The sequence below is a fragment of the Sphingomonas koreensis genome, from assembly GCF_002797435.1.
In the GTDB taxonomy this organism is placed as follows: domain Bacteria; phylum Pseudomonadota; class Alphaproteobacteria; order Sphingomonadales; family Sphingomonadaceae; genus Sphingomonas; species Sphingomonas koreensis.
The window spans coordinates 1787843-1901533 of the sequence record NZ_PGEN01000001.1 but is presented as its reverse complement, the minus strand read 5'-3'; the positions used below and the strand labels follow the sequence as shown (position 1 = coordinate 1901533).

Here is a 113691-nt window from a genome sequence, read left to right as displayed (position 1 = left end):
TCATGGAAGCGCTGGTGCTGGTGGCAACGACCAGAAGCGCGGATTGCCGCCATGCTCATTGATCCAGTCGAACGCATCTCCACGGTTCGCTAGCATCGGCGGCTCCATGCCGATCGCACGTGCCATCTCACTGGCCAAGAAGGACTGACGGCGTGTCGGTGGCCTACAACGCCATGCAGCTTTCGGGTCGCTTCCTGCATTGGTTCTAAGGAACTGTTCTGTTTCCTCCGCGTGAAGCGCGGAAAGCCAGTGCAAGCGCGACCAACGGCCCCACTCTGCGATAAGCCTGCCATGGTCGGACGCAAATAATGTCGCGATCAATTGGCTGAGCGAGAGGTCGGGGTGCTCTGCGGCGGTCTCGGCAACCAGCAGCACGCCACTAGCACCCAGCGCGTCGAGGCCGCTCAGTTGGATATCGTCAAGAAAGTGCCCGCCATATGGCTCCAGCGCCGCCCCGGTCCGGTATAGTGCTTTGTCACGCGCATTCCACGCCGCCCGACGATGAAGCCAGGTTTCGGCGTCACGGACTAGGTCGTCCAACAGCGCTCGACGTGCCTCGAATCTAGATGTGGAGGCAGACAAGTGGGTCCGCAGTTTGGCAGCAGCTGCCGCTAGTCTCGATGATACAGGGTCCTCAGGTGTACGCTCAGCCATACTCCGCATATGCGCTGCACTCAGATCGCCATTGGAGCACAGTAAACCGCTACGGCGGCAATTGGGTCGCGGCACGAACCCGCTGCGCGGGAGTGGTGCTGGTGGTGAGGTAACGGCAACGACGCGGGCGCTCGGCGTGGATTGAGCGGCGCCTGCCATGGGCAGACCCTTTCGGCTCCTTCAACCTGAGGAGTCGAACGATGAACGAGCTTGTTCTTGCTGGCGCGGTCAGTCCGCTGCGTCAGCGGCTGGTCGATGATATGACCATGCGCCGGTTCAGTCCTGAGACGCAGCGCAACTATCTGCGCGATGTCGGGCGGTTCGCGACGTGGCTGGGTCGCTCGCCCCACACCGCGAGCGCCGAGGATGTCCGCCAGTTCCAGATCGAGCAGCAGGAGGCTGGTGTCCCGGCACCGACCATGAACAGCATCGTCGCGGCGTTGCGGTTCTTCTTCAACCACACGCTCGACCGACCCGACCTGGCCCGCAAGCTCGTCCGCACGGCTCATGCCCGCAAGATCCCGGTGGTCCTGACGTTGGGCGAGGTGAAGCGGCTGCTCGACGCCACGACCTGCCTCAAGCATCAGGCGGCGCTGTCGGTCGCCTATGGCGCGGGGCTGCGCGTCGCCGAGGTGTCGGCGCTCAAGGTGAGCGATGTCGACAGCAAGCGGATGGTGCTGCGGATCGAGCGTGGCAAGGGCGGAAGGTATCGCAACGCCATGCTGCCGGAGGGCCTGCTCCTGCTGTTGCGGGACTGGTGGCGCGCGGCACGGCAACAGGGCATCATGCTTCCCGACGGCTGGCTCTTCCCCGGCCAGAACGCGACCGTGCCGATCAGTACCCGCCAGCTCTATCGCGTCGTAGTTCAAGCAGCAGAGGCAGCGGATATCGCCAAGCGGGTCGGACCACACACCCTGCGACACAGCTTTGCGACGCATCTGCTCGAGGACGGCGTCGATATCCGCGTCATCCAGGCGCTGCTCGGCCATGCCAAGCTCAACACAACGGCCTTCTACACCCAGGTCGCGACCAGGACGATGCGCGCGGTCGTCAGTCCACTCGACCGGTTGGCGCTGGCCTCACCCGACAAAGGCGCATCCGACGGCTGAGGCGGGATGCGCGCCTCCATCGAGGTCGCCGACATCTTCCGCGCTGCTGGACCTGTTTACCGCTCGGCGCATGCCGGGCATCTGAGCCTGCACCAGCTCAAGATCATGTCGGCGATCGAGCAATGTCGCACCGCGGCGATGGGCGGGCATGTCGAGGCCTGTACCGACTGCGGCCATTGGCGCATCGCCTATAACAGCTGTCGCAACCGGCACTGCCCCAAGTGCCAGGGCGTCGCCGCACGTACCTGGCTCGCCGAGCGCGAGGCCGACCTGCTGCCGGTCGGCTACTTCCATGTCGTGTTCACGCTTCCCGCTGAGATCGGCGTCATCGCGTTCCAGAACAAGGCGCTGGTCTACGATCTGCTGTTCCGCACGGCGGCGGAGACGATGCAGATCATCGCCGCCGACCCCAGGCATCTGGGCGCGCGCATCGGCATTACCGCCGTACTCCACACCTGGGGTTCGGCGCTCACTCATCACCCGCACATCCACATGATCGTCCCGGGCGGCGGCATCTCGCTCGACGGGGCAAGCTGGATCTCCGCGCGACCGGCGTTCCTCTTGCCCGTGCGCGTACTCGGCGCGCTGTTCCGCCGCCTGTTCCTGACCCGCCTGCTCGCGCTTCATGATGCTCGTCAGCTCGGCTTCTTCGGCAACCTGGCGCATCTTGCCGACCGACGGGCGTTCCTGAGGCACCTGTCACCAGTCCGCAAGAAGCGCTGGGTCGTGTATGCCAAGCCGCCGTTCGCGGACCCGCAGGCGGTGCTTGCCTATCTGTCGCGCTACACGCACCGGGTCGCCATCTCGAACAGCCGTCTGCTCCGGTTCGACGAGGACGGCGTCACGTTCCGCTACAAGGATTATCGCCGCGACAGTGCTGACCGTCAGCAAGTCATGACGCTGGCTACCGACGAGTTCATCCGCCGCTTTCTGCTGCATGCCCTGCCGCGCGGGTTCCATCGCATCCGCCACTATGGCCTGCTCGCCAGCGGCACCCGACGGACCAGCCTCGAACGCGCTCGCCAACTTCTTGCGGTCGCGCCACCTGCCGTCGAAGACATGCCTGAGGAACAGCCGAACGTCAGGCCGCCATGCCCATGCTGCGGCGGGCGCATGGTCATCATCGAGCTCTTCGAACGCCGATATCAGCCTCGCGCACCGCCATCCTTGGCCGTCGTATCCGGGAGCCCGCCGTCGTGACCCGGCACGGCCGATCGCCGGTTACCCCCGCGGCATGCCTGTCGCGGAGAATGACGGGTGTTGCCTCGAGCCCGCGCAAAAGCGGACGCATCGCTGCAAAAGTCGGACGGTCCGCTTCCAAGCGCCCGCCTCATCGCCCGAAAAGCAGCCGGTCCGCTCTCCGATCCGTCCGCCTGCCGGCAACACCCGCCGCCGCCCAGAGCAGGCCAAAACCCAAAACCACATAGACCAACGCCAGAGGCCCGCGGGTTCGGGCACCGCCGACTTTCCGACGCCTCACGGCGTCCGAAACTCTAAACGCGAGCAGCCTGTCGGCTTTCGGGTGCGAAAGCGGCTTAGCGGTCGTTCTAAGGTAGTCGCGCGACTTGGTGCTCGCTTCTGGAGCGGGGCGAGCACCAAGCCGGCGATCTCAGACAGTGCTGATTGTCCCGCCGTCGATGACGAACTCGGCGCCATGTATTGCAGCAGCACGGTCCGAAGCAAGATAGGCGATGAGGTCGGCCACCTCATGGGGTTCGGCTCCACGCCCGATCGAGATACCGCCGAGAGCGTCGAGCACAGACTGACGCGCCTCCTCGATCGTGCCGCCATTGGCCGCCTGGAGCATTTCGAGAAAGTCTCCGGTCGCTTCGGTCATGATCCAGCCGGGCGAGACGGCGTTGACCCGCACGCCCTTGGGACCAAGCTCCTTCGAGATCGATTTGCTGTAGGTCCTGAGCGCCGCCTTGGCAGCGGCATAGCCGGTTGTGGATTCTGGCAGCGGCAGCACGGACTGGATCGAGGTGACATGCACCACGGTGCCTTTGCCACGCGCGAGCATCTGCGGGATCAGCAGGCGATCAAGCCGGACCGTCGCAAGCAGGTTGAGGTTCAGTTCGGCAAGCCAGTGCTCGTCCGTCAGCGCGACGAAGCCACCTACCGGCGAAGCCGAACCACCGACGACATGGGCGAGAATGTCGATGCCGCCCAGTCGCTCGATCGCCGCCTTGGCCAGCGTTTCACCGCCCTCGGCTGTGGTCAAGTCCGCCTCAACATAGTCCACGCCCTCGATGGTGTCCTTGATCGTCCGGGCGGCGGTGATGACACGCGCGCCGCCGGCCAGGAAGCGCTCGACCGTGGCACGGCCAAGACCCTTGGTGCCGCCACTGACAAGCACGCGCTTGCCAGCAAACTCTGTGGGATCTGCCTGAATGCTCATACCGTGACCTCCAGCGTCTTGATGGCACCGGCTGCCAGCGTGAAGCGGTAGGTGAAGCGAAGCGGGCTACCCGGAAAGTCGCCATGAGCAGGGCCTTCGACCACGACGGCGCCACCCTCGTCCCGAACCGCATCGGGAATGAAGATGGCTTTCACCGGGATGACTTCTTCCTCCAGAAGCTGACGGATTGCCGTCTCGCCTTCGAACCGCTTGCCGTTATCGATGAAGACGGCGTCGCGTTGGAAAGGCTTCAACATGCCGTTGATGTCGAGACGCGCGTTTGCCTCGACATAGTCGGCAATCGGCTTTGGTAGTGTCATTGACATGGTCATCTCCTCGATGGTGACGAGGCTCATCTAGCGGTGGACTTTCTGCCTGATAATCGAGACAAATCGGCATGGAGTATTGCGGAGAACGGGATAATGGCTCGCCATTCCTTGATCGAGCTTGAGGCGGTGCTTGCCATTGTTCGGTGCGGGTCGTTCCGAGCGGCGGCGCTCGACCTTGGCATGTCGACCACGGCCATCAGCAACGCAGTGGGCAAGCTTGAGCGGGAGCTTGCCGTGCGGCTGTTCAATCGCACTACGCGAAGTGTCTCGCTCACCCATGCCGGGCGCATCTTCGTTGCACAGATTAACCTCTCCTATTCACGAGGCCGGGATTTTGGGCTGTTCTGATTGTGTTCAGCCGATAGCGGTTTGACCTGGGCGAGCGCCATCGGCGGTGTTTTTCACCGTGTCAGGAGCGATGGGCTTTTCAGGGTTGAAGGACGAGGGCTCGGGGTCTGGGCGGCGCTGCCGCGCTGGCTATGTAGGAGTTGGCCGGAAGCTGGTGGCGATGTCTTTGAACACGCTGGCATCCGGGCAGGCTGAAGCGAAGGCAATGCGGATACGCGAGGCGCTTTCGATGACGCGGGCAGCGACCTTGAGCAGCCGCAGGCGCAGGGTCGCGAACTCGGCAGCGGCCAGCGCGGTGGCCTTGGGAATGGCCTGCTGGATGCGCCACATCAGCCAGTAGGCGGCGGTGTGCAGAATGAGGCGCATCTGGTTGGCATTGGCTGAGCGGCACGAAGTGCGATCGCTGGCGAGCTGCGACTTGTGGCGCTTGATCAGGTTCTCGGCCTGGCCGCGCGCGCAGTAGAGCGTGTCGTAGATATGCTCGGCCGATCCGTCCTGAAGCGAGGTAACGACATAGCGGATGTCCATACCCAGCGTGCTGGCCTCGATCCGGGCGACGACGCGGCGCCGACACTTCCAGCTTTTGGCGCCGTAGCGGGTCTCGGCATAGTTGCGCAGGACGGGGTATTGGCGCTGAGCGCGCTTGACCGCGCAGGCATCGGCGGCCGCGACGATGACCGGATCGGCACGCAGCGCGGCGTTGGTTGGCAAGCCGAACACGTAATCGACGCGGTGCGCCTCGCAGAACGCCATGACCTCGGGCCGCCCATAGTGCCCGTCACCACGGATGGTGATGTGGGTATCGGGCCAGTGCCGGCGGATATGGCGCACCAGGCGCCGGATGTGGCCGGCAGCTTCGGCGCCCGACGGCGTCTTGCCGGTCCGCAGCAGCATCGCCACCGGGCGGCCGGTCGCAGTGTCGTAGACGTGGATCGGCAGGAAGCAGCGCTCACCGTGATGACCATTCCAGAACGACAACTGCTGGTAGCCGTGGACGACATCGCAGGTATCATCGATGTCCAGCGTCACCGCCGCCGGCGGGGCGGGATAGCTGGCGCAGTAGATGTCGATCATCGCACCCATCATCCTGGCCAACTCACGCGTGGTCGGTGCATTCTCCCACCTGCTCATCGTCGGTTGGCTCGCAAGCCCGGCACCTGATCCCGGCAACTTGCCCAGCGCCAGGCGGAAGCCTGGATCGTCGCGCAGGGCATCGAGATCATCGGCATCCTCATAGCCGCAGGCGATCGCGAACGTGCGGGCACGCAGGATGTCATCGAGGCGATGGATCACCCGCGCAGGATCGCGCGGGTCGGCAATGCAAGCCGCAAGCCGACGGCAGATCCCCATCGCGCGCTCGGCCTGCGCCAGCAGCAGCACACCGCCATCCGAGGTCAGCCGGCCACCGTCGAACGCGGCTGTGAGCTTTTTGCCGCCAATGGCTGGAAACGAAAATCCAAGCGCGTTATCCTCGCTCTCGGCGGGTGTGGCCTGTGGCATTTTTTGCCTCGCTGCAGGACTGGTCTAGACACCCATTTTCCTACTGCAAAGCAAACGCTTACGCCACTCCCGCCAACCCTTCACCCCCACCGCGGTGAATAATTCAGGTTAAGCCTGCGCTCGAAGACATCCAGAAGGCAATGAACACGGCGCGTTCCGAGCAGGAGACGCCGTCCGGCACCTTGCGCATCAATGCGTTCGCGACCGCGGCACGCGAGATCATGGCGCCGCTCGTGCTGACCTATCTGCAACGCTATCCGCAGGTTCATATCGACCTTGTCACCGAGGGACGGCTTGTCGACGTCGTGGCGGCAGGCTTCGATCTGGGCGTGCGCAGTGCGGATCTTGTGCCCAGCGACGCGATCGCCATCCCCCTGGGCCAAGTGCGGCGTATGGCGGTGGCAGCATCCCCGGCCTTCCTGGCAGGCAAGGTCATCCCTCAGGTGCCGCAGGATCTCCTGAACTATCCTTGCCTTCGCATCCGTCTCCCTAACGGGGCGTTATTCCGATGGCGATTCGAGAAGGACGGCGAAGAACTGCAGCTCGAAGTGGAAGGCCCGATCACGCTCGACGAAGCGTCGCTCTCTCGCATCGCAGCAACGAACGGCGTTGGGATCGGCTATTTCATGGAGGCGGATGTGCGCGACGACATCGCAACGGGTCGGCTCGTGCGCATTCTCGAAGACTGGACGCCGCAGCTCGCACCACTGTGCCTCTATTACTCTAATCGACGCAATCCTTCCGCGGCCTTCCAAGCCTTCATTGCGCTCGCCCGCGACATCGCGGCGGGGCGGCTCGCACAGACTTGAGCATCACTGCTGCCCGTCACCGCAATGGCCCGAGTTTTATAAGAAGATGATGCCCAAACGGTACTTGATCAGCGGCAGCTTTGAGGCTTTCCATAGATCCGCGCGAACGACCGGGTTTGGGGCGCTAGGTCGTGAACCCATAAAGCTGACGGGGCAGGCGATGTAGGCGGGCTGCGGGTCAGCCGTATTTTGCCCAGAGGATTGCGGCGGCTACCAGCACGCAGAAGATGGCGAAGAGCGCCATGAACACGCGGAATGGGAGAAGCAGGAGCAGATCGGACCAATCGAACATCGCCTGATGCTGCCGCAAACGTCCGAGACGTGCAATCGAGCGCCTTTCGACGGGCTTCCGCGTCGGGCCAGATTGTGATTCAGCATCGGCATGAGCCGCTATGACCTGACCGAATTCGAATGGCGCGTGATCGAGCCGCTGCTGCCCAACAAGCCGCGAGGCGTGCCGCGCGTCGATGATCGCCGCGTGCTGAACGGCATCTTCTGGGTGCTGCGGTCGGGCGCGCCATGGCGCGACCTGCCGGAGCGCTATGGACCGTGCACCACCTGCTACAACCGCTTCAACCGATGGCGCCAGGCAGATGTGTGGGACCGGCTGATGGACGCCATCAGCGCAGCGCACGACGGGGAAATCCAGATGATCGACAGCACTTCCATCCGGGCGCACCAGCAGGCTGCGACGGCAAAAAAGGGGGTCCAGATCATTGTCTCGGTCGCTCCCGAGGCGGGCTCACGACCAAGATCCACGTCGTTGTCGACGCCCAAGGCCTCCCGATCCGGCTTGGCCTGACCGCCGGGCAGACCCACGACGGGCAGATCGCCGATAAGCTGCTCGACCACCTTGGTCCGTGCACCATCGTGCTGGCCGACAAGGCCTACGACGCCGACCGAATCCGCGAAATGATCCAGGATCAGGGCGCCACGCCGAATATCCCGCCGAAGAGCAACCGCAAATGGAAGCCGTGCTTCAGCAAGCGGCTTTACCGTGAGCGCAACCTGATCGAGCGGTTCTTCTCCAAGCTGAAGCACTTCCGCCGGGTCGCCACTCGATATGACAAGCTCGCCGCCAACTTCCTCGCCATGGTCCAGCTCGCCTCAATGCGGCTGTGGCTGCGCGCTTATGAGTCTACGGCCTAAGCCGCCGGATCCGCGCCGGGATATCAAACGACCATTCACGACGCCGCACTAGGCGTCCGAGCAGCCATTACCCTCACTCGGGACGGATCGTCCGCTAAGCATCGTCCGCCATCACTTGGCTACCTGCGTATAGGCTCAAGATGGTAACACGTCGGTCTTCCGAAGCGACATGCACGATCAAGGTGTCCGCGAGATCAATGTCAGGGTGGTGTGCGGCATTTCCGGCAAACCAGAGTGCTTCTTTAAATCACTCCTCTCTCTACCGCTTGCCCCTAGTCAACGACGGGCGGCTATCTCGTCGATCTTCCGCAGCAGATCGGCGGTGTCGTCATACACGCGGATCGCGCCAGACTGGCGCAGTTCGTCGGCGCCATAGCCACCGCTCAGCAGGCCTACGCCCAGCGACCGACAGCGGGCCGCTGCCAGCATGTCCCAGATGCTGTCGCCCACCACCAGCGCGGTCTCGATCGGCACGCTCAGGCGCTCGGCCGCGGCCAGGAACAGATCCGGGTCCGGCTTGGCATATTTTACCTGATCGCGCGTCACCACCGGAACCCGGGCCGGATCGACGCCAAGGATCTCGAGATTGAGCGCTGCCGTCTCCATCCGCCCGCTCGTTGCGATCGCCCAGGGTATCCGGGCGTCGGTCAGATAGGCGAGAAGCTCGCGGGCGCCGGGGAGCGCCCGTAGGCTGCCGGCGAGCCTTTTGTAAGCCGCTGCATGATTTTGTCGTAGCCGGTTGACGATCGGCTCGCTGATCTCGATTCCAGTCTCGCGGAGGAGCTGGTTGGTGAACAGCCCACCGCTCATCCCGATGTTGCGATGAATGCGCCAGACCGCAAGCTCGATCCCCTCCTCGTCGAGCGCTTCCTTCCAGGCCAGAACGTGCTGGTAGACGCTGTCGATGAGCGTTCCGTCGAGATCGAACAGAAAGGCGGATTCGATACGCATATACTTCCTTCCAGCATAATTCGACGGCGCCGGGACGGCACTGTCACCTCGTGCGCACTTCGCCGTCGAGCGCTACGAAGCCTTTATCCGAGTAGAATGCGGGCACCGCGCCGCTCAGGCCATAGTAGCGGAAGCTCAGCGCGCGAAAGCGATTGATGTAGAGCACGCCGAACCCCTGCCGCGGATCGAGCAGCAGATCGAGGCGATAGCGACCGTCCGTGCTGGCTGGGAACGCGATCCGCGGCGCGTCGGCGGTACGGTTACCGACCACGAACCGCGCTTGCTGAGCGGCCAGGTCGATTTCCGCGAGGGCGGTGATGGTGCCGCTTTTGGTGAAGCGGATGCCGAACTTGTCGCCCGGCCGCACGGACAGATCGGCGGTGATCCGGGTACCCTTGCCAATCGGACCGGCAGCCGGAACCGAAGGCGACAGCCGGCTCGCGAGAACCATGAATTGCTGCGCGATCGCACCGGCGATATCGACCGCGAGCGCGCCTTCATCCGTGCGGTGGATCGCATGGACTACCAGGTCGCCGCCCCATTCGAGTTCCGCGTCGTCGCGCCTGCCGCGGCGATGCGCGACCCAGCCGAAGAGCAGCCGGTTCGCGCCCGCCCCCGCCGTCTTGCCCGCGTAGAAGCCGCGCCCGTCCAGCGCGTCGAATGCGCCATAGGCATAGGGACCGGTGGAGGTGGCGGCCTTAAGATAGCGCGTCTGGCGCGAGGTATCGCGCTGGTCCGAATAGAGCAGGAACCAGTCCGACCCCTCGCGAAACAGGTCAGGCACCTCGAGGTTGAGCGGCGAAGCCTCGGCATAGAGCGGCGGGGCGGCGGTCCAGCGGTCGAGATCGGGCGACGTGTAGAGGCCGATCACGGCTTGCCCGCTCTGGCGCGTGGTCAACAGCATCCACCAGGCCCGGGCCTCGTCATTCCAGAAGACGAACGGGTCGCGGAAATCCCAGCGATCATAATCGGGTACGCCCGAAAAGCGCGGTGTCGCAAGCTTGGTCCATGGCCCCGTCAAGCTGTCCGCCCGCGAGGTCATGACGATTTCCTTCGGATTCCCGTCAGGCAGATGCCCGGTGTAGAAGATGCGGTAGCCGCCGGCCGGATCGGCGACCACGCTGCCGCTACCGGTCCAGTAATCGGGGGCGCCCGCTGGCCCCACTGGTACCGCCTCGACCGGCGCTGACCATGCGGAGAGATCCGCAGATGAGGAAACCCGCCAGGGATGGCGGCCTTCGTTCTGCAGGTAAAACACGTGGTAGCGCCCGTCGTGATAAAATGGGTTCGGGTCGCCGATCCCCTGTGCCTCGAGCCCAAAGAATATCGGCGCGGCGGTGACGCCCGGATCGGGGGATGGCGAAGGTGACGGCGTCGGGGTTGGTGTCGGCGTGGGCGCCGTGACCACTGGCCCGGTGTCGACCTCGGGAAGCGATTGCCCACAGGCCGTGACAAATGAAGTGCCGAGGACGAAGACGGGCGCCAGGGCCAGCGCATGAAGGCTGCGCATCGAAAGTCTCCTGAACAGAAAGCGGCAGATCGCTGTCCCGCCGGCGATCACGCCGACGGGACTTGGAGCATCACATCTTGAAGCGCAGGCCGAGGCTGAAATAGCGCCCCTCCACGCGCAGATCGCGAGGGAAGTACTGCGTTTCGTTATAGTAGCGGTAGTTGTTGAACGGTTCGCCCAGGATATTGCTGACGTTACCGACCAGCGTGAAGCCCGGCGTCAGGTCATAGGATACCGAAAAATCGAGCCGCGAGATCGGCCGCGTGATCTCGCCGGCATATTGCACTTCATTGGCGGTACGATTGTAGCTGGTCACGAATTCAGAGCGGCGGTTGTACGAAAGCCGGGCCGATATGCCGTTCTTCTCGTAGAAACCCGTCAGGTTGTACGCCCAGGTCGAAAGGCCGGTGAGCTTCACCTGCCGCGCCCCCTCTCCCAATGCGACCGGGAGCGCATTGGTGCCATCGAGATAGGTGACGTTGGCCTGTGCTCCGAAGCCCGAGAGCCAGCCCGGCAGGAAGTCGAAGAAGGTCTGGACCGACGCCTCGACGCCTTTGATGCGGCCTTTGCCAGCGTTTTCCGGCCGGTTGATCTGGATCAGGCCGTAGACCGGATCGACGACGTCGCGGGTATAGTTGCTGATGAAGCCGTCGAGATCGCGATAGAAGGCAGCGATCGACGCCGATCCGTTCTTCGAGAAATAATATTCGAGCGTCGCGTCGTAGTTCTTCGAGGTCAGCGGCTGGAGGTCCGGGTTCCCCCCGCTGCCGAACGCCGCATAGCGCGGCGGCGAGCCGTCTGGCCCGGGATTGTTGCGGGTGATGTTGAGCGAGGGATTGAGCTGCCCGAATCCAGGCCGGGTCCGCGTCTCGGTAAAGGCGAGTCGCATCTGCCATTGCGATCCGAAGCGGAAGCGCGACAGGAACGAAGGCAGGATATCGACATAGTTCTGCCGCGCGTCGCGCTTCACCGGCTGACCGTCGACCCGCGAATAGCCCGAATAGACGCCATCGGTGTTGACGACCCGGACGCCGAGCGTGCCGTCGACCTGAACCCCGCCCAGATCGAACGCATATTTGCCCTGCAAGTAGGCGGCGTAGCTCGATTCCTTCGCACTGAACCCGTTGAACGGGTCGAACGGAATCTCCTCGGTCGCGAATTTGCCCAGCGCCTCGCGAATGCCGCCGTCATTGGGGAACAGCACCACTAGCTGCTGGAGCGAGGCGTAGGAGAGCTGGCGCAGCGCCTCGGCGTTGTCGCGGATCGACTGGCGCGGGGCGGCGAGCCAGTTCTGGAAGCGCTGCGGATCGCCGCGATAACCGTCGGTGATCATCTCGAGCGCGCCGGTCGGCAGGCTGTCGAGGCGAAGACCAAGGCCCGCGGTATAGGCATAGCGGTTGTTGTTCTGCGCCATCGACGTGCGGTCGGTCGCGCGCAGACCGAACTGGATGCGCGGCAGCCATCCAATATCGGTTTCGAGGTCGAGATCGAGACGGCCCTGATAGCCGTCGCCCTTGGTGATGAAATCGCGCTGATAATAGCCGCGCCACAGCGTGTTCGCGGGATTGGCGATGTCGTAGCCGCCGAGATCGAAGATCGCCGAGCCGCGCACGTCCCAGTCGACGTTGATCGTCGGCGCGGTGGCGAGCTGAGCGTCGACGCTGTCCTCGCGCGCCTGATACTTGCTGTGGGTATAGGCGAAGTCGCCCGATAGCGTGGCGCGCCCGGTTTTCCACTTGAAGCCGATGGCGCCCTGATAGGTGTCGGTGCTGTCGTCCTGGGTCGAGCGGAAGAATTCTGGCACGTAGCCGCCGGTCTTGGTGAAGCTCTGCGCCTTCAATGGCTCGCCCGGTACCAGCACGACGTTCGAGATGGTGGGGAGCACCCCGCTGGCGCTGCGCCGCTCGAAATTGACGTTGAACGCGTCGCGCATCACGTCACCGCGATAGGCCTGCCACAGACCCTCGGCATAAAGCTCAAGATCGGGCGTGGGTCGCCACTGGATCGTGCCGTTGATCGCGGGGCGATGCCGGATACCCTTTTCGTAAAAATTGCCGGCATTGGCGGGAAACCGGAAATTGCCGACGCCGGGCGTGGTGACGGGAATGTCGTCGCCCGGGTCCCCGGTGTTGAACCCCTGAGGGCTGATCACCGCGGAGTCCGCATAACGATCGGCGTTGCGATAGGTGGTGCGGACATAGCTGAAGTTGATCAGCGCGCCGACCTCGCCGATGGGCGTGTCCCACCGCTTGGTGAGCAAGAGGTTGCCCGAAGGGTCGAAGGCCTGCGACTGATCGTTGTACGACGCGCGGATCTCGCCGGCGATCTCGGTATCCCTGACCTCGAACGGACGGCGCGAGCGAAGGTTGACCAAACCGGCAAGCCCCGGCTCGATGAGGTCGGCGGTGCCGGACTTATAGACCTCGATTCCTGCGGCGACGCCGGCGGGGAAATCCTGCAAGTGCAGCTTGCGGTCGTCAGCGGTGAAGAATTCACGGCTGTTGAAGGTGGTCGCGACATCGGGGAGGCCACGCACCAGGATATCGCCGGCCTCGTCATTGTAGCGAAGCACGGTCACGCCCGTCACGCGCGCGATCGATTCAGCGGCGTTGTTGTCGGGCAGCTTGCCGATATCCTCCGACACGATCGCATCGACGATCGAGTCCGAGTTGCGCTTGATCGCCGCCGCCGAGCCGAGTGCAGCGCGATAGCCGGTCACGACGATCTCGTTCGCCGCAGGCTCCTCCGCCTCGGGCGTCGCCGCCGGCGCTTCCTGCGCTGCGGCCGGGGCGGCGATCACCAGCGCCGCGAGCGACGCGGTGGCCAGAAATCCGATCCTCTTTCCAGTCATCCAAATTCTCCCTGTTCGTTTCTTGTCTTCCGTGCAATTCGCCCGGCGCCGGCACGCGCTTCCCCCGCGCCGCGGCGCGATGCCCGCAGCGTGCCGATGCATTCGGGATGTTCAGTGCCGCGCGCGCGGCGTCAGTTCAGCGTGTCCGCAATCGCTTCATTTACGGCTCTCCATGCTGCGCATCGGCCAGGCGGTGAGATTCATCGTCGCTTTCCCTCCGCGTGCCGTCGCGCTCCACGTCAGCGCCCCGCCGCCGCGATAGAAACGGTCGGTGATCGTCTGCCTGCCATCGTTGACGAATACCTCGACGATCGATTCATCGGCGAGCACGCGCAGCTTCACCTTGCGGCTCTTGAGGTCGACCGGTGCGACATGACGGTTGGCAAACCCGTCATGGAAATGCGGGCCCGACCGGGTGCGGTCGACGAACACCTCGTTCACCGTCGGGTTGACCCCGATCCGCGTCTGCCACCCCTGCCCATCGGTCAGCGCAATCGACACTTGATCGGCGGTGCCGGTGTCCAGTTCCAGCTCGATATCGGCCTTGCCGCCCTCGATCGGCAGCGGAACCGGCGTTTCCGACAGAGCCAGCGCAGGCGCGCGCTGCGGCGTACCGCGAAGCGTGGCCAGTTCGCGCACGGGAGCCTGGAGGAGGTGATAGCCCTCCGCCGTCTTGCGCAGCGCCACGGTGCGCGCCACCGTCATGATCCCGCGTGCGGGCCAGGTCGGGATCGCCTCGGCATAGCGCCAGTCATTCGCCCAGCCCATCCACACGCGGCGCGGATCGCCCTTGGGCATGTCGTTCCACGAGATGGTGGCGTAGAAATCCGCACCATAGTCCATCCATTGCGGTGCAGCGGGCCAGCCTGGAACGAGGGTGAACTTCTCGCCGTCGAAATCGCCGACGAAATACTGCCCGCCCGATCCACCGCCGATGGCGTTGTCACCCAGGTTGATGCTGAGCACCCAGCGCGTCTCGCCCGGCGCACCGCCCTCGACCGGCAGCTCGAACAGGTCTGGGCACTCCCAGAACTTTCCTCGCCCGCCGGCGGGGCCAAAGCTGCTGCGGTGCGTCCAGTCCTTGAGGTTGGGCGAGGTGTAGATCTCGGCAGTATTCGCCGCAGCCTTGAGCACCACCATCACCCAACGCCTCGTCGGCGCATGCCAGAAGACCTTGGGATCGCGGAAGTGCTTTTCGTTGCCGGCATTCAGCACCTCGCCATGGATGGTGAAGGTGCGCCCGCGGTCGTTGCTGTAGGCAAGATATTGGGACTGCCGCTCCGTCTTGGGGTCGTGCCCTGTATAGATGGCGATCATCGGCGGCTTGCCGTTCTTGCCGAAGCCGGTGGTGTTGTTCCAATCGATGACCGCTGTGCCGGAGAACGCCATCACGTCGGTCTCGGGGATCGCGACGGGGAGTTCTTCCCAGTTCACCAGGTCGCGGCTGACCGCATGGCCCCAGTTCATGTGTCCCCAGCGGTCGCCGTGGGGATTGTACTGGTAGAACAGGTGATACTCGCCGTCATAATAGACGAGGCCATTGGGGTCGTTCATCCAGTTCCGGGCGGGGCCGTAGTGATAGCCTGGCCGCACATCGGCCTGCTGCGCCGAAGCCGCGGAAGCGAGCACCGCCGCGGCGGTGAGAAGGATGGCCAGTTTCTTCATGCGCGCGCGCTCCCCAGGTTCATGTCCTCCAATGCGATGCCGTTGGTCTCCGGCATGAACTTCCAGGTCCACAGAAGCTGGAGCAGCATCATCGCACCGAAGAAGGCGAACACCCATCCGCCGACGCTGGCGGCGAACACCGGGAAGGCCCAGGTGATCGCGGCCGCCATCACCCAATGGGTGGTGCTGCCCAGCGCCTGTCCCTTGCCGCGCACGGCGCTCGGGAAGACTTCGGAGATGAACACCCAGATCACGGCGCCCTGCGACATGGCGAAGGCCGCGATGAAGCCGAGCAGGCCGAACAGGATCAGCGTGCCGTCGGGCTTGGCGCTTTCGAGCTGCCAGCCGACCAGGAGCAAGGTCGCGGCGCAAATCACCGAGCCGACGAAGAGCAGCGGCCTGCGCCCGAAGCGGTCGATCAGGAACAATGCGGCGACGGTGAAGACGAGGTTGGTGCCGCCCACCGCGATCGACTGAAGCAGCGCGCTGTCGGCGCCGGCCCCGGCCAGCTCGAAGATGCGCGGGGCATAATAGAGCAACGCGTTGATGCCCGAGAGCTGGTTGAACATCGCGATCGCGATCGCGCACGCGACCGGCGTGAAATGCGAGCGCTGGAACAGGCGCGGCTTGCCTGCGGCTTCCTCGCGCGCTTCGGCCAGCTCGATGCGGGCGAGCTCGGCGCGGGGATCGGCAAAGCCGAGCCGCTGCATCACATCCCTTGCGCGATCGGCCTGCCCGTGGATCGCCAGCCAGCGCGGGCTTTCGGGCAGCAGCAACGTAACCAGAAGGAAGATCGTCGAAGGCACCGCGACGATGCCGAACATCCAGCGCCAGGCGACATCGTACTGGACCAGCCCGGCGATGATATAGTTGGAAAGAAAGGCAATCAGGATGCCGAGCACGATGTTGAGCTGGTTCATCGCGACGAGCCGGCCACGGAACCGCGCGGGCGAGACCTCGGCGATGTAGATCGGCGTCACTACCGACGCCGCACCGATCGCCAGCCCGCCCATGAAGCGAAAGACAAGGAAGGCGTTGAGGTCGGGTGCGAGACCGGTACCCAGCGACGACACGACATAGGCGATCGCCACTGTCAGCATCACCCCCTTGCGTCCGAACCGATCCGCCGGCGCGCCCGCGATCAGCGAGCCCAGCACGGTACCGATGAGCGCCGAGGCGACGGTGAAGCCGAGCATCGCATCGGTCAGACCGAACTGCAGCTGCAACGCCTGGGTCGCTCCGGAGATGACCGCCGTGTCGAAGCCGAACAGCAAGCCGCCGAGTGCGGCACCTGCGGCGCTGAGGATGATCGCGACGGTAGCGCGCGCTTCCTCATCGGGCGCTCCGGCGAAGGAAGCGGACACGCTATGCATTTGCGAACTCCGTGATCGAAGGGGCGATGAGCGAGCCCGTGGCTGCCCAGTGCATCGGCCACTGGCGGGTGACGATGCGGTATGCGAGGGCGAAGGCGCCGGTGAGGCCCGCCGAGGGTCCGGCCGTTGGCGGAACGACATATTCGTCCATGTCGAGGCTGCGCATGCTGGCGTCGTAGCCGGCGAGCTTGGCCACCAGCGTGCGGCGCACGCGAGCATGCATGAGATGCGATTCCATGACTCCCCCGCCCAAGATGATGCGGTCGGGCCGGACGATATAGGTGAGCGTCGCGCAGAGTCCGGCGAGATAGTCGGCCTCGATGTCCCAGGCCGGATGATCACCGGGCAGCGTCTCGGCGGCGGCGCCCCAGCGCGCCTTCATCGCCGGGCCGCAAGCAAGTCCTTCCAGGCAGTCGCCGTGAAACGGGCAGATACCCGCAAAGTCATGATCGCCCGGCGCGCGCGGCAAGCGAATATGCCCGGCCTCCGGGTGATTGGCGCCGCCGTGCGGCGCGCCGCCGACCAGCAGGCCTACGCCGATGCCCGTGCCGACGGTGACGTAGCAGAAGGTGTCGAGCCCGCGTCCGCTGCCGAACAGCCGCTCGCCCACCGCTGCGCAGTTGACGTCGGTGTCGAGCGCCATCGGAGCATCGATCATCTGGCGGAAATAGCCGAGCAGGTCGACGTCCTGCCAGCCGGGTTTAGGTGTCGAAGTGATAGAGCCATAGTCGGGCGCGATCGGATCGAGCGAGAGCGGCCCGAAGCTGCCGACCGAGAAGGCCGAGAGCGGCCCGTGACGCGCGACATGTTCGGCGAAGAAGGCCGTCGCGGCATCCAATGTTTCCGCGGGCGTGGTGGTCGGGATGCGGGTCTGCGCCAACACACTGCCGGTGCGATCGGCGATACCGCAGAGGAACTTGGTGCCGCCGGCCTCGACCGCACCAAGCAGGAGAGGTTCGTCACCCATCAGGCCCGCCTGCCCGAAGGAATCCAGCGGCATTGCTCCGCGGGACGCGCAAACAGCTCGATGACGGAATACCCGGCCATACCTCTCCCCATATTCGGGCGTGCGTTCACGCTCCGTCAGACCAATCCATCAGCGATTTAGCATTGCCCGCCGTATCCTGGGTGGCCTGGCAGCCTAAATCTATCGATGTGATTTGCTAAATCTACAGAAGTGATTTAGCCTGTCAAGCAAGCGCTAGCTGCCCGATAAACCGGCGGTTTTGAGAGCGGAAAACCGTTCAAAATCAGCGAAGTGGCTGTAGATGCGCTGCAGGTTGATCTAGAGGATGCGAAAGGCGAGCATGCAGCGGGGGAGCAATTCGATCGGCGTCAGGCGCTACAATGAGCGTCTTGTGCTCTCGACGATTCGGCGGCTCGACGGTGCCTCCAAAGCAGATATCTCGAAGTTGACCGGCCTCTCTCCCCAGGCCGCCGTACGGATTGTCGACGATCTCGAGAACTCAGGCCGACTGGTCCGCGCAGGGCGCCGTACCGGCGGAATGGGCCAGCCCTCGATCATCTACAAGATCAACGGCGGCAGCGGCTGCACGGTCGGGGCGGAGATCGGCCGCGACCGGCTGACCTGCGTGCTGCTGGACTTCGACGGCGCGATTCTCGTCCGTTCCTCGCAGCCACATGATTTTCCTGTTCTCAAGGACGTGATCCGCGACATTGATGCGTTCATGACGACGGAACTGGGGCGCCTCCCGGACACCCAGCGCGACGGCTTTCTCGGCGTCGGCATCGCCATGCCCTGGTTCCTAGGCGAATGGCGCGATGAGCTGGGAATTACGGGCGCGCAGGCGCACGAATGGAACGGAAGCGCCGTGGAGGATCGCTTCCGCTCGGCGTTCGATGTTCCTCTCTTTTTCGAGAACGACGGCAATGCCGGCGCGCTCTCCGAGCTGCTGTCCGGCGCAGGGCTAGGATTTCGGGATTTTCTCTACATCCACCTCGGCAAGTTCGTGGGCGGCGGACTGGTGCTTGGTGGGCAGGTGCACGAAGGGCGTAATGGCAATGCCGGCGCGCTGGCCTCTATGCCGGTGCCGGGCGGCCGCAGCGGCACCGACGTGCTGCTCCACCGTGCTTCTCTCTACAGTGCAGATGTCGACCTGGCGGAGAGAGCCACCGATGACATGTGCAATGCCTGGTTGGATGATTGCGCGGACGCGCTGAGTTTCGCGATCATCGGCGCCAATAGCCTACTGGACCTCGAAGCAGTGATCCTGGGCAGCCCGCTCCCGCAGGAGCGCGTCGACGCGTTGATTGCACGAATGGAAGCTCGGATCGCAGCCGATGCGCCGCGCGACTTCTTTCAACCGCCTCTGCTCCGCGGCTGCAACGGTGAGATCGCGCCAGCCCTCGGCGCCGGCCTCCTGCCGCTTTTCGCTTCCTACTCGCCAAATCTCGGATCACTGATGAAGAGCCCCAACACGGATACGATATCGGAGACGATCTCGGCGTGAGGCTCGTCGAACGTCATCTGTTTTGCACTTTCGCCAGCTCAGCTGCGGCAATTCAACCGACGTATCGTGGAGATGTGCTTCAGCCGAGAATGGCAATTCGATTTCCACCAGCCGCTGCTGCCAGGTCATCCCTGAACGACGGCGGTTTTTGGGATCGTCAGCGGACGATCTGAACGGCCGGAGTTGGGGCGCTTTGCTGCCGGTCGATCGGCCCCGGTGCTCAGATAGTCCTTTATGGGCTCGCAGAAACTCGCGCTTTTCTGCGAGATCCGGAGAATGGCGCCCCATCAAGGACAAAGATGAACACGCCTGGCGATAGTGGATCGTGCCCGTGCGTTCAGCCTCGTCAAAGCCGACCGGCGACCATGTCCCGTGCAAAGTAGGAAACTCAATTTAAAGCAATCTACCTGCACGTGGATGTGGGGGAGCTACGAATGATTTTTTACCACTACACCACACGCAGCGCCATAAGATCGATCCTCGAGCAAGGTCTGACGCAAGGCGAGGCGCCGCTTAGTCACACGCGCGTTGCACGCGCAATCAACCTGACGACAGACCCTGACCCTTCCGGTCACGGACTCGACATGGGAGGACGCATAGTTACTGCGGAAGAATCTGCCTTGTTGGCGTCGAAGGGCTTCATTGTCCCGCCCGGAACAGTTTATGCGAACAAGCGCGAGGCACGGATCAGGATAAAAATCCCATCATCAGATCCAAAACTTAAGCATTGGCGCTCATGGTCACGCAAGCACTGCGAGCCGGGGTATCCAGATATCCTAGAGCAATCTGCAGGCGCGACTCCTCGCAAGGCTAGAACGTGGTGGCTCTATTTCGGCGTTGTTCCGCCAACATGCTTCGAAGGCATTGAGATACTCGTGCCTGAAGCATCTAGTTCAAGCGAGGGAACCGAGCGCAAAACTGCCGGCATAGCTTTTCAATCTGGTCCCCGATAACTTGGCTATCGCTATTGCCCGAAGCTGAGGTGGTGGGTCAGCTTTGGCAGTGCGCGCTATCTCAAGCTGTCCGACTGCATCCCGCCCAGTTCCTGAAGTTGTGGGTCTCTCACCTGCCGCGCCGAATCCCGCCGGTCCGCTTCCGCGGATTGCGCCTACAGCGGCCGTGCCGGTTCAGCAGATGTCTTCCTCTTGAACCAAGCTCGCTGGCCCGAGCCGGTCGGACTAAGTCGCGCCAGCTTGCCGCTCGGCAGTATTCGCTTCGAAGTGTCAACGCTTTCGGAAATTGTCTCTAAAATTTTTGGATCTGCTAAGCTGAGCGTGCTTCAGGCGTTCTTGCTCAGTCTTCCTAAGGCTATCAATCCGGTTATCAACAGGCGTTATTATCTCTGGGAATAAATTCCTCTTCGTCATATCAGTCTCCTGGTATCAATTGCTCTGCTCCAATTACCGTTCGCGTGCTTGCAACAATGGCTAACCCACGAGGAGGAAGCCATGACGCAACAAAAGCACGATGAAGATCAAGCGGTGGAAGCCATCCGCGATCTCGGCGATGGATTGCCTCGGCACGCCAAGAATTCTGAGCGGCGCCTAGCCGAGGAAAAGCTGCTTCGCCGCTTTTCGAAGAAGAGAAATTAAGCTTCCAGGCAAACGCCGGCACGACGCTGGCGCTTGCTATGCTCCAATCGGCTCGGCTGTGCTGCCTAGTGGAGCGGTCCTCAACACGGAGGACCAACATGACCTACCATGATCTGACCCGCTTCAAAGAAGCGAAAGTCATTCAGATCGACCCCGCGCATTGCACACCGCACCCTGCCAATCGCCGCGATCTTGCGCACGCTGCGGAACACATTGAAGGCCTCAAGGCATCGATTTTGGCATCGGGCCAGTTGGTGCCTGCGATCCTGCTCGCGGTCCCTGAACCCGATAAGCTGTACACCATCTTCGGCGCGTGCCGTGCCGCAGCCATTCATCAGCTGCGTCTTGAGGGCCACGACGTGCACCTTTCTGCGATTCTGATGGAAGGCGAGCTCGTGCTCGGCGATCTGATGATCGCAGCCGAACAGACCCGTACGCGGGATTGGTCGCAGTGGGAACGCGCCGAGCTGTTCGACCGGCTCGCGGCCGACATGTCGAACAGTGAAATCGCGCGCCAGCTGGAACTCAACAAAAGCACGGTTGGCCGAACGCGGAACGTCACCGCGCTTCCGAGACCATTCTTGGAACTCGTCGCCGATCGGCACGCGATCGAAGCGGAGCCCGCTCGCCTGTTCAACAAGGCATGGGCGTCGCCGCAGCGCATGATCCTCGCGAGGCACCTCGCCGAGTTGCTGGTCCGGGGCGAGAAGATCGCAGCAGCGGCCTTGTTTGAAAGCTGCATCGAGGCTCTTGCTCTGTCGGGCGAGGAGGTCGCGGCTGAACCCGGCGTGGTTGCCGACGGCACCGCCGATGCAGTGGGTGCCGCGCTCGCCGCCCTGCAGACGGTCGTCCGCGAACAGCTGGGCGACGAAGACGACGACAACGATGATATCGATCGGCATGACGGTAACGTTGATGCCGATGTGCGCCGTGCGTCGCGCGTCGAGCGCAAGCTCGAAGCCGGTCCGCGCATCGTCGATATCGTGCTCGAAGATGAGGAAGGCGAGATCATCGGCGAAGCCAAACGCACGACTACCGGTGCGCTGATCATCACGGTCGAGGCGGTGGACCAGTTTCCGGTCGATGCCGTTGGCGCCGCCATCACTGCGGCGCTGGTACGCCTGTTCGTCAACTGATCGGCGGGGGTTGCGGGCGCAACCCCATTTTCGTGTCCGATTGGCACGAAACCCCTTCAACACCAGAGATTAGAGCGAGAGGTAGAGGGTTAAGTGTGGGCCGCGCGATAACGTATTTGTGATCTGGCGATTGCCGATCTCAAATGCTTCGGGCCCACACTTCTCTTGCTTCGCGCGGGACAGGATGCAGCATGGGAAAGCCTCGATGGTATTCAAAAGGCCGCGAGGTATCGTCGGCCGACATCGCATTCGCGCTCGCTGAAAAACGGGCGGAGAAGAAAAAGCGCGCCAGGGTGTTGCGCGAGCAGATGCAGGCGCGCTTCAAGGCCGAGGCGGATCACCGCAAGGTCGGCGCCGCCATCCGTCGCGCAGTGCGCGAACAGGAGCGGCAGTTTCGAAAGACCATCCGTGCGGCTGTCCAGCCGTTGCCCGGTCGCGACTCGAAGAGCCGCGACCGGCAGTTCGAGGCGTTGCTGGGGCTGACCTTTACGCGTGCTTCGGTGAAGCGCGGCGACGGGCTGAGCAGCTTCCACTTCAAGGTCCGTTCGCGCGGATTCGGCGAGCGTCGCCAGAACCGCGCCCATATCTTCCGTGCTGGCGAAACCGTGAAATGCTTGCGCTACATTGTCCGCGCGGCCGCGCGCGAAATCCCGGAAGGCGGCCTCGTCAGCAATATTAGCGACGACCCGGAGTTGCTCGCCGGATTCTTCCAAGCGATCGAGGATTTCGAACGCAACGACCGCTCGAACGCGATGGTCTATATGTCGGCCGTCATCAGCCTGCCTCACGAACTTACCTCGTCCGAGCGCGAACAGGTGCTGCGCGACATTTGCGCCATCCTTGCCCGTCACGATCTCGGTCACGTCGGCGTGCTGCATGCACCGGACGCCGAGGGCGACCAGCGTAACTTCCATGCACATCTGCTCTTCTCGATGCGTCCGATCGAGGTGCGTGGTATGGGTGCCTTCGCCTTCTCGGCCGAAAAACATAGTGATCTCAACGATGCCAGCTTCATCGGCCAGATGCGCGAGGAGATCGCGGCGATCCTCAATCGCTCGATGGCCAGTGCGGGTCATTCACGGCGTTTCACGCACCTGAGCAAAGCCGCGCGTGGCCTGCCGGCAATGACGAAAGCGGAAGGTAAATCGGGTCCGGGCAAGAAGGCATTCGAACGCAAGAAACGCGATCTCGCGCTCATGCGCGCCGAGCGCGATTACATGGCCAGCCTGCGATCCGAATTCGCGCGGTTGCTTGCCCTGACCGGACGCATCGCATCGTGGCCTGTGCGAGACTTCGTGCAGGAGGCCAACCATCTCGCGCGCAAGGAACGAGTTCGGATTGATCGACAGGTCCCGAGCCGCTCGGTAGCCAGCATCGCAAAGGGACCTCGCGCCCCGTCGGATGGGTTGCCAACCTACCCGTACGTGATGCCTGATCATCGCCAAGATCCCGCCCGCATGCAGACGATCTCCGATCTTGTGGCTCGCTTGGGTGCTGAGCGCCATCTGCCACTCATCCAAGGCGACCCAAGTGTAGATGGGGGCGCCCCCCGTTACAGGTTGGAACCACTGGATCGGTTCGATCGCCGAAGCGACCTGTTCAACGCGGTCGCACCTTTTGAGGATGACGACCAAATTCAGACCGCATTTGCCGCCGCCCGGCGCCAGTCGATCGATACCGCCGAGACGATGATCACCCTGGGTTGCAATACGCCGCTCGCGCCGGATCAAGATCTGTTCATGAAGGACTTTGGGGCGCGAGACGAGTATTTGCAACGCGCGATTGCTTTGATGCTTCAAGATGCCGACTTCGTTGCGATGATCGAGCGTGTGCGGCTGTTCTGGGCAGACTGGTGGGTACGCGAGCGTCGCCATAAGGCCGAGCTGGCGTCACTGCCGGTGAGCAGCATCATGGAACCGCCAACCGAAGCCATGGAATGCCAGGTGTTGCGCCCGCAACACCCTGAATATCCGACCAAACGTCCGGACGGCGCCGAACGTTAGGGCCGTGCCGGCGCGCTACGGCGCCACGATCATGGATCGAAGGGAATTGGGAATTGCCTGCGGCTGTGCCGAAAGGTGAAATTTTTCCTGCCCTCCTCCTCGTCTGCAGTCGACGGCGAAAGGGCCAAATGAGAACCACATGAATCAGAATTATGCCCAACGGCTGTCCGAAGCCGAAGTGATCGGAGCGAGCCTTGCTCTCGTGAAGCACGCGGGATGGACCATCCAGAAGAACGCGCAGGTATCGTTAGCCCCCAGCTTCTGGAATTACCTTTACCTTCCCGAACCCGAGCTGCTGCTGGTGCCCAGCATCAATGCGAGCGTCGGCGCACGATTCCCCGTTACGCGAGCCGTGCAGGAGGCCCGCAGTGACGCGATGGTGATCACCATCCGCAAGAGCCGTGATGGCGAGCGACAGGCTTCCGCTGACCTTGCAATCTGGTCGTCGCGCCAGGTGCTTTGGTTTGGGCCGTTCCTTCCGTGGCTTGGCGAAGGAGATGACCTGTGGCTCATTCCCGATGTTGCATCGCTCCTCGCGCCTTCGTTTCGGCTGGGAGGCGGTCGGCTCAACGCGGTCCCGCGGCCCTATCATGATGAGGGCGACCGTCGGCGCGGGCTAGCCGAAGCGCGTCTGCTCATCGACACTGCGGTGGAGGGCTGACGATGGCCAAGTGGATCAGCCCCAGCGCAGCGATGAACATGGTTTTCGATGATCCGGCACGCGTGGGTTCCGACAGCGACTTCGGCTTTGCGATCCTGTGGGCGAGCGATGGGAAGGGGCGCGATCACAGTGTCGCTGACCTTGCCCGCGCCAAACTTCAACCATGCAAACCTGGTACGAACGCTCTGGCCTCGCAGACTGCGGGGTGGCCAACCACCGCATGCGACTATCGCCTTGTACTTGCGAGGGGGGTGCCGGACATAAGCGCGCGAGAACTGACCGAGGCTTACGATCGCGCGGAGGGAGGTCAAAACCTGCTCGCGATCGTTCAGACCTTGCGCTTCGACGCCGACCTCCCGCGCCACGCCATGATGCATGCGGCATATATGTATGCCGCCATGTCCCTGCAGCCCAAGCGGCTCAGCAGCATCATAGTGCAGCATATGCCGAGTGATGCTCGATCCGTCCGTGCCCCGCACGTTCATGTACTGACGCTCGCCCGAACGCATCGTCTGTCGGGCTTTGGCGAAGTGCACTCAATATTCGATGACTCACCAGCGCAAATGCACCGAGCGTTCGAGACCGATTGGCGCAAGGTTCGGGACGCCCTCGTCAGTATCGGAGCCTGACGGGGCGGGCTGGCTGCCGCGCAGCCAGCCCGGAAATTCATGAGGACGGAAGGGGCTGTGTCCCTGGGACTGGAGAGAAAACCAGGGGCGCGTGGACCAACTCAATCAAGGATATTGTTACATGACCATCTTAGTTAACGAGACGCTCGAAACCGTCAGCGCCATGGTTCCCTGCGTGATGCCGGCCGCATGCGCGCAGCGCGCCTCGATCGTCGCGGCTGGAGAGCGAGGGGAGCAATTCGACCTCACGACAATTTACGTCCCGCACGGCGAAACATATTTCAGCGCTGTCACCGATCTTTCGCTCGTCGACGCGGCCGAAATCCAAAAATATTTGGGATGCTCGCCGGCCACCGGCTGCGTCATCGCGGTCGCCACGGCAGATGAAGGCCGACCAGTGCCGTTCGGCATCGCGATCCGACGCCGGAAGCGCTTCAAGCTCGAGTACGGCTATTTTCTTGTCACGCCCCGCGGTCGGGATGGCGTGTTCATGTCGAATGACGCCCGACTCCCGTGCTACCGCTTGCGCGGCGGAAAACTTACGGTAGTACCGCGCCCCATCCGCGCCGACTTCGACTGAAGGCCTGGAGGCGCATGCAAAGAGACCATCTGCGGTAACCTCATCCTAACAAGCGGCTGCCAGAATAAATTCCGACATCGGCGTCGGAATTTTCTTCGGCAGCCGCTTTATGGATTGGAAGCTGCGTGCTCGAAGGACCGATCGCCGAAACGGCTGAAACCGTTCCGCTGACCTCGGACGAAGTAGCCAGTGTCATTGCCCGATTTGAAGCGTCGGAATGGGCGCGATTGAAGGTTGCGGCGCGTCGTCTGGGTCACAGATCCGGCATGGATCCCGAGGATCTGCTTCAGGAAGCTTGCTTGCGCGCGCTGCGTGGAACGCGCAAGATCGACCGCGGCCCCAATGCTGTCTGGACAATGATTGGTTCGATGAAGAGCATCGCATCCAATGAAATGGAGAGACGCGAAGGGGTGTTGCGACCACTCGTCGTCCCGCCTGAGTTTCTGGCGCTATTCGCCAGTGAAGATCTGGGGCCGGAGTCCTTCACCATATCAAGCGTTGATAATGGCCGATTGCTTGCCGATGTGCGCAACGCGCTTGCGGGCGATCAGACTCTGCTGCGTTTGGTGGACGCGCTCTGCGACGGACTATTCGGTCAACGCCTCGAGAAACATCTCGATCTGGACCAGCGTGGCTTGGCGGCCCTACGAACTCGGCTGAAGCGCACACTTCGTCAATTACAGCTCGACTTCAAACGCCGACAAACTGGCTAATACTGGCGCGGTCTCATTCACCTAGCTATTGCGAGATCGTCGCGCGCCAGCCAAAATCCGGGCACCAGACCAGCATAGCGCTGCTTCTGGCGGGGGGTCGCGCCAAGTGTCACCAACATCAACGAGAATGGCGTGTGCTGCGCTTTTCCGCTGACATCCAGAAATTTCACTCGCCCTTGGAGCAGGTAAATATCGGCGTCTGCACTGAGGGTATCATGAAACCAACGTGAATCAGTCCGCACCGGCACGAGACAGACGACCGTTTTGACATTGCCTGCTCGCCACTGATCGTGCGCGCGACGCAGCCACTTGAGCAGCTCGGAAAATGGCGGATTGACGAAGGCAAGTTCGCCAGACCAGTCATCGACTAGACCATCACCGCCCTCGTCAAGCAATATCCTGCGTCGGGCAATAACTGGGCTCGCGGCGTTTGCGCATGGATCGATGGCGATATCGCCAAACGCCTCGTAGATGTTGGCCATGAAGTCGCCTGGGGTAAAGCGACTATCGCGATCATCCTTCTGATCCTGCCCCCAATACGCCCGTTCTGGCGCGCGCCGACGAACGCGAGGCGCAAGCACCGCCAGCAGTCGAAGGAGGCTCGCAACCGATCCGTCGCCGCGCTCGAGACTCGCGATGGTCGTTTTGGAAAGGCCCGTCCTCGCAGCTAGCTCTGCCAGCGAAATCGATCGCCGCTGACGTGTGGCGCGCAACTGCTGGTGCAATGTTTTGCCCGCCCCCAGTCCGGTCAGGCGAAAGTCCAGCGCGGTCATCGCCATTACCAGCGTGCGGACAGAGCCCACCCCTTTCTCCAGCCGCTTTATTGACTGCGAATCGACGCCGAGCCGTTTGGCAAGTGTCTGCTGGGACCATCCTGCCGCGCGCCGCGCCTCACGCAACTCTTCGATCAAAATGTGACCCCGTTCTGGTTCATATTCTGATCGGGAATTAAGATCGCTTTGTTCGGAAACAATAGGTCGCTCGGGATTGGTTTGCGGGGGAGGCCCGGTCGGCCGGCGGCGAGAACCGGGCACGCTTACGACGAGCCTTTTTCAGCTGCGCCATTTAGGCTTGTCTCGCGGCTCGGTCCAGCGCGGTCCGCTCTTCGAACCGGTCAGGCTGCCAAGTGCTCCAGGTCGTAGCGTCTCAGCCATGGAAGCAGCGATTCGACGGAGCTTGAAGGATACAATGAGTTGCGCGCGAAGTCGGCGACGCGCGCGAGTTCGTTTCGGAGGAAGTCACCGGCCTTGTCCTCGCCGGCGGTGTGGCCATCCGGCATGACGACGACGAAGTCGAAGATCGTGGCGTGGTCCTTTCCGGGTGACCGGCGCAGGATGCGCCCGCGCCGCTGGATGAACTGCCTGGGGTTGCGCGAGCTCGCGATGAGGTAGGCCGTCCTGCAGGCCGGCACGTCGATGCCCTCGTCGAGGCAGCGGATCGCGACCATCGCCTCGGTCTCGCCATCCTTGAACCGCCGCAGGATCTCGCGTCGCTGCCAGCGGTTCTCGTCGGACGTGAACGGCGACACGCTGACACCGCGGCGGAGCAGCATCTGCGCCACCGCGTGACGCTGCTTCATCTCGGCCTGACCGCCGTCTGCGTCACCATCGCCTTCGTCGTCGTCGTCCACGAGGGTCCGGCCGTCGCTGCAGTAGAAGAGCGAGTGCTTAGCAACCTTGCGCCCTTCAAGGAGCCGATCGAGCTCGACCATCTTGTTCTCGGCGGCGCCGACGAGCCTCGCCCGCCGCATGAGCAGGGCCTTCAAGCGTTCCCCGCTCGGCGAGGCCATGTCGCTCTTCGCGGCCATGAAGGCGCGCGCGATCTGGTCCGACAGGTCGAGGTAGTCCTGCGCCTCGCGTTCGGTAAGCTCCACCGGCACCGGGAAGTATTCGTAGGGCGTGAGCACCTTGTCCTGAACGGCGTCGGCGAGGCCGTATTCGAACACCGGCTTGTCGTAGACCGCCTTCAGCCGCTTGTTCGCGTCGTCGTCCATGTAGTGGAACGGCGTGGCCGAGAGCCCCAGCCGGAACCTGGCGCCGGGTAGCAGCTTGCCCACGAAGCCGACACCGCCGTGATGGTGGCATTCGTCACCGATGAAGAACAGCCGGTCCTGGTCCAGCTGCCCGGCGAACGCCTGGAAGTGATCGGTCTTCAGCGTGCGGTTGACCACGACGATGGCGAGGAACTCGCGCTGTTCGCCTCTGTTGCGGCGCAGGTATGCCTGGACGGTCGCCTCCCACTCCGACCGCGAGCCGTAGCAGCGGATCGCATGGATGTTGAACATCGCGAGCTCGGAGACCCATTGATCGGCGAGATCCTGGTAGGGGACCGCCACGATCAGGGCGATGCCCTCGTTCGCCTCCGCGATGCGGGTCGCGGCGTAGATCGCCGTGATGGTCTTTCCGGCACCGGTCGCCAGTTCGAGGATGCCGTTGTGTCCGTTCGCGGCCCATGCCCGGAGGGCGTCCAGCTGATGCTCGCGCATGGCGAAGGGCGAGCCGTGGATCGTGGCCGGAACCTTCGGCTGCGAGGTCGTCGTCCCCGTGCGGCGTTCGACGAACGCGCGTATCCGCTCCTGCTCCTGATCGCTGGTGGGGCGGTCCGGGAAGCGCTCCATCACGAAGTTCAGTCCCTCCTCGACCGCCTCGGGAATGCCGCAGACGATCGTCGAGCTGCCCGTTTCTCCCGACCATAGCCGCGAGAAGTTGGCGGCGTGGTTCTCGACGTAGCCCTTCTGCCCCTCGGTCCAAGACCGGAAGACGGTGATCTCCTCCGAGTTGAAGCGCGGGTCGAGCGCGTGCATCGTCTCGTTCATCGATCCGCTGAAGGACACGACGTCGCCGAGCTTGTCCTCGAGCAGGCCGATCTTCTGATGGAACATCCCTCTCGGGCGCACCGCCACCTTCATCTCCAGCCGGCCCGACCTGAAGAGCCAGGCGAGCAGCCGGATCCGGTATTCGAGCAGGCTGCCGGGGTGCTCGCCGATCAGCTGCTCGAAGCTGGGCAGTTCGGTCTCGTCCCACGGCAGGCGCTCGCCCTCCGTAATCGCGTCGAAGTCCTCCGGCGCGACGAGCTTGCCGAAGATCAGCTGGATGCGGCCCCCGCTCGCGACGAGCGTCGACATCGCCGCTGGCGCGTTCAGCAGTACGCCCAGCGAGAAGAAGCCCACGGCGCGGCGGTAGCTCGTGGCCGCGCTGAGCGTGGGCAGGAAGAAGTCGTTGTAGAGGTCGTCGGCCTCAGACGTGTAGTTCGTCCGCAGCCCCAGCGAGCGGAACATCAGAAGGAGGGCGCGACCACTTCGGCCGTCGGCTTCGCCGCGGCCGGCGGTCGGACCCCGATCGAGTTCAGCCCTCGCCAGACTGCGTCCTCGACGTCGAGATCGGCGAAGCGGTCGATCCACGACTGGATCAGCTCAAGGCCGCCGTTGGCGTATTCCTCGTAGATCTGGACGCACTCCTTCTCGCGCTCGGGCCGGAGGATGTCGGAGGTCTTCGCGTCGGCGAGCGCGAGCGCGAAGATCGCGTCGACGGCCTCGTTAAGCTGATACTGCGCGCCGGCGATGTCCTCAGTGCCCGCGTTCGGATCGAGCGGCAGCTTGCGCCGCTCCTTGTAGCCGAGCACCGCGCAGAAGGTGAGCGCCTCGCGCAGTGTCGGGAACATGGCGGATTCCTTACCGCCGAGCTTCTGGAGAGTGCTTTCGTGCAGCTTGCTGCGCTTCACGGGCGAGTGGATCAGGCGCATGGCTACGCGACCTCCGTGATGCGGGTGCCGTCGATCTCGCTGCCGTAGGCTGTGAGGTCGTAGGTCGAGCCGCGAATCTCGATCGTCTCGGGCTGCTTGCCAGCGCCGTCGCTGCGATTGTGGCGGGTCAGCACGTACTCCTGACCGACCTTGTCCGAGAGCGTCGTCATGACCGCTTCGGACGCCTGTGAAGTCGACACCAGCAGTATCACCTGCGACGCGAGGTTCGGCAGGAATTCGGCGACGCCGCGGCGGTAAAGCGGATCGAGGTGTCCAAACGGCGAGTCGACCACGAGCGGCGCGACGGTTCCTGGCAACAGGATGTCGTCCAGGTCCTGCTCGCGCTCCTTCGCATACTTGGCGATCGCGCCGGTGAAGGCCAGACCGAGCAGCTGATTCTCGCCGGTGCTCTTAGCGATTTCGACGCCGCGCTCGTCGAAGAGGCGCAGCTGATAGTCGCGGTCCAGCCTCACCGTCGCGGGCTTGCGCATAAAGCGCTTCACGATCGAGTCGATCTCGGCCTCAATTGCGGCCCTCGCGGCCTCCTCCTCGCCCTTCAACCGGTTCTCAAGCCGGGCGGTGAGTGCCGCCGCGAGCTGCGCGCGCTTAACGAAGCGGCGTGCCGCGTCCGACTTCCTAACGAGCTCGTCGCGCTTCGCCTCGGCCTCCGCCTTCTGCCGAGCGAAGCCGTTGATCGAGGTCTGCACGTCGACCTTCCTGCTCATCGCTTGGTTTCGCTGCGTCTGCGCGCGCGACCGGGCCGCCTCCTTCTCCGCGATGTCTGTTATCGGGTTGGCGGCTAGCTCCTTCGAGATCTCGACGAGGTCTGCGTCGAGCCGTTGGATCTCGGATTCAACCTTGCGAAGATCCTCGTTGTTGCGTTCGTAGTCGCTCCAGGCGGTCTTGGCCTTCTGCTCAAGGCGGCCGAGCGCGGTGCTCGTCGTCATCACGCGCGACATGACCGCTTGGTCCCCTGCGTTCTCGAGCAGCGACTTGATCTTCTCGTATTCGGTGCTGCCCTTCTCGATCGTCGTTCCGCAGATGCAGACGCCGTCCTCAAGGATCTCGCCGACGAACTTTTGGTCGTAAGGCGCGGGCAGCTTCCCGCGCGTATCCTCGGCCTTGATCACGACCGAGGCCTCGGAGACGAGTTCCTCGGCCAGCACCGACGTGGCGAAGTTTTGCATCCAGCCCTGTGAGCGTTGCAGCGCCTTGACCTTCTCGCTCTCTCGCGTCTGCAGTTGCGCCTCAATCTTCGCGCGCCGGGCCTGCGCCCCTTTGGCCGGTTTTGCTCCGGCGAGCTCTTGGTTGAGCCGGTCGATGCGCGCGTTGGCAGACTCGATCTCCGCGTCGAGCTTGTGGAGCTCCTCCTGGGATCGCGCGATGCGGCCGGCGGCCTCCTCAATGTCGCGCTCGGCGTCCCGGGCCTCGGAACCAGTGTTGTCGGACGCCTGGCGATTATACTCCTGCCAGACCTTGCGCAGATCCTCTAGCGCCATGCGGGCGACCGTCGAGCCGAGGATGCCCTTCACCGCCTCGCCGAACTTACGCGCGCCCGTGGCGCCAGTGTAGCGGCTGGTCGCCTCGCCGTAGAAGAAGAAGTGCGGCGCCATTTCGCGCGGCACAACCGAGTTGATGAAGCGGTCCGGCCGGTGGCTTGATGAGGGCACCTCGCCCCCGTCGATCAGCTCGGTGAGGCGGAGGCCGTGTGTGGTCTCGGTCTTCTGCTCATACATGCGGCAGGCACGGTAGGTCTTGCCCTCGTGGCGGAAGTCAATCGAGACCTTTGCCCTGAGAGCGCCATCGTTCTCCATCGCGAACTCGTTGACCAGCTTGGAGGGATTCTCGAACTCGCTGTCTGCCGGGAGGATGCCGAAGAAGCACCAGTTGATGGCGGCAAGCAGGCTGGTCTTGCCGACGCCGTTTTCGGCGCGGATCAGCGTCACATTCTTCTCGGCATCGGTGGAGACGAAGAAGTCGTTCAGGCCATGGAAGCTGCGCCAGTTCTCGATTCGGATGAATTCAATCAGCATAATTCAGACCCGGTCGATGCTGGATTCGATAATGCGCTTGACCTCGCCCGGCATGCCTCGGCCGGTCTCTCCATTGAGGAAGTAGGAGCCGCGAACTTTGTCGACGATCTGCCGAATGATCTTGTCCATCTCGCGCTCATCAAAGGCTTCCGTGCTTATCGAGCTACCGGCCTCCATAACCCACCCCTCTTATTCGATGAGCGCGTAAACGCCCTTTTCGCGAGGCTAGCCTTTCGCGACACGAAGTTACAAGAGGTTCCGTGTAGCTGTGGGCGTCGCCGGGATCGTCACCATGGCGGCAACGACTGTCGACGCGGCATTCGCTCATCTACCTGCTCGCCATGACGGGCCACAAGTGCTTGAGCCAGCGGACAGCTGGACATGTTCAGCTACGACGCCGGCGTCGTCTACACGGCGGGCGCGGCCGCGATGGTGCTGATCATCTGGCTTGGCGGCTGGACGAGCGACACGCAGGCGCAGCGGCTCGAGATCCTCGGCTGGGCGCTGCTCGGCATGTTGGCCGGCGTTCCGGCGGTGATCATTTCGTTCGCGATCGGCGGCTTGGTCGGCCGGCTGAAGGGCGGCATCGGGCGGCGAGTTTCGAGGCAAGCTCGGCGAGCGGCGAGCCGGCTGCGCAGGTGACGACGACCACCACAGTTGCGCAACCAGCACTTTCAGGCAGCGAGGTCCGCTAGGCGGCGCGGCTAGCCCGGATAATCCAGGTGACGGCTGCCAGATAGATCACGACCCAGCCGATCATCAGGGGCGGGCTACCGCCAGTGAGGAATAGACCGCCACCGAGGAACAGCAGGAAGAAGAACGGCTTTGGCCAGGCGATCGCGATGCGCAGGACAATAAACGCGCCGATCGCCCACGCCGCTAAGATCAGAGTCGCCTTGATGAGGTAACAGATGACACCGAGCGCTAGCATGCCGAGCAGAATCTGCGAGCCGAGCGATGGACGATCGACGACATAGACGGGAATCGGTCGCGGCATGGTTGTTCCTCCGTCCTCGTCGATGCGCTAGGCTGGCGTTCGATGCAACGGCGCTTACGCGATCTAGAACTTCGACGCTTCCTCCGGCGGCATCACGCCCTTTTGGCAGGTGCCTTCGAAAAGGGTCATCTGTGGCAGGTTCGGGCCGCTATACACCTCAACTCGCATCGTCCCGGTCCTGCGGTTGATCTCCGTCGTCTTCTGGGTGGAGACCGCACCGTTGTTCATTAACTGACCTACCTCGCTGATGAGGTCAGCGCCGACATTCAAGGTGCACTCGAAACCCTTGTCTTGGCACGGAGAGACGAACCGCTTCTCCTGATCGCTATAGAAGTGCAGCGAAGTCTGGAACTGGTTGCCTGGATGGATCTTGAGCAGGTAGGAGACTGGCTCCTTCTTGTCGCCGACTGTGCTCTGCCCATCGCACTCCAGCACAATCGCGTTGTCGGCGGTTTCTGTCGCGCTGTTCTCACTCTCGCTCGAACACGCCGCCGTCATCAGCGCAACGATGCACCCCACCGCGATCCGCGCTTCCCCCATCTTCAACACCTGGCCCCCAATATCTGATCGACGTTGGCTAACCGTCTGGAAGCGTAGGCGGCAAGCGCTTTCGATCAGCACCAGGTCCCGTTATCTAGGTCGGATACGCGCGAGCACATCTATTTGTGGCAGGAGAGACAGACCTTGGCCTGCCCGTAGAGTTCGTCGATATCCAGGCCCTCCGATTCCGGCCGAAGTGGATTCACCCGGCGCTTGGCCGCCGCGCGCTCGACGCGCTTCCGGTGGTCCTCTTTGATCTGCGCAACGCGCTCCGGCCGGGCGAGGTCGTCGAGGCTCTCGCCCGCGCTCCACGTGAACGGCGACCCGTGCTCGAGCGCGTTCTTCTCGTAGGAGCGGGCCTCGGCGAAGCTGTCCGGGTGACGCTCCATCAACCGCACCCACTCGATCTTCTGCTGGAAGAAGCAGAACGTGCAGCCCGAGCGAGACCGCCATTCGTAGTAACTCGGCAGACCGAGGCCGCTGGCTTCCAGCATGTCGATCACGCCCGCCTTGTCGATGCCGGCCTCGCGAAAGGGCAGCGATACCGATAGGTTCGGATGGGTTGACGCGTATCCCTCGCGGTAGTTTTCGTCCGAGCGGATGGCCACGTAGCTCACGATTCGGTCGCCTTTGTCGAGGGCGGGCCAGAGCCACTGCTCGAAGGGCCGGATCTTTAGCTGGCGGGTGCACCAGCGCGTGCGCGGGCTTGGCAAGAAGCTCTTGTATTGCCGCAGCCAGAAGTCGAAGTCCCGATCGGGGTTGAGGCGCTCGATCGGACGTCCGAGAAATCCTTCGAGGCGTCCGAGATATTCGTAGACCTCCGGAAGCTCCTTGCCCGTATCGGTAAAGAAGTACTCCATGTCCAGGTCGGGTCGGGTTTGCGCCATATGGACGGCGAGTGCTGCGCTGTCGCGGCCGCCCGACAGCCCGAGGACGTGACGATCCCTCATCGTGCGGCTCCCGCCGCGCGGGTGGGCCCAGTCTCGTCCGCCCCCTCTGCGAGCGCGGCCGCGAGCTCGACCGCCGCGGCGATCGCGACCTCGCGCGAGACCTTGTCCTTCCCGATCACGTGGCGCAGCCGCGTCGCAAGCGCGCGGGCTTCCTGCAGCTCGTCGGCGTCAATGCTGACCTCGGGGGTCGTCACCCCGCCATGTTCGGGGTCGGACATGTAGAGCGCAAACGAGAAGCTGCCGTCGCGTCTCCCCTGCACGTGGGCAAGACCTTCGGCTCGCAGAAACTCGCGCGCGAGCGACGCCAGCTCGATCCGCGCGGCGTCGACGTCACGGTCGACCCAATCGCGCGGTGGTCGGTTGGCCGCCAGGCTTGCGATGCCCTCGATCGCCTCCCTGCTGCCGTCGAACGTGGACAGGCGGGCGGCGAACGCGTCGAGCCGGTAGTTGCCCGTGATCCCCATGATGGCCTGTGCGCGACTCTGCAGCGCCGCAGCTCCGGCGCCGCGGACGCGGAGCTCGGCGATCAGCATGTCCGCGAGCGAGGCGAGCATCGCGTCGTAGGCGCCGGCGAGGTCGGAGAGACCGGTCCGCATTTCGGCGACGATGTCGCCAACACTGGCATCGCCCCCCACAATCCGCGGCAGGTCGTCGAGCAGTAGCTTATTGGGATCGTGCGCAGCGATGGCCAGGTTGCGGACGCGCAGGGCGGACGGTGAGAGTCGGCCGGTGCGCCGAACCCAGGCAGGCGCGTTCATCACCAGGGCGACCAATTGGCGGCCGACCGACAGCGGGTCGGCGCTCGCGCCATCGACATCGCCCGAGAGCTCCGCGACGAGGTCGGCGATCCCTCGCAGGATCTGACCGTCGCGCTCGCTAATGTCGCTGACGCGAAGCCGCACCGAAGCCGGATCCTGCAGAAGCCGGTCGATCAGGAGGTCGGTCACGCTGGAGCAGAACACTCCGTCCAGGTAGATCGAGGTCCTGTGCCGCTGTGCGAGCAGGAAAGCGAGACCGAGTACGGGCAGCAGTCCATCTTTCACACCGTAGGGCCGATCGCGCCACAGCGCGAACAAGTCGGAGAGCCCGAGGCCTTCCGCTCCCCGCCTTTCGAGCAGGCGCACCCCGTCCTGCCAGAGCGTTGACAGCCGGTGATTCCCGTCCTCGGCCGGTGCACCAAAGGCGAAGTCACCCGTCGTCATCTCGCGATGCAGCCCTGTGCGTTCAAGAACCGAGGCGTAAAGCCCTCCCTCTGCGGGAAAGTCCTTGATCCCGAGCCGTGGCTCGTCGGCGTGTCCCGCCATTGCGACCATGAGCGCGCGCATCGCGGCCATGGCGTTCGACGACGGCTTCGACCGGTTCAGCAGCTCATTCCGAATGCGTGGCGCCTTCGGGTAGAGTTCCGCCGCCATCCGCGACGCGATCGACGAAAGGCCGGCGGCGCCCGTTCCTGTGAGTTCCTCGTCACTGATCGCCGGGACCTGCCAGCCCGTCGTGGCCAGGCCGCAACGAAGGCGCTCCTCCAGTTCACCTGCCACGCGCGCGAGCCGGCTGGCCACCTCGCGACGGGCGACGGCGTCGCCCTTCAGCTCAGGCCTGGTCGTCTGCACGCGTTCGAGCGCTACCAGCTCGTGGCTCAGGTCCCGGAGCATGTAGCTGTCCGTCGATATGCCGAACGCGATCGAAGCGTTGCCGATCAGCTCTATGAGTCGGCTGCGCACCTTGCGTACGCGCGCGGCACCGTCCCCCGCCTCGTTCACTAGCAGGAGGAACAGACCCGCAGCGCCGTTGCCTGGCTTCCAGGCGGCGACCCGCTCTTCGGCTTGCTCCAGCGTGGCAACATCGACCTCGAACCAGCGCATCGCGCCGGTGTCGTGATATTCACGCTTCGCGAGGATGGGCGTCAGCACGCCGGTGGCCCGTAGCCGCGAGTAGTCGCACGCGACCATCTCGGCCTTGGCCTCGTCAATTGCCGCCTCGATGTCGAAGTCCGAACCCGCGTAGATCGCGTACGCCCCAATGTGCCGCCGGAAGACTATGGCCGACCGGCGAACTAGCGATGCTAGCGCGTCCTGCACCACCCCGCTGTCAAGGCTGAGCGCGGCGGCGACTAGCTCCGCGGTTGCGGACAGTCCCGACCGCTCGCGAAAGAGGTCGAGCAGCGCAACCGTCCGCAGCACAGATAGCTCGACACCCTCGCCGCCACGTTCCTCGACGCGCTCGATCGCGTCGACAGCGATGGACCACCGGTGTCCATCCGGCGAGGCGAGAATCGAGGGTTCGAGGTTGGCGCGCAGGTACCTCCAGAGCCAGTCAGTGTCGTAGAGGTTGTCGCTGTCGATGGTCGTCGTGGCGATGAAGTCCTGGAAGCCGTTTGGCTCGGCGGACCCGAGGAAGCCGAACACACTCCGCTGGTTCTGACCGAACCGACGGCGCGAGAGAGGTCCAAGGAGACACGCGACGACCGGGTTGAGCGGCCAGCACCGGCCGAGGCGGGCCGCCACACCGCCAACCTCACGGCCGCGGGCGAGCGTCTCGGCAACGATGGCGATCGCCGGCGGATCGTCCGAACGCGGACCCGACTGGATCGCCCGCGATAGGAGTTCGACCTGCTCCTCGGCCGTCGGAGAAAGCGCGATGTCAACGAAGCGACCTTGCACCTTCAGCCAGTCGTCGCGGGTCTCGCGTGCGAGACGGTAGGCGTAGTCGTCGAACGCCTGGTGCAGAACGCCGATGACGATAAGCCTTCCGTCAGAGCGCGAGGCGGCCTCGGCGAGCTCCTGGAACAGGAACGTGTCGCCACCGTCGGTCGCGGCGTGCTCGAGCAGCTTCCCCATCTCGTCGATAATCACCAGCACGCCGCACGCCTCGTTGCGCGCGAGTTCGGCCAGCGTGCGGACCACGTCGGCCGGGCGTGCCTCGGGGATGGCTTCCGCCATGACGCTCGCCGCGTCCGCCCGGCGTCCGTTCACAGGCACGACGCGCCAGCCCCTGCCCGACCAGCGCATGTCGCGCCCCAACCGCTTCCGCAGATCCGTTGGCAGCGTATCAAGCGCGCGGTCCCGGACATCGCCCGGTTGCCCCAGGGCCGCGGCCAGCACCACGGCGAGCGTCGACTTCCCGCAGCCGTAAGGGCCCGTCCATGTGAAGGCGCCGTGACCGTGCCCGACGACATGGTCGATAGTTGTCGCAATCGCCTGCGCGGCGGTCGCGGTGCAGACGAAGCCCTCGATGTCGGCGACGCCTGCATCCGCGCCGACGCGGACCGAGCGCCGGAAGCGCCGGCGCACCGACACCAGATCAGCGAGCATCATGGTCATGCTGCCTCCGAGTAGTGTGCGTAGAGCGGTTGAATTAGGCGGAGCGGCGAGACCGAGGTCACGTCGGTGCGCGCGGAGACCTGACGCAGGCCCGCACCCTCGTCCCATGCGAGCGCGCCGGCGGTCGCGTCGGCGATCCTCTCTAGCCGCTCGACCAGCGATTCCTCGTCCATCACGAAGACGCGTCCCGGCGAGCCCGGCTCGTGCGCGATCGTCTCAATGGAGAGCGTTCCTCGCGTCGGGAACAGCTGCTGCCAGAACTCGACGAGCGCAAATGCGAACACCTCGTCGGGAAGCGAGGGCTTGGGCCCGCGCCTGAACTGCAGCGCGCCACCGGCGATCGGCGTCATCAGGCCAAGCTCCGCGAACGGACTTTCTAGCCCGTCCTCGGTTAGGCCCTTGCGCGAGGCCCGGCTCACGTAGGTGCGGACGAAGCACTCGGCGTCGCGGTCCACCGTAGCGCGCGCGATGCGGGACCCGCTTAACCTGCCGATCTCGCGTAACTCGTCGACGCGGACCATGATGCGCGCGGCCAGCGTCTCGCGATTGAAGATGGCGTCGTTGAACTCGTTGAACGCGAAATACCAGGCCGTTGCGCGTCCCGGCAGCGCTGCGAGGCGCCAGTGGAGCAGCCACAGCGACGCGGGCTGCTCGAGAAAAGGGTCTCCTCCAGCGAAGATCAGTTTACCGAGTTTGGAAGTCGTGAGCGTCTCCGTTCGGCCTCCCTTGACGGTTGCATTGAGGACGCCGCAGGCGATTGCCCAATGCCGCATGGAAGAGACCATGTTCTTGCCGACTCCGAAATCGGCTATGGCGTGGTTTGGATTAAAGACGGCGAGTGCCTCATCAACACCGCGCCCTTCCAATTCTTGTAGACCGTCGAAGCTTTTCTTCAGCCAGCCATACCGGCACGGGAAGGTTTCGTGACCGGAAAACTGAACTATGGCTTCCGGCCGATCGAGCAGACTTCGCATTGGCATCCCTGACCGCTGGACAATTTCTCCAGTTTGGCTAGCAATGGGTCCGGCTGGTGACAACCGCCAGCACGTAATTTTTCAACGGTATGAGGGTATTCGGCTGATTTATCTCGACCATCAGGCGTCCACTACCATGCATCCGGCGGCCATCGCCGCGACGGCAGACGCGATGGCGTGTCACGTCGCCAACCCGCATTCATCGGAGCATGCCGCTGGTTGGGGTGCCGCCGACGCCGTGGATGCTGCGAGAGGTGAGGTCGCCAAGGCTCTGTGCGTGGACGGCGATGAGATCGTGTTCGTGTCGGGCGCAACGGAGGCCGACAATCTTGCGCTTCTAGGTTGCGGCATCGCGCCGGCGCCTGGAGGCCAACGAGTGATTGTAAGCGCCCTCGAGCACAAGGCCGTGCTCGGGCCGTCCCGCGAGCTACAGCGCCGTGGCTTCGAAGTTGTGGTCGCGCCCGTCACGACCGCGGGCGTCGTCGACTTAGACGCGCTGTCGACGCTCATCGATAGCCGCACGTTGCTAGTCTCGATCATGCTTGTAAACAACGAGATCGGCACGGTGCAGCCGGTAGGGGAGGTGGCGAGGCTGTGCTCGGCGACTGGCGCCCTGCTTCACGTCGACGCGGCGCAGGCGCTCGGATGGATGCCGATCGACGCTCACGAATTGGGGGCGGACATGATGAGCGTATCCGGCCACAAGATGGGCGGTCCGAAGGGTGTTGGCGCACTTTTCGTGCGGCGGGAGATTCGACAGCGCCTTGCGCCTTTGATGTTCGGCGGCGAGCAGGAGGATGGCCTTCGGCCGGGTACGCTGCCGGTCCCGCTCTGCGTTGGACTGGGCGCCGCGTGTGGCGAGTTGCCGGATGCGGAGGAGGTCGGGCATTGGCGGGCGCGGACCGCTCGTCTCGAGGCGGCGCTTCTCGATAAGCACTCCGGAGCCTGGATCAACGGATCGGGAGCGGAACGCCATCCGGGCTGCATCAGCATCACTCTTCCCGGGCTCGATGCCGAGCGGCTTGTGGCGCGGCTGCAGCCGGGACTCGCCGTCTCGCGAGGCTCTGCCTGCGCTTCGGGCATACCTGAGCCGAGCCATGTGCTCCGGGCCATCGGTCTCTCCGCGGCGGATTGCGATGCGACCGTGCGAATCAGCACAGGCCGGTTCACGACCGACTTTGAGATCGATGAAGCGATGGCGGCGTTGGGTGAGGCCATCGAGGCGATCCGGACGGACAAGCATGTCTGAGGCGCTGCGCGACAATCTGCATCGGCTTGCGCGCAACGTTCTTCATTGGCGGCATCGATGTCGAACGACCTAACCGCGCGGTATCCGTCGCTGCTCGATCGGCTCGCATCGGAGTTGTTCGCGCCGATCAACGGCTCGTACATCCTGTCCGCGGCGCGACGGCTGGCAGCCGGATACTCGCTTCCGCGCAACGGTCCATCGACCGAATATGACGTCCTGTTCAACGACCTCCGACTAGCTCCGACGGCGGCCTTCGGCGTGGCCCCCAGCGAGGCGCTCGGTTTCCCGGTTCAGCCGGAACACTTCCGAGGTGGCGAGAGGCCACCTGCTTCCGTGTGCTTCGTGGTGGTGGATAAGTAATCGCGGCCAAGGGCGCGGTCGTATCACACGTTCAGGCATACGCGAGCTTCGAGGACCGCAGCTGCGGCGAGGGGCGACCGCGATTGGCGTTGCAATTGCGATGCGAGCGCGGGGCCGATCTCGCAGCTGCCAAGCGGGCGGGATCCGCGCGGAGTACGGGCGGCTCTTCTGCGAACGGCACGGGTTGGACCCGGTGTCGCGATTCGGCTCCGACGTAGGCGAGGCTTGCATCGAGGTGCATCACGAGGCGACGGCGACGCTGCTCGCTGAGATGGCCTCCGACCATCGCAGATGGTTGGAGGAGCTACGCTGCCTCTGCGCCAACTGTCACCGGGAGACGCACCGGGAACTTCGAGCGATTGACGCCGCAAATTGATGGCGATGTGCTATGCGGCAGGAGCGGCATCCTGCGCACCGGCCGCAGCGCCTCCCCCGGCGCCCGCGCCGGTGTCGGCTGGCTTGGCGCCTAGCCAGCCGGCCATCCGGTCCCACGCCAATTCGGCAAGCCGCTGCGACCGCAGCGAGATGAAGGCGGCATCCCAAGCCCCCGCATAGCCGGCGGCGCTGCGGCAGAGCGGAAGGACGTGATTCTCAAGCGCGATCGCCTCCGCCTTCTTGCCGAGCGTGATGCCCTTCTTCTGCGCCGCCGTCAGCCGCTCCTGCGCCTGTGCCTTCCCCTCCGCGGCGAAGATCCCGAGCAGCATGCGCTTTCGCTCCCAAGAATGATTGGCGCCCTCGTTGTTCTCCAGCCGCGGCAACAGCAGCAGGTTGCCGATCTGGTGCACGACGCGGCTGTCGTCGTAGATCGTTGCTGGCCAGTCCGACTTGCCCTTCGACTGGGGCGCCACGTGCTCGATGGACTCGGTGGTCCGGGAATACCACTCGGCGGGCGTCAGCAGATCGAGATTCCCCCGCCCATCGCCAGTGATCAGCCCAGTGTCGCCATCAGGGACAGAGTTGTGCATCGCGACGAGGAGCAGGAATCGTGCCGCGAGCGCATTCTCGCTGTAGATCGCCCGCTGAGCGGCGGCGGCGACCCAGGCCTCCCTCGTATCAAGCTTGGCTCGCTTTAGCATCGCCATCAGGGAGGACTGCAGCTCCGCAAGCGTCGGCATGCGCGTTGGCCTGCCGTCCGCCTGACGGCGCACGAGCGGGTGAGGCGCGTCAGTGCCGCCGGACACGAGCGTACGATAGCGGTTGTCGATGCTCGCGGTGCCACCCTTCGCGGCGCGCCACATCATCGAGAATGCGGTCATCGCCTTGATCGCACCCTCGTATGCGAGCGTCGCCGGCGTGCCGGGCTGACCGTCGGCTTCGGCGTAGAACCTAACCATCGGCGCAACAGTGATGTCGTGCTTAAGCGAGCGCATGGCCTCGAAGCAGAAGCCTGCCTCCGGGTCGTTCAGCGGCTTGCCGCCGGGCGATGGATTGGCGACCTCGCCAGCCGGTGCCTGCCAGCCATTCTTCAGGAACGTCGAGGTGGTCGCCAGCGACTTCGTGAACGACCGCTTCGCGGCAAGGTCGGGGAGCCTCTCGTAGGTCGTGCGGAGATACGCGCGCTGTGCGGCGAGGCGCGCCTCCAGACGGCCGCCGTTGTCTAGGAGCGCGAAGGGGATGAGGATCGAGCTCGTCGCCTTCTGCCGGTCGTCGGCCTTGTCGAATCGGTCCAGGAAGGCCTCGATGGTGGCGAGGTGCCTTGCCGAGGCGGTGTAGTGGAACTGCGCGATGCCTTCCGTCTCGATCACCTTGGGGCGAAAGGTCTCGAAGGCGGTCAGTGGCTGACCGGTCGTGTTCAGCGCCTCGAAGATGTCGAAGGCGTAGTCCTCCTGCGAGGTAGTAACCACGGTGATAGCCATGCGCGTGTTCAGGTAGCGGCCGAACGCCATCAGCCGCAGCAGGGTTGCCGTGCGCTCGCCGATCTCGGCGCGTAGTCGTGCGACGACGGCGCTAGGGAACTTGGCCAGCCAGAACTCGGCCTGCTGCACCTGATCGGTGACGAGCGATGCGGCTCGATTATGGAACGATCAGCAAAGCTGCCGCTTGCGACGTGGCCGAGGGCCGTCCGCACATGGTCCACGACGCTCACGAGCGCCGCGTGACCGAGCGCCTCTCCATCGTCGTCCGGAACGGCGTAGACGAACGGGGCGATCGGCGAGCGCGGCGCGGTGTGCTCAATGTATGCCCAGATGAGTCTTGCGATCGGCGACTCGTATCGGGCGTTGTCTTGATGGCGGGCCCACTGATCGACCCTCGCGCGGATGATCCGGGGATAGTTCTGGTGGATCGTATCCGAGGGGCGGCCGACGAACTGGAACGTTTTTACGAGGTCGTAGAGATAGTCGGTCACGACCTGCTCGAACCCGTCTCCGAGCTCCTCGGCCGTGAGCTGGCCGCGCAGCTGACGGATCGCGTCGTGCAGCAGGATGTTGACGATGACGAGCGTCGACAGGCGCTGCTGCCCGTCGATGAGCGTCATAACCGTCTCGGGGAGCTGCTGGTCCATCGGCTCCGCGACACCGAGCAGCGACTTGTCGGTGACGGTGATGATGGTGCCTAGGAAGCGCAGCGAGGCGGGAGCGTCCGGTAGGCGGTTCAGACCGGTGATCGTGTCCTCGAACAGACGATCGACCTCGGCGTCGTGCCAGTTGTAGGCCCGCTGGTATGACGGAATGAAGCAGCCCTGGTCATTGCTGCCGAGGAACTCGGCGAGGCTCTTCGGCTCGGCGTCGAAGATGTTGTTGATGTCGGTGATCGCCATCTCTCGAGGTCCATCCAGATAGATGTGATGGCGAAGGTCTCGCCTATCGTGCCAGCGTGGCATGCCACTGCGTCGATGGCTAGGTCCGAAGAAACCGGAATGGTCGAGCGTCCGCGCTGACGACAGCATCATGCGCTTGCGGCGCTACCACGGCCAGCCAAATGAAACGTCGCCCTAGACACAGCGCTCGTGCGTGCTGAACCTCCCCGCCTGTAAAAATTCTGGAACCACCATCGACACTCCGGTCAGCTTGTCGTCCGTCTGGCACCGAAAGGGCGTCAAGCTCTCGACGTCGGCTGCGGTGACGACTGGCTCGCGGGCAGGCTGGTCATCGACTAGCGCCCCTCCTCGGGATCGACAAAGACCCCGCGATCGTCGCGATTGCGCAGCGTTCACCGACAGCCTTTTCGAACAGCGAGTTCGAGGTCGCCGACCGCCGCCAGGCGCGCCACGGCGTCTTGGATGTCGTCGCCTCGGTGGCGACGCTGCACCATATTGGCTCCGCGGACGGACTGCGCGCACTACGGTCATTTGTGGTGCCCGACGGCACGCTGCGGATCGTCGGCCTTCATCGTCCGGCGTCAGCTGCAGACCGGGGATGGATGCTCGCCGGGCGCCTTGCTGACGCCGTCCCGCGCTTCGGCTGTCGCGTGGCATACGGAGCCGCCATCCAGGTGCCGCCTGCCGCAACGTTTGCGGAGGTGCGTAGCAACGTGGAGCGGCTGTTGCTCGGTGCAGCGATTCGGCGACTGCTGCTCTTTCGCTATCTAGTCATGTGGCGCGCGTAAGATCTACGACGCCCCCAGCCTGGCCTGCTTATCATGAACGACCTGCGCGATTGCGCCGATTAAATCGTCGAAGTGGTCGAACAGCCCGTTGGCGGGTGCTGTCAGAGCAAATGCATCGGCTGGAAAGCGAACCTGTGTAGGGCAGTCGGATGCCTCGTCCGCGCAAGCCAGCTGGCCCGCTTCGCTACTTCAACTCGTCGCCCCAGGTGATCCGGCCCTTGGTAATGATGTACGTCTGGTTCCCGCTGTCGCAACGCAACGTCGAGGACCTGCTCTTCGAGCGCGCGGGATCGACATCTGTCACGAGACAGTGCGGATGTAGTGGAACAGGTTTCTGCCGGCGAGGAAGGGCAGCGACGCCTCTGAGCGCCTTTCTTCGCGGCGCTTCATAATCCCGCGTTCCGACGATCCTGGTTCGGCCCGTTACTTCTGGTCTAGGCAGCGACGTGTATTGGCCAACTCTTCACGCCGCACCAAAAGCTCCATTTAGATTTTCGATAGGGGCCGCTTCGCCGTTTCGCATTTTCAAGTGGACAGTCGTTTACCGGCACAGATCCAGCCGCCCTGTCGTACGTGAATGAGCGTCCGATTTTGGGGAATCCGATTCCTGGCTCGAAAGGCCGGAACTCGGTCTTAGCGGGCTGACCGGCCAAAGACGCCAATGTCCGCATCGCGAGATCCGGCATCCGGAAGCTGCCAGTCCGCAACCGTTTAGAGTTTCGGACGCCGTGAGGCGTCGGAAAGTCGGCGGTGCCCGAACCCGCGGGCCTCTGGCGTTGGTCTATGTGGTTTTGGGTTTTGGCCTGCTCTGGGCGGCGGCGGGTGTTGCCGGCAGGCGGACGGATCGGAGAGCGGACCGGCTGCTTTTCGGGCGATGAGGCGGGCGCTTGGAAGCGGACCGTCCGACTTTTGCAGCGATGCGTCCGCTTTTGCGCGGGCTCGAGGCAACACCCGTCATTCTCCGCGACAGGCATGCCGCGGGGGTAACCGGCGATCGGCCGTGCCGGGTCACGACGGCGGGCTCCCGGATACGACGGCCAAGGATGGCGGTGCGCGAGGCTGATATCGGCGTTCGAAGAGCTCGATGATGACCATGCGCCCGCCGCAGCATGGGCATGGCGGCCTGACGTTCGGCTGTTCCTCAGGCATGTCTTCGACGGCAGGTGGCGCGACCGCAAGAAGTTGGCGAGCGCGTTCGAGGCTGGTCCGTCGGGTGCCGCTGGCGAGCAGGCCATAGTGGCGGATGCGATGGAACCCGCGCGGCAGGGCATGCAGCAGAAAGCGGCGGATGAACTCGTCGGTAGCCAGCGTCATGACTTGCTGACGGTCAGCACTGTCGCGGCGATAATCCTTGTAGCGGAACGTGACGCCGTCCTCGTCGAACCGGAGCAGACGGCTGTTCGAGATGGCGACCCGGTGCGTGTAGCGCGACAGATAGGCAAGCACCGCCTGCGGGTCCGCGAACGGCGGCTTGGCATACACGACCCAGCGCTTCTTGCGGACTGGTGACAGGTGCCTCAGGAACGCCCGTCGGTCGGCAAGATGCGCCAGGTTGCCGAAGAAGCCGAGCTGACGAGCATCATGAAGCGCGAGCAGGCGGGTCAGGAACAGGCGGCGGAACAGCGCGCCGAGTACGCGCACGGGCAAGAGGAACGCCGGTCGCGCGGAGATCCAGCTTGCCCCGTCGAGCGAGATGCCGCCGCCCGGGACGATCATGTGGATGTGCGGGTGATGAGTGAGCGCCGAACCCCAGGTGTGGAGTACGGCGGTAATGCCGATGCGCGCGCCCAGATGCCTGGGGTCGGCGGCGATGATCTGCATCGTCTCCGCCGCCGTGCGGAACAGCAGATCGTAGACCAGCGCCTTGTTCTGGAACGCGATGACGCCGATCTCAGCGGGAAGCGTGAACACGACATGGAAGTAGCCGACCGGCAGCAGGTCGGCCTCGCGCTCGGCGAGCCAGGTACGTGCGGCGACGCCCTGGCACTTGGGGCAGTGCCGGTTGCGACAGCTGTTATAGGCGATGCGCCAATGGCCGCAGTCGGTACAGGCCTCGACATGCCCGCCCATCGCCGCGGTGCGACATTGCTCGATCGCCGACATGATCTTGAGCTGGTGCAGGCTCAGATGCCCGGCATGCGCCGAGCGGTAAACAGGTCCAGCAGCGCGGAAGATGTCGGCGACCTCGATGGAGGCGCGCATCCCGCCTCAGCCGTCGGATGCGCCTTTGTCGGGTGAGGCCAGCGCCAACCGGTCGAGTGGACTGACGACCGCGCGCATCGTCCTGGTCGCGACCTGGGTGTAGAAGGCCGTTGTGTTGAGCTTGGCATGGCCGAGCAGCGCCTGGATGACGCGGATATCGACGCCGTCCTCGAGCAGATGCGTCGCAAAGCTGTGTCGCAGGGTGTGTGGTCCGACCCGCTTGGCGATATCCGCTGCCTCTGCTGCTTGAACTACGACGCGATAGAGCTGGCGGGTACTGATCGGCACGGTCGCGTTCTGGCCGGGGAAGAGCCAGCCGTCGGGAAGCATGATGCCCTGTTGCCGTGCCGCGCGCCACCAGTCCCGCAACAGCAGGAGCAGGCCCTCCGGCAGCATGGCGTTGCGATACCTTCCGCCCTTGCCACGCTCGATCCGCAGCACCATCCGCTTGCTGTCGACATCGCTCACCTTGAGCGCCGACACCTCGGCGACGCGCAGCCCCGCGCCATAGGCGACCGACAGCGCCGCCTGATGCTTGAGGCAGGTCGTGGCGTCGAGCAGCCGCTTCACCTCGCCCAACGTCAGGACCACCGGGATCTTGCGGGCATGAGCCGTGCGGACGAGCTTGCGGGCCAGGTCGGGTCGGTCGAGCGTGTGGTTGAAGAAGAACCGCAACGCCGCGACGATGCTGTTCATGGTCGGTGCCGGGACACCAGCCTCCTGCTGCTCGATCTGGAACTGGCGGACATCCTCGGCGCTCGCGGTGTGGGGCGAGCGACCCAGCCACGTCGCGAACCGCCCGACATCGCGCAGATAGTTGCGCTGCGTCTCAGGACTGAACCGGCGCATGGTCATATCATCGACCAGCCGCTGACGCAGCGGACTGACCGCGCCAGCAAGAACAAGCTCGTTCATCGTTCGACTCCTCAGGTTGAAGGAGCCGAAAGGGTCTGCCCATGGCAGGCGCCGCTCAATCCACGCCGAGCGCCCGCGTCGTTGCCGTTACCTCACCACCAGCACCACTCCCGCGCAGCGGGTTCGTGCTCCGGCCCATAATCAGCCGCGCGCGATGAAAATTTCCCAATGATCTGAGTGCCCATCTTTGTCCTCCGTGGGGCACCATTTCCCTGTCTCAGGGCATCCTAGCACATCGACAAAAACGGCAGAAATCTGCCACTTTTGCTCGGTTCTGTGCGAAAATGTCCGAGCAGGTTTCAGTCGATCCCAGGGCCATATGGGCCACGGTTGGGGCATAAAATGGCCCCGGAAAAATGATGGCCCGGTGGGCCATATCGACCGGAAAAGTTGGCGCCATCCGAACAGAACCGATCAAATCGGGAGTTTGGGTTATGGCTTTGAAAGATCTAGAAATTCGCGCCCTTCAGCCAAGGGATCGTATCTACAAGAAGTCTGACGAGCGCGGCCTCTATATCGAGGTGCATCCGAGCGGCTCCAAGCTTTGGCGCTTCAAGTACGGCTATCACGGCAAGGAGAAGCGCGTAGCGTTTGGCCGCTACCCCGAGGTCACCTTGGCCGAGGCGCGACAGAAGCGCGACGAGGCCCGACAGAAGTTGCGCGATGGAGTCGATCCGCTCGCCGAACGGAAGCGCGCGAAGCTTCTGGCCCACTATAAAGCGGCGAATACCTTCGGCGACGTGGCCCGGGAGTATATCGGCAAGATGATTGCCGAAGGGCGCGCCGATACGACGACGACAAAGGCTGGTTGGTTGCTGGAGCAGTTGCGCCCCTTATGCGGACAGCCCCTGACGGACCTAAAGCCAATCGACGTGCTCGCGGCGCTGAAACGGCTTGAGGCGAAGGGTAAGCTTGAAACTGCCCGGCGCTGCAGATCGTTTGCCGGTCGCGTATTTCGATATGGCGTGGCGACCGGCCGAGCTGAAAGCGATCCGACCTCGCTGCTGCGTGGCGCGTTGATCACGCCCAAGACCACGCACCATGCGGCAATCCTCGAGCCCGCAGCATTCGGGGAGCTGTTGCGCGCGATCGAAGCCTATCCAGGCCATCGCATCACGCGCCTTGCCTGCCAGATATCACCGCACGTGATGGCCCGGCCGGGCGAGATCCGCCAGGCACTATGGCCCGAAATTGATTTCGAGCATTCCGTGTGGCGAATTCCCGCGACCAGAATGAAAATGCGGCGACCGCATTCCATTCCACTTTCGCGGCAGATGAAAGCATATCTGGCGGAGCTGCACGAATTGACGGGCCCCGATGGCTTTATCCTTCCGGCGTTTCACACGTCGCGAAGACCGCTGAGCGAGAATACCGTCAATCAGGCCTTCCGTCGCATGGGTTACGCGGCCGGAGAGGTGACGGCACATGGGCTCCGGACCACCGCCTCCACATTGCTGAACGAGAGCGGCAAGTGGAGCCCCGACGCGATTGAGCGGTCGCTGGCGCACGCGGACAAGGATGCGGTGCGCGGCACCTACAATCGCGGCGCGTATTGGGATGAGCGGGTGGCAATGCACCAGTGGTGGAGCGATTATCTCGACTTGCTGCGCGACGGACCTGACGGAAAGGATCCCGCGTGGACGCCAGCGCCGTGCAGGGATCGACAGAGGCGATAAGGATTCGGCTCGAACCGTGCGCCGCGCAGGAAATTTCGCTCGTCTGATCTCACAACCTAGGGGAAGCGAGAACTGAGAGCGTCATGGCCTGAGCTAACCTTTAAAGCTCAGGAGTCCATTTTGCCTAAAGTATCCCCGCGCGCGCACACCGTTTCGACGGCTGCTGTCCCCCACGATTTTAGCAGCCTGTCGAAACGGCGGGGTCCGAAGCCGCGCGAGATAGTCGAGTTTCCAGAGCCGCTGACAGCGGATTGGATCGACCCACCATCCTTTCCCGAAGCGTTCGCACTTCAGCTTCGGCGGCATGGGGACAACTACGCGCACCTCCAGCGCGCGCTGTTGAAACCGGGAGAGACATTCGACCGCACGACGTTCCGCCAGTGGGCGATCGGCGCAAAGCAGCCGAGCACGGTTCGATCATTTGATATGCTGGCGCGGGCAGAACACCGTTACCGCCTGCCCAGCGGCTATTTTCGCGCCAAGCTCGATTCCTCCGGCCGCGCCACATCAGGCCACGAGCGGCTCGCGGCTTCGCCGTCCGAGCGGCGCCGGCTGGCCTGGCACCTGCCGGAAGATTTCGACCGGCGTTCAGCTCGCGAGCGAGCTGAAATCCTCCGTTGGATACGCACCGTCATCATCACGGGCTCGACCGACTACCGGCGGTATCAGGCTGAAGCGACAAAAGTGCGCTATGGACTTCGCTTTCCGACCCTCAAAGCATTCGGCACCCGCGCACTGCCGCAATCGGATGATGACGCGGATGAGCTCGAGGCGGTACTTCGCGCACCGCCGGGCCTGGTTCGCGAGATCGGCGAGCTCATCGCCTTCAAGACCGCCACGCTCACCCGCATCGGCGTGAAGCGAACTGGCGTGTGGAATGAGGAGACCGTAGCTCAGAAGATCGAGCATCTGGCGCTGATGTTCGGTGCGCTGTCAGCGGAGCCTGGACCGCCTGTCTGCGGATTAGGCGTGCCGCGCGATCGTCTGTGCATGGCGCTGCTGGCGTTCCCGGCCGTGTGGGACTGGTACCTGCAATGGCGCGAGGCGCGCCGCGGCTTCTACACCGTGTGGGAAGTGAGCATGCTGGAGCTCGCCGGCGCGATGACACGGCGCGAGACCGGCTGGATGCGCCAGCACCCGGACTTGGCGCTACGCCTGCAGCCGATCGCCGGCCTCATCGACGCGGCCGACGTTGAGCGCGCGCATTCGGACTGGGATGGCGTATGCGACGCCGGCTACGCGCATGTGCGAGCGCGCTCCAAGGAGATCGTCCGCGTCGCGCGGGTCCATCGCGACCCGTTTGAACCGATTCTGCCGGTCCTCGAAGACGAGAGCCCAGTCGGCGCCTATCGCAAGATTACCGCGGAGATTATCCGGCAGATGCCGGACATGTGCCGTTATCCCCGCGCAGCGGCTGAGGCGGTGCGCGGCTTCCTGATGCTGCGCCTCGGTCTCCACCTGGGCGTGCGCCAGAAGAATTTGCGGCAGCTGCTGATCTGTCCGCGCGGCGTGGCCCATCGCACGGAGCGCCAGCTTGAAAGCCTACGCCGGGGCGAGCTGCACTGGAGCGCGCGCGAACAGGCTTGGGAGGTGTTAATCCCATCGGTCGCGTTCAAGAACGCCAACTCCTCCTTCTTCGGGAAGCGTCCGTTCCGCCTGCTATTGCCTGACTTCGACGGGCTCTACGGGCATCTCGAAACTTATATCACCCGGCACCGGCGGTTGCTGCTTGGCGACGCAGCCGATCCCGGCACCTTCTTCATCAAGACGGTCAAACGGAGCAGCTCAGATGCTGCCTATGATCAGGCGACCTTCTATGAGGCGTGGCGGCTGCTGATCCAGCGCTATGGGATCTACAATCCCTATACGGGGCGCGGCGTCATCAAGGGCTTGCTACCCCACGGACCGCACAATGTCCGCGATGTGCTGGCGACCCACATCCTCAAGCAGACGGGCTCGTACGAGCAGGCGAGCTACGCCATCCAGGACACGCCGGACATGGTCGCCAAGCACTACGGCCGCTTTCTCCCGCAGGACAAAGCGGCGCTGGCGGCTCGGATCCTCAATCAGGTGTGGGAGACGGATTGAGGGGCATTGGGGCGCTCAGGCGCCCTCCTGTTCGTCCGCCTCGTAAAAGATCGGATTGCGCATCCATGCGTTGACCGCTGACTCGCGCCAGCCGGCGCAGCGGGTGCTGATCTGCACATTTCGAGGAAAGGTGCCGTTCTGCATCTTTCGATACATCGTCGATCGGCTCAGACCCGTTCGCTCGAGCACGGTCTTGATCCGGAGTATGCGGTCGGGGGCTTCGGTCGTCATGGCATGGTCCTGCATGTTCTGCGTGCTTTTGCGCCCCTTCCGCGAGAGCTGATGGACTTGGCGCTGTGGAACAAGCGGGGCGGGAGCGAGATTCGCTAAGGCGCTTCGAGACGCCTCAAAAAGGTGTCTGGAACTTGGCGTCCCCCGCCTTGCGAGGCCGCGCTCTACTCCGCTGGCGCGCCGCCGAGTCGTCTGTGCGTCTCGGCCCATTCGGGTCACGATCGCTGACGTGAGGGCGGCCAAGGGCCGCTAAGCGGAACGCGGAATCGACTGAGCGTACACCGGCGGACTGCTGCGCAGCCGCTAGGGGCCGCAGCGCCTTTGTTTTCCGCGTGGCACACTCGATCCAACCGGAGGGCGCGGCGGCGGCTGGCGCACAGCTGCGCGCGCACGCCGCCGCGACGGCCGCCCGGCTTCGAGGGTGCTGCTTTGTGGGGCTCCTGGCGGAGCCGGCGCACTGATGCGCAGTGGCTGCGGTCGCCGCGCCAGGCGCGGCGGCGTTGGCCTCCGGCTTCATGTCTGGCGGGGTGGGCGTCGCTGCCCTCTAGTCCAGCCGCGGCGTGCTGCAAGCTGCGCTACGCGCAGCTCCTTCTCTTCGTTGCGGCCCTGCGGGTGCTGCCCGCCTTAGCCGGCGGGACTTCCCGGTTCGCTCCTGCCGCCCACCCCGCCATTCCGGCGCCGGTTGCAGTGGTTTTGAGGAGTAAGGAAAATGGAACTCAAGCACATCGATACCGCCAAGCTGTTCGTCTCGGCTGCCAACATGCGGGCCAAGGGTAAGGCGGACCTGTCGCATATCCTTCCGACCATTCGAGCGCGGGGCGTGATCGTACCGCTGATCGTGCGGCCAGCAGTCGATGAGGACCGGTTCGAGATCGTGGCGGGCAAGCGGCGCTATTATGCGGCGCTGGAGGTCGCAGCTGAGAGCGGCGAGAACGAACCGCTGCCGTGCGCGATTATGGCGGCGGGGGACGACGCGGCGGCACTCGAAGCATCGCTGATCGAGAATGTCGCGCGGCTGGACCCAGACGAGGTGACCTTGTGGGAGGGCTTCACGAGGCTGGTGCGCGAAGGGCGTAGCCCCGAGGACATCGCGCTCACCTTTGGCCTTACCGAGCTGCAGGTGAAGCGCACGCTGGCGCTCGGTAACCTGCTGCCTAGCATCCGGACCCTCTACCGCAAGGGCGAGATCGAGGCGGCGACCGTGCGGCATCTGACCCTCGCGTCCAAGGCGCGGCAGCGCGAGTGGCTGGCATTGCGCGACGATCCGGACGCTTATTGCCCGACCGGCTACAGCCTCAAGGCGTGGCTGTTCGGCGGGTCGTCGATCCCGGTCAGCGCGGCACTGTTCGAGGTCGCGGACTATCAAGGCGAGATCGTCTCCGACCTGTTCGGTGACGAGCGCTACTTTGCGGACAGCGCGACGTTCTGGACCGCGCAGACCGCAGCCGTGGAAGCCAAGGCCGAGAGCTATCGCGAAGCCGGATGGGAAGTCATCGTCCTGCCGACCGGCGAGGCGTTCCAGTGCTGGCAGCATGAGCGCTGTGCCAAACGCAAGGGCGGCAAGGTGTTCATCGCCGTGGGTTCGCGCGGCGATGTCGCGATCCACGAAGGCTATGTCTCTTGCCGGGAAGCGCGCAAGCGGGAGAAGGGCGAGGCGGTGGAGAAACCGATCCGGCCCGAGATCAGCGCACTACTCCAAAACTACATCGACCTGCACAGGCACGCGGCAGTTCGCGCCGACTTGGCAAGCCAGCCCTCGCTGGCGCTGCGCTTGATGGTGGCGCACGCAATTGCCGGTTCCCCGCTATGGAATGTCCGGATTGACGCACGGCGTGCGCAAAATGACGCAATTTCTGAGAGCGTCGAAGCTTGCGCATCCGAGGCCGCGTTCGACGAGAAGCGACGCGCAGTGCTGGCATTGCTCGGGTTCGATCCGGAGACACCGACCGTGACGGGCGGGTACGAGGGCGAGCATGGGGTTGCCGGGCTGTTCGCGCGGCTGATCGAGCTTCCCGACCCGGCTGTGCTCGACGTGCTGGCGATCGTCATGGGCGAGACGCTGGAGGCAGGCAGCGCGTTGATCGAGCTGCTCGGGCCGATGTTCGGCACCGACATGGCGAAGGTCTGGACCGCCGACGATGTGCTGCTCGACCTGATCCGCGACCGCGAGGTGATGCAGCATGTGCTGACCGATGTCGCGGGCGAGCGCGTCGCGAGCGAAAACGACAGCGCCACCGGTAAGGTCAAGCGCGGCATCGTGCGCGACTGCCTCAGCGGTGAGAATGGCCGCGCCAAGGTTGAGGGCTGGGTGCCGGGCTGGATGGCGTTCCCGCCTAGCAGCTACACCGAGCGGGGCGGGGTCGGGACCGTCAGCCGGGCGGCAGCGATTGGCGATCTGGCAGCGTCGCAAAGTCAGCCCGAGCCATTGCGCCGTGCGGCTTGAAGCTTACCCGGCGGCGCGCGAGCGCCGCCGGGTCTCTTGCGCCAAGTCTGTCGCCGGTTAGGAGTATTCCCGATGCGCACTGATCTGGATCATCTGCCCCACGCCAAGCAGCGCGAGTTGCGTGAGGTCGTGCGCATCCTGTTCGAGGAATTCGCGCAGATCACCGCGCGGACGACCGATCCCAAGCGCAAGGCCGCGCGCATCCTCAAGCTCGTGTTGTTCAGCTCCTACGCGCGCGGTGACTGGGTCGATGACCCGGTCGGCGGCTATCATTCCGACTATGACATCCTCGTCGTCGTCAACGACGAGCGGCTGACCGATGTCGTCGAATATTGGGCAGCGGCCGACGACCGGTTGATGCGCGAGGTCACCATCGCCAAATCCCTGAGCGCGCCAGTCAACTTCATCGTTCACACGCTGGCCGACGTGAACAAGCAGCTCGAGCGCGGGCGGCCATTCTTCGTCGATATTCTGCGGCAGGGGATCGCGCTTTACGACGCCGAGGGGTTCCCGTTCGTCGCGCCGCAGAATTTGCCCGAGGATGACGCGCGGGCTGAGGCGCAGGAGAACTACGACTATTGGTTCTCCCAAGCTGAGAGCGCTGCCATGGGCGCTCAGTTCTACATCGAACAAGGGAAAGAGCGTGACGCCGCGTTCCTGCTGCATCAGGCAGCTGAACGGCTCTACCACTGCACGCTACTGGTGCTGTCGCTCTACAGCCCGAAGTCGCACAAGCTGAACTTCCTGCGCTCGCGCGCCGAGGATGTCGCGCCCACGCTGATCGAGGCTTGGCCGCGCGACGACAAGACCACGCGGCGGCGGTTCGAGCTGCTGCGCCAAGCCTATGTGAATGCGCGCTACTCGCCGCACTACAAGATCACCGCCGAGGAGCTAGGCTGGCTCGCTGAGCGCATCACCGTGCTGCGCGATCTTGTGCAGGCTGTTTGTGAGGAACGGCTCGCGCCGCGCGACTGACGCGCGGCGCTCGCACCTAATTCTAAGCCGCCTTGTGCGGCTGCGCTTCCTCGATCGCGCTGGCAATCATCGCCGCCAGCGCTTCCTCGGCTCGCTCGCGCACTAGCGCTTCCTTGGACAGGAGATCCTGCCGGATCCATTGCGGTGCTTTGGCAACGACCGCATGAACAATATCGAGAAGCTCGGTACTCATGCTCGAAGCCTATGCGCCGCCTGGATCAGCGCGGCAATATCACGCCTTCTTGGCGCGCCCGCGCGACGCAGGGGCGTCTGCCGTCGCGGCCTTCGGCTGGCCACCGCGGCCCTTGCTGCCAAGGCCGATCTTCTTCGCCATCTCGCGGCGCTGCGCCGAATAATTCTCGGCGACCATCGGATAATCGGGCTTCAGATTATAACGCGCGCGATACTCTTCGGGTGTCAAGCCGTGTTGCGAAAGATGGCGGCGCAGCATCCGGTACGGCTTGCCGTCGATCAGCGAGATGATGTGATCCTTCGAGCCGAGCGACTTGCGTACCGATACGGCGGGAATGAATTCGCTCGACCGCGCTTCTTCAGCGACTGCTTCGCTCGACGTGCCGCCCGAAAGTTCAGTCAGCGTCGCGTGCATCGTGCGCAGGAACGCCGGGACTTCTTCCGCCGTCACACGATTGTTCTGATTGCCGAGCCAGGCAATCGTCAGTTCAGTGGCAAGCTCCACCGGGTTGAGCGCATTTTCTTCGGACAATGAAGTTCTCCAGCAGCGGGAAGATGGGGAGGGTAGCGGCAAACATCCTTGCCGATCCTTTACATCCATAGTGGATCAATTGTTGCTGTCGACCCGCATCCCTTTGCTCAATTGCTCGCCGCCTCTTCGAACACGAGCTTGCCGCGGCGGCGCCAAGGGATAAGCACCTCCTCGCGCTGTTCGCTGCGCAGCGTCGCAGCGCCCGGGACGAGCAACCCGAAGATCACCGCGCGTCATCGGTAAACTCGACTAGGCCAGCTTTGACCCAGGCGCGCGTGTCATGCCACCGACGTGAGTCAGGCTCACTAGTTTCGCAGGAGCGGCAAGCCAGTCGACTTTGATTGCTGTCTCGTCGCCATCCGGCGCAGCCGATCAGCCTCGGCGGCGAGAGCCTGGGCCTCCGACAAGCTCTCGGCGCTCGCCGCCTGTTCCTCCAGCGCTTCTGGCGTTGTAATCGTCCTGTCCATATCCTCTCTAACTTCGCGGTTCGGACTTGGTTCAATCTACCGCGCGCCGTCGCGAGGACTAGCTCGTGATTACACGCATGCCTTTGTGCCGTTCAGAGCTAAGCGCTCGCTCATATTGCTTAGCGAACTGACGATGAATGTTGGCGACGGCAGGATCCTTTGCAGACTCCGCCTGCGCCAGGCATTCGCGCCGCCGACGTTGAAGATATTCGCGATCATGATCTGACATGGTGAGCCTCCGTCCGTAGCGGCAGCTCTTCAGTTGCTGTCGGTTGACGCCGAGCTAAGTCCCCCGACTTGCGTCAATGCGGGGATGATAGGCTCAAATTCGAACCACGTCACCAATGCACATTAAGAACCGAAGGCGCGCTTGCCGCGTCGGCGCCACAGCGTGAGTGCCTGATCGCGCCGCTCGCTGCGCAATGTCGATGCAGCTGCGACAAGCAACCCGAAGATCACCGCGCGGTCGTCATCAGTCAGCGCGATCAGATCGGCCTTGGCGACGAGCCCTCCAAGTTCGATCAGCTGGCGCGTGCGCGCGCGGCGCTTCACCGCCCAGGCGCGCATGTCATGCCGCGCCCGCGTCAGCTGCATCCGGTTGCGCTCCACCTGCCCGCGTCGCAGCGCCGCGCGCGTTGCCGCGATTGCCGCCACCATCCCCGCGCGTTCCCTGAAAGAACGCGGCGCCGCGCGTGCGCCATGCCTTCTTGGTCGCTGCGTCGCTGGTGCCGGCGGCAGCAAGCAGCGCGCCGGCAAGCTGATCGAGCGGAAGCGTATCGGCGCCACTCGCGATCACCAGTTCGCCGAGCTGCTGAACCTTGCGCGCCTTTAGCTGCTTGGCCTTGGCGTCGAGCGCCTCCAACTCGGCATCATAGTCGCGTGGTTTGCGCATGAACTTGTCCTCCGTTGCGTGATGGGACGGACCAGTTATCGGCACGATCGATCAGCGTAAATCCCTTGAAACGCAGTGGGATTCGTCAGTCCAGAGAAAGATGAATTCTTTCGAGGGCGCGCTTATACGTCGTGCCGACGTGCTGCTTGAAGTGTAGATGGTGTGATCGCGATGGCGATCTACCACTTCTCAGCCAAGATCATCTCCCGCGCCAACGGATCGTCGGCGCTCGCCTCCGCCGCGTATCGTTCGGGGTCGCGGCTCTATGACGAGCGGCTCGATCGCCACCACGACTTCTCGAACAAGGCCGGCGTCGTCCACTCCGAGGTGATGCTGCCGGATAGCACGCCTGAGCACTTCGCCGATCGGGAGAAACTCTGGAACGCCGTCGAGGCGGCCGAGAAACGGATCGACTCGCAGCTGGCACGAGAAGTCGAGTTCGCGATTCCGCGCGAGCTATCCCCAGAAATGGGGATTGACCTCGCGCGCGAGTTTGTTCGGCGCGAGTTCGTCGATCGCGGGATGATCGCCGACCTCAACGTGCATTGGGATATCGGCGCGGATGGGCTGGCGAAGCCGCACGCGCATGTGATGCTGACGCTCCGGGAAGTCGGTGAGGACGGATTCGGCAAGAAGAACCGCGACTGGAATCGTGCCGATCTGTTGGAGAAGTGGCGCGAGCGCTGGGCCGAGCACGTCAACCAGCGGCTCGCCGAACTCGATATCGATGCACGCATCGATCACCGCTCGCTCGAGGCACAGGGGATCGACCTCGAACCGCAGCACAAGATTGGCCCGGCTGCGTCGCGCATGGCGGCGCAGGGGCTCGCATCGGAGCGGCTCGAAGAGCACCACGCCATCGCCCGTGCCAATGGCGAAAAGCTGCTGGCGAACCCGGCGCTAGCGATCGACGCGATCACCCACAATCAGGCGACCTTCACTACTCGCGACCTGGCGATGTTCGTGCACCGCCACAGTGAAGGTAAGGAGCAGTTTGATCGCGTTATGGCGGCGGTCAAAGCCGCGCCCGAGCTGGTTGCGCTTGGCAAGGACAGATGCGGTGAGCAGCGCTTCACCAGCCGTGCAATGATCGAGACCGAGCAGCGGCTCGAGCGCGCGGCGAGCGTAATGGCGAACCGTCATCATCACGCCGTGGCGGATCATCATCGTGACGCCGCGCTGGCGCGCGCCGCGGCGCGGGGGATGATCCTATCATCTGAGCAGCGCTCGGCACTCGAGCATGTCACCGAGACGAAGGGTCTCGGCATCGTCATCGGCTACGCCGGCACCGGCAAGTCGGCGATGCTCGGGGTTGCGCGCGATGCCTGGGAGAGCGCCGGCTACTCGGTTCGGGGCGCCGCGCTGTCCGGCATCGCAGCGGAAAACTTGGAGAGCGGATCCGGCATCGCGTCGCGCACGATCGCGAGCATGGAACATCAATGGGCGCAGGGCCGCGAGCTGCTGACCGATCGGGATGTGCTCGTGATCGATGAGGCTGGCATGATTGGCACGCGCCAGATGGAGCGCGTGATTAGCGGAGCACAGAGGCGCGGCGCCAAGGTCGTGCTGGTTGGCGATCCCGAGCAGCTTCAGGCGATCGAAGCTGGCGCGGCATTCCGTGCCACGGCCGAGCGTCACGGCGGCGTCGAGATCACCCAGATCCGCCGCCAGCGCGAGGACTGGCAGCGCGACGCGACCCGCCAGCTCGCGACCGGTAGAACAGCGGAAGCGATCGCGGCATACGAGGATCGCGGGCGCATTCACGCAGCCGACACGCGCGATCAGGCGAGAGGCGAGCTGATCGAGCGTTGGGATCGAGATCGTCGCGCCTCGCCGGGCTCCACCCGGATCATCCTGACGCATACCAATGACGAGGTCCGTGCGCTCAATATCGCGGCACGCGAGCGGCTGCGTTCAGGCGGTGAACTAGGCGAGGATGTCACGGTTCGCGCCGAGCGCGGTGAGCGGGCGTTCGCGGCCGGTGATCGTGTGATGTTCCTCCGGAACGAGCGCAGCCTTGGCGTGAAGAACGGCACGCTCGGCAAGGTGGAGTCGGTCACCCCGGCGCGAATGGCGGTGACGCTCGACGATGGCCGCGCGGTCGGGTTCGATGTGAAGGACTATGCCAGTATCGATCATGGCTACGCCGCGACGGTGCATAAGGCGCAGGGTGTGACCGTCGACCACGTCCATGTGCTCGCGACGCCCGGGATTGATCGCCATGCCGCCTATGTCGCGCTGTCGCGGCATCGCGACGCGGTTGATGCCTACTATGGACGGGACGATTTCGCCGACCCGGGCAAGCTGGTGCGCGCGCTGTCCCGCGAGCGCGGCAAGGACATGGCCTCGGACTACCAGCGGGTGCCGGAACCGGCGCATGAGCCATCGCCGCCACGCAATCCGTTCGCTGGCTTGAAGCTTGGAGGTGCACCTGCAGCCGAGCCACAGGCGACATCGCTCGACAAGGCCGTCGAACGCTATGCCCGCGCTGCCGCGTACATCCTGCGCATGCGCAACCGCGGCGTGGAAGAGCTTCCGCACCACCGAACCGCCTTTGCCCGGGCAAGCAGGGAGCTCGACGCGATCCGGCCGGATGCGGCGCGCGATCTGCGCAACGCATTCAACGCGGATCACGGGCTCATCGACCAGGCGGCGAACGGCAGAACCGCGGCGGCGATCCGCGCGATGGCGCTGGAAGCGGAGCTGCGGATCGACGGTGCTCGGCGTGCCGACCAGTTCGTCGCCGCCTGGCAGCAGAATGTACGCCGGCTTCATGCTCATGAGCGCAGCGGAGATTATGATGCCGGCGACCGGATCAGGAGCAATCTCGCCGACATGGCCAAGAGCCTGCACCGCGATCCGCAGCTCGAGTCGCTGTTGCGGAATCGGGTGAAAGACCTCGGAATCGGCAAGGTCAGCGGGTCATCGATTTCCCATGAGCTCCTGAATAGTCCCGGCCTCTCGCGCGGGCGCGGATTGAGCCGTTAGGGTCACCCCATGACCGAAGAACCTGCCCAAACCGCCCCCGCAGACGATCCCGCCGTTGCGTTCGAGGAACTGCGCAGAGCCGTTAGCCTCACGCGCGCTGCGATTGAGGGTCTGACCGCCGCGCGCGAGCGCATTCCCGATTATAGCGACACGCTCGGCGAGATGCTCGCAGTGCAAAAGGATGCCGACGACCGATTGAGCCGGATCGAGCGCAGCCCTGCCATCAACCTGTCACCAGCCGCGATGGCCGCCGAGATCGTCAAAGCCAGCGAGGCTGCGCGTGCGGCGGATCGCACGCAGCTGCACGAAGTCCGTGACGAGATGCTCCGGGCCATTGGTCGGATCGACACGATTGTGCAGGGCGGTGACAAACCAGGCCACTGGAGCGCCGGTGATTTGCTGAGCGCGGCGGTGTAAAAGCCGGCCATTGGATAAGGTTGCTCCTTTTGGAGCGGCCAGGGATGTTTGCCGTGGAGGTCTACGCAGCGGTTCGTCGTTTTGTGTTCGTGGAAGGGAACAGCCAACGGGAAGCGGCGAAAGTGTTCGGCCTGAGCCGTGAAACGATTTCGAAGATGTGCCGGTTTTCGCTGCCGCCGGGCTACACGCGCACGAAGCCCGTGGCGAAGCCGAAGCTGGGATCGTTGTTGCCGGTGATCGACCGGATCCTGGCGGAAGACCGGACGGCGCCGATGAAGCAGCGGCACACGGCCAAGCGGATTTTCGAGCGCCTGCGCGACGAGCATGGCTACGGTGGCGGCTACACGGTGGTGAAGGATTATGTCCGGCAATGCCGGGCGCGCGGCCGCGAGACGTTCGTACCGCTGGCGCATCCACCGGGCCACGCGCAGGTGGATTTTGGCGAGGCGGTGGGCGTGATCGGCGGCGTCCGGCAGAAGGTGCATTTCTTCTGCATGGACCTGCCACAATCGGACGCCTGCTTCGTGAAGGCCTATCCGGCGGAGACGACCGAGGCGTTTCTCGACGGGCACGTGTCGGCGTTCGCTTTCTTCGGCGCTGTGCCGCGCTCGATCCTGTACGATAATACCACGATCGCGGTCGCGAAGATTTGCGGCGACGGTAAGCGCGAGCGCACCCGTGCGTTTACCGGTCTGGTCAGCCATTACCTGTTCACGGATCGCTTCGGTCGCCCCGGCAAGGGCAACGACAAGGGGAAAGTCGAAGGGCTGGTGAAGCACGCCCGAACGCACTTCATGGTGCCGATCCCGCACGCGGCGAGCTACGATGCCTTCAATGCCGAACTGGAACGCCGCTGCCGCGCCCGGCAGGAAGAGCGGGCTGGGCGGCACAGCCAGACGATCGGCGAACGGCTCGTGGCCGATCTCGCGGCAATGTGTCCTGTGCCGGTCGGGACGTTCGAGCCGTGTGAAACCAGGGCTGCGCGCGTCTCCTCGACCGCGCTGGTGCGCTACCGGACCAACGACTACTCGGTTCCGACCCGCTACGGCTTCCAGGACGTGGTGGTGAAGGGCTTCGTCGATCAGGTCGTCATCTTGTGCGGCGGCGAGGAGATCGCCCGCCATCCGCGCTGCTATGGCGAAGCCATGTTCGTGGCGAACCCACTGCATTACCTGGCGCTGATCGAGAGCAAGCCTGGAGCCCTTGACCAGGCCGCCGCACTTCAGGGCTGGGATCTGCCCGAGGTGTTCCAGCATCTGCGCCATCTTCTGGAGGCGCGGATGGGCAACAAGGGCAAGCGCGAGTTCATCCAGGTGCTGCGCCTTCTGGAAGCGCTCCCGATGGAGGTGGTCACCTTCGCGGTGAACGAGGCGATCCATATCGGTGCGATCGGCTTCGATGCGATCAAGCAGATCGCGCTTGCGCGCATCGAGCGTCGGCCTGCCCGGCTCGATCTAACCGCCTATCCGCACCTGCCCAGGATGGAGGTGAAGACGACGCGCGCCGCCGACTACGCCGCTCTCCTGCCGGAGCTGGCGGCATGAGCCGGGCGGCGGACGACAAGATGCCGCCCGGTACGACGGCGGGCACGCCGCAGGTTCTGCTGGCGCATCACCTCAAGCAGCTCAAGCTGCCCACGGTCCTGCGCGAGTATGAGAAGCTGGCCCGGGAATGTGCGCGCGATGGCGTTGATCACACCCGCTACCTGCTGCGTCTCATCGAACTGGAGCTGATCGACCGGGAGCGCCGCACGGTCGAGCGCCGGATCCGTGCTGCCCGGTTCCCGGCGGTGAAGAGCCTCGATACCTTCGACTTCACGGCCATCCCCAGCCTCAACAAGATGCTCGTGCTGGAACTGGCACGCTGCGAGTACATCTTGCGCCGGGAAAACATCATCGCGCTTGGCAACAGTGGCACGGGCAAAACGCACGCCGCGCTCGCCCTGGGACTGGCCGCCTGCCAGAAGGGCTTCACGGTCGCGTTCACCACCGCCGCAGCGCTGGTGAACCAGTTGCTGGAAGCCCGCGACGAAAAGCGGCTGCTCAAGATGCAACGCGAGCTTGCCGCCGTGAAGCTGCTGATCGTCGATGAACTGGGCTACGTTCCGCTCTCCCCCACGGGCGCGGAACTGTTGTTCGAGACCTTCTCACAGCGTTACGAGCGCGGATCGACCATCGTCACCTCCAACCTGCCGTTCGAGGACTGGACGCAGGTCCTCGGGTCCGAGCGGCTCACCGGAGCGCTGCTCGACAGGCTCACTCACCACGTCAGCATCCTGACCATGAACGGCGACAGCTACCGCCTGAAGCAATCCGCCCACCGTCGCCGCGCTGCCAGGGCGGAGCAAAACCAGGCCACCCCCGCCGACTGACCCGCCGCAAAACGGCAAATATGCAAAGGGCCCCGATCGGGGCCCTTTGCATATAGTCCGCGTTCATCCTCAATGGCCTGCTTTTACTCCGCCATGCTGGCCTGAAATCCGACCGCCGTTGACAGTTCGTGCCTATACCCCGGGGGTCTTTGCCGCGTTGCCGCGCATCGTCGAGCGTTGCGGCGCGCGCGCCGGCGGCGGGTCGATTACCGCGATCATGACCGTGCTCAGCGAGACCGATGATGTCGATGACCCGATCGTAGAGACGATGAAGTCGCTGCTCGACGGGCATATCGTCCTGTCACGAACGCTGGCGGAGCGCGGCCAGTTTCCAGCCATCGATATCACCCGTAGCATCAGCCGGCTGGCGGACCGGTTCATGACTGTAGAGCATCGCGCCGCTGCCCGTCGTGCGATCACAGCGCTCGGAACCTATGACGAAGCGCGGATTCTGATCGAGAGCGGCATGTACAAGAGTGGCGCAAGCCGCGAGATCGACCAGGCGATCGCGGCGCGCGATCATCTGAGCGCCTATCTTCGGCAAGGGCGTGACGAGCATGTCGGGCTTGAAGAGACGATCGCTGGCCTGCGAGCGGCGATGGGCAGGGTCTAGCATGACAAAGCGGAGCGATCTTGCCGATCTCAAGCGGCTTGCCGCACTTTGCGAAGCACGGGAGCGGCTTGCCTGGCAGGAAGAGGCGGCGGCGCATCGAGCGGCAGAAGCGGCGACGCACCGGCGTGTTCAGGACGAGGAAGCGGTCGATGAAGCGCAGCAACGCTGGCAGCGGAATATCGAATCCACCGACTTTGGGCCTGAGCTTGCCGGCGCCCTGGGAGAAAGGCTGATCGAGCGCGTTGCGGCGCTTGAGATATCCATCCATGGGGAGGCGGAAGGGCAACGTATGCTTGCCGCATGTGAAGCTACGAGGCGCGATGCTGGCGCGCGTTTGCGGCAGGTCCGCGAGGTAGCTTCGGCATGTCGCCACAAGCTGTACCGCCAGCGCGATGGGCGGGAGCTCGCAACGGTCGAGGACCGGCTGGCCAATCGATGGACGCAGGCATGATCGATCCGCCTTCAACCACCGCAAACGTCCCCGGAGCCCGGCCTTCGCGTAGCGAACAGCAGCGCGAGCCTGATGTGGTCGCGTTCGAACAGTGGCTCGCACCGAGCGCAGGTTCGCCACAGCTCCCGGCCGTGCCCGACGGATCGCCGCTACCCGAAAATGCCTATGCGATTCCCGGGGATGCGAAGGTCTTCAACGAAGATGGTTTCTTCGGCGCGGTGCAAACGGCGTACGATCGCGAGCCCGAGATCGGCGGCCCGGTGCCGACGGCCGTTGCGCAAGGGGGCGGCCTTGACGATCCTGCAGCGCGCTTCTCAGTATTTGAATCCGACGGGTCGGTGCGGCGGGGGGGCGGGATCTTGCCGGTGGATGCCAGCGCGCCCGTTACGCGGAAAGCGGCGCCTGCCGCGCCGGCTGGGCCGCGCATCAGGAACGCCGGGGAACCTGAGCAAGCGATCGCGTCTTCGGTTGAGCCTCAGGTCGAGCCGCCGGAAATCGCGGAAGCTGAAATTGCCCCGCCGGAACAGCCCTATGGAGCGCCTGTCCGCGTTGCGCGCGCGCTCTCGGCCTTGCACGTCGCAATCCGCGATGTCGAGCGCGGGCTGCAGGTCATCGTTGCGGTGGACGCGATGAGCCGCGAGGACCGGGAAAGGCTGGCCGACCAGATCTCGGCACTCCTCTCCCGCCACGGGCTGACGCCGCGCGACGTGCAGATCGCCGGGACGGTAAGCTTCCGAAGCGCAGGAAAGAAGTAAGATGCAAGTTGGTGCCATCGACCCTCAGACGCAGCAGCCGAGCGCCAACGCGAACCAGGCTGCTACAAATGCGTTCGGCCTCAGCTTTGATGCGCTGCTCAAGATTATCCTGACCCAGCTGACCTATCAGGATCCGCTGAAGCCGATGGACAATTTCGAGTTCGTCTCGCAGCTCGCCCAGTTCTCGCAAATCCAGCAAGCGCAGACGATGAATGATCGTCTCGAGGCCCTGGTTTCTGCCCAGGCGACGAACCAGGCGACCGGGTTGCTCGGCCGCGAAGTCGATGTGCCGGCAGGGAATGCCACGCTTTCCGGCAAGGTTACCGCCGTGTCCTTCCAGAACGGAGCCCCGACCGTGACGATCCAGACCAGCGATGGACGGACGCTCAGCGGGCTCGCCATTGGCAGCATCACCCAGGTGAGGGAGAAGAAGTAGATGTTCGGCGCAATCTATGTGGGGTTGAGCGGGCTCAACGCCTATTCGAACGGGCTCAAGCAGGTCAGCAACAACGTCACCAACCTCAACACCTCCGGGTTCAAGGGGCAGACGGTTACGTTTGAGAACTATGCTGGCCGCGGCGACCAGGGCGGACTTTCCTTCTCGCTCGAGGGGCAGGGAAGCGGCGGCGGCGTCGGCAACGGCAGGACGCAGATCGACCTGCGCCAGGGGGAACTGCGCCAGACCGATCGCGATCTCGACCTGACCGTTGATGGAAGCGGTTTCCTCGTGCTCTTCGACGGCAGCGAGATGCTCTATACGACCACCGGCAGCTTCAGCGTCGACAAGGAGGGTTTCATCGTCCTGTCCGGCACCAATTATCGCCTGGCGACGCTCGATGCTGCCAATCAGCCGGTCGCACTCTCGATCGACGTGTCGCGCACCAACCCGCCAAAGATAACGACCACCGTCAAGTTTGCGAACAACCTCTCCGCCGACGCAAGCCTGGACCTGCCGTACGCTGTCAGTAACATCAAGGTGCATGACGCGACCGGAAAGACGCATGTCTGGAAGGCGCAGTTCCAGCGGCAAAGCGCCGGGACATGGTCGGTGACGGTCACCAACGGCACGGCCACGGTCGCCACGACGACGCTCAAGTTCATCAACGGCGCCATCGATCCGGCCACGGCGCGGCTCGATATCGTTGATGCGACGTCCGGTCTTACGGTTGCGTTCGATTTCTCGATCGGCGTGAGCTCATTTGCGGGCGGCAATGTCTCCACGCTGAGCGCGGCTTCGGTGGATGGCTATCCCGCCGGCGCGTTGACGTCTGTCGGCGTCAACGTCCAAGGGCAGATCGAACTTGGCTACTCGAATGAGCAGAAGGTGCAGCTTGGCGCGGTCGCGATCGCTGACTTTCGCGATCCGCAGATCCTGGAGCAGCGCGGTGCGGGTCTCTTTGGCAAGACCGGCAGCGGAGCGGTCGAGTTCATGGCGAGCGCCGACCCGCGTGTCGGTCAGGTCATCGGACGTCGGCTTGAGGCATCGAACGTCGATCTGTCGCGGCAGTTCGGCGATCTCATCCTGATCCAGCGCGGTTTCCAGGCGTCGTCGCAGATCGTGAGCGTTTCCAATGACATGATCCAGCAGCTCTTCGGTATCCGCGGGCAGGGATGACGGACGCCACACTTTGGCTGCCGCCCGGCACAAGCTTTGGGCGGCTCGATCGGCGTATCGCGCAGGTCGTTCACGGATGGTCGCGCGTATGGTTTGGCGGCGACGCCGACATCGTGCCTGGCGGAACGCAGCGCGAGGCGGTCTGGAGCAAGGCAAGGCCGCAGCAATGCGGGCGAGGTGGCTGGCTGCTCGTACCCGATGAGGCGACGCGGACGCTGGGCAGGCTTGCCTTGCATCTTGAGCCCGGCGCTCAGGAGACCGAGGCAGACCGCGCCACGTTGGATAGCGTCGGCGCCGATTGCCTCAAGGCGCTCGGTGAGGCGCTCCTGGCGGATCTGGAAATTGAAAGCGTGAAGCCCGAGGAGGTGAACCTCGCTGCGCCTGTCGCCGGAGCAATCTGGAAGATCGAATATGCAAGATCGGCCCTGCGCCTGGGCTTTCTGCTGCAGGAGGCCGAACGCGCTGCGCTGCTGCTGCGGCTCATGCCGCCCGCCGAGCGCAGGCCGCCGGTCGTTGCGCCGGACGTCGCGCTCGCACCGCTTGAAGTCGCGCTGACGGCGAGCCTCGGGACCTGCGGAGTGACGCTGGCGGAGCTCAGGTCGCTTTCAACGGGCGATGTGCTCGTGCTCGATCGCGATCTGTCGGCGACCTCCCCGCTCGCCATCGATGGCAGCAGAGCGTCTTCGGGCAGCTGCGCAATTGCTCGGGAAGCCGACCGTCTTCTCCTCGAAATCGCCGAACCGATTATTGGAAGAAACTCGTGACAAAAACCGTATCGTCCAGCGTATCAAATGACCGTCCCACGCGGGTAAGCGCAAAGATCATCGAGAATGTCAGCGTCGAACTCGAGGCACTGCTCGGCACAGCGCGGCTTACTGTGGCCGACCTCTCGGCGCTGCAGCCAGGCGACGCGGTGCCGTTGACGACGGCACTCAACGAGGTGGTCGAGTTGCGTTTGGGAGGCGCGGTCGTCGCCAGGGGCGAACTGGTCGCAGTCGACGAGAAATTCGGTGTCCGGCTGACCGAGATCGGGCAATGGCCCGAATGAAGCCGCGCTATGGCGCCGCGGTGCTTGTGGCGTCGGCGCTCTGGTCCGGGCAGGCCCTTGCCGGCACCGCGCGACTTGGGGGCGGTGGCGGTCTTGATCTGTCGCTGACCCGTATCGTACTTTCACTGCTGTTGTGCCTGGGCATTGCGATATCGGTCATCGTGGTGATCAAGCGCAATGGCGGCCGGGTGAACTCGAGTGCATTGCGCGGCCTGCTGGCGAAGGGCCTCCCCGCCGATCAGCGCATCCGCGTGATCGAAGCCCGCAGGATCAGCGCGCATGCGGACCTTTGCCTCGTCCGATGCGACGATGTCGAATATGTCATCCTTTGCTCAGCGCAACAGCAACAGCTGCTGCGCGAGCAGCCCGCGGTTCGAAAGACCGACGCGTGAGGCGCTCCTTAGCAATGGCGTTCGCAGGCACGCTGCTGGTCGCCGTTCCCGCTGCGGCCGCCCCGCCGGGCGCCGGTATCGGGACCGATGCGGTGCGCACCATGCTGGTCCTCACCATGTTGGCGGTGCTCCCGGCGATCGTCGTCAGCATGACCAGCTTCATACGGATCGTCATCGTGCTCTCGATGGTTCGCCATGCGTTCGGCATGCCCGAGACCCCGCCCAACCCGGTGCTGGTCGCGCTGGCGTTGTTTCTGACAGCCTTCACCATGTCCCCGACGCTGGACGCGCTCAACAGCCGGGCGCTGCAGCCGCTGATGGCCGGCTCGATCACGGTCGAGCAGGCGATAGAGCGGGGCAGTGTGCCGCTTCGCGACTTCATGCTCGCTCAAACCCGTGATGAGGATATCGAGGCGATCTATACGATTGCCAAGGCGCCGCTCCCCGCGCGGCCCGAAGAGGTCGAGCTTCTCAAGCTTGCGCCGGCTTTCATTCTCAACGAATTGCGGGTTGCCTTCACGATCGGCTTCGTGATCCTCCTTCCGTTTCTTCTGATCGATCTTGTGGTAGCCAGCATTCTGCTCGCGCTTGGTATGATGATGGTGCCGCCGGCCACGATCGCGCTGCCGATCAAGATCCTGATGTTCGTGCTGATTGACGGTTGGGGCCTGATCCTTCGCGGGGTGCTCGGCAGTTTCCGATGAAGCGTCGACGTGCCACCGGCCTTGCACTTGTTGAGGTGCCGCCTCGGGTCGAGGCCTCGCTCTGGCGGCGGCTGCGCTTCGAAGCCGAACCTGGTTGCCGTGAGACGATCTTCATGCGCTATCGTGCGCTCGCCCGCTCGATTGCGCGGCAGAACCGCGGCCGGGCAGTCAACGGAGCGGATGCGGGTGACATCGAGCATTTCGCCTATGAAGGACTGCTACAGGCGATCGACCGCTACGATCCCCTGCGGGGCGTAGCGTTCGGTGCCTTTGCGAGGCGCAGGATCGCCGGAAGCATCGCTGATGGCACGGCCCGGCAAAGCGACGTTGCGGCACAATCGCGGCAGCACGGCCGGGCCCGGCGCGAACGGCTTCAGCTGCTCGGTAGCGAGGCCGCCGCCGAGTCGGACGCGCTGCGTGCCCTGTCTGCGCTCGTTTCGGGGCTTGCGATCGGGCTGATCCTTGAGGAGACGGGGCTGGTCGCCCCCGATGGCGGCGCGGATTTTCGCCCGAGCGCCTATGAATCGCTCGCGATGCGTGAGTTTCAGGCGGTACTTCGCGAGGCGATCGCCCGATTGCCGCATCGCGAGGCGATGATCATTCGCCTCCACTATGAGGACGGTGTTAGCTTCACGCATATTGCCGAGCTGCTTCACCTGTCCAAGGGCCGGGTTTCCCAGCTTCACGGGGCCGCATTGGCCAGGCTCAAGCAACGCATGAGGAATACGACATGACCGGAAATTGCTCCGATGCCGAAATGGAAACGCTGATGCTTGCTTTGGCAGAAGGGGCGGACGATGCGTTCGCTCAGCTCGAGGCGCTGGTGCTGCGCTATCCCGCCGATGCCCGGCTGCATTTTCTTCGGGGGTCGCTGCTGATCGGGGCCGGCCGTGCGATTGAGGCGCACGCGGCCCTGAGCGAGGCCGTGATTCTTGCGCCAGACTATGCGCTTGCACGCTTCCAGCTCGGTTTCTTCGAGCTGACCTCGGGGGAGCCGGCGCGTGCGCTGCGCACCTGGGAGCCGCTGGATGCACAGCTCCCGCCCGATCATTATCTCATCCTGTTCGCCGGTGGATTGCGAAATCTCATCGAAGACCGCTTCGAGGCAGCGATTGCGAACCTTGAAGCCGGTGTCGTTGCAAATGCGGAAAACCTCCCGCTAAACGGCGATATGCAGCTGATCATTGCCGAATGCCGCAAGCAGCTTGGTGCGGAGGAAACGACGGACGAAGCTTCGGCGACCTCCCTGCTGCTCGACCAGTTCGCCTCGCGCGGGACGATGCACTAGGAGCGAGCGGTGACCCGTATCGGTAATGTCGATCAGATTCTGCTTCTCCTGCGCGAGCAATTGCAGCGCGCCGGTGAGGCGCGCGTACGCGCCCGTCGCTCTCAGACGGAGGCAAATGGTGCTGAGTCGCGACCGCTTGACCGCGCGCGTACGCTCGCATCGCTGGACGCGATCGACCCCGAGGAGCGCCGTCGCTTGATCGTGCGAACACTCCTGCTGGAGGAGTTTGGCGAGAAGGCCGGGACTGACCCGGCTTTTGCTTCCCTGGTGGATCGCGTGCTGGCGACGGTGCGCGACATTCCCGAAGGGGGCGAACTGATCGATCGCGCGGTCCGGCAGTTGGGCGAAGGGGGCTAGCCCAGTCGCGCCCCGAGCCGGGCGAACGACTGGGCTAGGGTGCGGCCGCTTGCATCGAGCGGAGTTGCCAGCGCGGTTTCGAAGATATGCCGCGACCTTTCGGTATCGCCGGACCCTGCGGCCAGCAGCATCTCGGCAAGCGCTGCCGAAAAACTGGCGCGGTCGAGGCGCCTGGCGATTACGATGCGCCGGCGTGCGCCGTCGAGATCGCCTTCAAGCACGTCGAGCGCGGCGAGGGAGCCGTGCGATTCCGCAAAGCTGTCATCCAGGCCAAGCGCATGCTCGAACCGCGATCGGGCCATTGCGGTGTCGCCGGCGGTGAAATGCGCCCAGCCGGCTGCGATCCATGAGCCGAGATGCGTTCCGAACAGCGCGGCCCCCCGATCGAGTTCGGCGGCGGCGCCCCCATGATCGGCGTCGATCAGGCGCGAGAGGCCATGGCCGATCAGGGCGCGAGGCGATTGGGGGTCGCGTTCAAGCGCTTGCGCGAACAGCGCGCGCGCGGTGGCGCTGTCCTCGCTTTCCAATGCAAGGGTCCCGAGCGTGGTGAGCGCCTCCGGATGGTCCCCCGCCTTTGACGCGCAGCGCGCGGCGAGCGCGGTGTCCTCGACGTCGATCGCCAGCGTCGCCACTGCGGCATTGAGGCCGCGATGATCCGGATGAAGCGACAGCAGCGCATGTGCGCGCTCTTCGGCACGGTCGAACTCGCCGAGTTCATGCCGCAAGCGGATCTCCAGTTCGGCCGCCTGGGGCAGCGCCTGCGCGGTCGCTTCGTCGAGAACGGCCAGAGCCTGCTCGGCGTGCTTTTCCATGGCAAGAGACCAGGCAAGATTGAAGCGGATCGCCGGCGCCGTCTCGCCCGTATCGAACATGCCCTGATACAGCGCTGCGGCGCCGGCCCAGTCCTGCCGGCCCATCGCGACCAACCCATTGAGATAGGCGGCACGCGGCGCGTCGATCGGACCGTGCGCCAGCAGCGCCTGCGCTTCATCCAGCCTCTCTTCGGCGATGGCCGCCTCGACCGTATCGGCGGCGAGGTTCGCGTTCTGCGGATCCTGCTTGAGGAATGAGTTCAGTCGATCGAAGGGGCTCATTGAAAGTCCGTCGGTTGCTTGCATGGGTTATCCTTCCAGACGGACGACGTCGAATGACTTGAGGTTGATTCGCATCGGAATTTCGCTGACCGAGAGGATCGATAACTTGGGGATGCTGCGACGGGTCAGCGATCGCAAGTGGCGTCGCGATTCGCCGCCGCACAGCAGCACGGGCGTGCGGCCCTGACGGAACATCTCTTCCGAAAGCGGCGCGAGCTTGCGAATGATCTGCTCGGCAAGCTTGGGCTCGACCGCGATGCCGGCGCGGCCGCCATTTGCGTTGATGCTGGTCGCGATCTGGTTCTCGACGCGCGGATCGAGGCTCAGCACCGCAAGATCGTTGTGCCGCCCGCGCAGCTGGTTGCAGATCGCGTAGCTCATGCGCTGGCGGATCAGCTCGGTCAGCTCGGCCGGGTCCTTCTGCGTCCGCGCCAGGTCGACGAGATGCTCGACAATCAGGTCGATGTTCGCGATCGAAATGCCTTCGCCGACAAGGTTCTGAAGAACCCGCTGTACATCGGAAATGGTGAGCGTGTTGGGAAGCAGCTCCTCGACCATCCCCGGCTGGCGGGAACGGACGCCATCGAGCAGCGCGGCGACCGCGGGACGCGTCACCAGCGTGCTCGCCTCGGTCCGGACGATGTCGGTGAAATGCGTCATCAGCACGGTAACGGGATCGACGATCGTATGGCCGCCTGCGCGTGCTGCTTCCGCGTCAGCGGCCGTGATCCAGGTTGCCGGAAGTCCGAACGCGGGATCCTGTGCCTTGATGCCGTCAAGGCCGTCACGGCTTTCCTGGCTGATGATGGCGAGCACGCGATCGGGATGGATCTCGGCGGCACCATAGCGTGACCCGAACAGGCGCACCTCATACTCGTCGCTGCCCAGGCCATCGCCTTCGAGCAGCTGGACCGCCGGAAGCGGCATGCCGAACTCCTGCTCGTGGCCGCGCCGCACGCCGGCGATCCGTTCGAGGATCAGCGGCTCCTGCTCGCGCCACGCTTCGCGCAAGGCCGCGCCCAGCCGGATTTCAAGAGGAGCGATCACTGGCAAGCTCGCAGCATTGTCCGCCAGCGCTGTATCGTCAGCAGCCACACCTGCCCCCCGGCGCCGGCGTCCGCGCCACCAGACCCCGAACGCAACCAGCGCGATAAGCGCGATCGGCCATTTCGGCATGCCGGGCAGCAGCAGCAAAGCGAGCAGCACCGCTGCGACGATCAGCGGAATACGCGGCTCGGACGAGAGCTGGCGGAACACCTCGGTGCTGAGCTTGTTGTCGGCGGCCGAGCGGGTGACGATGATGCCGGTGGCAATCGAGATGATGAGCGCGGGGAGCTGCGTGGCGATGCCGTCGCCGATCGTCAGCAGGGTGAAGCGGTGCAGCGCCTCGCCCCATTCCATGCCCATCTGGGTAACGCCGACGATCCACCCGGCAATGATGTTGATCAGCAGAATGATGATGCCCGCGATCGCATCGCCCTTCACGAACTTGGACGCACCGTCCATCGCGCCATAGAAGCTCGCTTCCTTCTCCAGCTCTTCGCGACGGCGTATCGCTTCCTTCTGATCGATCAGGCCCATATTGAGGTCGGCGTCGATGCTCATCTGCTGACCCGGCATCGAATCGAGCGTGAAGCGCGCGGCGACCTCCGACACACGCTGCGCGCCGCTGGTCACCACAACATATTGCACCACGACCAGGATCGCGAAGACAACGAGCCCGATCACGAAATTGCCCTGTACGGCGAACTCGCCGATCGATCCGATCACCTCGCCCGCATCCGCTCCGGTCAGGATCAGGCGCGTCGCCGCGACATTGAGCGACAGGCGATAGAGCGTCGCTACCAGCAACAGCGACGGGAAGGTCGAGAAGTCGACCGGCTTCGCCACATAGAAGGTGAGCAGCATGATCGAGAGGCCGAGGCCGAAATTCAGGATGATCGCTAGATCGAGCAACGCGGGCGGGATCGGCGCGAACAGGATCACGAGGATCGCGATCGTGGCGCCGACCAGCACCAGATCCTTGTTGTTGTCGTAGAAGCGCTGGAACATCACTCGCCCGGGCTTTGAGGATGGGAAGCGGCCTCGCGCCGCAGCTGGATATAGAGTTCGGCGACCGCCTCATAGTTCTCGGGCGGGATTTCATGGCCTGAGGTTGCGTGACGGTAGAGCGCGCGCGCCAGCTCGGGGCGGCGTAGCACCGGAATACCGAGCCGTGCGGCTTCGGCCTTGAGCGCGAGGGCCAGGCGGTTGCGGCCCTTGGCCGAGACGGTCGGTGCCGTCATCACGTCGGCATCGTAGCGCAGCGCCACCGCGAAATGCTCTGGATTGACGATCAGCATGTCCGAGCCGGGGAGGTTGCCGGCACCCTGACTCTGGCTGGCATATTCCTTGTGGAGCTGCTTGCGCTTCTGGCGGATTCTCGGATCGCCCTCGCGCTCCTTGTGCTCGCGCGTTACCTCGCGATGGCTCATGCGCATCTGCTTGGTGAATTCGCCGCGCACCAGGATCTGGTCGAAGATCGCGAAGCCTATGGCAATTGCTATGAACACCAGTGCTAGCCGCATTCCTGCCGCTGCCAGAACCCCGGCCAGCCGTTCGGCCTCGCTCGAGGCGATTGCATAGCGCTCGATCGCCTCGGCGACGATCAGCCAGAGCGCGGCGCTATAGACCGCAGCCTTGAGCAGGGTCTTGAGCGTCTCCTTGAGCAGCCGCGTCGAGAAGAGGCGTTTCAGCCCCTGTGCGGGGTTGAGCCGGGTGAAATCGGGCTTGAGCGGATGCGTGCTGAAGATGAAGCCGCGCAACTGAATGAGCTCGAGCAGGAGCACCACCGCCATTACTGTGCCGCCGAGCAGCAGCAGCGGCTGAAGCATCGTCCAGTAGGTCATGCCGATCAGTTCGCGCGCCTGTTCGGGGTCCGCCGCGCGGTCGATCCCGGCGGCGAAGGTGAGCCGCATCATCTCCGCGATGCGCGCTGCGAAGCTGCCGCCGGCAACGGTGATGAAGGCTGCGAGCGCGATCAGGCTGCCGAGGAAGCCGAGCTCGACGCTGCGCGCCACCATGCCGCGTTCGCGGGCGCGGCGCAGCTTGTAGGGCGTGGGCGCTTCGCTGCGGTCCTGATCCTGCTGTTCGCCCGCCATCTAGAGCACCTGCGGCGTCGTTTCGAGCGCGAGGCGCAGCAGCCGAACGAACAAAGCGCCCGAAAGCGGCAGGGCGAGCGGGAGTACCGCCAGCGTCGCGATCGCCTTCACCTGGAAACCGAGCAGCAGCACGTTCATCTGTGGCATCGTCCGCGACAGGAAGGCGATCGCGAGATCGAGCAGGAACAGCACCAGCAGCACCAGTCCGGAAAGGCCGATCGCGAGCAGGAACACCGCCCCCATATAATCGATCAGCACACCCGGATCGGCCCCTGCGGTCGCCGCAGCGCCCAGCGGTACGCGATCGACCGACGCGGCCCAGATCGCCAGCAGATCGGCCGGTCCACCGATCGCGAAGAAGATTGCCGCACCGAGATAGGCGAAGACGGTGCCGACCAGCGGCATCGACGCCCGCGTGGTGGGGTCGACCAGCACGGCGAGCCCGAAGCCGGCCTGGATGTCGATCGTCCGGCCGGCCACGAGCAGCGCGGCGAAGGCGAGCTGAAGCGCCAGCGCCAGGGAGATGCCGAGCAGCAGCTCGTTCGCGACTACCACCGGCAGGCCTGCGTTCCAGAAGTCCGACTGCCAGGTCGCGGCGGGATTGCCGGCGACCAGCCATGCGGCGAGGCTGATCGAAAGCATCAGGCGGATGCTGGCCGGGACGCGCAGCAGGGTGAAGGGCTGGGCGAAGGCGAGGGTAGGGGCTATGCGCAGGCTGACGAGCAGCGTGGCGACGATCTGATCGGCGAAATCCCCCATGACGCCGGTTCAGACGGCGAGCGAGGGGATGGACAGGTAGAGCGCGCGGGCGAAGTCGGTGACGCGCGAGATCATCCACGGCCCGAGCAGGATCAGCAGCAGCGCGGCGGTGAGCAGCTTGGGCACATAGCTCAGCGTCACTTCCTGAAGCTGGGTCGCGACCTGGACCACGCTGACGGCTAGCCCGATCAGCAGGGTCGCGATCAGGATCGGCCCGCCGACGACCATACAGTTCCACAACATGTCGTTGAGCAGATTAAGCGCGCGGTCCGCTTCCACGCTTGTCCCCCGATGACGCAAGTCAACAAACGAATCCCCTGATTCGCCCCGGATCATCCTAAAATGGGACAGGGGCGGGGCAAGGGAAATCGGCGGCCGGAGCTCGGAAAGTCCCAAAAGTCATAATGCTATGCGTGCGCGGGGTGATCTGTCGCATAGTGCATTTACCGTCTGAGCGAAGCGGACGGTCCTAGCGACAGGCCCTATTTGATGTGAGAGGCGCGATTTGATTCAGGCTCTGTGAGGAGACTGGGGTGGAGTGACCTGTATTGGCTGACGGAGGAGCCGATGGCGCGGCTGGAGCCGTATTTTCCAAAGAGCCACGGCAAGCCGCGGGTTGACGATCGTCGGGTGCTGAGCGGGATCATCTTCGTCAATCGCAACGGGCTGCGCTGGCGGGATGCACCGAAGGACTATGGGCCGCACAAGACGCTCTACAATCGCTGGAAGCGGTGGGGCGAGATGGGCGTCTTCGCCCGGATAATGGAAGGGCTGTCGACCGCGGGGGCTGAGCGCAAGACGGGGATGATCGACGCGACCTATTTGAAGGCGTACCGCACCGCTTCGAGTCTGGCGGTAAAAAGGGGATCTCGGAGGGCTGGTCGGTCGCACCAAAGGCGGCATGAACACCAAGCTTCATGCCGTCACCGATGCCAACGGCCGTCCGCTAAGCTTCTTCATGACCGCCGGTCAGATCAGCGATTACATCGGCGCAGCGGCACTGCTCGATGAATTGCCCAAAGCGCAATGGCTGCTCGCCGACCGGGGCTATGATGCCGACTGGTTCAGGGACGCCCTGAGGAAAGGGGATCAGGCCCTTGCATCCCAGGCCGGAAATCCCGCAATGAGCCGATCAAATACGACAAACGCCGTTACAGGCGTCGAAGCCGCATCGAGATCATGTTCGGCCGTCTGAAGGACTGGCGCCGGATCGCCACCCGCTACGATCGATGCCAACCGCCTTCTTCTCCGCCATCCCGCTCGCCGCCACCGTCATCTTCTGGCTATGACCAATGCGTCCCGACCCTAGATCGCCGCCAAGGCGGACGTGATAGTCGATGCCGTCCTCGTTGTTCGTGCAGCGGTGTTGAGATTCGATGTAGCGGCCCCGATCTGGAAACCGTCGAACTCGGCCTCGCCATCCTGCGCGAGCGCGGGCGGGATGAAGGCTAAGGCTATTGCCGCGATGCTTGCCGTCAGAAATCTGCGCATGTGAAGAGGGTGTCCATCAGCCCGTTGGCGTTCACCGCGGCGACCAGCGTCGTGGGATCCTTGGCCGGGTAGGTCGCGGCGGCGCCGACCATCGGGTTCTTTTGCGCGGCGAGCGCGCCGGTGGCGACCAGCGCCATGCCGGCAAGGGTGAAGGCGATTTTGAATAGAGTGCGCGTCATTGATCTGCTCCTCTTGGGTGGCACCCCGGGAGGTGCTGGCCAAGCTACGGAGCGGATCGCGCCGCGGATACGGCGGCTATCAGATTCTCGAGATTCTTCCGGCGGCGACCGGGGCGCTGCTCGGCGCCGCGTGGGGCGCACCCTCGACGGGTTCCATCGTGACCGCGAGCGTCGCGCCGTCGACAATCAGCGCGCGCAGCTTTGCGGGGATCGCAACGCTGGTGGTTCCCTGCGGACTGACGAGGCCTAGCGAGCGCGGCACCCCGTCCGCGGGGATGACCCAGAGTTCGGGCGCGAGGTCGCTGGACGGCATCTCGAGCGCGCGGATGCGCAGCGTGCCCTGTCCTGGATCGTAATTGGCGGCTAGCGAGGCGCCCGCTTCCCCGCCCAGCTGCGCCACCGCCATCTGATCGGGCGCGCGAACCACCTCTTTCACCACCGTGATCGGTTCGGGCGCCGGTGCGAAGACGAGCAGCGCTGCAAGCGAGGCGGCAAGCGCGCTTGAACCGATCGCCCCCCAGCGCCAGAAGCGGAGCTGGCGGACGGCGCCGACGTCACGCGTTTCTAGCCGGGCTTCGATCGCGGGCCAGAGATCAGGCGGGGCCGCCTCGGCGAAATCGTCGCCCAATGGCTCGAGCCGAGCGCGCCATGCATCGACGGCGGCGGCGAAGGCGGGGTCGGCGAGTGTCAGTCGCAGCGCTTCGGCGCGCTCAGCGCCATTCAGCACGCCCAGCGCCAGCTCGGCCGCGAGCACGTCGTGGTCGGGGGAAAGCGGCTCAGTCATCGCCGAGACAATCGCGCAATTGGATTAGGCCACGGCGGACCCAGCTCTTCATCGTGCCGAGCGGCACCTTCATGCGATCGGCAAGCTGCGCATAGGTAAAGCCGTCGAAAAAGGCGGCACGGATCGCACTGCCCTGTCTGGCCTCCAGGGCATCGAGGCAATGGAAGATCCGGGCCCGATCCTGCGCCTCCCCGATCTGCTCGGCCGCGGTCGCGCGATCATCGGCGATATGGGCCGCGGCATCTTCGCGGAGCAGCGGCTCGGCACGATTTGCGCGGCGCCAATCGATGGCCGTGTTGCGCGCGATCGCGCAGAGCCAGGTGATCGGGCTCGCCCGCGCTGCGTCGAACCGCCCCGCCTTGTTCCACACCTTGAGATACACGTCCTGCAAGATATCCTCGGCAGCTTCTCTGTCGTGCGAGATACGGAGGCAAACGCCGAAAAGTTTCGAGGCGGTGGCCGCGTAGAGCTCGCGCAGCGCCTCCTGCTCGCCGCGCGCGACACGGGAGAGTGTGCCGACCAGCCTTTCTCGATCCTCCGCGCGTTTCCGGCCACTCTTCATGGCAGCAGAGTAGCCTCCGATGCAAAAGCCTCAACTACGCTATCGCTGCAAGGGTCGCAGCCCATGCCGACCGTATCCGACGACCAGCATGCTTCTACCCGACGGCCCAGCAATATGTTTCTCTTGGCCGGGGTTAAATATGAGCCACGGCGCACCTATATGTGGCTCATCGCTGGCAGACGGCTTCGTAGGCGCCAGTGGCTGAGAGACAACTGCGCTCCCGCTTACATCCGGCTGGAGCATGTCATGGATCTCAATTATCTTCTTGCACGTCATCAGATCTCGTTGATGCGGGCCGCGGAGGCACCCTCGTGTGAGGCGCGGCATGCACATCGCGGACTCGCGCGTGGCTATGCTGCCCGCATCAGGGAGCTCCAGGATCGGCTTGGGGGCGCTTTGCCGCCGCTCCAGGCCGGCTGAGGCTGACAGCTTGAGCAAGGAGGATCTGATCACTCTCGATGGACTGATCGAGGAAATCCTTCCGGATGGGCGCTTTCGCGTTCTGCTAGAGAACGAGCACCGGATCATCGTCTATACCGCAGGCAAGATGCGGAAGTTTCGCATCCGCACGCTGGTAGGGGATCGCGTGCAGGTGGAGATGTCGCCTTATGACATGGAAAAGGGTCGGCTCGTCTACCGCGAGCGGGTGGCACATTCGGGCACTCAGTTGCGCAAAGGAAATCGGCGTTGAGCGAGGCGAACGAAGACAATCCTCTGCGGGAAACGGCAGCACCTAAACGCAGAATGTTCGGGAACAGGACGAAGCACCTCGCCCCTGATGCAGTCGAGCGGCAGAGCCGCGTTACCTTGCTTGCCTGGAACCTTCTCGGTGCAGATGCCGCGATCGCGTTTCTCAACGCCTATCACGCCAGCCTCGATGGCCGCCCACTGGACCTCGCGGTCGCGAGTGCTGATGGGTGTGAAGCCGTCGAACTTGCCATCGCAGCGTACGCGAGTGGCTGACCCGTCGGACATCTACGCTCGGTAGATCCTTCGATCGACGCGCTGCACACCGGCCGGTGGATCAATGGTCTCGGAACATAGCAGCTAACCCGCCCAAGCTTCTCGAAGGACTGTATGACCCACGAGATCAATTGGACGCAGGACACCCTTCGTCGCGGCGCCGAAGTATTTGCGCAATGGCCTCACACACGCCGGAAACAGCCGCAGATAACGCATTCCCTCCAGTCGAAGGCGATCGCCAACGGTCTACGCGAACTCGACAGGTTCCTAAACTTGCTGGTCGACGCCGCGTTTCGGGAACGCGGCGAGTTCGACAACCCAAATCAATGGAACACTGCGAACAAGCTTCAACGGTTTCGGCGGGATGCCGTCGGTGCTGAGGACGATATTGGACGCCTTGTTGCGCTTGGAAGGTCGCGCAACTCGCTCTTCCATTGCGGCGGGGTTGCAAGGCACCAAGATCGGGATGATCCTCGACTGATGACCTTGGGATGGACAGCGGGCCCCGGTTCGCCACTGACCCGCATATCCCTAGGAGGGTTGATTGTGCTCGGCTCGAGTGATTTCGAATGCGTCGGTCAATTCTACCGCGGGCTTGCCGAATCGGTAGTATTGCAGATCTGAGCTTTGGCCGCCCTCGTTCGGTAAGCCTACTTCGCGTGATGCGACTTATTTGAAGGCGCACCGCACGGCTTCGAGTCTGGCGGTAAGAGGGGGAGCCCGTTCCCGGGCTCCCCAAGGCGGATCAATAGTCCATCGCCGGCATCGGCGCTGCCTTCTCTTCCTTCGGCAGCTCGGCGACGAGCGCTTCGGTGGTTATGAGGAGCGAGGCGACCGATGCCGCGTCTTGCAGCGCGGTTCGCACGACCTTGGCAGGATCGATCACCCCAGCCTTGACCAGATCTTGATATTCCCCGGTCGCGGCATTGAAGCCCCAATTATAGTCCTGGCTCTCAAGCAGCTTGCCGACGATCCAGGCGCCGTCCTCGCCGGCATTCTCGGCGATCTGCCGCGTCGGTGCACGAAGCGCCCGGCGCACGATATCGATGCCCGATTGCTGGTCGTCATTGGCGGCCTTGAGGCCGTCGAGCGCCGGAAGCGCACGCAGCAGGGCGATGCCACCACCGGGAAGGATACCTTCCTCGACCGCGGCTCGGGTCGCATGGAGGGCATCATCGACACGATCCTTCTTCTCCTTGACCTCGACCTCGGTCGCGCCGCCGACGCGGATCACCGCGACCCCGCCGGCGAGCTTGGCCAGCCGCTCCTGCAGCTTCTCGCGGTCATAGTCGCTGGTCGTGGTCTCGATCTGCTGGCGGATCTGCGCGACGCGGCCGTCGATGTCAGATTTGGCGCCGACGCCGTCGATGATCGTCGTGTTGTCCTTGTCGATCGTGACCTTCTTGGCGCGGCCGAGCATCGACACGGTGACGTTCTCGAGCTTGGTCCCGAGCTCTTCGCTCACCACATTGCCGCCGGTCAGGATCGCGATGTCCTCGAGCATCGCCTTGCGGCGGTCGCCGAAGCCCGGTGCCTTGACCGCGGCCACCTTTAGACCGCCGCGCAACTTGTTGACGACCAACGTTGCCAGCGCCTCGCCCTCCACATCCTCGGCAATGATGAGCAGCGGGCGGCCCGACTGCACCACCTTTTCGAGCAGAGGCACCAGCGCCTGCAGGTTCGACAGCTTCTTTTCGTGAATCAGGATGTAAGGGTCATCCAGCTCGACGCGAAGCTTCTCAGGATTGGTGATGAAATAGGGCGAGAGATAGCCGCGGTCGAACTGCATGCCATCGACCGTTTCGAGCTCGGTCTCGAGGCTCTTGGCTTCCTCGACGGTGATCACGCCTTCGTTGCCGACCTTGTCCATCGCCTCGGCAAGGATCCGGCCGACCTCGGCGTCGCCATTCGCGGAGATCGTGGCGACCTGAGCGATCTCGCTGTTGTCGCCGACCTTCTTTGCATGGCTCTCGAGATCCTTGACCACCGCGCTTACCGCGAGATCGATGCCGCGTTTGACGTCCATCGGGTTCATGCCTGCGGCGACCGCCTTCGAGCCTTCGCGGACGATCGCCTGAGCGAGAACGGTCGCGGTGGTGGTACCGTCGCCAGCCTTGTCATTCTGCTTGCTAGCAACCTCGCGCAGCATCTGCGCGCCCATATTCTCGAACTTGTCAGCGAGTTCGATCTCCTTGGCGACGGTGACGCCGTCCTTGGTGATGCGCGGGGCGCCGAAGCTCTTGTCGATCACGACATTGCGGCCCTTGGGGCCCAGCGTTACCTTCACTGCATTCGCAAGCGTATCCACGCCGCGCAGCATGCGGTCACGCGCGTCCGACGCAAATTTCACTTCCTTGGCAGCCATCTGGCCTAACTCCTTTCTGTTCCTTTCATTGATTGCGAGATGCGGCGCCTTAGGCAGCCCGCTTGAGCTCTGCGGCGGTCTCGATCACGCCGAGGATGTCGCTTTCCTTCATGATGAGCAGATCCTCGCTGTCGATCTTGACCTCGGTGCCGGACCATTTGCCGAACAGGACGCGGTCGCCGGCCTTGACCGAGAGTTCCACCAGCGTGCCCTTGTCGTCCCGGCTACCGGGACCGACGGCGACGACTTCGCCTTCCTGTGGCTTTTCCTTGGCGGTGTCCGGGATGATGATGCCGCCCGAGGTCTTCTCCTCGGCCTCGATGCGGCGGACGACCACACGGTCGTGCAAGGGGCGGAAATGCATGCATAACCTCCAGATGCAAAACAGAATGTGATAGCCCTCTCGTTCGTTCGAACTTGAGGCGGCGCAGAGCTAGGAAAGCCAATTTTTGCGTTCAAGAGGGTCGCGCGAAAAATTTGGCAACCTCGTCTCGACAGTGCCAATCTCGTTGTCGTCCAACCCCTTGACGAGGCCGGCTACCGCGACAAAATTCCCCATGCGGATCCGATCCGCGCGACGAGAAAGGAGCGACACGAAGGAAGGAGGCCGAGCTATGTCGCAGCCATTTTCGCGTTTCTTGCATCCCTTCGACGTTGCGCGCCATCCGAGCCTGGAGCCGGAAGTGAAGCGCGCGATCCTTGCATCCTGGGCATCCGATCGTTCGGCGGTCGAAGACCATCCGGCGCTACGCAAACCGCCCGGCGCGCAGCGCGCCGTCCCGGTCGACGAGGTCCTCGAGGCCATGCGCGCCCTTGATCAAGGCGCGAAACCGGGGTCGCAAGTGCAATGAGCGACCGCGCATTTCTCGCCCAACTCGACGGCTATAGCCTGACCATGGCGGAGATCTATTACTATCGGCCCGACGCGCCGTCGCTGCTCCAGCTGTTCGCCTGGCAGGACTATGATCTGGCGCCTGATTTCCCCGCGCTGTTCGCCTTTCTCGATCACTGGCAGCGGGAAATCGAGGCAGCGCTCCATTCCGTCCGGGTTGCCGGCAACCATCTGATCGGACCGGTGGAGTGGCGCGCAGTCGATGGCGTCATCTCGATCCCGTGAAGCGGTCGCTTGGTCAGCGATGGCGCGAGCGTGGCGGCAGAATGGTGCATATCGTGCTCCCATTCGACGACGTCATGGAGTTCGCGCTGGCCCTTCTTTCACTGACCCCAGTTGAGCTCGACGCGTTGGGCTGGACCTTCGCCGACCGCAAGCGTCTGCTCGATCATTTTCTCGCGTCGGGAAAAACCGTGCAGGGAAGAAGGGTTGAAGACATCACAAGGATGTCGGTCAGGCTCGCAGTGCCGCAGCGCGACGTGGACCGTTTGCAACAGTTCGCGCGTCGCGAGCTTCCCAAGGCGGTAAGCAACGCCGGCGTGATCGACCGTGTGCTGGATGCCCTCAGCCATGCCTCGCATCGCATGTTGCAGCCCATGTCGGGCTGAAGGGCCCGTTCGAACCGGCCGCCCGGGATGGCCCGGTTCGCCTCACGGTGAAGCCAAAGCAGCAGGTGGCAACGACCCCTTTGCGCTCGCGCTGCACGTACCGGAACAAGAAGACGATTCTTTGCCGGCGCCGGATCGAGTCCGTCCACTTTCGATTGACGTTCGGTTCAGCGGTTGCGGCCTTCACCGGATCGGACGAACGTCCCTCCAATCCGCGTCAATCCTGGCGATGTGGCGGTTGGCACATCCTTCACTCGCCGGCGGGCGCTCTTTCAGCGTCCTCGCCATGGAGGTTCATGAGCGAGCCCATGAGATCACTTTCCGCGCTGGAACATACGCCGAGCACGACCGCCTCGTCGCACCCTTCGCCCGTGATGTAGGCGTGGCCCATATTCGAATCGATGTAGATCGATTGCCCCTCTTCGAGAGCGACGGGGTCGTAGAATTCGGTATGCACAACGATCCGGCCTGACACGACGAAGACGAATTCCTCGCCGGGATGCCGAACGAGCTCGCCGAATTCCTCGGGGGTCTTGGCACGAATGCGCGTCATGATCGGAAGCATCCGCTTCCGCCGCAACTCCGTGCACAGATAGAAATAGTCGTAGTTGGGCGTCTTGACCCGAACGGCACGGCTGAGATCGCCGACGCTGCGCCGTGCGGTAACCTGCGTTTCGCTGCCGTCATTCTCGGCGAACAGTTCCGACATGCGAATATTCAGCCGCCGGCTGAGCTGCAGGAGCTTGTCGTAAGAGAGCGTGAGGCGGTCGTGCTCGATCTTGGAAAGCGTCGAGACGGGAATTCCCGTTTGCTCGCTCATTTCCTTTAGAGTCCAGCGATTACGATCGCGCAGGCCACGCAGCAACTTTCCGAGGGTAGGCTGGCCGTCCTTCATGCGACGCCGCGTTCTGGTGAATGTTGGTCAAGCTCGTTTCGGTGCAGGATCATCTTGTCGCAATCAAGAATAGAACTCGCCTGCAACTATAACGGTCCAAACGATGAGCGCAATGCAAGCGCCCCTTCGGTTCCGGCTGAGCGGGGCACGAGAGGCGGCGGCCGGCCGGCCCTCCTCCGGCGCAGATCGCAAGCGCCTAAATCGGCCATTGACAAAGCGGTGCTAGATGGAGTGTCTCAAAATGAAAAAAATTTCATTTGGGAAATCGTCGTGCTCTCTGCGTTGGGAGAGGCGGCATCGGAGAGCAAGATGCGGTTTGGCAGATCGATCAAGATGGCGGGCGCATTCGCCTTGGCGATGCTGGCAGGCGCTGCGGCGTCGAACCCGGCTCCCACCACTGCAACCGCTGAAGCTGTGGCTGCGAGCGTCCCGGCCCGGGAGATCACCAAGGCCGACGTCGATATCTGGCTGGACGGCTACATGCCCTATGCGCTCGAACGCGGAAATGCCGCGGGAGCGGTTGTCGTCGTGGTCAAGGACGGGGCGGTTCTCACCCAGAGAGGCTTCGGCTTTGCTGATGTCGCGAACCGGCGGTCGGTCGATCCCGAAACCACGCTGTTCAAGCAGGCGTCGGTGTCGAAGACGATCACCTGGACTGCCGTGATGCAGATGGTCGAGGCGGGTAAGATCGACCTCGACACGGACATCAACGCCTATCTCGATTTCAAGATTCCGCCCTATGCCGGCAAGCCCGTCACGATGCGCAATCTGATGACCCACACTGCGGGTTTCGATGAGGTGCAACGCGGCCTCAACAGCTACGACATCAAGGATATTCCGACCCTTGCCGTGGCGATGAAGCGCCAGGTTCCGGCGCGGATCTACGCGCCTGGCAGTACGCCCGCCTATTCGAACTATGGCACCGCGCTCGCCGGTTACATTGTCGAGCGGGTTTCGGGCATGCCTTTCGACAACTACGTCGAGCAGCGGATTTTCGCACCGGCCGGCATGACGCACTCGACCCTGCGCGCGAAGCTGCCTGCCCGGCTCGAACCACTGCTCGCAAAGGGCTATGCGCTTGGCTCGGGCAAGCCGGGGCGGCCGGAACTCAACAGCTTCGCCCCGGCCGGCGGCATGGCCGCGTCGGGCGCCGATCTCGGGCGCTTCATGATCGCGCATCTCGACAATGGCGGGCCGTTGCTCAAGCCCGAGACCGCGCGCCTCATGCACGACAGCATCACCCGGGCGATTCCGCCTCTCAACGGCATGGCGCTGGGCTTCTACGAGCAGAATATCAACGGCCGGAAGGTGATCTCGCACGGCGGCGATTCGATCGAGTTCCACAGTCAGCTATGGCTGTTCCCGGCCGAGAAGGTCGGCCTCTATATGTCGATGAACGCTGCGGGCTCGAACAAGGTGTCGGGCGCGATTCGCAGCCAGTTGTTCGAGGGCTTCGCCGATCGTTACTTCCCCGCTGCCCAGCGTGACGGCCGCGTCGATGCCGCGACGGCACGCGAGCATGCGCGGATGATGGTCGGAACCTACAACAAGACCCGCAGGCTGGAGACGAGCTTTCTGAAGGCGGCCGAAATTGCCGGGCAGTTCAAGGTGACGCTCGATGCCAACGGCGGCCTGGTCTTCGATGCGGCGCAGACTGTCGGGGGAGCGCCCCGAAAATGGGTCGAGATCGCTCCCTTCGTCTGGCGTGAGGTGGGTGGCAGGATGCGCCTGGCGGCGAAAGTGGAAAATGGCCGTGTCGTTCGCTTCGGGATCGATTCGTCGTCGCCCTTCATGCTGTTCGAACCCGTTCCGTGGTACAGCTCCAGCGCCTGGCTGGCTCCGGCGCTGTTGGCGAGCCTTGCCGCGCTCGCGCTGACCGCGCTGTTCTGGCCGATCACCGCGCTCGTCCGGCGATATTATGGTGCCCGTCCGGCGCGCAGCGTCGCGGAATGGCGGGCCTATCGCCTGACCTGCGCGCTTGCCGGACTTGCGGTGGCAGTGATGGTCGCCTGGCCGGTGTTCGCCTCGGCACTGTTGTCTGACTTCTCTTCGATGAATGGTGAACTCGACGGGATATTGATCGCGTTGCGGATCGCGACGCCGCTCGTCCTGATTGCGCTGCTTAGCGTTGCGGTCTGGAACCTGTGGCTAGTCTGGAAAGGTGTGCCGGGCAAGTTCCGCCGCATCTGGAGCGTGGTGCTGGTGATTGGCTCGGTCGTGCTGCTGTGGTTCGCCACCGTCTTCCATCTTATCGGCTGGGGCACCGCATTCTGAAGCACGACGAATTATGTTGTGTTTTCTAAATGGAGAATTATTGTCCAATCAGGATGTCGCAGGCGTGCGGAGTTCAATCGCCTCGAATGTCCGGCTTCTGACTTAGCAGGGTGAGTACGTGAACATCCAAACCTCTCTCGATGCGAGTACCGGGTCATTGATCCTGCCGCAGCCCTATCTGCTGTTCCTCGGCGATACGACCGAGCGCGGCTATGCCAAGACCGCGTTCGGGCTGCGCGACTGGGCGCCCGAGAAGTGCGTCGGCGAATATGCGTTGCCCGGGGCGACGGTCAGCGCGGGCCTGGAGCAGTTGACCCCGGCACAGGCCCATGCGCGGGGCGCGCAATCGCTGCTGATCGGGGTCGCCAACAGCGGCGGCGTCATCGCCGCGAGCTGGATCCCGGCGCTGGTCGAGGCACTCGACGCCGGGCTCGATATCGTCAGCGGTATGCATATGCGGCTCGCCGATATCCCTGGACTAGCCGAACGGGCACAGCGTCTTGGCCGGCAGCTGATCGACGTGCGCCACCCGCCCGCCGGTCTGCCGGTCGGGTCCGGCCGCAAGCGGACGGGCAAGCGCCTGCTCACCGTCGGAACCGACTGCGCGCTGGGAAAGAAATATACCGCGCTGGCGATCGCGCGGGCCTTTGCCGCCCGCGGGGTGGATGCCGATTTCCGCGCGACCGGACAGACCGGCATCATGATCGCCGGCGGCGGCATACCGATGGACGCCGTGGTCTCCGATTTCGAGGCGGGCGCTGCCGAGGCGGTGAGCCCCGATGCCGCCGCGGATCACTGGGACGTGATCGAAGGGCAGGGCTCGCTGTTCCACCCCGCCTATGCGGCGGTGTCGCTGGGTCTGCTCCATGGCAGCCAGCCCGACACGATCGTGGTCTGCCATGAGCCCGGTCGCACCGAGGTGATGGGGCTGCCCGGCTACGCATTGCCGAGCATCGAGGAGACCATCGACCTCAACCTGCGTCTGGGCGCGCGCACCAATCCCGCGATCCGCTGCGCGGGCGTGTCGTTCAACACCGCACATATGGATGCGCAGGCTGCGACCGATCTCATGAGAATGGAAAGCGCGCGGCTGGGCATGCCGGTCGCCGATCCCATTCGCGGGGGCGAAATGTTCGACCGTCTCGTGAACGCCTGCCTAGCATGAGCGCCGGCTCAGCCATCGAAAGGAACGTCTGATGTCCGACGCTGCGATCAAGAAGCCGGGCGGATGGAGGCGGGCCCTGCGATGGCTGAAGCGCATCCTGCTCGGCCTGCTGGCCCTCCTCATGATCATCGTGATCATCGGGACGATCTATGAGGCGCTGGGCCGCCGCAATGCGCAGGCGAACTATCCGCCGCCCGGCAAGCTGGTCGATGTCGGCGGGCGGAAAATGCATATCGATTGCCGTGGCACGGGCTCGCCGACGGTCATCCTCGAGTCCGGGCTGGGAACGGGCGGGACGACCGACTGGACGCTGGTGCATGACCAGATCGCGCGCTTCACGCGCACCTGCGCCTATGATCGAGCGGGCATCATGTGGAGCGCCCCCAAGGATGCCCCTCAGCGCGCCTCCGCCGTCGCCGACGATCTCCACACGCTGCTGAAGCGGGCGGGGGTCGATGACCCGCTGATGCTCGTCGGCCACTCGATCGGTGGCCCCTACACGCGGACCTATGTCGGCAAATATGGCGATCAAGTCGCGGGGTTGGTGATGGTCGATCCGTCGCACCCCGACCAGGTCGCGCGGCTCGGAAAGGTGTCGGGCATCAACGCTCACCCCAATCGCGCATCGACGATCATGCACGGCGCAAAGGCCCTCGCCTGGACCGGACTCGTGCGTTTTCTCATTACCCGAAGCGAAGGCCCGAAGCTTCGGACCGCAGCGGAAACCAAGAAGCTTGGCGACGGGCTCGCGAAGGCCGCCGCCTATGGCAGCACCTCGATCCGGGGGTCGGCGTCCGAACTCGACGGGTTCGACCAGACCATGGCCGATGCGCGCGCTGTCCATAGTTTCGGGAACCGGCCGCTGATCGTGCTGACAGCGATGGCGCCGATGAAGCCCGAACAGCTGGAAGGGCTGGGGTTGAAGGCGGAGCAAGGCGAACGCTTCAAGCAGGAGTGGAAGAATCTCCATACCGAACAGGCGGCCTTCTCGACCCGCGGACGCCAGCAGATCGTGCCCGACGCGACACACTATATCCAGGTCGATCGCCCCGAAGTCGTGATCGCTGCCGTGCGCGAAGTCGTCGATACGGTGCGCGCCGATGCGCAGCTCGCCGCCAGGAAATGACAACAGGAGTCGTCGGATTATCGGCCGGCGGCAGGGAGATGGAATGATGAAGCGTAAGATCCTGTTCGGCGCCCTGTCGTTGCTGCTGGTCGCGAACGCGCCCGCGCCCGAATATGACATCGTGATTCGGGGCGGCCGCGTGCTCGACGGCGCGGGCAGCCCCTGGGTCCGCGCCGATGTCGCGGTGAAGGACGGTCGCGTGGTCCGCATCGGTCAGGTTTCGGGCCGAGGCGCGAAGGAGATCAACGCGCGCGACCGCTATGTCTCGCCCGGCTTCATCGACATGATGGACCAGTCGGGCAGTGTCCTGCTCAAGAACGGCGCGGCCGAGAACAAGCTGCGCATGGGCGTGACCACGGTGATTGCGGGCGAGGGTGGCACCCCGGTGCCGGCCGCCGAGATTCCGGCCTACTTCGGCAAGCTCGAGCAGCAGGGCATCTCGATCAACTTCGGCACTTACTATTCGGCGACGCAGGCGCGGATAAAGGTGATGGGCGACGGCGCCGGATCGCCGACCGCCGCGCAGCTCGAGGAGATGGGGCGCGAGGTGAAACTCGCGATGCAGAATGGCGCGTTCGGCATCACCAGCGCGCTGATCTACCCGCCGAGCAGCTTCCAGACGACATCGGACCTCGTCACGCTGGCGAAGGTCGCGGCGCAATGCGACGGCTTCTACGCCACCCACATGCGCGACGAGAGCGAAGGGCTGGTCAAGGCGGTCGAGGAAGCGATCGAGATCGGCGAGAAGGGCGGGGTGAAGGTCGAAATCTTCCACCTTAAAGGCGCCTATGCGCCGGGCTGGGGCAAGCTGATGCCGCAGGCGCTGGCCGCGATCAACGCGGCACGGGCGCGCGGGGTGGATGTCGCGGCGGACCTCTATCCCTACACCGCCGGCGGGACTGGCCTTGAGATCATCGCGCCGAGCTGGGTTTGGGCCGACGGTGTGCAGAAGGGGATCGAACGGCTGCGCGACCCAAAATTGCGCGAGCGGATGAAGAAGGAGGTCGCCGCAGGATCGATGCCCGGCTGGTCGAACCTCGTCCATGCGTCGGGCGGGTTCCAGAATGTCCGTCTCGCCAACAGTTTCAGCGACAAATACCGACCGTACCACGGCAAGAGCCTGGCCGAGATCGGCGCCACGCTGAAACGCGATCCTGCCGACGTCGCATGGGACATCCTGCTTGAGGGCCTGCCCAACCGTTCGGTCGCGCTCTATTTCATGATGAACGAGCAGGATATCGAGGCCGCACTCAAACAGCCCTGGGTCAGCATCGGCAGCGATGCGGCGGCGTCGGAGAAGTTCGGCGAGATGGATGACCTCGGCCTGCCGCATCCGCGCGCCTATGGCACCTTCCCTCGTATCATAGCCGAATATGTGAAGCGTCGTCCGGTCCTGACGCTGGAGGATGCGGTGCGCAAGATGACCGGCTGGCCGGCGCAGCGCATGGGGCTGACCGATCGCGGGCTGATCCGCGACGGGATGCGCGCCGATATCGTCGTGTTCGATCTCGATACGCTCGACGACGTGGCGAACTGGGACAAGCCGACCGCCTCGCCGACAGGAATCGAGACGGTGATCGTCAACGGCGTCGTCACCTTCGCCGACGGCAAGCATAGCGGCGCCAAGGCCGGCAAGGTGCTTCGCCATGGCTGTGGGGTCTAAGGCCATGGCGCGGAATCTTTCCCGTCTCTGCCTTTGCGGACTTGCGCTTTCGCTCGCGACGCCAGCCCTCGCCGACGCGCCGGCGATTTCGACCCCCGAAAATCTCGGCATCGCCGTTTCGGCGCAGATCGCGTGCGCCGGCATCTTCGTCGCGGAACGCGCCGAGGCCGATGTGCTGAATCAGGATATCCACCCCTTCGCACCCTTCATGAAGGCGGTGACGCTCGCGGTCGACCGCAAGGCGCGGACGGTCACGGCGTCGGCGCCAGGCGCGGCGGCGCGGACCGCCCTCTATCGCCCGGTCGCGGGCTGCACCTTGCTGACCGGCGATGTTTCGACCGCCGCGCTCGACGCGCAGGCGGCGCGCCTCAAGCCGATACGCCGGAATGCCGCCAGGCCATGGCCGATCGGCGACACTCCTGTGACCCGGATTCAGGCGGCGGCCGAAGCGAAGCTGGATCGCCCCGCACTCGACAAGGCGGTGCGTGCCGCGTTCGATGAGCAGAACAAGGACGGCTATCCTGACACGCGCGCGATCGTCGTGGTGCAGGGCGGGGCGATCGTCGCGGAACGCTATGCACCGGGCTTCGACCGCAACACCGAGATGCTCGGCTGGTCCGCGAGCAAGAGCATCATGGGAACGCTGGTCGGCCTGCTCGTCGACGACGGCGTGCTGAAGCTGGACGAACCCGCGCCGGTTCCCGAATGGAAGGGCGAGGGCGATCCGCGCGGAAAGATCACGCTGCGCCAGTTGCTGACGATGTCGAGCGGGCTGGCCTTCAGCGAAAGCTATGTGCCCGGCAATGACTCGATCAAGATGTTGTTCGAGGCCGGCGACATGGGCGCGATGGCGGCGAGCAAGCCGCTGAAGGACGCGCCCGGCACCAGCTGGAGCTATTCGTCGGGGACGACCAACATCCTGTCGCGCATTGTGTTTAACGCGACCGGCGGGACGCTGGAAGGCATGACGCGCTTCGCGCAGAAGCGGTTGTTCGAGCCGACCGGCATGACCAGCGCGCTGATCGAACCCGACGAGGCCGGGGTGCAGATCGGCAGTTCCTATGCCTATGCCACCGCGCGCGACTGGGCACGCTATGGGTTGCTTCATCTCAACAAAGGCAAGGTCGGGGGCAGACAATTGCTGTCCCGCGAATGGATCGATTTCGCGGTGACGCCGACCAAGGCATCCCCACGGCCGGTCTATGGCGCGCAGCTCTGGCTGAACCATGCCGGAAGCGGCGGCGAGGGGCGGAAGCTCTACCCCGATCTGCCCGAAGATACCGTGATGGCGCGGGGCCACAGCTTTCAGATCGTCGCGGCGATTCCGTCGCAGGACGCGGTGATCGTCCGGCTCGGCTGGACCCCCGAGGGGCAGAGCTTCGACTGGAACAAATATCTGTCGCGGATCGCGGCGGCGCTGGCGCCCGCCAGGACGGCGCCTTGAACCGAATGAAGGACAAATTTCGATGACCAGCACCACCGGTCTTACGCTCGACGTGGCGATCGAATCGCTGCCGCTCGCCAAGCCGTTCCGCATCTCCGGCCATGTCTTCACCGAGGCACCGGTGGTGATCGTCACGGTTTCGGACGGCATCCATATCGGACGCGGCGAGGCAGCGGGCGTCTATTATCTGGGTGACGACGTGCCGGCGATGACCGCCGCGATCGAGGATGCGCGAGCGGCGGTCGAGGCGGGGATCACCCGCGACGGGTTGCAGAACCTGCTGCCCGCCGGCGGTGCGCGCAACGCGATCGACTGCGCGCTGTGGGAGCTGGGTGCGCGGCGTAGCGATACGCCGGTGCATGAGCTGGCGGACCTGCCCGCGCCGCGCCCGCTGCGCACCACCTTCACGCTTGGCGCCGACGATCCCGAGGTGATGGCGGCGGGCGCGCGCGATTTCGCGCAGGCGCGCGCGCTCAAGCTCAAGCTGACTGGCGACCTGGATCTCGACATCGCACGGGTCGATGCAGTGCGCGCGGCGCGGCCCGAATGCTGGATCGGGGTCGATGCCAATCAGGGGTTCGCGATCGGCGAGCTTGATCGGCTGATCGCGGCATTGGTCGCGGCGGACGTCAAGCTGCTCGAACAGCCACTCGCGCGGGGGCGCGAGGCCGATCTCGACGGCTACAGTAGCCCGATCCCGCTTGCGGCGGACGAGAGCGTGCTGACGCTCGCCGATATCGACGGGGTCGTCGGGCGGTTCGACGTCGTCAACATCAAGCTCGACAAGTGCGGCGGGCTGACCGAGGGCCTCGCCATGGCGCGCCGTGCGCGCGAGCTGGGGCTGGGCGTGATGGTCGGCAACATGGTCAGTTCGAGCCTGGCGATGGCGCCCGCCTTCATCGTCGGCCAGCTCTGCGACATCGTCGACCTCGACGGTCCGATCTTCCTTGCCGCCGACCGCACGCCTTCGATCGAGTATCGCGATGGCGATGCCTGGTGCAGCGAAGCCATCTGGGGACGCGGATGACCGCGCCGCAACGAACAGGAGAAGGAACAGGGGCATGAAGAAGGTCATTTTCGCGGCGCTGGCGGGCGCCGCTTTCATCCAGCCCGCCATCGCCCAGGACGCGCCCGCCCGGACCTATGTCCAGGCCGGCCGCCTGCTTGCCGACCCGGCGAGTGGACGGGTCGAGACTGAGAAGACGATCGTCGTCGAGCGTGGCAAGGTCGTCGAGATTCGCGACGGCTATGTCGGCGAGGGCAAGGTGGTCGATCTGCGCGACGCGTTCGTCATGCCGGGCTTCATCGACAGCCATGTCCATTTGACCTTCGAATCGAGCCCGACCAGCCGGCTCGACGCCGTGACCAAATCGACCACCGACCAGGCGTTCGACGGCGTCGTCTATGCCGGGCGGACGGTGCGCGCGGGCTTCACCACCGTCGTTGATCTCGGCGCGTCCCAAGAGGCGATCAACGCGCTGCGTGCCGCGACCGCCAGCGGCAAGATCGTCGGTCCGCGCATCATCGCCGCCGGCGGGGTCGCCGCGCATGGCGGGCATGGCGATGTCCACGGATATCGGCAGGAGATCATCGACCTGTTCCGCTCGCCTACGCTCTGCTCGGGCGCCGACGATTGCGCGCGTGCGGTTCGGCAGGCGATCCAGGGGGGCGCCGACATCATCAAGACCGCCTCGACCGGCGGGGTGATGTCGAACACCGCGGCAGGCCTTGGCCAGCAGATGAGCGATGCCGAGCTGGTCTCGATCGTCGAGACCGCGCACCGGCTCGGCCGCAAGGTCGCCGCGCACGCCCATGGCACTGATGGCGTCAACGCCGCATTGCGTGCAGGCGTGGACTCGGTCGAGCACGGCACGTTCATGGATCCGGAATCGATCCGGCTGTTCAAGGCGAAGGGAAGCTATCTCGTCCCGACCCTGCTTGCCGGGGACACGGTGACCCAGCAGGCCGCGACCGCCGACTGGATGCCCGAGCCGGTGCGCGTCAAGGCGCGCACGGTAGGCCCGCTGATGGTCGATGCGTTGCGGCGCGCGCATCAGGGCGGCGTCAAGATCGCCTTCGGCACCGACTCCGCGGTGTCGAAGCACGGCGACAATGCCCGCGAGTTCGCATTGATGGTGAAGGCGGGGATGACGCCGCTCGACACGATCCGCGCCGCGACGGTCTGGGGTGCGACGCATATCGGGCTGGAGAACGAGATCGGCTCGATCGCGGCAGGCAAGGCGGCGGACATCGTCGCGGTGCGCGGCGATCCGCTCAAGGACGTCCGGCAACTCGAGACGATGCACTTCGTGATGAAGGGCGGCGCCGTCGTCCGCCCGGCCGGGGAGTGATCCGGCCTCGTCGTTCCACACAAGAATGAGCGGCCTCGCACCGAGGCACGCCGGGAGAGTGAGAGATGCGATCGATCGTGCAAAAGGCCTTGCTGCCGTTCGCCCTGCTTCTGGGCGTCGGCGCATCGGGGCAGGCGCAAACGCCCGCCCCCGCCGCCCCGAAGCCGGCGCAGCTGGCTCCGGCCGCTGCCCCGGCAGCGGCCCCCCTGGCGCCGGGCGCCAGGCCGCTGACCAAGGAAGATGTCGACGGCTGGCTCGACGGCCTGATGCCCTACGCCCTTGCCCGCGGCGATCTGGCGGGCGCCGTCATCGTCGTGGTCAAGGACGGCCAGGTGCTGACCCAGCGCGGCTTCGGCTATGCCGATGTCGCGAAGCGTAGCCCGGTCGATCCGGACAGGACGCTGTTCCGCCCCGGATCGGTGTCGAAGCTGTTCACCTGGACCGCGGTGATGCAGGAGGTCGAGGCGGGCCGGATCGACCTCGACAAGGACGTCAACGCCTATCTCGATTTCAAGATTCCGGCTTATCTGGGCAAGCCGGTGACGATGCGCCAGCTGATGACGCACACCGCCGGGTTCGAGGAGCATGGCAAGCGCACCATCTTCGAGGACATTAAGTTCAACATCTCGCTCGGCGACTATGTGAAGGTGCAGCCCAAGCGCATCTATGCCGCGGGGACGACGCCCGCCTATTCCAACTACGGCACCGCGCTGGCGGGCTATATCGTCGAGCGCACATCGAAGATGTCGTTCGACGACTATGTCGAGCAGCGCATCTTCCGCCCGCTCGGCATGGCGCAGTCGACCTTCCGCCAGCCGCTGCCCAAGGGCTTCGAGGCCCACATGGCTGCGGGATACCGCAAGGGGTCGGACGCGGCGTCGAAGTTCGAGATCGTCGGCCCGGCACCCGCCGGATCGCTGTCCTCGACCGGTGCGGACATGGCCAAGTTCATGATCGCGCATCTCAATCAGGGGGCGGGGCTGATGAAGCCCGAAACCGCGAAGACGATGCACGACACGCCGCTGACGATGTTACCTCCGCTCAATCGGATGGAGCTCGGCTTCTTCGAAACCAACATCAACGGCCGCCAGGTGATCGCGCATCTGGGCGATACCCAGCTGTTCCACACAGCGCTCCATCTGTTCATGAACGAGAAGATCGGTCTCTACCTGTCGCTCAACGCGACCGGGGCGGAAGGGGCAGCCGGTCCCGTCCGCAAGGCATTGTTCGAAAAGTTCGCCGACCGCTATCTGCCTGGCAACGAGATGCCAGCGACGCGCGTCGATGCGAAGACGTCGGCCGAACATGCGCGGATGATGGCGGGGAACTGGCTCAACAGCCGCCGTGCGGAGTCGAACTTCTACGCGCTGGCCTCGCTTGTCGGTCAGTTCACGGTCAGCGTCGGCCCGAACGGCGAACTGGCGGTTCCGGCTCTGCGTGACATCAACAATGCGCCCACCAAATGGGTCGAGACCGCGCCCTTCGTCTGGCACAATGCCAACGGCCATGGGCGGCTCGCTGCGCAGGTGGTCGACGGCAAGGTCGTGCGCTGGAGCATGGACGGCCTTTCGCCCTTCATGGTGTTCGACCGCGCCCCCGTGTCCAAGTCGGCGGCGTGGATCAAGCCGGCTTTCTATGCCGGTTTCGCGGTATTGCTGCTGACCTTCCTGCAATGGCCGGTCTCGGCGCTGATCCGTCGCAGCTACAAGGCGCCGCTGACGCTCTCGCGCCGCTCGCTGCTGGCCTATCGTGGCGTCCGCGTCGCTTCGGGGCTGGTCATCGCGCTCACCACCGCCTGGCTGGTCAGCCTGACGACGCTCAAGGCAATCCCCTCCTTCGATCCGTGGCTGTGGTTCCTCCAGATAGCCGGACTGATCATCTTCGTCGGCGGCGTGCTGATCGCACTGTGGAACCTGCGCATCGTCCGTCAGGAAAAGCGCGGTTGGTTCCGCACGATCTGGGCCGTGCTGGTGCTGCTGGCGATGATGCTGGCGCTTCACATCGCCTGGACCTTTGGCCTGATCGCGATGACGGTGAACTACTGACCTTCACGACGGATTGAAGCCGCGGCTCGCCCCTGAGCCGCGGTTGCCACAGTGCCGCCGCGCCCGACGATGCTCCCTTCGTCAGGTGCGGCGAAGCTGTGTCTGGTGCATGAACTGGCCGACCCCGATCTGGCGATGGCGCAGCTGTGCGGATCGACCCGTCAAGCCAGATCGATCTTATCATACGGCCGATGCGATTGCTGAGCCGGTCGGAGGCGTATCATCTAGCCTGGTGCTGGGAGGACGGGAGGAATCCCTTTGCCTCTCCCCGAGCCTCAGCTGATCCCCTCGCCAAGTCTTGCCTCCCGGCTTGGCTGAAAGAAGCTGCAACGCAGCGGCGGAGGCCTCGTCCGACCAGGCTTTCAAGGTTGCGGCCTTTTCGTCCGTTGGGCCGCCACAAAAAGAGGCGGCCGGTTGCCCGGCCGCCTCCAGTGGCGTGCAGGTGAAGCTCGAGGGTCAGAAGTTGAGCTTCACTCCGCCCGATACGTAACGGCCGATCACGTCGTAATTGGGCGTGATGTACTGGGTGAGCGGCGGATCGCGGTCGAAGAGGTTGTTGACGTTGCCGAACAGCGTGAACGAACCGACCTTTGCCTGCAGCCCGATATCGACATAGGTGCGGCTGCCGAAGCGACCATCGACGATCTTCTGCGCGTTGTACGTGCCGCCGCCGACATAGCGGACGCGCAGGTTGGCGCCGAAATTCGCATTGTCGAACGCCACCGTCGTGCTCCCGCGCCATTTCGGCGTCGAGAAGGCGGTCTCGCCGCCGACGATGCCCGATACCTCGACGCCATCGACCTTCAGGTGGAAGACGTGGTTGGCCAGCGCGCGGACGGTCAACTGCCCGTTGCCTAGCGCCGTGCGGTACGACGCCTCGATATCGAGGCCCTGCGTGTTGTAGTTGGCGAGGTTGAGATAGGGGTTCGTCAGCGTGTCGATTTCACCGTTCGCCTTGCGAACGATGACTCCGCCGCAGGTCGGGTCGGACGGCGCCTTGGCAAAACACTGGGTGAGCAGTGTCTGCGTCGGGATCACAGTGATGACGTTGTCGATGTTGATGTCGTAATAGTCGACCGACAGGCGGAAGCCCGGGATGAAACTCGGCGAATACGACCCGCCGAGCGTCAGCGTGTGCGAGATCTCCGGCGTCAGATTCTTGTTGCCGCCACCATAGACGGTGACGTTGCTCTGCACCGCGCCACCCCGATAGGGGTCCTGGACAACGCCGATATTCACCGAGCGGCTCAGATAATATTCGGTGATGCTGGGCGAGCGGATGTCGCGCGAATAGACAGCGCGCAGCAGCAGATCGTTGACCAGGCGCAGCGTGCCCCCGGTCTTCCACGACCAGATGCCGCCGCTGGTGCTGTAGTCCGAGTAGCGGGCAGCGCCGTTGATCTCGAGCTTGGCCACGCCTTCGGCATCGAGCAGGGGAAGATTCGCTTCGACAAAGGCTTCCTTGACGTTGAAGCCGCCGTTTGTGGCCGACGAGTTGAGCACGCTGAGCGCGTTGGCCAGCGACAGTGGGTCGACATAGTTGGTGACCTGCTTTTCCCAGCGGACGTCGGTGCCGAGCGCGATGTCGACCGGCCCGGCCCAGGTCGAGAAGGGCTGGCCGGACAGGCTGGCGCCCGCCGCGTCAAGCTTGATCGTGGCGATGAGGTGCGAGCCGGCAAAGGCCCATTTCGCCGCCGCGTCGGAGATGTTGCCATTGCCGAGGATATTGATCGGCACGCAATTGGGATCGTCATTGGTGGTCGAGGCGTCAGCGTTGATCCGGCAGGTCGGCGTGTTGCCAACAAGTACCGAATCGACGCCGTTGGCGAAGCGGGCCTTGATCCGCTGGTTGTTGATCCCCTGATCCAGCCGGACTTCGCCGTGGTCGTAATAGGCGTTGTACTTCCAGCCATTGCCGAAGCTGCCTTCAAGGCCGATCGCGCCCTCGAGGTTGCGGCGGCTGTAGCGGAGCGTCAGCATTTCCCGCTTCGAGCCGATATCGTCGAGGAAGCGGCCGAGGAGGAACGGCCCGGTGACGCCCGCCGCGGCCAGACGGGTGCGGTTCGCAGCAGTCAGGAAGGCGTTGTCGGGCCGGATCAGCGTGCTCGCGTCCGCCGCGGTCTCGGGGAATAGGCCGTAATTGCCGGTCATCCGGTGGAAGCTGAACTGCGCCCAGACCTTCAGCGAATCGGTCACGTCGTAGCTGGCGCGCGCAAAGGCGTTGATGCGCTGATAGGGCGCGCTGATCGGAACATAGTCATAGGTGTTCTGACCGCCGCCGCCGACTGTCGTCGCGCCGCTGGTGACGCTGCCGAACGGGAAGGGATTGATGTTGCCGTCCGGGCCGAAGACCAGGCCATAGGGAGCGGCACTGGTGCTGAGGATCGAGCCGCCATTGTAAACTTGCGTCGAATTGGGGTCCCGGACGAACTTGAGGCCTTCGGTCGGATGCACGAACAGGCCGGCCTCGAGGTTGGGCCGCCCCTTGCGGGTGAGGATGCCGTCTTCCTTCATATAGTCGCCCGCGACCATGAAGTGGCCGCGTCCGCCCGCGAAGTCGGTGCCCCAGGCAATGTCGGCGCCGTAGCGCCCACCGTCGCCGCGCGACGACACGCCCGCCTGCGCGCCGAGTTTCCAGCCGGTGAAGTCGTCGTCGAGGATGATGTTGACCACGCCGGCGACCGCGCCCGAACCCCAGGCGGCGGAGGCGCCGCCGGTGACGACGTCGATGCGCTTGACCAGGCTTTGCGGGACGGTGTTGAGGTCGGCAGAACCCGAGAATCGATGGCCGTTGAGCAGGGTGAGCGTGCGCACGCCGCCAAGCCCGCGCATGTCCGCGGTCGAGACGCCGCTGTTGGTGTTGCCGCCGGTGGTCGTCGGCGTCGAGGTCGCGCGAAACTGTGGTACGTCGTTCAGGACCTGCGCGACGCTCGGGCGGTTGCCCAGCGCCAGTTCGGCTTCACCGATCACGGTGGTCGGAGTGGGCGCATCGAAGCCCGAGCGCTGAATGCGCGATCCCGTCACCACGACGTCGTCCTCCGCGGGAGTGTTCTCCGCGGCGGCATCCGGGGCCGTCTGCGCATGGGCCGGGCTCTGAACGGCGATGATGGTAAGTGCAGTGCTGGCGAGCCAGCCCAGATGAACAGTTTTCATAGAATTCCCCTTCTCCTCCTCGCGGCATGCCCAGGCCGTTTTCTTGCGATCGGTCCTGAATGAGATGGCGGCGTGCCGATTTCTATACCGTCAGACAAAATGGAGAATTTCAAGCGAAAAGAGAAAAATTTTCAAAATCAGAAAATTCCTGGGAAGGCGCTGGTGTGAGAGCCCATGCCCCAGAGCGGGCGAGAAGCAGGCTTCGATCGCCTTTCGCGCGCGCGTGGCGCGCGCAGGTGTTGTCTGCGCGCCGCGCGCGTGGACGCGGTTCGGCAATGTCCAGTCTCGCGAAGGAAGCATCAGCGTCCCGCTCAGCTTGATGCCGATGACGGGGCATGGGCCGGCGCGCAATGCGCGGCCGGGGCGCCTTGTCTCAGCCAGCCATTTCCTTGAGCGGGGTCGTGGAGTCGGCGAGCAGGCCAGGGTCGATCGCCAGCCGCTCGACCACCAGCTTGCGGCCCTGGACATAATCCTTGGTGGCATTGACGCAGTCGAGCGCGATGACGTGGCCGTCCTTGAGGTAGATCACCGAGAAGCTCCGGTTTGCCGGATCGCCGCGCAGGACTGCGGCATCATGTCCGGTCGAGAGGCCGACGGTCTGGAGCTTGAGGTCATACTGGTTCGACCAGAACCAAGGCACCGCATCGTAATATGCCTCGGCCCCGGCGATGGTCTTGGCTGCGACGGTGGCCTGATCGTTGGCGTTTTGAACTGACTCCAGCCGCACGGGCATGTCGTCGGCATAGTGATTGGCGTGGAGCGCGCAGTCGCCGATCGCGAACACATCGGGCAGCGAGGTGCGGCAATGTCCGTCGACCGCGACGCCGTTGCCGCCCTCGGCCCCTGCATCGAGCAGCGGCTGAACCGCCGGTACGATGCCGATGCCGACGATCACCATCTCGGCGGAAATCACTTCGCCGTCCTTGAGCCGTACGCCCGTGGCCTTGCCGTCGGCGGTCTCGATGCAATCGACCGCGACGCCCAGCCGGACATCGACGCCATGCGCGCGATGCTCCGCTTCGAAGAAGCGCGACAGCGGCTCGCCCGCGACGCGGGCCAGCACGCGATCGAGCGCTTCCAATAGCACCACCTGCTTGCCCGCCTTGGCGAGTACGGCTGCGGCCTCAAGCCCGATATAGCCGCCGCCGATCACCACCGCGCGGGTGACGCCGGGCAGCTCGGCCATCATCCGGTCGGCATCGGCGCGGGTGCGCACGGTGTGGACGCCTGCCGCATCATTGCCCGAGCATCCCAGCCGGCGTGGCGCGCCGCCGGTCGCCCAGATCAGATGGCCATAGTCGATCGCCTCGCCGCCCGAAGTGGTGACCTGATGCGCCGGCGCATCGACACTGACGACACGGCGGCCGAGCAGCATCTCGACCTTGCGCTCTTCCCAGAAGGCCGCAGGACGGATCATGATTCGCTCGAACGTCTTCTCGCCCGAGAAATACTCCTTGGACAGCGGCGGCCGTTCATAGGGCAGCTCGGGCTCGTCGCCGATGATCGCGATGCTGCCTTCGAACTTGGCCTGGCGCAGCGCGATCGCCGCCTGCGCGCCACCATGTCCCGCCCCCACGATCACCACGTCATAGCGCATGCGAATCTTCCTCCCGTCGCGGACTGATGCCGCTTAGTCTTCAGCCGCCAACTGCCTGAGCATCGTTTCGAGCGCCTGCGCCTGTTCGGCGCCGAGGCTCTTGCGCAGTGCGCGATCGAACGCAACGGCCTGTTCGGCAAGTCCGTCGAACAAGGCGTGGCCCGAGGCGGTCAGGCGCAGCAGCTCGGCGCGGCGGTCGTCGGCGGCGACGCGTTCGAGCCAGCCGCCCTCCTCGAGCGCCGCGACGGCGCGGCTGACCTTGGTCTTTTCGGTATTCGAGCGGCGCGAGACGGTCGCGGCGGTGAGTTCGCCATAACTGCCGAGATGCGCGAGGATACGCCATTGCGTGCGGCTGAAGCCATGGGTCTCGCGATAGGCCGGCTCGAACCTCTTGCCGGTCCGTTCCCCCGCCTGATTGAGCAGATAGGGAAGGAACCGGTCGAGATCGAAGGGCTTTCCGGAAGGCGATTTCGCGCTCATGGGCGCTTGCTTATCGTTGCATTCGCATCTATTGCAAGAACTAATTGTTGCATATGCAACTAATTATGGAGAGTGGCATGGCGTCGCACAACATGCAGGCGGTGGGCTATATGCCCGGCTTTGGCAACGACTTCGAAACCGAAGCCCTGCCCGGCGCGCTGCCCCAGGGGCAGAACTCGCCGCAGAAATGCCCCTATGGCCTCTATGCCGAACAGCTTTCGGGAACCGCCTTCACCGCGCCGCGCGGACAGAATGAGCGCAGCTGGTGCTATCGCATCCGCCCGAGCGTACGCCATGTCGGCCGCTTCGCCGCGATCGAGCTGCCGCACTGGAAATCCGCGCCGAACATCGTCCCGGGCGTCGCCAGCCTTGGCCAGTATCGCTGGAACCCGGTTCCGCACGGCGCGGGCGAGCTGACCTGGCTGACCGGCATGCGCACGGTCACCACCGCGGGCGACGTCAACACCCAGACCGGCATGGCGAGCCATGTCTATCTGGTCACCGCGTCGATGGTGGATTCCTATTTCTACTCGGCCGATGGCGAGCTGCTGGTGGTGCCGCAGGAAGGGCGGCTGCGCTTCTGCACCGAGCTGGGCGTGATCGAGATCGCGCCGGGCGAGATCGCGGTGCTGCCGCGTGGCCTCGTCTATCGCGTCGAGGTGATCGACGGGCCGTGCCGCGGCTTTGTCTGCGAGAATTACGGCCAGCCCTTCGCGCTGCCCGACCGCGGCCCGATCGGCGCCAACTGCATGGCCAACCCGCGCGATTTCAAGACGCCGGTGGCCGCGTTCGAGGACCGCGAGACACCCTCGACCCTGACGATCAAATGGTGCGGTCAGTTCCACCAGAGCGCGATCCCGCACAGCCCGCTCGACGTGGTGGCGTGGCACGGCAACTACGCGCCCTACAAATACGACCTGTCGACCTACAGCCCCGTCGGCGCGATCCTGTTCGACCATCCCGATCCGTCGATCTTCACCGTGCTGACCGCGCGGTCGGAGATCCCGGGAACGGCCAACATCGATTTCGTGCTGTTCCGCGAACGCTGGCTGGTCGCCGAGCACAGCTTCCGCCCGCCCTGGTATCACAAGAATGTGATGAGCGAGCTGATGGGCAATATCTATGGCGAGTATGACGCCAAGCCCGACGGCTTCGCGCCCGGCGGCATGAGCCTGCACAATTGCATGCTGCCGCATGGGCCCGACCGCAACGCGTTCGAAAAGGCGAGCAACGCCGCGCTCAAGCCCGAGAAGCTCGACAAGACGATGAGCTTCATGTTCGAGACCCGCTTCCCCCAGCATCTGACCGACTGGGCGGCGCGCGAGGCGCCGCTGCAGTCCGACTATGCCGATTGCTGGGACGGGCTCGACAAGAAGTTCGACGGGTCGATCGACCCGGCCTGAAGCCGATTCACTGACTGCCGGAGATACTATGAGCCCGCTGCGATCCTGGGTCGCGGCCGCCAACGCGGCCGACACCGATTTTCCGCTCAACAACCTGCCCTATGGCGTGTTCAGCGATGCGACGCGCGGCCCGCGCTGCGGCGTCGCGATCGGCGACCGGATCCTCGATATGGCCGCACTGGAGGCGGCGGGGTTGCTGCGGCTGGGTGACGTGCCGCTGTTCGCCGAGCCAGGCTGGAACACGCTGATGGCCCAAGGCCCGGCCGTATGGGGGGCGTTGCGCGCACAGTTGATCGCATTGCTCGCCGAGGGCGCTGCGGAGCGCGTGGCGGTCGAGCCGCATCTTGTGCCGATGGCCGGCGCGCAGCTGCATCTGCCGTTCCGGGTGGCCGGATACACCGATTTCTACGCGAGCCGGCAGCACGCCTTCAACGTAGGTACGATGTTCCGCGGGGCCGAGAATGCGTTGCCGCCCAACTGGCTGCATATCCCGATCGGTTACAACGGCCGTGCCTCGTCGGTCGTCGTCTCGGGCACCGATGTGCGGCGGCCCTGGGGCCAGGTGAAGGGGCCGGAAGACGCCGCACCGCGCTTCGCCCCGTCGGCACGGTTCGACATCGAGCTGGAGCTGGGGGCGATCGTCGGGACCGGATCGTCCGATCCGCTGACCGTGGCCGAGGCGGATGCGATGATCTTCGGCTATGTGCTGCTCAACGACTGGTCGGCGCGCGATATCCAGGCGTGGGAATATCAGCCGCTCGGCCCTTTCCAGGGCAAGGCGACCGCGACGACGATCAGCCCGTGGATCGTGACCGCGGCGGCGCTGGAGCCGTTCCGTGCCCATGGGCCGGCACGCGAGAAGCCATTGCTCCCCTATCTCGATGAGCCGGGTCCGATGCTCTACGACATCGACCTCGAGGTTGGCCTGACGCCGGAGGGCGGCGCGGAATCGGTGATCAGCCGGACCAGCTATCGCGAGATGTATTATTCCGCCGCGCAGCAGCTGGCGCATCACAGCACGGCCGGATGCCGGATGGAGGTCGGCGACCTGCTCGGTACCGGCACGATATCGGGACCGGACAAGGGCAGCTTCGGCAGCCTGCTCGAACTGAGCTGGGGTGGCAAGGAGCCGTTGACGCTTGCCGGTGGTGCGCAGCGCAGCTTTGTCGAGGATGGCGATACGCTGATTCTGCGCGGGCAGTGCCGGGGCGACGGCTATCGCATCGGTTTCGGCGACTGCAGCGGCACGGTTATTCCTGCTTTCGAGGACCCGTACCGCCGGAGCTGATTCCGGAAAAATCCTGAGATTGAACGTCTCTAAGCGTGGTTGTTCCGACCGCGCCGCATTCGTGCGCGTGTCACGGATGTTGTCACGTATTACGAAACAGTGTTTCACGTATTGACACGATTTCAGTTCGGGGTAAGTTTCCTCGGAACACGTTCACAACATAAAAGAGGGGAGGCCCAATGCGGTTCAACAACGGACAAGGAGCGGGAATCAGGCTGAAGCTGCGCGTTGCGCTGCTCGCGACGGCGATTTGCGCCGTGCCTGCAGTGGCACAGGCGCAGGACAGCGCGGCTGAGCCTGAAACGGCGCAGGAACAGCCTGGCGAGATCGTCGTCACCGGCAGCCGCATTTCGCGCCGCGACGTCGAGGCGCCGACCCCGACCAAGGTGCTGGGTGCCGAGATCCTCGAAGCGCGCGGATCGAGCAGCATCGGCGATTTCCTGGGCGAAGTCCCCTCGTTCCGCAACACGCAGGGCCCGCAGACCAACACTGCGGCGACGCTGGGTACCGGTCAGTTCTCGGCCGACCTGCGGGCGCTGGGCGTGATCCGCACACTGACGCTGGTCGATAGCCGCCGCTTCGTGCCCTCGGCCGCGACCGGGCAGGTCGATCTCAACCTGATCCCGCAGATCCTGGTCGATCGTATCGACGTGGTCACCGGCGGTGCATCGGCGGCCTATGGTTCGGACGCGGTGTCGGGCGTGGTCAACGTGCTGCTCAACAAGCGGCTCGAGGGGATCAAGGGCGAAGCCTCGATGGGCATCAGCGATCGCGGCGACGCACGCGAGACCCGCGCGGCGCTGGCGTTCGGCGCACCCTTCTCCGACGGACGCGGGCACATCGTGATCGGCGGCGAATATGTGAAGTCCAAGGGCGTCACCGACCCGTTCGGGCGCGAATCCTTTGCTGAGCAGCCGGGCCTGATCTCCTATGTCGGCCCGCGGCCGGCCGGCGTGCCCTCACGCGTCTATGAGCGCGGCGTCACCTTCATCAACATGGCCTATGGCGGCCTGATCACCGGTGCCAATGCCGGCGTCGGCGGCGCACTGCGCGGCATCCAGTTCGGCCCCGGTGGCACGCCGATCCCGTTCAACTACGGCAACTACGCCAATTATGGCGCGGGCAGCACGCTGGCGAGCAACTTCACGGGCGGTAACAAGGGCCTCTATCCGCAGGACGGGTGGACGCTGATCGTGCCGACCACCCGCCGCGTGGCCTTCGGCCATATCGACTATGAGGTGACCGACAAGCTCAACGTCTTCGTCGAGGCGAGCTATGGCCGCAGCGGCGGCTACGGCAACTCGCCGCCGGTGCGCGATCAGGGCGCGGCGGCGACGATCCTGCGCGACAACGCCTTCCTCCATTCGTCGATCCGCGACATCATGGTCACGAACAACATCGGCTCCTTCACGCTCGGCAGGCCGTATAACGATTTCGGTCCGATCAAGCGCGCCAACGAGAACACGACCGAGCGGTTCGTCGGCGGGTTCGACTATGATTTCGGCGGCGGCTGGAAGCTGGACGGCTACTATCAATATGGCCGCAACGTCCTCACCGCGAACGTCTCGGGCCTGCGCATCGAGAACAACTTCCGCTTCGCCGTGGATGCGGTGCGCGTCGGCAGCCAGGTGGTCTGTGCGGCGACTCAGGCGAACGGTACGGTCACCGCGACCGGCGAAGTGCTCAACCGCTTCAATTCCGCTGCGGCCGGCTGCGTGCCGATCAACCTGTTCGGCCAGGGCTCGCCCAGCGCCGCTGCGATCGATTACGTCACGGGCGACATCTTCAACCAGATCACGACCAAGCAGCAGGTCGCGGCGCTGACGGCGCAGGGCGAGCTGTTCAAGCTTCCCGGCGGTCCGCTGGCCATCGCGTTCGGCGGCGAATGGCGCAAGGAAGAGGCGACCGCCATTTCCGACGTGATCTCGCAGGCGAACGGCTTCAATTACAGCAACCCCAAGCCCTATTCGGGCGGCTATGACGTGAAGGAGGTGTTCGCCGAAGTCGTCGCGCCGCTGCTGCGCGACGTGTCCTTCGCGCATCATCTCGAGCTGAACGGCGCGATCCGCTACACCGACTATTCGACCTCGGGCGGCGTCACGACCTGGAAGCTGGGCGCGATCTATGCGCCGTTCCCGGACCTGCGTTTCCGGGCGACGCGGTCGCGCGACATCCGGGCGCCCAACAATTCGGATCTCTACGCGACGACCGCGAGCCTTGCGCAGCTGCGCAACCCGTGGAGCGGCGTGACGACGCAGATCTCGACGGTCAACCAGCCGAGCCCGACGCTGAAGCCCGAGGAAGCGGATACCTGGACCGTGGGGGCGGTGTTCACGCCGACCTTCATTCCCGGGCTGACGCTGTCGGCGGACTATTACGACATCGACATTGGTGGTGCGATCGCCAGCTACTCGGCGCAATCGATCCTCGACAATTGCTTCGCGGAAACGGGCACGCCCTTCTTCTGCAACTTCGTCAACCGCACGGGGACGGGCGGCGCGACGCAGGTGAATTCGGTATCGGTCCAGCTGCTCAACATCGCCGGCATCCGCACCCGCGGCCTCGATCTCGCCGCGACCTATCGGACGCGTATCGGCAGCGGCGAGCTGACGCTTCGCGGCATGGCATCCTACGTCAAGGACCTGATCTTCGACGACGGCACCGGCGCTGCGCCGCGCTTCAACTCGGCCGGGGTGATCCAGTCGCTGGGCGGCAGGATCGATCGCGCCGGATCGGTCGGCGGCACCGCCTTCACCGCGGGGCAGCAGCTCAGCGCGACCAACACGCCGAGCTGGACCGCCACCGGCTCGATCACCTGGGCCCAGGATCCGGTGACGATCAACCTGCAGGGCCGCTATATCGGCGGCGGCAAGTTCGACGCGACGCTGGTCGGGCCGGGTGACAAATACTATGATCCCGCCTCGCCCATCTCGATCGGCAACAACCGGGTCGACAGCCGCTTCTACCTCGACCTGTCGACCCAGTTCGACGTGATCAAGGACGGCAAGCGCAAGCTGCAATTCTACTTCAACGTCAACAACCTGCTGGACAAGGAGCCGCCCTTCCCGGTGATCGCCATCGCCGGCATGTATGACCGGATCGGCCGTTACTACCGTGCCGGCTTCCGCTTCTCCTACTGACCCGTGCCTGTCCGCGCTCAGCGAAACGCTGGGCGCGGACCTGTTTGTGCGGGACGAGGATGCGCGCGCGGCCTGTCTGCGCGACATGACGGGCAACTGGCCGAGCGGCGCGCAGGCGGTAGCCCGGCCGCGCTCGACCGCTGAGGTCGCGAGGCTGGTTCAGGCAGCCGCGGCGCAGGGCATCGCGATCGTTCCGCAGGGCGGCAATACCGGGCTGGTCGGCGGTTGTGCGGTTCCGGCGGAAACACCGGCGCTGCTGCTATCGACCCGCCGCCTGCGATCGATCCGCGCGATCGACCTTCACGCACCAGCGGTCATCGCCGAAGCCGGATGCATCCTGGCCGAGGTGCAGGAAGCGGTAGCGGCGCACGGTTTCACCATCCCGCTCGGGCTCGGTTCGGAAGGCAGCGCGACGATCGGCGGGCTCGTCTCGACCAATGCCGGCGGAATCCGCGCGCTGCGCCATGGCGTGATGCGCAACCAGGTGCTGGGGCTTGAGGTCGTCCTGCCCGACGGGCGGGTGTGGAACGGGCTGCGCACGCTCGCCAAGAACAATATGGGATACGATCTCAAGCAGCTGTTCATCGGCGGTGAGGGGACGCTGGGCGTCGTCACCGCCGCTGCATTGCGGCTCGTTCCCGCGTCGCGCCAGATCGAGACCTTATGGCTCGCGGTCGAGGATCCGGCTGCGGCGCTCGCGCTGCTTGGCGCCTTGCGCACGGCCCTGGGCGATCTCGTCACCAGCTTCGAGCTGATCCAGCGGCGCGGCGTCGAATGGGGCATGGCCGCGGTGCCGGGGCTGCGCGTGCCCGATTCCGGCGCGCATGGCTGGTTCGTGCTGGCCGAGGTCGCCACTGCCGCGACGGGGCTGCCGTTGCGTGCCGCAGTGGAGGCGGCGCTCGCGGATGTTTTCGAACAAGGTTTGGCGCTAGACGGCATGCTTGCCGAGAGCGAGGCGCAGCGGCGCGAGCTTTGGCGGATCCGCGAGGCGGTGGTGGTGGGCAAGGCTGCGGGCAAGCCCTCGATCAGTGTCGATGTCGCGGTGCCGCTGGGGCAGGTTCCGGCCTTTCTGGTCGAGACGGAAGCTGCGGCCGCAGGGCTGCTGCCCGGGTGCGAGACGCTGGGCTTCGGTCATCTCGGCGACGGCAATATCCATTTCTCCGTCCATCGCGGGGCGAATGATACGGAGCGTTTCGCCGGGACTGCGGAGGCGATCGCCGCCAAGGTTGAGGCGATCGCGCTGCGGCTGGGCGGAACGATCTGCGCCGAGCATGGCGTGGGCCGGCGGATGCGGGCAGCCGTCGCGGACGCGCTCGACGCGGCCGAACTCGACCTGATCCGTGCGGTCAAACGCGCACTCGATCCGCACAACCGGATGAATCCCGGCGCGGTGATCGAACTCTAGTCGCGGAGCACGAAGCGCGCGTTGATCTCGACCGGGACACCGAAGGGCAACGCGGTCACGCCGATCGAGGTGCGGCAATGCCGCCCGCGCTCGCCGAGCACCGCGACGATGAGCCGGCTGGCACCGCTGATGACCTGGCTCTGCTCGGTGAAGTCGGGCGTGCAGGCGACAAATCCGTTGAGCTCCAGGCAGCAATCAACGCGATCCGCGTCGTCGTCCGTCGCCTGCGCCAGCCATGCGAGGATGTTGAGCGCGCTCAGTTCCGCCGCCTTCGCGCCGTCGGCTGACATGAGCTCGGCGCCGAGCCGCCCGAGATAGGGCCGCTCCCCCTCGAACTGCGCGATCATCCCCGAGACTTGGAGGATGTTCCCGGTGCGGCGATGGAGCAGGAAGGGCGTGTCCTTCTGGATCACGCGGGGCAGCCGGAATCCGGCGTCGATGACGGCTTGCGAGATCGAAAGCGATGCGTCCACCATGCGTCCTACCGTGATTGACCTTGTCTCGGATTGCTATAGAGTGTCACGTAATTCGTGACAATAGATCGCATATCGAGACAAGTTGGCGTCATTGAGATCGCAGGGGAGAGGGAGGGTGGAGCAGAAACCGTTCACCATCGGCATGATCGCGTTCGAGCGGATGACGAACCTCGATTTCGTCGGGCCGTTCGACATCCTCTCCCGCGTGCGCGGCGCGCGGACGATCCTGCTGGCCAAAACGCTCGATCCCCTCACCACCGATTCGGGCTATCGCCTGTTGCCCGAGATGCGGCTGGCCGATGCGCCGGAGCTGGACATGATCTTCCTGCCCGGCGGCCCCGGCTCGACCGGGCTGATGGAAGACGCTGAACTGCTCGGCTTTCTGCGCGAGCGGGAACCGCGTGCGCAGTGGATCACGTCGGTCTGCACCGGTGCGCTGGTGCTTGGCGCGGCAGGGTTGCTCCGAGGCTATCGCGCAGCGACGCACTGGAGCGTGATGGACCTCCTCCCTGTGCTGGGCGCGATCCCGGTCAGCGAACGCGTGGTGATCGATCGCAACCGCGTGACGGGCGGCGGGGTGACCGCGGGCATCGACTTCGCGCTGACCTTGATCGCCCATATCTGGGGCGAGGATCAGGCGAAGCTGATCCAGCTCGGCAACGAATATGATCCGGCGCCGCCCTTCGATGCGGGACACCCGGATCGCGTGCCCGATGTGGCGGCGCATTATCGCGAGCTGACTGGCGAGATGACCGCGGCCCGGCGGGCGGCAGCGGAACGTGCCGCTGAGGCATTCTGACAGCATTGTACATCAGAAATTGACTTGTAGCGTATATCGCTACTGCGTATCGTATAGCGAAACAGATTGGAGATTATGATGTTCGCCGACCTTGCCGAGCCGCCGCTCGATCCGATCCTTGGCCTCGCGCAGCTGCTTGCCCAGGACAAGAGTCCGGACAAGGTCGATCTGGGCATCGGCATCTATCAGAACGAACATGGCGAGGCGCCGGTGCTCGATTGCGTCAAGACGGCCGAGCGCTGGCTGGCGGAGACTCAGCCCAGCAAGCGTTACCTCTCCTCCGCGGGCAATGCTGACTACAACACGCAGACGCGCGGGCTGCTGTTCGGCAAGGGCAGTGACGGCTTCGCGCGCAGCCGCACGATCCAGGCACCGGGTGGCACCGGCGCGCTTCGGCTGGCGTCCGATCTGCTGCGCAAGCTGCGGCCGGAGGGACGCGTGTTCATTCCCGGGCCGACCTGGCCCAACCATCCCGGCATCCTCAAGGCGAGCGGGCATGAGGTCGTCGTCTATCCCTATTACGACATGGCGGCGGGTGCGCTGCGCTTCGACGAGATGATGGCGGCGCTCGCCGATCTCGGCCCGCGCGACACGCTGCTGTTGCACGGCTGCTGCCACAACCCCACCGGCGCGGATCTGGACCGGGAGCAGTGGCGGGCGGTCGCCGGGCTGGTCGCGAAAAGCGGCGCGGCGGTGCTGGTGGATCTCGCCTATCTCGGCCTGGGCGATGGGCTGGCCGAGGATGCTGCCGGCATCCGGCTGCTGGCGGAACAGATTCCCGAGTTCATCGTCGCCAGCTCATACTCCAAGAATTTTGCACTGTACCGCGAGCGGGTGGGCGCGCTGACCGTGGTCGGCGGGAGCGAGAAGGATGCGGTGCTCGCGCATGCGCACGCGCTGCCGGTTGCGCGCACGCTCTGGTCGATGCCGCCCGATCACGGTGCGGCGGTTGTCGCAAAGGTGCTGGGCGACGCCGAGCTGCGCCGGGTCTGGGAAGGCGAGCTGACGCTGATGCGCGGGCGGATCAATGCGATGCGCGAACGGCTGGCGACACGGCTCGCGGCGCAGGGCACGCGCGACTACGGCTTCATCGCGAAGCAGCGCGGCATGTTCACGATGCTGGGCATCGCGCCGGATGCGGTCGAGACGCTGCGCCGCGATCATCATGTGCACCTGACCAGTTCGGGCCGGATCAACGTCGCCGGGCTCAACGCCAATAATGTCGACCGGGTCGCCGATGCGATCGCGGCGGCCAGCACGAACTGAGAGGAAGAGATACCATGGCCAAGCCGTTCGCATCGTCGACAGACCTTGCCGAGAAGACCGAGACGCTGGAGGTGCTGGGCGACGGCATCTACGCGCTGACCGCCGAGGGCGATCCCAATGTCGGCGCGTTCGAGGGTGAGGATTTCATCGTCGCGATCGAGGCGCGCGCGACCCCGGCTGCGGCGCGAGACTGGCTGACCAAGCTGCGCGAGCATACCGACAAGCCGGTCCGCTACCTGATCCTGACGCACTATCATGCCGTGCGCGTGCTGGGCGCGAGCGCGTTCGATGCGCAGGACATCATCATGAGCAACGCCACCGCGGCGCTGGTCGAGGAGCGCGGCGAACAGGATTGGGCGAGCGAGTTCGGGCGGATGCCGCGCCTGTTCAAGCAGCCCGACGAAATCCCGGGCCTGACCCGGCCGTCGATCACCTTCACCAACAGCTATTCGATCGACCTGGGCGGCGACCGCGGCAAGCTCGACCTGCAATTCTGCGGGCGCGGCCATACCGAGGGCGACATCGTGGTGTGGCACGAGAAGAGCGGCACGCTGTTCGCAGGCGACCTGGTCGAGGCGCAGGCGGCGCTCTACACCGGCGATGCGTTCCACTTCGACTGGGCGACCGGCACGCTCGACAAGGTCAAGGCCTATGGCGCGCAGCAGCTGATCGGCGGGCGCGGCGCGGTGGCGCGCGGCCGCGCCGAGGTCGACGCGGCGATCGAGCAGACCCGCGAGTTCCTCAACGGCATGATCGAGCATGTCGGCGCGGCGCACAGGAATGGCGGCACGCTCAAGGATGCATTCGAGGCGACGCACACCGCGCTTGGCCCCAAATTCGGGCATTGGCCGATCTTCGAGCATTGCCTGCCGTTCAACGTCCAGCGTCTGTGGGACGAGTTCGACGGGATCGAGCGGCCGCGCATCTGGACGATGGAGCGCGACCGCGAAGTCTGGGCGCAGCTTCAGGGCTGAGCGATGGCGAACGTGTCGAACATTCCGGTCTGGCGCGAGATCGGCGCCGCGCCGCCGCCCGCCGTGCAGAACGAGACCGCGCCGGTCGTGATCGTCGGGGCAGGGCCGGTGGGCCTTGCCATGGCGCTCGACCTTGGCCGGCGCGGGCACCGGGTGGTGGTGCTGTCGCAGCTCGATTTCGTCGCGGCAGGATCGAAGGCGATCTGCTTCGCCAAGCGCTCGCTCGATATCTTCGACCGGCTCGGCGTCGGCGACGCGATCGTCGACAAGGGCGTGATCTGGAATGTCGGCAAGGTGTTCTGGGGCGACCGCGAGGAACCGGTGTTCCAGTTCGACATGCTGCCGGTGAAGAACCAGAAGCGCCCGGGCTTCATCAACATCCAGCAATATCATGTCGAGGACCGGCTGATCGCGGCGCTGGAGACGCTGCCGAATGTCGAGCTGCGCTGGGGCCACCGCATGGCCGGCCTCGTGCCGCAGCCCGAGGGCGCGCGCATCGAGGTCGAGACGGCAGATGGGGGCTACACGATCGATGCCGATTGGGTGATCGCATGCGACGGCAGCCGATCGGCAGCGCGCGACGCGCTCGGCCTCGATTTCGAGGGGCGGGTGTTCGAGGACAATTTCCTGATCGCCGACGTCAAGATGACGGGCGAGCGGCCGTCGGAACGGTGGTTCTGGTTCGATCCGCCTTTCAATCCCGGCCAGTCGGCGCTGATGCACAAGCAGCCCGACAATGTCTGGCGGCTCGATTTCCAGCTCGGCTGGAACATCGACCGCGCCGCGGCGGTGAAGCCCGAGAATGTCGACCCGCTGGTGCGCGCGATGCTGGGCCAGGACGTTGCCTATGAGCAGGAATGGTACAGCGTCTACACCTTCCAGTGCCGCCGCATGGCGCGCTTCGTCCATGACCGGGTGATCTTCGCGGGCGACAGCGCGCACCTCGTCTCGCCGTTCGGCGCGCGCGGGTGCAATGGCGGGCTCGCCGATGTCGACAATCTCGGCTGGAAGCTCGACCTGATCCTCCATGGCGAGGCGGGGAGCGAGCTGCTGGAAAGCTATGACGCCGAGGCGATCGCAATCGCCGACGAGAATATCCTGAACTCGAGCCGTTCGACCGACTTCATGACGCCCAAATCGGCGGCGAGCCGCATCTATCGCGACGCCGTGCTCGAACTGGCGAGCGAGGTGCCGTTCGCGCGGCCGTTCGTCAATTCGGGGCGGCTGTCGACCGCGGTCGCGCTGCCGGAGAGTCCGCTGAATACCCCCGATGCCGACGACTGGGCGGGCGGCGGCGTGGCGCCGGGCTGGCCCGCGCTTGATGCGCCGCTCGGCGAGGGCTGGCTGCTCGAGCGGCTGGGGCGCGGCTTCGTGCTGCTTGCCGATCGCGATCCGGGCATTGCCGGGATCGAGACGATCGTTGCCGGCGAGGAGGATGAACTGCTGCGCGAACGCTATGCGCTGGCGCCGGGTGCGATCTATCTGATCCGGCCCGACAGCTATGTCTGCGCGCGCTGGCATGCGCCGGACGAGGCCGCGGTCCGCGCGGCGCTCCTGCGTGCAAAGGGGAATTGAGATGGCCCGGCTGATCACCGATCCCAATCTGGCTGCCGCCGACGATATCTATGAGAAGCTGATCGCGATGCACGGCGACCGACCGGTCGAAGAGAGCCTGAAGCTCGCCGCGCGGCTCAACCTGATCCTGCTCAACCATATCGGCGACCGCGCCGTGGCGGAGGAAGCGATTGCGCTGGCGGCTCAGTCGCGCGGATAGCTGTGGCGAGAGCCGAGCAGGCGCGAGCAGCGCTGCGCGCAGCCGAGCAGCAGTTCGACCAGATAAGGCGCGGGCGGCCCCGGCGCGGCGTCGGTCGCCAGCATCAGCGTGACCGCGGCGACGATCGTGTCGCCGTCGAACAACGGCGCGGCGAGCGCATTGTGCCCGATGCCGAACTTGTTGACGCCCCAGCTATAGTGGCGCGCCTGGACCATCGCGACCTCGCGCTCGAACGCCTCGCGATCGGCGATCCTGAAATTCTCGCCACGCGATTCCGCCTGATCGAGCAGTTCGCGCCGCCGCTCGCGCGGCTGGAAGGCGAAGCAGACGCGCGCGGTGGGTGACTCGGGCAGGTTGAGCATCAGCCCGGGCTGAACGTCGAT

At 64.6% G+C, this 113691-nt stretch carries 104 protein-coding genes and 5 pseudogenes (2 of these 109 only partly in view); 62 read left to right on the top strand and 47 right to left on the bottom strand.

Annotation, left to right across the window (positions count from 1 at the left end; translation table 11 throughout):
* Window positions 1-4, bottom strand: the 5' portion of a protein-coding gene (locus BDW16_RS21090) for a hypothetical protein (protein WP_125958885.1). It extends 281 nt beyond the left edge of the window; 4 of the gene's 285 nt are visible here — the first part of the coding sequence; its start codon is at window positions 2-4; the stop codon falls past the left edge of the window.
* Window positions 1-540, bottom strand: a complete 540-nt coding sequence (locus BDW16_RS21085; protein WP_125958886.1) for a hypothetical protein — start codon at window positions 538-540, stop codon at window positions 1-3. Before BDW16_RS21085 ends, BDW16_RS21090 begins: the two co-directional genes overlap by 4 nt.
* 314 nt (window positions 541-854) lie before the next feature.
* Here BDW16_RS21085 and BDW16_RS08825 point away from each other — a divergent pair, with 314 nt between their 5' ends.
* Window positions 855-1763: a tyrosine-type recombinase/integrase gene (locus BDW16_RS08825; protein WP_100362717.1), complete on the top strand. Its 909-nt coding sequence runs from the start codon at window positions 855-857 to the stop codon at window positions 1761-1763.
* A 6-nt stretch (window positions 1764-1769) separates the two neighbouring features.
* Window positions 1770-2963, top strand: coding sequence for an IS91 family transposase (locus BDW16_RS08820; protein WP_066582090.1), 1194 nt, complete (start codon window positions 1770-1772; stop codon window positions 2961-2963).
* A 409-nt stretch (window positions 2964-3372) separates the two neighbouring features.
* Here the strand turns inward: BDW16_RS08820 and BDW16_RS08815 are convergent, their stop codons facing one another.
* Together BDW16_RS08815 and BDW16_RS08810 are read right to left on the bottom strand one after the other, a co-directional pair.
* Window positions 3373-4161, bottom strand: a complete 789-nt coding sequence (locus tag BDW16_RS08815; protein ID WP_066582094.1) for an SDR family oxidoreductase — start codon at window positions 4159-4161, stop codon at window positions 3373-3375.
* Window positions 4158-4487: a nuclear transport factor 2 family protein gene (locus BDW16_RS08810; protein WP_066582096.1), complete on the bottom strand. Its 330-nt coding sequence runs from the start codon at window positions 4485-4487 to the stop codon at window positions 4158-4160. Before BDW16_RS08810 ends, BDW16_RS08815 begins: the two co-directional genes overlap by 4 nt.
* A gap of 96 nt (window positions 4488-4583) precedes the next feature.
* Between BDW16_RS08810 and BDW16_RS08805 the strand changes: the two are divergent.
* Window positions 4584-4796 (top strand): annotated as a pseudogene (locus BDW16_RS08805) (helix-turn-helix domain-containing protein); the annotation flags it as partial.
* A 171-nt stretch (window positions 4797-4967) separates the two neighbouring features.
* Here BDW16_RS08805 and BDW16_RS08800 read toward each other — a convergent pair.
* Window positions 4968-6338, bottom strand: a complete 1371-nt coding sequence (locus BDW16_RS08800) for an IS1380 family transposase (protein ID WP_066582092.1) — start codon at window positions 6336-6338, stop codon at window positions 4968-4970.
* Between the two features lie 98 nt (window positions 6339-6436).
* Here BDW16_RS08800 and BDW16_RS08795 point away from each other — a divergent pair.
* Window positions 6437-7147 (top strand): annotated as a pseudogene (locus BDW16_RS08795) (LysR substrate-binding domain-containing protein); the annotation flags it as partial.
* 382 nt (window positions 7148-7529) lie between these two features.
* A protein-coding gene (locus tag BDW16_RS08790; RefSeq protein WP_100362736.1) for an IS5 family transposase occupies window positions 7530-8296 on the top strand; the annotation gives its coding sequence in 2 pieces (ribosomal slippage) (window positions 7530-7854 and window positions 7854-8296; 768 coding nt in all).
* Window positions 8297-8390: 94 nt separating this feature from the next.
* On the opposite strand, the pseudogene BDW16_RS21935 reads toward BDW16_RS08790, so the two are convergent.
* From BDW16_RS21935 to BDW16_RS08760, 7 genes and pseudogenes are all read right to left on the bottom strand, one after another.
* Window positions 8391-8528 (bottom strand): annotated as a pseudogene (locus tag BDW16_RS21935) (DUF7684 family protein); the annotation flags it as partial.
* Between the two features lie 44 nt (window positions 8529-8572).
* Window positions 8573-9247 carry an HAD family hydrolase gene (locus tag BDW16_RS08785; protein ID WP_066581970.1) on the bottom strand — a complete coding sequence of 225 codons (675 nt, stop codon included), beginning with the start codon at window positions 9245-9247 and terminating at the stop codon, window positions 8573-8575.
* 43 nt (window positions 9248-9290) lie between these two features.
* Window positions 9291-10757, bottom strand: a complete 1467-nt coding sequence (locus tag BDW16_RS08780; protein WP_083954490.1) for a glycoside hydrolase family protein — start codon at window positions 10755-10757, stop codon at window positions 9291-9293.
* A 70-nt stretch (window positions 10758-10827) separates the two neighbouring features.
* Complete coding sequence (locus tag BDW16_RS08775; RefSeq protein ID WP_066581974.1) at window positions 10828-13608, bottom strand: TonB-dependent receptor; 2781 nt, start codon at window positions 13606-13608, stop codon at window positions 10828-10830.
* A 156-nt stretch (window positions 13609-13764) separates the two neighbouring features.
* Window positions 13765-15273: a glycoside hydrolase family 32 protein gene (locus BDW16_RS08770; protein WP_066581977.1), complete on the bottom strand. Its 1509-nt coding sequence runs from the start codon at window positions 15271-15273 to the stop codon at window positions 13765-13767.
* Window positions 15270-16646 (bottom strand): sugar porter family MFS transporter, encoded by a 1377-nt coding sequence (locus BDW16_RS08765; protein WP_083954491.1) that lies wholly within the window; start codon window positions 16644-16646, stop codon window positions 15270-15272. Before BDW16_RS08765 ends, BDW16_RS08770 begins: the two co-directional genes overlap by 4 nt.
* Entirely contained in the window at window positions 16639-17646 is a 1008-nt protein-coding gene (locus BDW16_RS08760) for an ROK family protein (protein ID WP_241910306.1), read from the bottom strand. Before BDW16_RS08760 ends, BDW16_RS08765 begins: the two co-directional genes overlap by 8 nt.
* 292 nt (window positions 17647-17938) lie before the next feature.
* Here BDW16_RS08760 and BDW16_RS08755 point away from each other — a divergent pair, with 292 nt between their 5' ends.
* From BDW16_RS08755 to BDW16_RS08725, 8 genes are all read left to right on the top strand, one after another.
* The gene (locus BDW16_RS08755; RefSeq protein ID WP_241230621.1) at window positions 17939-19117 is read left to right on the top strand and encodes an ROK family transcriptional regulator; all 1179 of its coding nucleotides are present in this window, start codon (window positions 17939-17941) and stop codon (window positions 19115-19117) included.
* A gap of 1448 nt (window positions 19118-20565) precedes the next feature.
* A complete protein-coding gene (locus tag BDW16_RS21300) occupies window positions 20566-20709 on the top strand; it encodes a hypothetical protein (protein WP_157081449.1) in 144 nt (47 codons plus the stop codon).
* Window positions 20710-20807: 98 nt separating this feature from the next.
* Window positions 20808-21845 carry a ParB/RepB/Spo0J family partition protein gene (locus BDW16_RS08750; protein WP_066582065.1) on the top strand — a complete coding sequence of 346 codons (1038 nt, stop codon included), beginning with the start codon at window positions 20808-20810 and terminating at the stop codon, window positions 21843-21845.
* A 191-nt stretch (window positions 21846-22036) separates the two neighbouring features.
* Complete coding sequence (locus tag BDW16_RS08745; RefSeq protein ID WP_066582063.1) at window positions 22037-23848, top strand: MobA/MobL family protein; 1812 nt, start codon at window positions 22037-22039, stop codon at window positions 23846-23848.
* A 139-nt stretch (window positions 23849-23987) separates the two neighbouring features.
* Complete coding sequence (locus tag BDW16_RS08740) at window positions 23988-24509, top strand: hypothetical protein (RefSeq protein WP_066582061.1); 522 nt, start codon at window positions 23988-23990, stop codon at window positions 24507-24509.
* A 2-nt stretch (window positions 24510-24511) separates the two neighbouring features.
* A complete protein-coding gene (locus BDW16_RS08735) occupies window positions 24512-25138 on the top strand; it encodes a hypothetical protein (RefSeq protein WP_066582060.1) in 627 nt (208 codons plus the stop codon).
* Window positions 25139-25259: 121 nt separating this feature from the next.
* A complete protein-coding gene (locus tag BDW16_RS08730; protein ID WP_100362735.1) occupies window positions 25260-25718 on the top strand; it encodes a hypothetical protein in 459 nt (152 codons plus the stop codon).
* Window positions 25719-25843: 125 nt separating this feature from the next.
* Window positions 25844-26431: a sigma factor gene (locus BDW16_RS08725; protein ID WP_126006309.1), complete on the top strand. Its 588-nt coding sequence runs from the start codon at window positions 25844-25846 to the stop codon at window positions 26429-26431.
* Window positions 26432-26448: 17 nt separating this feature from the next.
* On the opposite strand, the gene BDW16_RS08720 is transcribed toward BDW16_RS08725, so the two are convergent.
* The 5 genes from BDW16_RS08720 to BDW16_RS21295 form a co-directional block, all read right to left on the bottom strand.
* The gene (locus tag BDW16_RS08720; protein ID WP_066581790.1) at window positions 26449-27342 is read right to left on the bottom strand and encodes a DNA N-6-adenine-methyltransferase; all 894 of its coding nucleotides are present in this window, start codon (window positions 27340-27342) and stop codon (window positions 26449-26451) included.
* A 203-nt stretch (window positions 27343-27545) separates the two neighbouring features.
* Complete coding sequence (locus BDW16_RS08715) at window positions 27546-29708, bottom strand: DEAD/DEAH box helicase family protein (RefSeq protein ID WP_066581793.1); 2163 nt, start codon at window positions 29706-29708, stop codon at window positions 27546-27548.
* Window positions 29708-30172, bottom strand: a complete 465-nt coding sequence (locus tag BDW16_RS08710) for a hypothetical protein (protein ID WP_066581795.1) — start codon at window positions 30170-30172, stop codon at window positions 29708-29710. The genes BDW16_RS08715 and BDW16_RS08710 overlap by 1 nt, the downstream gene beginning before the upstream one ends.
* A gap of 2 nt (window positions 30173-30174) precedes the next feature.
* Entirely contained in the window at window positions 30175-32205 is a 2031-nt protein-coding gene (locus BDW16_RS08705; RefSeq protein WP_066581798.1) for an AAA family ATPase, read from the bottom strand.
* A gap of 3 nt (window positions 32206-32208) precedes the next feature.
* Complete coding sequence (locus tag BDW16_RS21295) at window positions 32209-32382, bottom strand: hypothetical protein (protein WP_157081441.1); 174 nt, start codon at window positions 32380-32382, stop codon at window positions 32209-32211.
* Between the two features lie 204 nt (window positions 32383-32586).
* Between BDW16_RS21295 and BDW16_RS08700 the strand changes: the two genes are divergently transcribed.
* Window positions 32587-32847, top strand: a complete 261-nt coding sequence (locus tag BDW16_RS08700; protein ID WP_066581801.1) for a hypothetical protein — start codon at window positions 32587-32589, stop codon at window positions 32845-32847.
* Window positions 32848-32896: 49 nt separating this feature from the next.
* Here BDW16_RS08700 and BDW16_RS08695 read toward each other — a convergent pair whose 3' ends face one another.
* From BDW16_RS08695 to BDW16_RS08675, 5 genes are all read right to left on the bottom strand, one after another.
* Window positions 32897-33202, bottom strand: coding sequence for a hypothetical protein (locus tag BDW16_RS08695; RefSeq protein WP_066581803.1), 306 nt, complete (start codon window positions 33200-33202; stop codon window positions 32897-32899).
* Between the two features lie 63 nt (window positions 33203-33265).
* Window positions 33266-33823 carry a hypothetical protein gene (locus BDW16_RS08690; RefSeq protein WP_125958878.1) on the bottom strand — a complete coding sequence of 186 codons (558 nt, stop codon included), beginning with the start codon at window positions 33821-33823 and terminating at the stop codon, window positions 33266-33268.
* A gap of 38 nt (window positions 33824-33861) precedes the next feature.
* Window positions 33862-34692, bottom strand: a complete 831-nt coding sequence (locus tag BDW16_RS08685; RefSeq protein WP_066581805.1) for a phosphoadenosine phosphosulfate reductase family protein — start codon at window positions 34690-34692, stop codon at window positions 33862-33864.
* Entirely contained in the window at window positions 34689-38012 is a 3324-nt protein-coding gene (locus tag BDW16_RS08680; protein WP_066581807.1) for a hypothetical protein, read from the bottom strand. Before BDW16_RS08680 ends, BDW16_RS08685 begins: the two co-directional genes overlap by 4 nt.
* Entirely contained in the window at window positions 38009-38986 is a 978-nt protein-coding gene (locus BDW16_RS08675) for a DUF4007 family protein (RefSeq protein WP_157926335.1), read from the bottom strand. Before BDW16_RS08675 ends, BDW16_RS08680 begins: the two co-directional genes overlap by 4 nt.
* On the opposite strand from BDW16_RS08675, the gene BDW16_RS08670 reads away from it, so the two are divergent.
* Both BDW16_RS08670 and BDW16_RS08665 read left to right on the top strand, forming a co-directional pair.
* On the top strand, window positions 38955-40235 hold the full coding sequence (locus BDW16_RS08670; protein ID WP_083954480.1) for a cysteine desulfurase family protein: 1281 nt from the start codon (window positions 38955-38957) through the stop codon (window positions 40233-40235). The genes BDW16_RS08675 and BDW16_RS08670 overlap by 32 nt on opposite strands.
* A gap of 45 nt (window positions 40236-40280) precedes the next feature.
* Window positions 40281-40595 (top strand): hypothetical protein, encoded by a 315-nt coding sequence (locus tag BDW16_RS08665; protein WP_066581815.1) that lies wholly within the window; start codon window positions 40281-40283, stop codon window positions 40593-40595.
* Between the two features lie 386 nt (window positions 40596-40981).
* On the opposite strand, the gene BDW16_RS08655 is transcribed toward BDW16_RS08665, so the two are convergent.
* Window positions 40982-42580 carry an HNH endonuclease family protein gene (locus BDW16_RS08655; RefSeq protein WP_066581822.1) on the bottom strand — a complete coding sequence of 533 codons (1599 nt, stop codon included), beginning with the start codon at window positions 42578-42580 and terminating at the stop codon, window positions 40982-40984.
* On the bottom strand, window positions 42481-43353 hold the full coding sequence (locus BDW16_RS08650; protein WP_066581827.1) for a DUF262 domain-containing protein: 873 nt from the start codon (window positions 43351-43353) through the stop codon (window positions 42481-42483). Before BDW16_RS08650 ends, BDW16_RS08655 begins: the two co-directional genes overlap by 100 nt.
* A 458-nt stretch (window positions 43354-43811) precedes the next feature.
* On the opposite strand from BDW16_RS08650, the gene BDW16_RS08645 reads away from it, so the two are divergent.
* Both BDW16_RS08645 and BDW16_RS21930 read left to right on the top strand, forming a co-directional pair.
* Window positions 43812-44141 (top strand): hypothetical protein, encoded by a 330-nt coding sequence (locus tag BDW16_RS08645; RefSeq protein WP_125958879.1) that lies wholly within the window; start codon window positions 43812-43814, stop codon window positions 44139-44141.
* A 149-nt stretch (window positions 44142-44290) separates the two neighbouring features.
* Window positions 44291-44526 (top strand): annotated as a pseudogene (locus BDW16_RS21930) (IS6 family transposase); the annotation flags it as partial.
* Between the two features lie 623 nt (window positions 44527-45149).
* On the opposite strand, the gene BDW16_RS08635 reads toward BDW16_RS21930, so the two are convergent.
* Together BDW16_RS08635 and BDW16_RS08630 are read right to left on the bottom strand one after the other, a co-directional pair.
* Entirely contained in the window at window positions 45150-46343 is a 1194-nt protein-coding gene (locus BDW16_RS08635; RefSeq protein WP_066582090.1) for an IS91 family transposase, read from the bottom strand.
* Window positions 46344-46349: 6 nt separating this feature from the next.
* Window positions 46350-47258 carry a tyrosine-type recombinase/integrase gene (locus BDW16_RS08630; RefSeq protein WP_100362717.1) on the bottom strand — a complete coding sequence of 303 codons (909 nt, stop codon included), beginning with the start codon at window positions 47256-47258 and terminating at the stop codon, window positions 46350-46352.
* Between the two features lie 434 nt (window positions 47259-47692).
* On the opposite strand from BDW16_RS08630, the gene BDW16_RS08625 reads away from it, so the two are divergent.
* Together BDW16_RS08625 and BDW16_RS08620 are read left to right on the top strand one after the other, a co-directional pair.
* Entirely contained in the window at window positions 47693-48934 is a 1242-nt protein-coding gene (locus tag BDW16_RS08625; RefSeq protein ID WP_066582039.1) for a tyrosine-type recombinase/integrase, read from the top strand.
* A gap of 120 nt (window positions 48935-49054) precedes the next feature.
* Window positions 49055-51022 (top strand): hypothetical protein, encoded by a 1968-nt coding sequence (locus BDW16_RS08620; protein ID WP_241230620.1) that lies wholly within the window; start codon window positions 49055-49057, stop codon window positions 51020-51022.
* A 15-nt stretch (window positions 51023-51037) separates the two neighbouring features.
* Here the strand turns inward: BDW16_RS08620 and BDW16_RS08615 are convergent, their stop codons facing one another.
* Window positions 51038-51253 carry a helix-turn-helix transcriptional regulator gene (locus BDW16_RS08615; protein WP_066582037.1) on the bottom strand — a complete coding sequence of 72 codons (216 nt, stop codon included), beginning with the start codon at window positions 51251-51253 and terminating at the stop codon, window positions 51038-51040.
* Between the two features lie 709 nt (window positions 51254-51962).
* Here BDW16_RS08615 and BDW16_RS08610 point away from each other — a divergent pair.
* Window positions 51963-53696, top strand: a complete 1734-nt coding sequence (locus BDW16_RS08610; RefSeq protein ID WP_066582035.1) for a ParB/RepB/Spo0J family partition protein — start codon at window positions 51963-51965, stop codon at window positions 53694-53696.
* A gap of 72 nt (window positions 53697-53768) precedes the next feature.
* Entirely contained in the window at window positions 53769-54671 is a 903-nt protein-coding gene (locus BDW16_RS08605) for a HEPN domain-containing protein (protein WP_066582032.1), read from the top strand.
* Window positions 54672-54693: 22 nt separating this feature from the next.
* On the opposite strand, the gene BDW16_RS21475 is transcribed toward BDW16_RS08605, so the two are convergent.
* The 4 genes from BDW16_RS21475 to BDW16_RS08590 all read right to left on the bottom strand — a co-directional run bounded on the left by BDW16_RS21475 (window position 54694) and on the right by BDW16_RS08590 (window position 56754).
* Entirely contained in the window at window positions 54694-54864 is a 171-nt protein-coding gene (locus tag BDW16_RS21475) for a hypothetical protein (RefSeq protein ID WP_164519435.1), read from the bottom strand.
* Between the two features lie 39 nt (window positions 54865-54903).
* A complete protein-coding gene (locus BDW16_RS08600) occupies window positions 54904-55395 on the bottom strand; it encodes a Ros/MucR family transcriptional regulator (RefSeq protein ID WP_066582030.1) in 492 nt (163 codons plus the stop codon).
* Window positions 55396-56213: 818 nt separating this feature from the next.
* Window positions 56214-56456, bottom strand: a complete 243-nt coding sequence (locus BDW16_RS08595) for a conjugal transfer protein TraD (RefSeq protein WP_307696076.1) — start codon at window positions 56454-56456, stop codon at window positions 56214-56216.
* Entirely contained in the window at window positions 56431-56754 is a 324-nt protein-coding gene (locus BDW16_RS08590; RefSeq protein ID WP_066582027.1) for a conjugal transfer protein TraD, read from the bottom strand. The genes BDW16_RS08595 and BDW16_RS08590 overlap by 26 nt, the downstream gene beginning before the upstream one ends.
* A gap of 171 nt (window positions 56755-56925) precedes the next feature.
* Here BDW16_RS08590 and traA point away from each other — a divergent pair, with 171 nt between their 5' ends.
* The 16 genes from traA to BDW16_RS08515 all read left to right on the top strand — a co-directional run bounded on the left by traA (window position 56926) and on the right by BDW16_RS08515 (window position 69753).
* Window positions 56926-59742 (top strand): Ti-type conjugative transfer relaxase TraA, encoded by a 2817-nt coding sequence (gene traA, locus BDW16_RS08585; protein WP_066582041.1) that lies wholly within the window; start codon window positions 56926-56928, stop codon window positions 59740-59742.
* Window positions 59743-59751: 9 nt separating this feature from the next.
* Window positions 59752-60159 (top strand): hypothetical protein, encoded by a 408-nt coding sequence (locus BDW16_RS08580; RefSeq protein WP_100362732.1) that lies wholly within the window; start codon window positions 59752-59754, stop codon window positions 60157-60159.
* 44 nt (window positions 60160-60203) lie between these two features.
* Entirely contained in the window at window positions 60204-61703 is a 1500-nt protein-coding gene (gene istA / locus BDW16_RS08575; RefSeq protein ID WP_066582067.1) for an IS21 family transposase, read from the top strand.
* Window positions 61700-62530, top strand: coding sequence for an IS21-like element helper ATPase IstB (gene istB / locus BDW16_RS08570; RefSeq protein WP_174532086.1), 831 nt, complete (start codon window positions 61700-61702; stop codon window positions 62528-62530). The genes istA and istB overlap by 4 nt, the downstream gene beginning before the upstream one ends.
* Before the next feature lie 118 nt (window positions 62531-62648).
* Window positions 62649-63143, top strand: coding sequence for a hypothetical protein (locus BDW16_RS08565; RefSeq protein WP_241230563.1), 495 nt, complete (start codon window positions 62649-62651; stop codon window positions 63141-63143).
* 1 nt (window position 63144) lies between these two features.
* Window positions 63145-63594, top strand: a complete 450-nt coding sequence (locus tag BDW16_RS08560) for a hypothetical protein (RefSeq protein WP_066581985.1) — start codon at window positions 63145-63147, stop codon at window positions 63592-63594.
* Window positions 63591-64349 (top strand): hypothetical protein, encoded by a 759-nt coding sequence (locus tag BDW16_RS08555; RefSeq protein ID WP_125958845.1) that lies wholly within the window; start codon window positions 63591-63593, stop codon window positions 64347-64349. The genes BDW16_RS08560 and BDW16_RS08555 overlap by 4 nt, the downstream gene beginning before the upstream one ends.
* Window position 64350: 1 nt before the next feature.
* Window positions 64351-64785, top strand: a complete 435-nt coding sequence (locus BDW16_RS08550) for a flagellar hook assembly protein FlgD (protein WP_066581992.1) — start codon at window positions 64351-64353, stop codon at window positions 64783-64785.
* Window positions 64786-65964 (top strand): flagellar hook-basal body complex protein, encoded by a 1179-nt coding sequence (locus tag BDW16_RS08545; protein WP_066581993.1) that lies wholly within the window; start codon window positions 64786-64788, stop codon window positions 65962-65964. It abuts the gene before it with no gap.
* The gene (locus BDW16_RS20980; RefSeq protein ID WP_066581994.1) at window positions 65961-66728 is read left to right on the top strand and encodes a FliM/FliN family flagellar motor switch protein; all 768 of its coding nucleotides are present in this window, start codon (window positions 65961-65963) and stop codon (window positions 66726-66728) included. The genes BDW16_RS08545 and BDW16_RS20980 overlap by 4 nt, the downstream gene beginning before the upstream one ends.
* Complete coding sequence (locus tag BDW16_RS21290; RefSeq protein ID WP_066581995.1) at window positions 66725-67012, top strand: FliM/FliN family flagellar motor switch protein; 288 nt, start codon at window positions 66725-66727, stop codon at window positions 67010-67012. The genes BDW16_RS20980 and BDW16_RS21290 overlap by 4 nt, the downstream gene beginning before the upstream one ends.
* A 26-nt stretch (window positions 67013-67038) precedes the next feature.
* Window positions 67039-67404, top strand: coding sequence for a hypothetical protein (locus BDW16_RS21470; protein ID WP_125958846.1), 366 nt, complete (start codon window positions 67039-67041; stop codon window positions 67402-67404).
* 14 nt (window positions 67405-67418) lie between these two features.
* Complete coding sequence (fliP, locus tag BDW16_RS08530; RefSeq protein ID WP_083954493.1) at window positions 67419-68108, top strand: flagellar type III secretion system pore protein FliP; 690 nt, start codon at window positions 67419-67421, stop codon at window positions 68106-68108.
* Window positions 68105-68842, top strand: coding sequence for a sigma-70 family RNA polymerase sigma factor (locus tag BDW16_RS08525; protein WP_066581999.1), 738 nt, complete (start codon window positions 68105-68107; stop codon window positions 68840-68842). Before fliP ends, BDW16_RS08525 begins: the two co-directional genes overlap by 4 nt.
* Entirely contained in the window at window positions 68839-69396 is a 558-nt protein-coding gene (locus tag BDW16_RS08520; protein ID WP_066582002.1) for a tetratricopeptide repeat protein, read from the top strand. The genes BDW16_RS08525 and BDW16_RS08520 overlap by 4 nt, the downstream gene beginning before the upstream one ends.
* Window positions 69397-69405: 9 nt before the next feature.
* A complete protein-coding gene (locus BDW16_RS08515) occupies window positions 69406-69753 on the top strand; it encodes a hypothetical protein (RefSeq protein ID WP_066582004.1) in 348 nt (115 codons plus the stop codon).
* Here the strand turns inward: BDW16_RS08515 and BDW16_RS08510 are convergent.
* The 5 genes from BDW16_RS08510 to BDW16_RS08490 are packed head-to-tail and all read right to left on the bottom strand — an operon-like array spanning window position 69750 to window position 75025.
* Window positions 69750-70847 carry a tetratricopeptide repeat protein gene (locus tag BDW16_RS08510; RefSeq protein WP_066582007.1) on the bottom strand — a complete coding sequence of 366 codons (1098 nt, stop codon included), beginning with the start codon at window positions 70845-70847 and terminating at the stop codon, window positions 69750-69752. The genes BDW16_RS08515 and BDW16_RS08510 overlap by 4 nt on opposite strands.
* Before the next feature lie 27 nt (window positions 70848-70874).
* The gene (locus BDW16_RS08505; RefSeq protein ID WP_066582012.1) at window positions 70875-72899 is read right to left on the bottom strand and encodes a flagellar biosynthesis protein FlhA; all 2025 of its coding nucleotides are present in this window, start codon (window positions 72897-72899) and stop codon (window positions 70875-70877) included.
* Window positions 72899-73987, bottom strand: coding sequence for an EscU/YscU/HrcU family type III secretion system export apparatus switch protein (locus BDW16_RS08500; RefSeq protein ID WP_066582014.1), 1089 nt, complete (start codon window positions 73985-73987; stop codon window positions 72899-72901). Before BDW16_RS08500 ends, BDW16_RS08505 begins: the two co-directional genes overlap by 1 nt.
* Window positions 73988-74746 (bottom strand): flagellar biosynthetic protein FliR, encoded by a 759-nt coding sequence (locus BDW16_RS08495; protein ID WP_066582016.1) that lies wholly within the window; start codon window positions 74744-74746, stop codon window positions 73988-73990.
* 9 nt (window positions 74747-74755) lie between these two features.
* A complete protein-coding gene (locus BDW16_RS08490; protein WP_083954495.1) occupies window positions 74756-75025 on the bottom strand; it encodes a flagellar biosynthetic protein FliQ in 270 nt (89 codons plus the stop codon).
* Window positions 75026-75313: 288 nt separating this feature from the next.
* On the opposite strand from BDW16_RS08490, the pseudogene BDW16_RS08485 reads away from it, so the two are divergent.
* A pseudogene (locus BDW16_RS08485) lies at window positions 75314-76035 on the top strand (IS5 family transposase).
* Between the two features lie 186 nt (window positions 76036-76221).
* Here BDW16_RS08485 and BDW16_RS08475 read toward each other — a convergent pair.
* From BDW16_RS08475 to BDW16_RS08465, 3 genes are all read right to left on the bottom strand, one after another.
* On the bottom strand, window positions 76222-76416 hold the full coding sequence (locus tag BDW16_RS08475; protein WP_066579832.1) for a hypothetical protein: 195 nt from the start codon (window positions 76414-76416) through the stop codon (window positions 76222-76224).
* 79 nt (window positions 76417-76495) lie between these two features.
* Window positions 76496-77200: an anti-sigma factor gene (locus BDW16_RS08470; protein ID WP_066579831.1), complete on the bottom strand. Its 705-nt coding sequence runs from the start codon at window positions 77198-77200 to the stop codon at window positions 76496-76498.
* A complete protein-coding gene (locus BDW16_RS08465; RefSeq protein ID WP_066579830.1) occupies window positions 77193-77762 on the bottom strand; it encodes a sigma-70 family RNA polymerase sigma factor in 570 nt (189 codons plus the stop codon). Before BDW16_RS08465 ends, BDW16_RS08470 begins: the two co-directional genes overlap by 8 nt.
* A gap of 430 nt (window positions 77763-78192) precedes the next feature.
* Between BDW16_RS08465 and infA the strand changes: the two genes are divergently transcribed.
* The 3 genes from infA (at window position 78193) to BDW16_RS21080 (ending at window position 79349) form a co-directional block, all read left to right on the top strand.
* Complete coding sequence (gene infA / locus BDW16_RS08455) at window positions 78193-78453, top strand: translation initiation factor IF-1 (protein WP_066579829.1); 261 nt, start codon at window positions 78193-78195, stop codon at window positions 78451-78453.
* Window positions 78450-78725, top strand: a complete 276-nt coding sequence (locus BDW16_RS08450; protein ID WP_241230564.1) for a hypothetical protein — start codon at window positions 78450-78452, stop codon at window positions 78723-78725. Before infA ends, BDW16_RS08450 begins: the two co-directional genes overlap by 4 nt.
* A gap of 114 nt (window positions 78726-78839) precedes the next feature.
* Entirely contained in the window at window positions 78840-79349 is a 510-nt protein-coding gene (locus BDW16_RS21080; protein ID WP_125958847.1) for a hypothetical protein, read from the top strand.
* Window positions 79350-79470: 121 nt separating this feature from the next.
* Here BDW16_RS21080 and groL read toward each other — a convergent pair whose 3' ends face one another.
* Both groL and groES read right to left on the bottom strand, forming a co-directional pair.
* Window positions 79471-81090, bottom strand: coding sequence for a chaperonin GroEL (groL, locus tag BDW16_RS08445; RefSeq protein ID WP_066579825.1), 1620 nt, complete (start codon window positions 81088-81090; stop codon window positions 79471-79473).
* Between the two features lie 49 nt (window positions 81091-81139).
* Window positions 81140-81454: a co-chaperone GroES gene (gene groES, locus BDW16_RS08440; RefSeq protein ID WP_066579824.1), complete on the bottom strand. Its 315-nt coding sequence runs from the start codon at window positions 81452-81454 to the stop codon at window positions 81140-81142.
* 250 nt (window positions 81455-81704) lie between these two features.
* Between groES and BDW16_RS08435 the strand changes: the two genes are divergently transcribed.
* Genes BDW16_RS08435 through BDW16_RS08425 form a run of 3 tightly spaced genes read left to right on the top strand, consistent with a single transcriptional unit; the run spans window position 81705 to window position 82590 of the window.
* Window positions 81705-81941: a hypothetical protein gene (locus BDW16_RS08435; protein ID WP_066579822.1), complete on the top strand. Its 237-nt coding sequence runs from the start codon at window positions 81705-81707 to the stop codon at window positions 81939-81941.
* Window positions 81938-82207, top strand: a complete 270-nt coding sequence (locus tag BDW16_RS08430; protein ID WP_066579821.1) for an usg protein — start codon at window positions 81938-81940, stop codon at window positions 82205-82207. Before BDW16_RS08435 ends, BDW16_RS08430 begins: the two co-directional genes overlap by 4 nt.
* Before the next feature lie 41 nt (window positions 82208-82248).
* Entirely contained in the window at window positions 82249-82590 is a 342-nt protein-coding gene (locus BDW16_RS08425) for a hypothetical protein (protein WP_083954354.1), read from the top strand.
* A 250-nt stretch (window positions 82591-82840) separates the two neighbouring features.
* Here the strand turns inward: BDW16_RS08425 and BDW16_RS08420 are convergent, their stop codons facing one another.
* Window positions 82841-83485 (bottom strand): helix-turn-helix domain-containing protein, encoded by a 645-nt coding sequence (locus BDW16_RS08420; protein WP_066579819.1) that lies wholly within the window; start codon window positions 83483-83485, stop codon window positions 82841-82843.
* Window positions 83486-83794: 309 nt separating this feature from the next.
* On the opposite strand from BDW16_RS08420, the gene BDW16_RS08415 reads away from it, so the two are divergent.
* The 8 genes from BDW16_RS08415 (at window position 83795) to BDW16_RS08380 (ending at window position 95553) form a co-directional block, all read left to right on the top strand.
* On the top strand, window positions 83795-85759 hold the full coding sequence (locus tag BDW16_RS08415; RefSeq protein ID WP_066579854.1) for a serine hydrolase domain-containing protein: 1965 nt from the start codon (window positions 83795-83797) through the stop codon (window positions 85757-85759).
* 118 nt (window positions 85760-85877) lie between these two features.
* Window positions 85878-86924 carry an N-acetyltransferase DgcN family protein gene (locus BDW16_RS08410; RefSeq protein WP_241230565.1) on the top strand — a complete coding sequence of 349 codons (1047 nt, stop codon included), beginning with the start codon at window positions 85878-85880 and terminating at the stop codon, window positions 86922-86924.
* A 31-nt stretch (window positions 86925-86955) separates the two neighbouring features.
* Window positions 86956-88050, top strand: coding sequence for an alpha/beta hydrolase (locus tag BDW16_RS08405; RefSeq protein ID WP_066579817.1), 1095 nt, complete (start codon window positions 86956-86958; stop codon window positions 88048-88050).
* Window positions 88051-88096: 46 nt separating this feature from the next.
* On the top strand, window positions 88097-89713 hold the full coding sequence (locus BDW16_RS08400) for an N-acyl-D-amino-acid deacylase family protein (protein WP_066579851.1): 1617 nt from the start codon (window positions 88097-88099) through the stop codon (window positions 89711-89713).
* A 4-nt stretch (window positions 89714-89717) separates the two neighbouring features.
* Window positions 89718-91157, top strand: coding sequence for a serine hydrolase domain-containing protein (locus BDW16_RS08395; protein WP_066579815.1), 1440 nt, complete (start codon window positions 89718-89720; stop codon window positions 91155-91157).
* A gap of 22 nt (window positions 91158-91179) precedes the next feature.
* Window positions 91180-92184, top strand: a complete 1005-nt coding sequence (locus BDW16_RS08390; protein WP_066579812.1) for a dipeptide epimerase — start codon at window positions 91180-91182, stop codon at window positions 92182-92184.
* A gap of 34 nt (window positions 92185-92218) precedes the next feature.
* Window positions 92219-93508 carry a metal-dependent hydrolase family protein gene (locus BDW16_RS08385; RefSeq protein WP_066579809.1) on the top strand — a complete coding sequence of 430 codons (1290 nt, stop codon included), beginning with the start codon at window positions 92219-92221 and terminating at the stop codon, window positions 93506-93508.
* Window positions 93509-93573: 65 nt separating this feature from the next.
* On the top strand, window positions 93574-95553 hold the full coding sequence (locus tag BDW16_RS08380) for a serine hydrolase domain-containing protein (protein ID WP_066579808.1): 1980 nt from the start codon (window positions 93574-93576) through the stop codon (window positions 95551-95553).
* A gap of 456 nt (window positions 95554-96009) precedes the next feature.
* Here the strand turns inward: BDW16_RS08380 and BDW16_RS08375 are convergent, their stop codons facing one another.
* The 3 genes from BDW16_RS08375 to BDW16_RS08365 form a co-directional block, all read right to left on the bottom strand.
* On the bottom strand, window positions 96010-98706 hold the full coding sequence (locus BDW16_RS08375) for a TonB-dependent receptor plug domain-containing protein (protein ID WP_066579806.1): 2697 nt from the start codon (window positions 98704-98706) through the stop codon (window positions 96010-96012).
* A gap of 373 nt (window positions 98707-99079) precedes the next feature.
* Complete coding sequence (locus BDW16_RS08370) at window positions 99080-100303, bottom strand: NAD(P)/FAD-dependent oxidoreductase (protein ID WP_066579804.1); 1224 nt, start codon at window positions 100301-100303, stop codon at window positions 99080-99082.
* A 33-nt stretch (window positions 100304-100336) separates the two neighbouring features.
* Window positions 100337-100783 carry a MarR family winged helix-turn-helix transcriptional regulator gene (locus BDW16_RS08365; protein ID WP_066579803.1) on the bottom strand — a complete coding sequence of 149 codons (447 nt, stop codon included), beginning with the start codon at window positions 100781-100783 and terminating at the stop codon, window positions 100337-100339.
* Between the two features lie 77 nt (window positions 100784-100860).
* Here BDW16_RS08365 and hmgA point away from each other — a divergent pair, with 77 nt between their 5' ends.
* From hmgA to BDW16_RS08345, 4 genes are all read left to right on the top strand, one after another.
* The gene (hmgA, locus tag BDW16_RS08360; protein WP_241230566.1) at window positions 100861-102186 is read left to right on the top strand and encodes a homogentisate 1,2-dioxygenase; all 1326 of its coding nucleotides are present in this window, start codon (window positions 100861-100863) and stop codon (window positions 102184-102186) included.
* Window positions 102187-102214: 28 nt separating this feature from the next.
* The gene (fahA, locus tag BDW16_RS08355) at window positions 102215-103474 is read left to right on the top strand and encodes a fumarylacetoacetase (protein ID WP_066579800.1); all 1260 of its coding nucleotides are present in this window, start codon (window positions 102215-102217) and stop codon (window positions 103472-103474) included.
* Window positions 103475-103653: 179 nt separating this feature from the next.
* On the top strand, window positions 103654-106614 hold the full coding sequence (locus BDW16_RS08350) for a TonB-dependent receptor plug domain-containing protein (protein WP_066579798.1): 2961 nt from the start codon (window positions 103654-103656) through the stop codon (window positions 106612-106614).
* A complete protein-coding gene (locus tag BDW16_RS08345; protein WP_083954352.1) occupies window positions 106565-108019 on the top strand; it encodes an FAD-binding oxidoreductase in 1455 nt (484 codons plus the stop codon). The genes BDW16_RS08350 and BDW16_RS08345 overlap by 50 nt, the downstream gene beginning before the upstream one ends.
* Here BDW16_RS08345 and BDW16_RS08340 read toward each other — a convergent pair.
* Window positions 108016-108495 carry a RidA family protein gene (locus BDW16_RS08340; RefSeq protein ID WP_066579794.1) on the bottom strand — a complete coding sequence of 160 codons (480 nt, stop codon included), beginning with the start codon at window positions 108493-108495 and terminating at the stop codon, window positions 108016-108018. The two genes, BDW16_RS08345 and BDW16_RS08340, sit on opposite strands and share 4 nt — an antisense overlap.
* 115 nt (window positions 108496-108610) lie before the next feature.
* Here BDW16_RS08340 and BDW16_RS08335 point away from each other — a divergent pair, with 115 nt between their 5' ends.
* From BDW16_RS08335 to BDW16_RS08315, 5 genes are all read left to right on the top strand, one after another.
* Window positions 108611-109294: a DJ-1/PfpI family protein gene (locus BDW16_RS08335; protein WP_198585783.1), complete on the top strand. Its 684-nt coding sequence runs from the start codon at window positions 108611-108613 to the stop codon at window positions 109292-109294.
* A gap of 78 nt (window positions 109295-109372) precedes the next feature.
* Window positions 109373-110560, top strand: a complete 1188-nt coding sequence (locus tag BDW16_RS08330; RefSeq protein WP_157926332.1) for an amino acid aminotransferase — start codon at window positions 109373-109375, stop codon at window positions 110558-110560.
* Between the two features lie 14 nt (window positions 110561-110574).
* Window positions 110575-111534 (top strand): MBL fold metallo-hydrolase, encoded by a 960-nt coding sequence (locus tag BDW16_RS08325; RefSeq protein WP_066579790.1) that lies wholly within the window; start codon window positions 110575-110577, stop codon window positions 111532-111534.
* 3 nt (window positions 111535-111537) lie between these two features.
* Entirely contained in the window at window positions 111538-113109 is a 1572-nt protein-coding gene (locus tag BDW16_RS08320; RefSeq protein ID WP_066579789.1) for an FAD-dependent oxidoreductase, read from the top strand.
* A gap of 1 nt (window position 113110) precedes the next feature.
* Window positions 113111-113308, top strand: a complete 198-nt coding sequence (locus BDW16_RS08315) for a DUF2783 domain-containing protein (protein ID WP_066579786.1) — start codon at window positions 113111-113113, stop codon at window positions 113306-113308.
* Here BDW16_RS08315 and BDW16_RS08310 read toward each other — a convergent pair.
* Window positions 113293-113691, bottom strand: partial view of an IclR family transcriptional regulator gene (locus BDW16_RS08310; RefSeq protein ID WP_164513692.1) — the final stretch only. 405 nt of this gene lie beyond the right edge of the window; only the last 399 of its 804 coding nucleotides appear in the window; its start codon lies beyond the right edge, outside the window — the gene reads right to left on this strand; the stop codon is at window positions 113293-113295. The two genes, BDW16_RS08315 and BDW16_RS08310, sit on opposite strands and share 16 nt — an antisense overlap.

What these genes read in the sequence shown, in the direction of transcription:
- BDW16_RS08675 (WP_157926335.1), bottom strand. Translation starts at nt 38,986, where the DNA reads ATGCGAAGTCTGCTCGATCGGCCGGAAGCCATAGTTCAGTTTTCCGGT.
- BDW16_RS08390 (WP_066579812.1), top strand. Translation starts at nt 91,180, where the DNA reads ATGACCAGCACCACCGGTCTTACGCTCGACGTGGCGATCGAATCGCTG.
- BDW16_RS08745 (WP_066582063.1), top strand. Translation starts at nt 22,037, where the DNA reads ATGGGAAAGCCTCGATGGTATTCAAAAGGCCGCGAGGTATCGTCGGCC.
- BDW16_RS08465 (WP_066579830.1), bottom strand. Translation starts at nt 77,762, where the DNA reads ATGAAGAGTGGCCGGAAACGCGCGGAGGATCGAGAAAGGCTGGTCGGC.
- BDW16_RS08320 (WP_066579789.1), top strand. Translation starts at nt 111,538, where the DNA reads ATGGCGAACGTGTCGAACATTCCGGTCTGGCGCGAGATCGGCGCCGCG.
- BDW16_RS08415 (WP_066579854.1), top strand. Translation starts at nt 83,795, where the DNA reads ATGCGGTTTGGCAGATCGATCAAGATGGCGGGCGCATTCGCCTTGGCG.
- BDW16_RS08765 (WP_083954491.1), bottom strand. Translation starts at nt 16,646, where the DNA reads ATGCATAGCGTGTCCGCTTCCTTCGCCGGAGCGCCCGATGAGGAAGCG.
- BDW16_RS08650 (WP_066581827.1), bottom strand. Translation starts at nt 43,353, where the DNA reads ATGGCGATCACCGACATCAACAACATCTTCGACGCCGAGCCGAAGAGC.
- BDW16_RS08315 (WP_066579786.1), top strand. Translation starts at nt 113,111, where the DNA reads ATGGCCCGGCTGATCACCGATCCCAATCTGGCTGCCGCCGACGATATC.
- istA (WP_066582067.1), top strand. Translation starts at nt 60,204, where the DNA reads ATGTTTGCCGTGGAGGTCTACGCAGCGGTTCGTCGTTTTGTGTTCGTG.
- fliP (WP_083954493.1), top strand. Translation starts at nt 67,419, where the DNA reads ATGGCGTTCGCAGGCACGCTGCTGGTCGCCGTTCCCGCTGCGGCCGCC.
- BDW16_RS08430 (WP_066579821.1), top strand. Translation starts at nt 81,938, where the DNA reads ATGAGCGACCGCGCATTTCTCGCCCAACTCGACGGCTATAGCCTGACC.
- BDW16_RS08425 (WP_083954354.1), top strand. Translation starts at nt 82,249, where the DNA reads ATGGTGCATATCGTGCTCCCATTCGACGACGTCATGGAGTTCGCGCTG.
- istB (WP_174532086.1), top strand. Translation starts at nt 61,700, where the DNA reads ATGAGCCGGGCGGCGGACGACAAGATGCCGCCCGGTACGACGGCGGGC.
- BDW16_RS08735 (WP_066582060.1), top strand. Translation starts at nt 24,512, where the DNA reads ATGGCCAAGTGGATCAGCCCCAGCGCAGCGATGAACATGGTTTTCGAT.
- BDW16_RS08345 (WP_083954352.1), top strand. Translation starts at nt 106,565, where the DNA reads ATGACCGGATCGGCCGTTACTACCGTGCCGGCTTCCGCTTCTCCTACT.
- BDW16_RS21295 (WP_157081441.1), bottom strand. Translation starts at nt 32,382, where the DNA reads ATGGAGGCCGGTAGCTCGATAAGCACGGAAGCCTTTGATGAGCGCGAG.
- BDW16_RS08775 (WP_066581974.1), bottom strand. Translation starts at nt 13,608, where the DNA reads ATGACTGGAAAGAGGATCGGATTTCTGGCCACCGCGTCGCTCGCGGCG.
- BDW16_RS08760 (WP_241910306.1), bottom strand. Translation starts at nt 17,646, where the DNA reads ATGCCGCTGGATTCCTTCGGGCAGGCGGGCCTGATGGGTGACGAACCT.
- BDW16_RS08780 (WP_083954490.1), bottom strand. Translation starts at nt 10,757, where the DNA reads ATGCGCAGCCTTCATGCGCTGGCCCTGGCGCCCGTCTTCGTCCTCGGC.
- BDW16_RS08700 (WP_066581801.1), top strand. Translation starts at nt 32,587, where the DNA reads ATGTTCAGCTACGACGCCGGCGTCGTCTACACGGCGGGCGCGGCCGCG.
- BDW16_RS08420 (WP_066579819.1), bottom strand. Translation starts at nt 83,485, where the DNA reads ATGAAGGACGGCCAGCCTACCCTCGGAAAGTTGCTGCGTGGCCTGCGC.
- traA (WP_066582041.1), top strand. Translation starts at nt 56,926, where the DNA reads ATGGCGATCTACCACTTCTCAGCCAAGATCATCTCCCGCGCCAACGGA.
- BDW16_RS08635 (WP_066582090.1), bottom strand. Translation starts at nt 46,343, where the DNA reads ATGCGCGCCTCCATCGAGGTCGCCGACATCTTCCGCGCTGCTGGACCT.
- BDW16_RS08685 (WP_066581805.1), bottom strand. Translation starts at nt 34,692, where the DNA reads ATGAGGGATCGTCACGTCCTCGGGCTGTCGGGCGGCCGCGACAGCGCA.
- BDW16_RS08370 (WP_066579804.1), bottom strand. Translation starts at nt 100,303, where the DNA reads ATGCGCTATGACGTGGTGATCGTGGGGGCGGGACATGGTGGCGCGCAG.
- BDW16_RS08505 (WP_066582012.1), bottom strand. Translation starts at nt 72,899, where the DNA reads ATGTTCCAGCGCTTCTACGACAACAACAAGGATCTGGTGCTGGTCGGC.
- BDW16_RS08555 (WP_125958845.1), top strand. Translation starts at nt 63,591, where the DNA reads ATGATCGATCCGCCTTCAACCACCGCAAACGTCCCCGGAGCCCGGCCT.
- groL (WP_066579825.1), bottom strand. Translation starts at nt 81,090, where the DNA reads ATGGCTGCCAAGGAAGTGAAATTTGCGTCGGACGCGCGTGACCGCATG.
- BDW16_RS21300 (WP_157081449.1), top strand. Translation starts at nt 20,566, where the DNA reads ATGACGCAACAAAAGCACGATGAAGATCAAGCGGTGGAAGCCATCCGC.
- BDW16_RS08680 (WP_066581807.1), bottom strand. Translation starts at nt 38,012, where the DNA reads ATGACCATGATGCTCGCTGATCTGGTGTCGGTGCGCCGGCGCTTCCGG.
- BDW16_RS08605 (WP_066582032.1), top strand. Translation starts at nt 53,769, where the DNA reads ATGCGCACTGATCTGGATCATCTGCCCCACGCCAAGCAGCGCGAGTTG.
- BDW16_RS08755 (WP_241230621.1), top strand. Translation starts at nt 17,939, where the DNA reads ATGCGAAAGGCGAGCATGCAGCGGGGGAGCAATTCGATCGGCGTCAGG.
- BDW16_RS08365 (WP_066579803.1), bottom strand. Translation starts at nt 100,783, where the DNA reads ATGAGCGCGAAATCGCCTTCCGGAAAGCCCTTCGATCTCGACCGGTTC.
- BDW16_RS21475 (WP_164519435.1), bottom strand. Translation starts at nt 54,864, where the DNA reads ATGAGTACCGAGCTTCTCGATATTGTTCATGCGGTCGTTGCCAAAGCA.
- BDW16_RS08470 (WP_066579831.1), bottom strand. Translation starts at nt 77,200, where the DNA reads ATGACTGAGCCGCTTTCCCCCGACCACGACGTGCTCGCGGCCGAGCTG.
- BDW16_RS08525 (WP_066581999.1), top strand. Translation starts at nt 68,105, where the DNA reads ATGAAGCGTCGACGTGCCACCGGCCTTGCACTTGTTGAGGTGCCGCCT.
- BDW16_RS08330 (WP_157926332.1), top strand. Translation starts at nt 109,373, where the DNA reads ATGTTCGCCGACCTTGCCGAGCCGCCGCTCGATCCGATCCTTGGCCTC.
- BDW16_RS08715 (WP_066581793.1), bottom strand. Translation starts at nt 29,708, where the DNA reads ATGTTCCGCTCGCTGGGGCTGCGGACGAACTACACGTCTGAGGCCGAC.
- BDW16_RS08825 (WP_100362717.1), top strand. Translation starts at nt 855, where the DNA reads ATGAACGAGCTTGTTCTTGCTGGCGCGGTCAGTCCGCTGCGTCAGCGG.
- BDW16_RS08495 (WP_066582016.1), bottom strand. Translation starts at nt 74,746, where the DNA reads ATGGGGGATTTCGCCGATCAGATCGTCGCCACGCTGCTCGTCAGCCTG.
- BDW16_RS08630 (WP_100362717.1), bottom strand. Translation starts at nt 47,258, where the DNA reads ATGAACGAGCTTGTTCTTGCTGGCGCGGTCAGTCCGCTGCGTCAGCGG.
- BDW16_RS08350 (WP_066579798.1), top strand. Translation starts at nt 103,654, where the DNA reads ATGCGGTTCAACAACGGACAAGGAGCGGGAATCAGGCTGAAGCTGCGC.
- BDW16_RS08385 (WP_066579809.1), top strand. Translation starts at nt 92,219, where the DNA reads ATGAAGAAGGTCATTTTCGCGGCGCTGGCGGGCGCCGCTTTCATCCAG.
- BDW16_RS08610 (WP_066582035.1), top strand. Translation starts at nt 51,963, where the DNA reads ATGGAACTCAAGCACATCGATACCGCCAAGCTGTTCGTCTCGGCTGCC.
- BDW16_RS08500 (WP_066582014.1), bottom strand. Translation starts at nt 73,987, where the DNA reads ATGGCGGGCGAACAGCAGGATCAGGACCGCAGCGAAGCGCCCACGCCC.
- BDW16_RS08670 (WP_083954480.1), top strand. Translation starts at nt 38,955, where the DNA reads ATGGCTTCCGGCCGATCGAGCAGACTTCGCATTGGCATCCCTGACCGC.
- BDW16_RS08595 (WP_307696076.1), bottom strand. Translation starts at nt 56,456, where the DNA reads ATGCAGCTGACGCGGGCGCGGCATGACATGCGCGCCTGGGCGGTGAAG.
- BDW16_RS08545 (WP_066581993.1), top strand. Translation starts at nt 64,786, where the DNA reads ATGTTCGGCGCAATCTATGTGGGGTTGAGCGGGCTCAACGCCTATTCG.
- BDW16_RS08340 (WP_066579794.1), bottom strand. Translation starts at nt 108,495, where the DNA reads ATGGTGGACGCATCGCTTTCGATCTCGCAAGCCGTCATCGACGCCGGA.
- BDW16_RS08400 (WP_066579851.1), top strand. Translation starts at nt 88,097, where the DNA reads ATGAAGCGTAAGATCCTGTTCGGCGCCCTGTCGTTGCTGCTGGTCGCG.
- BDW16_RS08395 (WP_066579815.1), top strand. Translation starts at nt 89,718, where the DNA reads ATGGCGCGGAATCTTTCCCGTCTCTGCCTTTGCGGACTTGCGCTTTCG.
- BDW16_RS08580 (WP_100362732.1), top strand. Translation starts at nt 59,752, where the DNA reads ATGACCGAAGAACCTGCCCAAACCGCCCCCGCAGACGATCCCGCCGTT.
- BDW16_RS08375 (WP_066579806.1), bottom strand. Translation starts at nt 98,706, where the DNA reads ATGAAAACTGTTCATCTGGGCTGGCTCGCCAGCACTGCACTTACCATC.
- groES (WP_066579824.1), bottom strand. Translation starts at nt 81,454, where the DNA reads ATGCATTTCCGCCCCTTGCACGACCGTGTGGTCGTCCGCCGCATCGAG.
- BDW16_RS08475 (WP_066579832.1), bottom strand. Translation starts at nt 76,416, where the DNA reads ATGACGCGCACTCTATTCAAAATCGCCTTCACCCTTGCCGGCATGGCG.
- BDW16_RS08550 (WP_066581992.1), top strand. Translation starts at nt 64,351, where the DNA reads ATGCAAGTTGGTGCCATCGACCCTCAGACGCAGCAGCCGAGCGCCAAC.
- fahA (WP_066579800.1), top strand. Translation starts at nt 102,215, where the DNA reads ATGAGCCCGCTGCGATCCTGGGTCGCGGCCGCCAACGCGGCCGACACC.
- BDW16_RS08810 (WP_066582096.1), bottom strand. Translation starts at nt 4,487, where the DNA reads ATGTCAATGACACTACCAAAGCCGATTGCCGACTATGTCGAGGCAAAC.
- BDW16_RS08785 (WP_066581970.1), bottom strand. Translation starts at nt 9,247, where the DNA reads ATGCGTATCGAATCCGCCTTTCTGTTCGATCTCGACGGAACGCTCATC.
- BDW16_RS08405 (WP_066579817.1), top strand. Translation starts at nt 86,956, where the DNA reads ATGTCCGACGCTGCGATCAAGAAGCCGGGCGGATGGAGGCGGGCCCTG.
- BDW16_RS08820 (WP_066582090.1), top strand. Translation starts at nt 1,770, where the DNA reads ATGCGCGCCTCCATCGAGGTCGCCGACATCTTCCGCGCTGCTGGACCT.
- BDW16_RS21080 (WP_125958847.1), top strand. Translation starts at nt 78,840, where the DNA reads ATGACCCACGAGATCAATTGGACGCAGGACACCCTTCGTCGCGGCGCC.
- hmgA (WP_241230566.1), top strand. Translation starts at nt 100,861, where the DNA reads ATGGCGTCGCACAACATGCAGGCGGTGGGCTATATGCCCGGCTTTGGC.
- BDW16_RS20980 (WP_066581994.1), top strand. Translation starts at nt 65,961, where the DNA reads ATGACGGACGCCACACTTTGGCTGCCGCCCGGCACAAGCTTTGGGCGG.
- BDW16_RS08380 (WP_066579808.1), top strand. Translation starts at nt 93,574, where the DNA reads ATGCGATCGATCGTGCAAAAGGCCTTGCTGCCGTTCGCCCTGCTTCTG.
- BDW16_RS08740 (WP_066582061.1), top strand. Translation starts at nt 23,988, where the DNA reads ATGAATCAGAATTATGCCCAACGGCTGTCCGAAGCCGAAGTGATCGGA.
- BDW16_RS08510 (WP_066582007.1), bottom strand. Translation starts at nt 70,847, where the DNA reads ATGAGCCCCTTCGATCGACTGAACTCATTCCTCAAGCAGGATCCGCAG.
- BDW16_RS08800 (WP_066582092.1), bottom strand. Translation starts at nt 6,338, where the DNA reads ATGCCACAGGCCACACCCGCCGAGAGCGAGGATAACGCGCTTGGATTT.
- BDW16_RS08730 (WP_100362735.1), top strand. Translation starts at nt 25,260, where the DNA reads ATGACCATCTTAGTTAACGAGACGCTCGAAACCGTCAGCGCCATGGTT.
- BDW16_RS08590 (WP_066582027.1), bottom strand. Translation starts at nt 56,754, where the DNA reads ATGCGCAAACCACGCGACTATGATGCCGAGTTGGAGGCGCTCGACGCC.
- BDW16_RS08615 (WP_066582037.1), bottom strand. Translation starts at nt 51,253, where the DNA reads ATGACGACCGAAGCCCCCGACCGCATACTCCGGATCAAGACCGTGCTC.
- BDW16_RS08815 (WP_066582094.1), bottom strand. Translation starts at nt 4,161, where the DNA reads ATGAGCATTCAGGCAGATCCCACAGAGTTTGCTGGCAAGCGCGTGCTT.
- BDW16_RS08560 (WP_066581985.1), top strand. Translation starts at nt 63,145, where the DNA reads ATGACAAAGCGGAGCGATCTTGCCGATCTCAAGCGGCTTGCCGCACTT.
- BDW16_RS08625 (WP_066582039.1), top strand. Translation starts at nt 47,693, where the DNA reads ATGGCTTTGAAAGATCTAGAAATTCGCGCCCTTCAGCCAAGGGATCGT.
- BDW16_RS08770 (WP_066581977.1), bottom strand. Translation starts at nt 15,273, where the DNA reads ATGAAGAAACTGGCCATCCTTCTCACCGCCGCGGCGGTGCTCGCTTCC.
- BDW16_RS08710 (WP_066581795.1), bottom strand. Translation starts at nt 30,172, where the DNA reads ATGCGCCTGATCCACTCGCCCGTGAAGCGCAGCAAGCTGCACGAAAGC.
- BDW16_RS08435 (WP_066579822.1), top strand. Translation starts at nt 81,705, where the DNA reads ATGTCGCAGCCATTTTCGCGTTTCTTGCATCCCTTCGACGTTGCGCGC.
- BDW16_RS08705 (WP_066581798.1), bottom strand. Translation starts at nt 32,205, where the DNA reads ATGCTGATTGAATTCATCCGAATCGAGAACTGGCGCAGCTTCCATGGC.
- BDW16_RS08520 (WP_066582002.1), top strand. Translation starts at nt 68,839, where the DNA reads ATGACCGGAAATTGCTCCGATGCCGAAATGGAAACGCTGATGCTTGCT.
- BDW16_RS08695 (WP_066581803.1), bottom strand. Translation starts at nt 33,202, where the DNA reads ATGCCGCGACCGATTCCCGTCTATGTCGTCGATCGTCCATCGCTCGGC.
- BDW16_RS08325 (WP_066579790.1), top strand. Translation starts at nt 110,575, where the DNA reads ATGGCCAAGCCGTTCGCATCGTCGACAGACCTTGCCGAGAAGACCGAG.
- BDW16_RS08750 (WP_066582065.1), top strand. Translation starts at nt 20,808, where the DNA reads ATGACCTACCATGATCTGACCCGCTTCAAAGAAGCGAAAGTCATTCAG.